The 114,320-nt window shown below is 62.7% G+C and carries 107 protein-coding genes and 1 pseudogene (1 of these 108 running past the window's edge); 74 read left to right on the top strand and 34 right to left on the bottom strand.

The window, feature by feature from the left end; genetic code table 11:
- The 3 genes from ACT3UA_RS08625 to ACT3UA_RS08615 form a co-directional block, all read right to left on the bottom strand.
- Positions 1-100 carry the 5' end (the start) of an AraC family transcriptional regulator gene (locus tag ACT3UA_RS08625; protein ID WP_096288185.1) on the bottom strand. 947 nt of this gene lie to the left of the window's left edge, so the window shows 100 of its 1,047 coding nt (coding positions 1-100); the start codon lies at positions 98-100; the stop codon falls past the left edge of the window.
- A 62-nt stretch (positions 101-162) separates the two neighbouring features.
- Positions 163-1,536 carry an alpha/beta fold hydrolase gene (locus ACT3UA_RS08620; protein ID WP_096288183.1) on the bottom strand — a complete coding sequence of 458 codons (1,374 nt, stop codon included), beginning with the start codon at positions 1,534-1,536 and terminating at the stop codon, positions 163-165.
- Positions 1,537-1,736: 200 nt separating this feature from the next.
- The gene (locus ACT3UA_RS08615; protein WP_096288181.1) at positions 1,737-3,071 is read right to left on the bottom strand and encodes an MFS transporter; all 1,335 of its coding nucleotides are present in this window, start codon (positions 3,069-3,071) and stop codon (positions 1,737-1,739) included.
- 594 nt (positions 3,072-3,665) lie between these two features.
- Between ACT3UA_RS08615 and ACT3UA_RS08610 the strand changes: the two genes are divergently transcribed.
- Complete coding sequence (locus tag ACT3UA_RS08610; RefSeq protein WP_141393590.1) at positions 3,666-3,995, top strand: hypothetical protein; 330 nt, start codon at positions 3,666-3,668, stop codon at positions 3,993-3,995.
- 701 nt (positions 3,996-4,696) lie between these two features.
- On the opposite strand, the gene ACT3UA_RS08605 is transcribed toward ACT3UA_RS08610, so the two are convergent.
- From ACT3UA_RS08605 to ACT3UA_RS08585, 5 genes are all read right to left on the bottom strand, one after another.
- Positions 4,697-7,087 (bottom strand): bifunctional salicylyl-CoA 5-hydroxylase/oxidoreductase, encoded by a 2,391-nt coding sequence (locus tag ACT3UA_RS08605; protein ID WP_444615994.1) that lies wholly within the window; start codon positions 7,085-7,087, stop codon positions 4,697-4,699.
- Between the two features lie 67 nt (positions 7,088-7,154).
- Positions 7,155-8,786 carry an AMP-binding protein gene (locus ACT3UA_RS08600; protein WP_096288175.1) on the bottom strand — a complete coding sequence of 544 codons (1,632 nt, stop codon included), beginning with the start codon at positions 8,784-8,786 and terminating at the stop codon, positions 7,155-7,157.
- 34 nt (positions 8,787-8,820) lie between these two features.
- The gene (locus tag ACT3UA_RS08595) at positions 8,821-9,714 is read right to left on the bottom strand and encodes an acyl-CoA thioesterase (protein ID WP_096288173.1); all 894 of its coding nucleotides are present in this window, start codon (positions 9,712-9,714) and stop codon (positions 8,821-8,823) included.
- Positions 9,711-10,193, bottom strand: coding sequence for a cupin domain-containing protein (locus ACT3UA_RS08590; RefSeq protein ID WP_096288171.1), 483 nt, complete (start codon positions 10,191-10,193; stop codon positions 9,711-9,713). Before ACT3UA_RS08590 ends, ACT3UA_RS08595 begins: the two co-directional genes overlap by 4 nt.
- A 41-nt stretch (positions 10,194-10,234) precedes the next feature.
- Positions 10,235-11,095: a fumarylacetoacetate hydrolase family protein gene (locus ACT3UA_RS08585; RefSeq protein ID WP_096288169.1), complete on the bottom strand. Its 861-nt coding sequence runs from the start codon at positions 11,093-11,095 to the stop codon at positions 10,235-10,237.
- A 141-nt stretch (positions 11,096-11,236) separates the two neighbouring features.
- Between ACT3UA_RS08585 and ACT3UA_RS08580 the strand changes: the two genes are divergently transcribed.
- A complete protein-coding gene (locus tag ACT3UA_RS08580; protein WP_096288167.1) occupies positions 11,237-11,656 on the top strand; it encodes a RidA family protein in 420 nt (139 codons plus the stop codon).
- Positions 11,657-11,748: 92 nt separating this feature from the next.
- Here the strand turns inward: ACT3UA_RS08580 and ACT3UA_RS08575 are convergent, their stop codons facing one another.
- A complete protein-coding gene (locus tag ACT3UA_RS08575; RefSeq protein ID WP_096288165.1) occupies positions 11,749-12,621 on the bottom strand; it encodes a PaaX family transcriptional regulator in 873 nt (290 codons plus the stop codon).
- A 305-nt stretch (positions 12,622-12,926) separates the two neighbouring features.
- A complete protein-coding gene (locus ACT3UA_RS08570; protein ID WP_096288163.1) occupies positions 12,927-13,508 on the bottom strand; it encodes a phosphorylase family protein in 582 nt (193 codons plus the stop codon).
- Between the two features lie 142 nt (positions 13,509-13,650).
- On the opposite strand from ACT3UA_RS08570, the gene ACT3UA_RS08565 reads away from it, so the two are divergent.
- The 3 genes from ACT3UA_RS08565 to ACT3UA_RS08555 all read left to right on the top strand — a co-directional run bounded on the left by ACT3UA_RS08565 (position 13,651) and on the right by ACT3UA_RS08555 (position 16,363).
- A complete protein-coding gene (locus tag ACT3UA_RS08565) occupies positions 13,651-14,142 on the top strand; it encodes an S-ribosylhomocysteine lyase (protein ID WP_096288161.1) in 492 nt (163 codons plus the stop codon).
- Positions 14,143-14,837: 695 nt separating this feature from the next.
- Entirely contained in the window at positions 14,838-16,208 is a 1,371-nt protein-coding gene (locus ACT3UA_RS08560) for a M16 family metallopeptidase (protein WP_444615989.1), read from the top strand.
- A gap of 44 nt (positions 16,209-16,252) precedes the next feature.
- Positions 16,253-16,363, top strand: coding sequence for an SWIM zinc finger family protein (locus ACT3UA_RS08555; RefSeq protein WP_444616005.1), 111 nt, complete (start codon positions 16,253-16,255; stop codon positions 16,361-16,363).
- Between the two features lie 498 nt (positions 16,364-16,861).
- Here ACT3UA_RS08555 and ACT3UA_RS08550 read toward each other — a convergent pair whose 3' ends face one another.
- Both ACT3UA_RS08550 and ACT3UA_RS08545 read right to left on the bottom strand, forming a co-directional pair.
- Positions 16,862-17,653, bottom strand: coding sequence for an alpha/beta fold hydrolase (locus ACT3UA_RS08550; RefSeq protein WP_444615987.1), 792 nt, complete (start codon positions 17,651-17,653; stop codon positions 16,862-16,864).
- A gap of 73 nt (positions 17,654-17,726) precedes the next feature.
- Positions 17,727-18,134 carry a hypothetical protein gene (locus ACT3UA_RS08545; protein WP_444615985.1) on the bottom strand — a complete coding sequence of 136 codons (408 nt, stop codon included), beginning with the start codon at positions 18,132-18,134 and terminating at the stop codon, positions 17,727-17,729.
- A 197-nt stretch (positions 18,135-18,331) separates the two neighbouring features.
- Between ACT3UA_RS08545 and dapB the strand changes: the two genes are divergently transcribed.
- Positions 18,332-19,090, top strand: coding sequence for a 4-hydroxy-tetrahydrodipicolinate reductase (dapB, locus tag ACT3UA_RS08540; RefSeq protein ID WP_444615983.1), 759 nt, complete (start codon positions 18,332-18,334; stop codon positions 19,088-19,090).
- A complete protein-coding gene (locus tag ACT3UA_RS08535; RefSeq protein ID WP_444615981.1) occupies positions 19,087-19,548 on the top strand; it encodes a hypothetical protein in 462 nt (153 codons plus the stop codon). Before dapB ends, ACT3UA_RS08535 begins: the two co-directional genes overlap by 4 nt.
- A gap of 91 nt (positions 19,549-19,639) precedes the next feature.
- Here ACT3UA_RS08535 and ACT3UA_RS08530 read toward each other — a convergent pair whose 3' ends face one another.
- Positions 19,640-20,515: a hypothetical protein gene (locus ACT3UA_RS08530; protein WP_444615979.1), complete on the bottom strand. Its 876-nt coding sequence runs from the start codon at positions 20,513-20,515 to the stop codon at positions 19,640-19,642.
- Positions 20,516-20,581: 66 nt separating this feature from the next.
- A complete protein-coding gene (locus ACT3UA_RS08525; protein ID WP_444615977.1) occupies positions 20,582-21,754 on the bottom strand; it encodes a heparan-alpha-glucosaminide N-acetyltransferase domain-containing protein in 1,173 nt (390 codons plus the stop codon).
- Positions 21,755-21,820: 66 nt separating this feature from the next.
- On the opposite strand from ACT3UA_RS08525, the gene dapA reads away from it, so the two are divergent.
- Positions 21,821-22,732: a 4-hydroxy-tetrahydrodipicolinate synthase gene (gene dapA / locus ACT3UA_RS08520; RefSeq protein ID WP_096288145.1), complete on the top strand. Its 912-nt coding sequence runs from the start codon at positions 21,821-21,823 to the stop codon at positions 22,730-22,732.
- A gap of 58 nt (positions 22,733-22,790) precedes the next feature.
- Complete coding sequence (locus ACT3UA_RS08515) at positions 22,791-24,458, top strand: ribonuclease J (RefSeq protein WP_374954802.1); 1,668 nt, start codon at positions 22,791-22,793, stop codon at positions 24,456-24,458.
- A 97-nt stretch (positions 24,459-24,555) separates the two neighbouring features.
- On the opposite strand, the gene ACT3UA_RS08510 is transcribed toward ACT3UA_RS08515, so the two are convergent.
- Together ACT3UA_RS08510 and ACT3UA_RS08505 are read right to left on the bottom strand one after the other, a co-directional pair.
- On the bottom strand, positions 24,556-25,881 hold the full coding sequence (locus ACT3UA_RS08510) for an ISL3-like element ISPfr2 family transposase (protein WP_444615974.1): 1,326 nt from the start codon (positions 25,879-25,881) through the stop codon (positions 24,556-24,558).
- 632 nt (positions 25,882-26,513) lie between these two features.
- Positions 26,514-26,825 (bottom strand): putative quinol monooxygenase, encoded by a 312-nt coding sequence (locus ACT3UA_RS08505; protein ID WP_096288139.1) that lies wholly within the window; start codon positions 26,823-26,825, stop codon positions 26,514-26,516.
- 108 nt (positions 26,826-26,933) lie between these two features.
- Here ACT3UA_RS08505 and ACT3UA_RS08500 point away from each other — a divergent pair, with 108 nt between their 5' ends.
- The 4 genes from ACT3UA_RS08500 (at position 26,934) to ACT3UA_RS08485 (ending at position 29,554) form a co-directional block, all read left to right on the top strand.
- Positions 26,934-27,875: a GlxA family transcriptional regulator gene (locus ACT3UA_RS08500; RefSeq protein ID WP_096222961.1), complete on the top strand. Its 942-nt coding sequence runs from the start codon at positions 26,934-26,936 to the stop codon at positions 27,873-27,875.
- A gap of 370 nt (positions 27,876-28,245) precedes the next feature.
- The gene (locus tag ACT3UA_RS08495; RefSeq protein ID WP_255248509.1) at positions 28,246-28,368 is read left to right on the top strand and encodes a hypothetical protein; all 123 of its coding nucleotides are present in this window, start codon (positions 28,246-28,248) and stop codon (positions 28,366-28,368) included.
- A gap of 82 nt (positions 28,369-28,450) precedes the next feature.
- Complete coding sequence (locus ACT3UA_RS08490; RefSeq protein WP_096288133.1) at positions 28,451-28,957, top strand: hypothetical protein; 507 nt, start codon at positions 28,451-28,453, stop codon at positions 28,955-28,957.
- Positions 28,958-29,035: 78 nt separating this feature from the next.
- Complete coding sequence (locus ACT3UA_RS08485; protein WP_444615972.1) at positions 29,036-29,554, top strand: hypothetical protein; 519 nt, start codon at positions 29,036-29,038, stop codon at positions 29,552-29,554.
- On the opposite strand, the gene ACT3UA_RS08480 is transcribed toward ACT3UA_RS08485, so the two are convergent.
- Positions 29,551-29,862, bottom strand: coding sequence for a hypothetical protein (locus tag ACT3UA_RS08480; protein WP_141393589.1), 312 nt, complete (start codon positions 29,860-29,862; stop codon positions 29,551-29,553). The two genes, ACT3UA_RS08485 and ACT3UA_RS08480, sit on opposite strands and share 4 nt — an antisense overlap.
- 220 nt (positions 29,863-30,082) lie before the next feature.
- On the opposite strand from ACT3UA_RS08480, the gene ACT3UA_RS08475 reads away from it, so the two are divergent.
- The 11 genes from ACT3UA_RS08475 (at position 30,083) to ACT3UA_RS08425 (ending at position 40,791) form a co-directional block, all read left to right on the top strand.
- Positions 30,083-30,910: an ABC transporter ATP-binding protein gene (locus ACT3UA_RS08475; protein ID WP_096288127.1), complete on the top strand. Its 828-nt coding sequence runs from the start codon at positions 30,083-30,085 to the stop codon at positions 30,908-30,910.
- Positions 30,907-31,593 carry an ABC transporter permease gene (locus ACT3UA_RS08470; protein ID WP_443464385.1) on the top strand — a complete coding sequence of 229 codons (687 nt, stop codon included), beginning with the start codon at positions 30,907-30,909 and terminating at the stop codon, positions 31,591-31,593. Before ACT3UA_RS08475 ends, ACT3UA_RS08470 begins: the two co-directional genes overlap by 4 nt.
- Positions 31,590-32,360, top strand: a complete 771-nt coding sequence (locus tag ACT3UA_RS08465) for an ABC transporter permease (RefSeq protein WP_443464386.1) — start codon at positions 31,590-31,592, stop codon at positions 32,358-32,360. Before ACT3UA_RS08470 ends, ACT3UA_RS08465 begins: the two co-directional genes overlap by 4 nt.
- A complete protein-coding gene (locus ACT3UA_RS08460; RefSeq protein ID WP_096288121.1) occupies positions 32,357-33,259 on the top strand; it encodes an ABC transporter substrate-binding protein in 903 nt (300 codons plus the stop codon). The genes ACT3UA_RS08465 and ACT3UA_RS08460 overlap by 4 nt, the downstream gene beginning before the upstream one ends.
- A 264-nt stretch (positions 33,260-33,523) precedes the next feature.
- Positions 33,524-34,546: an ABC transporter substrate-binding protein gene (locus tag ACT3UA_RS08455; RefSeq protein WP_096288119.1), complete on the top strand. Its 1,023-nt coding sequence runs from the start codon at positions 33,524-33,526 to the stop codon at positions 34,544-34,546.
- Positions 34,543-35,466 (top strand): diaminopimelate epimerase, encoded by a 924-nt coding sequence (locus tag ACT3UA_RS08450; RefSeq protein WP_096288117.1) that lies wholly within the window; start codon positions 34,543-34,545, stop codon positions 35,464-35,466. Before ACT3UA_RS08455 ends, ACT3UA_RS08450 begins: the two co-directional genes overlap by 4 nt.
- Complete coding sequence (locus tag ACT3UA_RS08445) at positions 35,459-36,304, top strand: class I SAM-dependent methyltransferase (RefSeq protein ID WP_255248508.1); 846 nt, start codon at positions 35,459-35,461, stop codon at positions 36,302-36,304. Before ACT3UA_RS08450 ends, ACT3UA_RS08445 begins: the two co-directional genes overlap by 8 nt.
- A 3-nt stretch (positions 36,305-36,307) precedes the next feature.
- Entirely contained in the window at positions 36,308-37,603 is a 1,296-nt protein-coding gene (locus tag ACT3UA_RS08440) for an opine metallophore biosynthesis dehydrogenase (protein ID WP_444615967.1), read from the top strand.
- Complete coding sequence (locus ACT3UA_RS08435; protein ID WP_444615965.1) at positions 37,600-38,847, top strand: MFS transporter; 1,248 nt, start codon at positions 37,600-37,602, stop codon at positions 38,845-38,847. The genes ACT3UA_RS08440 and ACT3UA_RS08435 overlap by 4 nt, the downstream gene beginning before the upstream one ends.
- Positions 38,844-39,968 (top strand): FecCD family ABC transporter permease, encoded by a 1,125-nt coding sequence (locus ACT3UA_RS08430; protein ID WP_176484254.1) that lies wholly within the window; start codon positions 38,844-38,846, stop codon positions 39,966-39,968. Before ACT3UA_RS08435 ends, ACT3UA_RS08430 begins: the two co-directional genes overlap by 4 nt.
- Before the next feature lie 28 nt (positions 39,969-39,996).
- Complete coding sequence (locus tag ACT3UA_RS08425; protein WP_096288111.1) at positions 39,997-40,791, top strand: ABC transporter ATP-binding protein; 795 nt, start codon at positions 39,997-39,999, stop codon at positions 40,789-40,791.
- Between the two features lie 164 nt (positions 40,792-40,955).
- Here the strand turns inward: ACT3UA_RS08425 and ACT3UA_RS08420 are convergent, their stop codons facing one another.
- Positions 40,956-42,026 (bottom strand): ribonuclease HI, encoded by a 1,071-nt coding sequence (locus tag ACT3UA_RS08420; protein ID WP_444615962.1) that lies wholly within the window; start codon positions 42,024-42,026, stop codon positions 40,956-40,958.
- Between the two features lie 139 nt (positions 42,027-42,165).
- Between ACT3UA_RS08420 and ACT3UA_RS08415 the strand changes: the two genes are divergently transcribed.
- The 13 genes from ACT3UA_RS08415 (at position 42,166) to ACT3UA_RS08355 (ending at position 55,986) form a co-directional block, all read left to right on the top strand.
- Positions 42,166-45,081, top strand: a complete 2,916-nt coding sequence (locus ACT3UA_RS08415; protein WP_096288107.1) for an FtsK/SpoIIIE family DNA translocase — start codon at positions 42,166-42,168, stop codon at positions 45,079-45,081.
- A gap of 4 nt (positions 45,082-45,085) precedes the next feature.
- The gene (pgsA, locus tag ACT3UA_RS08410; RefSeq protein ID WP_096288105.1) at positions 45,086-45,697 is read left to right on the top strand and encodes a CDP-diacylglycerol--glycerol-3-phosphate 3-phosphatidyltransferase; all 612 of its coding nucleotides are present in this window, start codon (positions 45,086-45,088) and stop codon (positions 45,695-45,697) included.
- 15 nt (positions 45,698-45,712) lie between these two features.
- Positions 45,713-46,195 carry a CinA family protein gene (locus tag ACT3UA_RS08405; RefSeq protein ID WP_096288103.1) on the top strand — a complete coding sequence of 161 codons (483 nt, stop codon included), beginning with the start codon at positions 45,713-45,715 and terminating at the stop codon, positions 46,193-46,195.
- 198 nt (positions 46,196-46,393) lie between these two features.
- A complete protein-coding gene (locus ACT3UA_RS08400) occupies positions 46,394-46,816 on the top strand; it encodes a helix-turn-helix domain-containing protein (protein WP_096288101.1) in 423 nt (140 codons plus the stop codon).
- Positions 46,817-46,892: 76 nt separating this feature from the next.
- Positions 46,893-47,117 carry a DUF3046 domain-containing protein gene (locus ACT3UA_RS08395; RefSeq protein ID WP_096288099.1) on the top strand — a complete coding sequence of 75 codons (225 nt, stop codon included), beginning with the start codon at positions 46,893-46,895 and terminating at the stop codon, positions 47,115-47,117.
- 234 nt (positions 47,118-47,351) lie between these two features.
- A complete protein-coding gene (gene recA / locus ACT3UA_RS08390; RefSeq protein ID WP_096288097.1) occupies positions 47,352-48,395 on the top strand; it encodes a recombinase RecA in 1,044 nt (347 codons plus the stop codon).
- Positions 48,396-48,493: 98 nt separating this feature from the next.
- Entirely contained in the window at positions 48,494-49,258 is a 765-nt protein-coding gene (locus tag ACT3UA_RS08385; RefSeq protein WP_096288095.1) for a regulatory protein RecX, read from the top strand.
- Positions 49,259-49,393: 135 nt separating this feature from the next.
- Positions 49,394-51,469, top strand: a complete 2,076-nt coding sequence (locus ACT3UA_RS08380) for a hypothetical protein (RefSeq protein WP_096288093.1) — start codon at positions 49,394-49,396, stop codon at positions 51,467-51,469.
- Between the two features lie 274 nt (positions 51,470-51,743).
- On the top strand, positions 51,744-53,255 hold the full coding sequence (miaB, locus tag ACT3UA_RS08375) for a tRNA (N6-isopentenyl adenosine(37)-C2)-methylthiotransferase MiaB (RefSeq protein WP_096288306.1): 1,512 nt from the start codon (positions 51,744-51,746) through the stop codon (positions 53,253-53,255).
- Between the two features lie 4 nt (positions 53,256-53,259).
- Positions 53,260-54,180 carry a tRNA (adenosine(37)-N6)-dimethylallyltransferase MiaA gene (miaA, locus tag ACT3UA_RS08370; RefSeq protein WP_096288091.1) on the top strand — a complete coding sequence of 307 codons (921 nt, stop codon included), beginning with the start codon at positions 53,260-53,262 and terminating at the stop codon, positions 54,178-54,180.
- A gap of 9 nt (positions 54,181-54,189) precedes the next feature.
- The gene (gene dapF / locus ACT3UA_RS08365) at positions 54,190-55,122 is read left to right on the top strand and encodes a diaminopimelate epimerase (RefSeq protein WP_096288089.1); all 933 of its coding nucleotides are present in this window, start codon (positions 54,190-54,192) and stop codon (positions 55,120-55,122) included.
- A gap of 190 nt (positions 55,123-55,312) precedes the next feature.
- Positions 55,313-55,603, top strand: coding sequence for a hypothetical protein (locus tag ACT3UA_RS08360; protein WP_141393588.1), 291 nt, complete (start codon positions 55,313-55,315; stop codon positions 55,601-55,603).
- A gap of 218 nt (positions 55,604-55,821) precedes the next feature.
- Positions 55,822-55,986 (top strand): hypothetical protein, encoded by a 165-nt coding sequence (locus tag ACT3UA_RS08355; protein ID WP_176484253.1) that lies wholly within the window; start codon positions 55,822-55,824, stop codon positions 55,984-55,986.
- Between the two features lie 75 nt (positions 55,987-56,061).
- Here ACT3UA_RS08355 and ACT3UA_RS08350 read toward each other — a convergent pair whose 3' ends face one another.
- Entirely contained in the window at positions 56,062-56,667 is a 606-nt protein-coding gene (locus ACT3UA_RS08350) for a class I SAM-dependent methyltransferase (protein WP_096288087.1), read from the bottom strand.
- 320 nt (positions 56,668-56,987) lie between these two features.
- On the opposite strand from ACT3UA_RS08350, the gene hflX reads away from it, so the two are divergent.
- The 4 genes from hflX (at position 56,988) to ACT3UA_RS08330 (ending at position 63,546) form a co-directional block, all read left to right on the top strand.
- Complete coding sequence (hflX, locus tag ACT3UA_RS08345) at positions 56,988-58,652, top strand: GTPase HflX (protein WP_374954801.1); 1,665 nt, start codon at positions 56,988-56,990, stop codon at positions 58,650-58,652.
- Entirely contained in the window at positions 58,645-60,642 is a 1,998-nt protein-coding gene (locus tag ACT3UA_RS08340; RefSeq protein WP_444615955.1) for an ATP-dependent DNA helicase, read from the top strand. Before hflX ends, ACT3UA_RS08340 begins: the two co-directional genes overlap by 8 nt.
- An 86-nt stretch (positions 60,643-60,728) precedes the next feature.
- Positions 60,729-62,375, top strand: coding sequence for a DUF222 domain-containing protein (locus ACT3UA_RS08335; RefSeq protein WP_096288080.1), 1,647 nt, complete (start codon positions 60,729-60,731; stop codon positions 62,373-62,375).
- Between the two features lie 49 nt (positions 62,376-62,424).
- The gene (locus ACT3UA_RS08330) at positions 62,425-63,546 is read left to right on the top strand and encodes a glycoside hydrolase family 76 protein (protein WP_176484252.1); all 1,122 of its coding nucleotides are present in this window, start codon (positions 62,425-62,427) and stop codon (positions 63,544-63,546) included.
- Positions 63,547-63,608: 62 nt separating this feature from the next.
- Here ACT3UA_RS08330 and lexA read toward each other — a convergent pair whose 3' ends face one another.
- Positions 63,609-64,325, bottom strand: a complete 717-nt coding sequence (gene lexA, locus ACT3UA_RS08325; RefSeq protein WP_096288076.1) for a transcriptional repressor LexA — start codon at positions 64,323-64,325, stop codon at positions 63,609-63,611.
- Between the two features lie 299 nt (positions 64,326-64,624).
- Between lexA and ACT3UA_RS08320 the strand changes: the two genes are divergently transcribed.
- The 8 genes from ACT3UA_RS08320 to ACT3UA_RS08285 all read left to right on the top strand — a co-directional run bounded on the left by ACT3UA_RS08320 (position 64,625) and on the right by ACT3UA_RS08285 (position 70,719).
- Positions 64,625-64,927, top strand: a complete 303-nt coding sequence (locus tag ACT3UA_RS08320) for a LysM peptidoglycan-binding domain-containing protein (RefSeq protein ID WP_096288074.1) — start codon at positions 64,625-64,627, stop codon at positions 64,925-64,927.
- A gap of 74 nt (positions 64,928-65,001) precedes the next feature.
- Positions 65,002-66,108, top strand: a complete 1,107-nt coding sequence (locus ACT3UA_RS08315; RefSeq protein WP_096288072.1) for a histidinol-phosphate transaminase — start codon at positions 65,002-65,004, stop codon at positions 66,106-66,108.
- Positions 66,109-66,133: 25 nt separating this feature from the next.
- Positions 66,134-66,754, top strand: coding sequence for an imidazoleglycerol-phosphate dehydratase HisB (gene hisB, locus ACT3UA_RS08310; RefSeq protein WP_096288070.1), 621 nt, complete (start codon positions 66,134-66,136; stop codon positions 66,752-66,754).
- On the top strand, positions 66,755-67,390 hold the full coding sequence (hisH, locus tag ACT3UA_RS08305; RefSeq protein WP_096288068.1) for an imidazole glycerol phosphate synthase subunit HisH: 636 nt from the start codon (positions 66,755-66,757) through the stop codon (positions 67,388-67,390).
- A gap of 3 nt (positions 67,391-67,393) precedes the next feature.
- Positions 67,394-67,543, top strand: coding sequence for a hypothetical protein (locus tag ACT3UA_RS08300; protein ID WP_176484251.1), 150 nt, complete (start codon positions 67,394-67,396; stop codon positions 67,541-67,543).
- 22 nt (positions 67,544-67,565) lie between these two features.
- The gene (gene priA, locus ACT3UA_RS08295) at positions 67,566-68,303 is read left to right on the top strand and encodes a bifunctional 1-(5-phosphoribosyl)-5-((5-phosphoribosylamino)methylideneamino)imidazole-4-carboxamide isomerase/phosphoribosylanthranilate isomerase PriA (RefSeq protein WP_096288066.1); all 738 of its coding nucleotides are present in this window, start codon (positions 67,566-67,568) and stop codon (positions 68,301-68,303) included.
- A 157-nt stretch (positions 68,304-68,460) separates the two neighbouring features.
- Positions 68,461-69,342, top strand: a complete 882-nt coding sequence (locus tag ACT3UA_RS08290; RefSeq protein ID WP_096288064.1) for an SseB family protein — start codon at positions 68,461-68,463, stop codon at positions 69,340-69,342.
- A gap of 21 nt (positions 69,343-69,363) precedes the next feature.
- Positions 69,364-70,719: an MFS transporter gene (locus ACT3UA_RS08285; RefSeq protein WP_096288062.1), complete on the top strand. Its 1,356-nt coding sequence runs from the start codon at positions 69,364-69,366 to the stop codon at positions 70,717-70,719.
- Here ACT3UA_RS08285 and ACT3UA_RS08280 read toward each other — a convergent pair.
- The 3 genes from ACT3UA_RS08280 to ACT3UA_RS08270 form a co-directional block, all read right to left on the bottom strand.
- Positions 70,716-71,210: a GNAT family N-acetyltransferase gene (locus ACT3UA_RS08280; RefSeq protein WP_176484250.1), complete on the bottom strand. Its 495-nt coding sequence runs from the start codon at positions 71,208-71,210 to the stop codon at positions 70,716-70,718. The genes ACT3UA_RS08285 and ACT3UA_RS08280 overlap by 4 nt on opposite strands.
- A gap of 34 nt (positions 71,211-71,244) precedes the next feature.
- Positions 71,245-71,808: a GNAT family N-acetyltransferase gene (locus ACT3UA_RS08275; RefSeq protein ID WP_096288058.1), complete on the bottom strand. Its 564-nt coding sequence runs from the start codon at positions 71,806-71,808 to the stop codon at positions 71,245-71,247.
- A gap of 154 nt (positions 71,809-71,962) precedes the next feature.
- Positions 71,963-72,328, bottom strand: a complete 366-nt coding sequence (locus ACT3UA_RS08270) for a DUF1844 domain-containing protein (RefSeq protein ID WP_096288056.1) — start codon at positions 72,326-72,328, stop codon at positions 71,963-71,965.
- A 328-nt stretch (positions 72,329-72,656) separates the two neighbouring features.
- Here ACT3UA_RS08270 and infC point away from each other — a divergent pair, with 328 nt between their 5' ends.
- From infC to ACT3UA_RS08225, 9 genes are all read left to right on the top strand, one after another.
- The gene (gene infC / locus ACT3UA_RS08265; RefSeq protein ID WP_374954800.1) at positions 72,657-73,307 is read left to right on the top strand and encodes a translation initiation factor IF-3; all 651 of its coding nucleotides are present in this window, start codon (positions 72,657-72,659) and stop codon (positions 73,305-73,307) included.
- A 167-nt stretch (positions 73,308-73,474) separates the two neighbouring features.
- Positions 73,475-73,669 (top strand): 50S ribosomal protein L35, encoded by a 195-nt coding sequence (gene rpmI, locus ACT3UA_RS08260; protein ID WP_096288052.1) that lies wholly within the window; start codon positions 73,475-73,477, stop codon positions 73,667-73,669.
- 103 nt (positions 73,670-73,772) lie between these two features.
- Positions 73,773-74,435 carry a 50S ribosomal protein L20, sunset domain variant gene (gene rplT, locus ACT3UA_RS08255; protein WP_096288050.1) on the top strand — a complete coding sequence of 221 codons (663 nt, stop codon included), beginning with the start codon at positions 73,773-73,775 and terminating at the stop codon, positions 74,433-74,435.
- A gap of 112 nt (positions 74,436-74,547) precedes the next feature.
- Complete coding sequence (locus ACT3UA_RS08250; RefSeq protein ID WP_096288048.1) at positions 74,548-75,420, top strand: TrmH family RNA methyltransferase; 873 nt, start codon at positions 74,548-74,550, stop codon at positions 75,418-75,420.
- 18 nt (positions 75,421-75,438) lie between these two features.
- Positions 75,439-75,873, top strand: a complete 435-nt coding sequence (locus tag ACT3UA_RS08245) for a (deoxy)nucleoside triphosphate pyrophosphohydrolase (protein ID WP_096288046.1) — start codon at positions 75,439-75,441, stop codon at positions 75,871-75,873.
- 76 nt (positions 75,874-75,949) lie between these two features.
- Positions 75,950-76,600 (top strand): LppM family (lipo)protein, encoded by a 651-nt coding sequence (locus ACT3UA_RS08240; protein ID WP_096288044.1) that lies wholly within the window; start codon positions 75,950-75,952, stop codon positions 76,598-76,600.
- A 116-nt stretch (positions 76,601-76,716) separates the two neighbouring features.
- Positions 76,717-77,796 (top strand): phenylalanine--tRNA ligase subunit alpha, encoded by a 1,080-nt coding sequence (locus ACT3UA_RS08235; RefSeq protein ID WP_096288042.1) that lies wholly within the window; start codon positions 76,717-76,719, stop codon positions 77,794-77,796.
- Between the two features lie 3 nt (positions 77,797-77,799).
- Entirely contained in the window at positions 77,800-80,340 is a 2,541-nt protein-coding gene (gene pheT, locus ACT3UA_RS08230) for a phenylalanine--tRNA ligase subunit beta (protein ID WP_096288040.1), read from the top strand.
- 178 nt (positions 80,341-80,518) lie between these two features.
- Complete coding sequence (locus tag ACT3UA_RS08225; protein ID WP_096288038.1) at positions 80,519-80,749, top strand: hypothetical protein; 231 nt, start codon at positions 80,519-80,521, stop codon at positions 80,747-80,749.
- A 12-nt stretch (positions 80,750-80,761) separates the two neighbouring features.
- On the opposite strand, the gene ACT3UA_RS08220 is transcribed toward ACT3UA_RS08225, so the two are convergent.
- Positions 80,762-81,175 (bottom strand): hypothetical protein, encoded by a 414-nt coding sequence (locus tag ACT3UA_RS08220; protein WP_096288036.1) that lies wholly within the window; start codon positions 81,173-81,175, stop codon positions 80,762-80,764.
- Positions 81,176-81,413: 238 nt separating this feature from the next.
- Here ACT3UA_RS08220 and ACT3UA_RS08215 point away from each other — a divergent pair, with 238 nt between their 5' ends.
- Positions 81,414-81,737, top strand: a complete 324-nt coding sequence (locus ACT3UA_RS08215) for an antibiotic biosynthesis monooxygenase family protein (RefSeq protein WP_096288034.1) — start codon at positions 81,414-81,416, stop codon at positions 81,735-81,737.
- Positions 81,738-81,744: 7 nt separating this feature from the next.
- Positions 81,745-82,020 carry a hypothetical protein gene (locus ACT3UA_RS08210; protein ID WP_096288032.1) on the top strand — a complete coding sequence of 92 codons (276 nt, stop codon included), beginning with the start codon at positions 81,745-81,747 and terminating at the stop codon, positions 82,018-82,020.
- A 26-nt stretch (positions 82,021-82,046) separates the two neighbouring features.
- Here ACT3UA_RS08210 and ACT3UA_RS08205 read toward each other — a convergent pair whose 3' ends face one another.
- The 8 genes and pseudogenes from ACT3UA_RS08205 to ACT3UA_RS08170 form a co-directional block, all read right to left on the bottom strand.
- Positions 82,047-82,478: a VOC family protein gene (locus ACT3UA_RS08205; protein WP_444615944.1), complete on the bottom strand. Its 432-nt coding sequence runs from the start codon at positions 82,476-82,478 to the stop codon at positions 82,047-82,049.
- A 100-nt stretch (positions 82,479-82,578) separates the two neighbouring features.
- Positions 82,579-83,474 (bottom strand): annotated as a pseudogene (ppk2, locus tag ACT3UA_RS08200) (polyphosphate kinase 2).
- A gap of 279 nt (positions 83,475-83,753) precedes the next feature.
- Positions 83,754-84,518, bottom strand: coding sequence for an ABC transporter permease (locus ACT3UA_RS08195; RefSeq protein WP_096288026.1), 765 nt, complete (start codon positions 84,516-84,518; stop codon positions 83,754-83,756).
- The gene (locus ACT3UA_RS08190) at positions 84,515-85,294 is read right to left on the bottom strand and encodes an ABC transporter ATP-binding protein (RefSeq protein WP_096288024.1); all 780 of its coding nucleotides are present in this window, start codon (positions 85,292-85,294) and stop codon (positions 84,515-84,517) included. Before ACT3UA_RS08190 ends, ACT3UA_RS08195 begins: the two co-directional genes overlap by 4 nt.
- Positions 85,291-85,659 carry a DUF1048 domain-containing protein gene (locus ACT3UA_RS08185; protein WP_096288022.1) on the bottom strand — a complete coding sequence of 123 codons (369 nt, stop codon included), beginning with the start codon at positions 85,657-85,659 and terminating at the stop codon, positions 85,291-85,293. Before ACT3UA_RS08185 ends, ACT3UA_RS08190 begins: the two co-directional genes overlap by 4 nt.
- Entirely contained in the window at positions 85,656-86,009 is a 354-nt protein-coding gene (locus ACT3UA_RS08180) for a PadR family transcriptional regulator (RefSeq protein WP_096288020.1), read from the bottom strand. The genes ACT3UA_RS08185 and ACT3UA_RS08180 overlap by 4 nt, the downstream gene beginning before the upstream one ends.
- Before the next feature lie 211 nt (positions 86,010-86,220).
- Positions 86,221-87,525 carry a M1 family metallopeptidase gene (locus ACT3UA_RS08175; RefSeq protein ID WP_096288018.1) on the bottom strand — a complete coding sequence of 435 codons (1,305 nt, stop codon included), beginning with the start codon at positions 87,523-87,525 and terminating at the stop codon, positions 86,221-86,223.
- Between the two features lie 11 nt (positions 87,526-87,536).
- Positions 87,537-91,457: a Pls/PosA family non-ribosomal peptide synthetase gene (locus ACT3UA_RS08170; RefSeq protein WP_444615940.1), complete on the bottom strand. Its 3,921-nt coding sequence runs from the start codon at positions 91,455-91,457 to the stop codon at positions 87,537-87,539.
- Positions 91,458-91,775: 318 nt separating this feature from the next.
- Here ACT3UA_RS08170 and ACT3UA_RS08165 point away from each other — a divergent pair, with 318 nt between their 5' ends.
- Together ACT3UA_RS08165 and ACT3UA_RS08160 are read left to right on the top strand one after the other, a co-directional pair.
- Positions 91,776-93,263: a DUF5129 domain-containing protein gene (locus ACT3UA_RS08165; RefSeq protein ID WP_444615938.1), complete on the top strand. Its 1,488-nt coding sequence runs from the start codon at positions 91,776-91,778 to the stop codon at positions 93,261-93,263.
- A gap of 361 nt (positions 93,264-93,624) precedes the next feature.
- A complete protein-coding gene (locus ACT3UA_RS08160) occupies positions 93,625-97,002 on the top strand; it encodes an AAA family ATPase (RefSeq protein ID WP_096288012.1) in 3,378 nt (1,125 codons plus the stop codon).
- Positions 97,003-97,093: 91 nt separating this feature from the next.
- On the opposite strand, the gene ACT3UA_RS08155 is transcribed toward ACT3UA_RS08160, so the two are convergent.
- Positions 97,094-98,062: a quinone oxidoreductase family protein gene (locus ACT3UA_RS08155; RefSeq protein ID WP_096288010.1), complete on the bottom strand. Its 969-nt coding sequence runs from the start codon at positions 98,060-98,062 to the stop codon at positions 97,094-97,096.
- Positions 98,063-98,231: 169 nt separating this feature from the next.
- Between ACT3UA_RS08155 and argC the strand changes: the two genes are divergently transcribed.
- The 7 genes from argC (at position 98,232) to ACT3UA_RS08120 (ending at position 106,233) form a co-directional block, all read left to right on the top strand.
- The gene (gene argC / locus ACT3UA_RS08150; RefSeq protein ID WP_096288008.1) at positions 98,232-99,263 is read left to right on the top strand and encodes an N-acetyl-gamma-glutamyl-phosphate reductase; all 1,032 of its coding nucleotides are present in this window, start codon (positions 98,232-98,234) and stop codon (positions 99,261-99,263) included.
- Positions 99,260-100,459 carry a bifunctional glutamate N-acetyltransferase/amino-acid acetyltransferase ArgJ gene (gene argJ / locus ACT3UA_RS08145; RefSeq protein ID WP_444615935.1) on the top strand — a complete coding sequence of 400 codons (1,200 nt, stop codon included), beginning with the start codon at positions 99,260-99,262 and terminating at the stop codon, positions 100,457-100,459. Before argC ends, argJ begins: the two co-directional genes overlap by 4 nt.
- Positions 100,460-100,485: 26 nt before the next feature.
- Positions 100,486-101,412, top strand: coding sequence for an acetylglutamate kinase (argB, locus tag ACT3UA_RS08140; protein ID WP_096288006.1), 927 nt, complete (start codon positions 100,486-100,488; stop codon positions 101,410-101,412).
- A complete protein-coding gene (locus ACT3UA_RS08135) occupies positions 101,409-102,659 on the top strand; it encodes an acetylornithine transaminase (protein WP_444615932.1) in 1,251 nt (416 codons plus the stop codon). The genes argB and ACT3UA_RS08135 overlap by 4 nt, the downstream gene beginning before the upstream one ends.
- A gap of 45 nt (positions 102,660-102,704) precedes the next feature.
- Positions 102,705-103,664, top strand: coding sequence for an ornithine carbamoyltransferase (gene argF, locus ACT3UA_RS08130; RefSeq protein WP_096288004.1), 960 nt, complete (start codon positions 102,705-102,707; stop codon positions 103,662-103,664).
- Positions 103,665-104,168, top strand: coding sequence for an arginine repressor (locus ACT3UA_RS08125; RefSeq protein WP_096288003.1), 504 nt, complete (start codon positions 103,665-103,667; stop codon positions 104,166-104,168).
- A gap of 97 nt (positions 104,169-104,265) precedes the next feature.
- Positions 104,266-106,233 (top strand): HNH endonuclease signature motif containing protein, encoded by a 1,968-nt coding sequence (locus tag ACT3UA_RS08120; protein ID WP_096288001.1) that lies wholly within the window; start codon positions 104,266-104,268, stop codon positions 106,231-106,233.
- 83 nt (positions 106,234-106,316) lie between these two features.
- Here ACT3UA_RS08120 and ACT3UA_RS08115 read toward each other — a convergent pair whose 3' ends face one another.
- The gene (locus ACT3UA_RS08115) at positions 106,317-106,868 is read right to left on the bottom strand and encodes an O-acetyl-ADP-ribose deacetylase (protein ID WP_096287999.1); all 552 of its coding nucleotides are present in this window, start codon (positions 106,866-106,868) and stop codon (positions 106,317-106,319) included.
- 344 nt (positions 106,869-107,212) lie between these two features.
- Between ACT3UA_RS08115 and argH the strand changes: the two genes are divergently transcribed.
- The 5 genes from argH to tyrS all read left to right on the top strand — a co-directional run bounded on the left by argH (position 107,213) and on the right by tyrS (position 113,985).
- Positions 107,213-108,631 (top strand): argininosuccinate lyase, encoded by a 1,419-nt coding sequence (gene argH / locus ACT3UA_RS08110; protein ID WP_444615929.1) that lies wholly within the window; start codon positions 107,213-107,215, stop codon positions 108,629-108,631.
- Positions 108,632-108,760: 129 nt separating this feature from the next.
- Positions 108,761-109,501, top strand: a complete 741-nt coding sequence (locus ACT3UA_RS08105) for a maleylpyruvate isomerase family mycothiol-dependent enzyme (protein WP_096287995.1) — start codon at positions 108,761-108,763, stop codon at positions 109,499-109,501.
- A gap of 149 nt (positions 109,502-109,650) precedes the next feature.
- Positions 109,651-110,184, top strand: coding sequence for an adenine phosphoribosyltransferase (locus ACT3UA_RS08100; protein WP_444615927.1), 534 nt, complete (start codon positions 109,651-109,653; stop codon positions 110,182-110,184).
- Between the two features lie 130 nt (positions 110,185-110,314).
- Positions 110,315-112,573 carry a HelD family protein gene (locus tag ACT3UA_RS08095; RefSeq protein WP_096287991.1) on the top strand — a complete coding sequence of 753 codons (2,259 nt, stop codon included), beginning with the start codon at positions 110,315-110,317 and terminating at the stop codon, positions 112,571-112,573.
- A gap of 89 nt (positions 112,574-112,662) precedes the next feature.
- On the top strand, positions 112,663-113,985 hold the full coding sequence (gene tyrS, locus ACT3UA_RS08090; RefSeq protein WP_176484249.1) for a tyrosine--tRNA ligase: 1,323 nt from the start codon (positions 112,663-112,665) through the stop codon (positions 113,983-113,985).
- The last annotated feature ends 335 nt before the right edge of the window (positions 113,986-114,320 follow it).

The following is a 114,320-nucleotide window of genomic DNA, read 5'->3' as shown; positions in this document are numbered from 1 at the left end:
GCCGGGAGAAGTATTCCTCGGCTTCCCTAGGTCGCGAAAAATGTAGCTGTTCGCCCGTGGGGATCCAAGCGAAATGCTCAGGGAAGTGCGAAATCGACATGTTTTGTCCTGATTGGTCACTGCCGCGAGACGCGGTGCGCTGTTGGCGACTAGAGTGAGGAGCTAACCCCGCACGTAATCCGTCATCTGTTTAATAAGTGGTTTACTGATTGCCGCGAAGTCCTCCGGGTTGACTCCGGTCAGCATTGGCGCATCTTTCCACGCGTGAAAGTTGCCGAATTGGTATGGCAGGTCGAGGCAGTGACACGAGCCAAGCGTCGTGTTGGAGCTTGGAACATTGAACTCGTGAAGCTGTACGTTCTTGCCCGCGGACGAATAAGCACTGGCTAGCAAGGTTGGCAGTTCTTGGAACTGCGCCCACGAGGTGATGGCGCGCAACCGCAGGTACGGGTTGGACTTGGTGTCGACCATTCGCCGATGCAGATGCTCTGGCACCGTGGAGGGGTCCGGGATAAAGGCACGGTAGGAGTTTTCGACTTGTTCAGCGGTGGCCTTGATGGCCGCGGCAGAACCGCAAAGGAAAATTCCTGTCTCATCTAGGGTATAACGCAGGAAAACATCATCGACGATCAGATTCTTGGTGGAGGACAGTGGGTCCAAGAAATCTGTGGGTAGATCGATCGACGCGGTGGGCAATAAGGGGGCCGGGGTATAACCAACCGGAGCCGAGGCTAGTTCGGGCTGTAGCACGGCGCGCGAACACGAGATGGAATCCGCCAACAGCTTGTCTGTGGGAATCTCACCTAGTTCGGCTCCGTTATTCGCCAGAGATATCTGCTGGCGGGTCGCCTCTAATTGCTGGCGGCTCCACGGAGTGCGAGTGCCCATGGACAGGAGGGCAATCCTGCGGAACTTTCCGCGTAATCGTTCCAGCTGCGACAAAGCATGAACATACCAGCCTCCGGCGGACTGACCTACCAGGGTGACGTTTTCTGGGTTGCCACCAAAGTGCTGAATGTTCCGTTGAACCCATTCCAAAGCAGTTTCCAAATCCTGAAGTGGGCGGTGCTCTGCGGAATCGGAAAGGTGCGCTGTAGCGTGAATCCGGTAGTTTACGCTGACAACGCAGACCCCTTCACAAGCGATCTCGTCACCTTCGTACCAGCTGAAGGTCCCGGCGCCCGACACCCAGGCACCACCATGAACGAACACGAGAACCGGTAGGTCGGTGAGACCTTCTGGTGCAAAGGTGTTTAGGAAGAACGCGTCTTGGTCGTGAATTTGTTTTCCTGCTGGCGAACCCATGAACGTATCTAAACGGGAAGTGAGCTGAGGGAAGACCGGTACATCCTCAGTCGAATCGAACTGTGCGGACGCGGCCAATCCCTCGGAGAGTGGAACTAGGCTTGGCGGATCGAATCTTTGACCGTCCTGTAGCCGAGCATAACGCACGCCAATGTGCCGCTGTATCGCTCGGTTGGGTCGGAAGAATGAGTTGGGATTGGTCGAAGGCGCGGTGCGCACGGGGGTGGTCATGAATCATTCCCATCATGCCAACTGTATCTTGAGTCACAGAGTCTCATGTGACAACAATAGAGCGATAGTCAAAAAACTGCAATAAAGGTATTCTGGCTCGGTCGCGAAATGCTTCCAAAATAAGGAACTAGGCCCAGCATTGGATAACGCCGGGCCTAGTGATCGTGATTTTTGCTCACGCTTCGATGTGCGTCCCGCTGTTACTTTGCCAGGTCTTTGTTACGGGTTTCTGGGGAAAGCGCCGCGGCGATCAGGACCAGTGCGCAAAGCGCAATCAGGTAGAAGTCGAAGATTCGTGGAGAACCTTCGGCGTACAGCCATGCCTGAAGATATGGCGCGGTACCGCCGGCGAGGGCGCCGGCAACGGAATATGGCAAACCCATACCTACGGCCCGTACCCGAGTAGGGAACTGCTCCGGGAAGTACGCTGGCATGATGGCGGTGGGTGCCGAAATTAAAATCATACCCACGCCCATGTAGACGGCCAGTCGCCAAATCTCGGGGCCACCGTTTAAGACGATGGTCAGCGGGATGATCAGTATCATGGCGCCAATAGCAAAGAAATACCAGTTGAACTTACGTCCGATGCGGTCTGACAGCCAACCCCAGAACACCAAACAGGCGATAAAGAAGACGTTGGCGCCGGTGCTCACCCAAAGTACCTGAGTTGGGTCCATCCCCAGTGGGCCCATGGCAAATGCTGGAGCCATAATCGACCAGACGTAAAACATGACTGTACCGCCGGCGGCAAGACCTACGATGCGCATGCATGCACGGCGGTGCTCCCAGATGTCGGCGAACATGCGACCGCGAGGTTCTTGGGATAAGCCAGCCTCGGCCAGCCGGACCTTTTCCTTGAACATCGGAGTTTCGTCCAACTTCCGGCGCAGGTAAAGTGCGTAGATACCTAAAAGTCCGCCCAGAATGAACGGAATGCGCCAGGCCCATTCGCGGACGGCGTCCGTACCGAGTGTGGTGGACAAGACCGCCCCGAGCAAGGTGGCGGCGATAACACCGAGAGTGACGAAGGCAAAGACACTGGAAGACCAAAGCCCGCGGGATTTGCGTGGTGCCATTTCGGTGACGTAGGTGAAGGAAGATACAACTTCGCCACCGTGTCCCAGACCTTGCAACATGCGCCCCGCGAGCAGAAAGGCGGCTGCCGCGGCTCCAATGCTTCCGTAGGTTGGCGAGACGCCGATTAGGAGGCTACCGCCGGCAGTGATCAACATGGAAATCGACATAGCCTGGCGGCGTCCGTAACGGTCAGCGAACCAGCCGAAGAATAGACCGCCAAGCGGGCGCATCAGGAATCCTGCGCCGAAAATGGCGAGGGTACCGAGCAGTGCAGTGACCGGATCTCCAGCATGGAAGAACTGGCCAGCAAAGTAGGCTGCAAAAATTGAATAGGCGGTCCAGTCGTACCACTCTAGGGCGTTACCCACGCCGACACCCAGAATGATTTTGCGTTTTTCCCGTGCGGTTTGCGGAACTTCGGGCCGAGTGGCTGTGGAAGCCTTTTGTAATCCCGTCATGATGAGTCTTTCGAGAGAAGGTGTGCGAGTGAGGAGATAGCTCGCGGAGGATGATCGACAACCGGGTTGTGTAATGCTGACACTTCCGGGTCGTTTCTGCTTGGTGGGAGAAAGTCTGCCAGAAGCAAGGCGGCTTGTATAGCCGTTTTATTGCGACCGTTGCTATATATGCAATACTTTAATTAGAAGTTCTAGGTGCCGAATCCTTGCGTACCCTGTGAAATGACGCGACCTTGAATGTTGTGAATGAAGAATCTAAGAATCATAAATGCACCTGCAGTATCGATTTGACTAGTTGTTTATCGAAAATGGTCGATGATTCCGCTTGGAAGATCGTCATTGATCTCCAGGTTCTTAGTACACGGTCGAAATCTAGTCACGTCCGAAAATTTGGCGCAAATTAGAAACGGTACTTAGATTTCTGTGCCAACTTTTAATTATTCTGAACGATCGGCCCGCGAGAATGCTCGCTTATTTGGTCCAGAGACCAGCAAAGGAACCTATATGAATTCTCAGCTTGAACTCACGTCTGCTCAGGCGGTTCGAACCTTTTGGGAAGCTCAGCAGAGAGGTGATAGGAAAACTGCCCGATCCGTGATGGCCGAATCGCTGGCGTGGCGTGTCGCAGGAGTCCATTCGGCGGTGGCTCGGACCTACGAGGGCGCAGATTCCTTCTTTGACGATCTCATCGGAACCTTGGGCCAGACCTTTGTCCCGGGGACGGTCCGACTGAATATCAAGGGAATCTACTGCGACGAAGCGCAGTCAATGGTTACGTCACACGTCCACGAAACCGCTCAGGCGCGCAACGGGATGAACTTTGACATAGAAATCATCACGATCATGAAGGTGGAAGCCGGGATCATTACTAGCTGCGACGAGTTCATGGATTTGCATGAAGTTCTGCGAGTCTTAGGCCGGTAAAAATTATGGCCATTTCCTAGAAAATTTCCGGTCGCTCTTACTCGGGGTCCAATTCATAAAAGGGCTTCTTGCCCCGCCCGCAGCATTTGACAATGGGAAGCGGATTTTAGTCATGAGTGAAAGGATTTGTGGACCACGAGGAGGCAATCATAGAGTGGTTATGAAGCAGCCAAATAAGGTCAATTCACAACCTCTCAGCGTCTTCTGGGGTTTGTCGACTTTCTCGCAGTCATTCCAACATCAGCTCGCGGCCGTCGTAAAGACCTGCCCGCCGGCAACGACGCGATCACGCTTGGCAGTCCCCGTGTGTCTTATCCTTCTGGCTTGCCCATGCCTTTGATGCTGGGCTGTTGGAGTCCGGGAAACAATGCGCACACACCGGTACAAGCAATCGCTTGCTCTCCGAGGACGACTGTCGAGTCGACACGGTTTGTCGAGAAGTCTAGTCCTCATAAAGGGAAGGGCTGACCGGGGCCAAAAGGAGAGACTGCGAATCGCGCGGATGTGATGACTGGAGCTATGTCAACGCCAAAAGCTACCCAGGCCAGGTCAGGCACTGCGTAACTGGTGAGACGCTCTGCAATTTTTATCGATCATGGAAATGGCTTATCCATGTTCAACGGTGGGTGAAAGGATAGGCAAGCAAGAGGCACTCATCACGTTGAGAGTGCGCCTCTTGCTTGCCTTAAACTACGGAAGGGTTACCGGCTGGTTGCCAGCGCCTGGGCATCCTTCGCCGGGGTCCAACGCACGTGCGTCGGGTCAACTTCTTGGGTCTGAGACAACAGCGAGAGCCGCGGGCGTACCGCATCGGTGCGGGCTGCTGGTGGCTTGCGTCGTCCAGCTTTCAGCGGCAATGGCCAAGTCGCGCCGGCGCCCACATAATCCTGCTCGGCTGCTGCCTGCAAGGTCCACTGCGGGTTGTACAAGTGGGTACGACCCAGTGCTACCAGATCCGCACGGCCCGCCAGCAGGATCGAGTTCACGTCATCGTATGAGGAGACTGCTCCGACGGCGATGACAGAGACACCCGTCTGAGCGGCAACCTGATTGCGGATCTTGTCCGCAAAAGGAGTCTGGTAGCTTCGCCCGAAGGCTGGCTTTTCATTTTTGACGATCTGCCCGGAGGAGACATCAATGAATTGCGCACCATGGTTGATGAAGGCTGCGGCGATGCCAACCGCGTCCTCTTCGGTGTTTCCGCCTTCGGACCAATCGGTGGCCGAGATGCGCACACCGATAGTCTTCTCCTCTGGCCAGACCTGGCGCACCGCGTCCAAGACTTCCAATGGGTAGCGCAGTCGGTTTTCCAGCGAGCCACCATATTCATCGGTGCGCTTATTGGACAACGGGGAAAGGAAGGAGGAGAGCAGGTAGCCGTGGGCCATGTGTACTTCCAGCACGTCGAAGCCTGCGGCGTCGGCGCGGCGGGCCGCGGCGACGAACTGCTCACGCACCTCGTCCATCTGCGAGCGGTTCATCGCCACTGGCACATGGCAGCCTTCCCCGTAGGGCAGTGCGCTCGGAGCCAGTACCTCCCAGTTGCCTTCCTCCAGTGGCTGGTCGATGCCATCCCACATCAGTTTCGTCGAACCCTTGCGGCCCGAGTGCCCGATCTGTGCGCCGATCTTGGCATTTGAATTTCCGTGTACATAATCGGTCACCCGCTTCCACGCGCTGGCCTGTTCATCGGTGTAGAGCCCGGTGCATCCAGGGGTAATGCGCCCGATATTCGAGACACATACCATTTCGGTCATTACGAGCCCGGCACCGCCCATGGCCTTGGAACCCAGATGGACCAGATGGAATTCACCGGGTACCCCGTCGGTGGCCGAGTACATGTCCATGGAGGAGACCACCACGCGGTTCACCAGATCGGTGTTGCCCAGCTTATGTGGCTGGAACATTGCAGGAGCGACGGAGGGCGAATTATTCAACCTGGCAAAGTTCTCATCAACGGTTTGCGCAAACCCGGGATCTCGCAGCTTCAGGTTGTCGTAGGTGATCCGCCGGGAACGGGTGAGCAGGTTGAAGCAGAACTGCACAGGGTCCTGATCCTTGTACTGGCCAATATTTTCGAACCACTCCAGTGAGGCCTGGGCAGCACGCTGGGTGGATTGAACCACCGGACGTCGTTCGGTTTCGTAGGCAGCCAACGCGTTATCCACGTCAGCGTGCTCATGCAAACAGGCTGCCAGTGCCAGGGCGTCTTCCATGGCGAGCTTGGTACCCGAGCCGATGGAGAAGTGGGCGGTGTGCGCGGAGTCTCCCAGAAGTACGATGTTTCCATGACGCCAGTTTTCGTTGCGCACCGTGGTGAAGTTGATCCACTTCGAGTTGTTGGTGAGCACCTGGTAGCCGGCCAGCTCCTCGGCGAAGATCTCGGACACCTTGGCCACGGACTTTGCGTCGCTGACACCCGGGGCGAAGACTTCATTTTCGGTCTCATCAAAACCGGCTGCTCGCCACACGTCCTCGTGCATCTCCACGATGAAGGTTGACCCCTCATCGGAGTACGGGTAGCCATGAATTTGCATGGTTCCGGCGTCGGTTTCCTTGACGAAGAACTTGAAGGCCTCGAACACCTGATCAGTGCCCAACCACATGTACTTCGAAGTACGCGGATCAAGCGAAGGCTTGAAGGACTCGGCGTATTTGGTGCGCACGGCGGAGTTCAGCCCGTCGGCGGCCAGCACTAGATCATATTCAGCCGAGAGCTGTTCCACATCTGGGGCCATGGTGGAGAAACGTACATCCACACCCAGCTCGATGCAGCGGCGCTGCAGCAGCTCAAGGAGTTCCTTACGGCTCATGGCCGCGAAGCCTTGGCCGCCTACGGTATGCATCTGTCCGCGGAAGTGGATGTCGATATCGCTCCAGCGGGCGAAGCGCCGTGACATGTATTCGGCGACCACCGGATCGGCATTGCCGATGCCTCCCAGGGTTTCGTCGGAGAACACCACGCCGAAACCGAAGGTATCCGAGGCGGCATTACGCTCCCAGACGGTGACCTCGTGGTTGGTATCCAGTTGCTTCATCAAAGCGCCAAAGTACAGGCCGCCTGGGCCGCCGCCGATAATTGCAATTTTCATGGTGTGTCCTTTCATCAACCCCACAGGGGTGCTGGGCCGGTAAGGGCCCGGATAAGTTTGTCAGTGCTTAGGCGACCGGTGAGCTATTGAAGGCTTCACGGAGTTTGAAATGCTGGAGCTTGCCGCTGGGATTGCGCGGCAGTTGAGTCACGAAGCGGATCTCCCGTGGGTACTTGTACGGCGCGATCGTGGCCTTGACGAAGTCTTGCAATTGCTTGACCTTCGCGTCGCTGGCCTCGGCGCCTTCGACGAGAACCACAAAAGCACAGACGATGGATCCGCGATTCGGATCAGGACGAGCCACTACGGCGTTTTCCAGCACGTCCGGGTGCTGGTCCAAAGCCTGTTCGACCTCTGGCCCGCCGATGTTGTAACCGGAGGAGATGATCATATTGTCGCTTCGAGCTTGGTAGAAGAAATAGCCCTCTTCGTCCCTATAGAAGATGTCGCCGGTGATATTCCAACCATTGCAGATGTAGTTGTGCTGCCTCTCGTCATCGAGATAGCGGCATCCGGTCGGCCCAATAACTGCGAGCCGGCCCGGTTCATTTGTTCCGACCTCATTGCCATCTTCATCCAGCACGGTGGCACGGTAGCCGGGGATCGCTTTGCCCGTGGCTCCGGGCTTGATATCCCGGCCTGCAGCGGATACGAACACATGCAGCAGCTCGGTGGCTCCGATGCCATTGACCAGTTCCAATCCGGTGGCGTCCTTGACCTGGTGCCAAGTTTCAGCAGGCAGGTGTTCGCCGGCCGATACCGCCACGCGCAGCGATTTGAGCAGGTCTTCCTTGCCATTCTTGAGTATTGCGCGATAGGCGGTCGGAGCGGTAAACAAAATCGTGGCTCCGACCTGATGCGAATACTCGGCCAATTCCACAGGGGTAGCGCGTTCGGTCAGAAGCGAGCTAGCTCCAAAGCGGAACGGAAAAACTACGAGGCCGCCTAAACCGAAGGTGAATGCCAAAGGGGGAGAACCCGCGAAGACATCATCTTGGGTAGGTTTAAGAAGGTAACGGGCAAAAGTGTCCGCATTGGCCAGAATGTCACGGTGGAAATGCATGGTGATCTTAGGGACGCCAGTGGTTCCCGAGGTCGGTCCAAGCAAAGCCACGTCGTCGGCCGCCGTATCCACCGCAGTGAATTCGCCGGACTTGGCAGCACATAGCTGCGCCAGATCGTCCTCGCCCTGGCCACCATAGGTCAGCACTGGATACGTGCCGCCGCTGGCCTGTACGGCGTCTTCGGCGAATCGGTGATCGGTCAGCAGCACCAAAGGACGCGTCAGCCCAGCCAACTTGGATATCTCAGCGGCGCGCAGGGCCGCCATCGTGGTGACCACGACGCCGCCGGCTTTGAGCACGCCAAGCCATGAGGCGACCAGCCAGGAATTATTCGGACCACGAAGCATCACCCGGTTTCCTGGGCGCAGCGCATAGTCTTCGACCAGCACCTGGGCCACTTGGTTCGCTTGGCGTTGCAACTGACCGTAGGAGAGCTTGGTGCCGTCTGGGGCCAGGAGCGCGGTGCGGTCCGCACCAAATTCTGCAACAGCCTGGTCGATGAGGACCTCTGCGGCATTCAGCCTTTCCGGGTACTGCAATTCGGGCAAGGTGAATTCCATTGTCGGCCACAGATTCTGCGGCGGAAGGTGATCTCGCGTGAAGGTATCCTCATGCGCGGAAGGTGAAAGTTCCATCAGGTAACTCCGTAGGGTGAATCGGTCGGATGTCCTAGGCTGTGGTGGTCCGCGCGGCGCGGATCATGCCCTCTTGGGCAACGGTGGCCAAGAGCTTTCCATCGCGGGTGTAGAAACGCCCGATAGCCAGGCCACGGCTGTTTTGGCTGGATACGGCCTCTTGGGCGTACAGTACCCAATCGTCCATGCGCCCTTCACGGTGGAACCACATGGAATGATCTAGACTGGCAGTCACCAATCCCGGGTCACCCCAGCTCAGCCCGAGGCTGCGCATAATCGGTTCCAAGATGGTGTAGTCGCAGACATAGGCCAAAGCGGCCTTCTGCACGAGACTGTCATCCGGAAGAGGCGAAAAAGCGCGGATCCATACGGCCTGGTGAGCGCTCTGTGCGCGCTCGCCGGGAAGATAGATTGCTTCGGGCACGTGGCGCATGTCGAAGCTGCGCCCGCCAGCCCAATAGGTGGCGGCCTGGCTGTCAACGCCCTGCAAGGCTTGGGCTGCACTGGACAATGTTTCCGGGTCGAGGTCTAAGGAATCGCTCGGTGCATCCATTGAGTATTCTGCACCTTCTTCCGGGACGTGGAAGGATCCCAAGGCGGAGAAGACGGGTTTGCCATTCTGGAAGGCGCGGACCTGGCGGGTGGAATACCCACGTCCATCACGCAGGTGTTCGACTTCGTAGCGTACCGGCTGGTGCATATCCACCGGGCGCAGGAAGTATGAGTGCATCGAATGCAGCGAGCGGTCCGTGTCCACCGATTTCATCAGCGAAAGCGCACCTTGAGCAACCATGTCGCCGCCGTAGGCCTTGGGCCAAGGTACATATTGCGGGACCGCGGTGAAAGCCTGGTCGAAGACCTCGGCTTCGCACTCAGTTAATTCGATGGCGTCAAGGAATACCTGTGCGGAAAGTTCGGTGGTGTTCATGCTCGGCGGTATCCTTCCAGCGAGGCGTCCGAAACATCGGGGAGGTTCACTACGATGTTTTCTGGGGTGCGGGCGGTGAGCCACACGAGTTCTTCGGTGACCGACATATTTGCTTCAACGTGTGGCATGAAGGGCGGAACGAAGACCCAGTCGCCAGCTTTCATATCTGAATACTGTTCGTAGTTTTCGCCGAAGTAGATGCGGCCATGCCCGCGCAACACGTAGCCGCCGGTTTCTGCTTCGCCATGATGATGCGGCAGGGAACGGTAGCCCGGAACGTTGGACACCTGGCCGAACCAGATTTTGGTCGCTGGGGTGTGCTGGACGCTGACGCCCGAAACACGGATGCAGTCACCTGACTGTGCGGTGTTGGTGTCTTCGGAGCCGGCACGAGTGACCACGGGAATAACTTGGCCATTTTCCGAAGCGTAGATCGAGTTATCGCCTTCGGTGCGGTATGTCATGGGTGTTTCAGTCATGTTCTTCTCCTTTAAAGTTTGTGATGTTTGTTTGCAGGTATTCAGTGGCTCGCAACTGGGGTGTTCACTCGCAGCCGGACGCGGTTTTTGAGGGTTCCGATACCCGGGATTTCTGTCTGGAGCTCGTCCCCGTCTGCGAGGAAACGCGCGGGTTCCATACCCATGCCAACTCCGCCTGGAGTTCCGGTCAATATGACATCTCCCGGGCGCAAGGTAGTGAACTCGGAGATGTAGCTAATGAGTCGGGCCGCTGAGAAGACAAAGGTCGAAGTGTTGCCGCGCTGGACTTCTTCTCCGTTGACCCTGCAGATGACTTCCAAGCCCGACTCCGGATCGAGCTCATCGGTGGTGACTAGCACTGGGCCGAGCGGCGTCGTGCCGTCGAAGGCCTTGCCTTGCAACCACTGCAGGGTGCGGCGCTGCCAGTCTCGCATCGAAACGTCGTTGGCCACGGTGTAGCCGGCAATGGCGGCAGCAGCCTCTTCTTCGGTGGCATTGGTGATTTCGGTTCCGATCACCACGGCAAGTTCGGCTTCCCAATCCACGTTATTTGAAACGGTACTGATGATCTCCGAACCGGGATCGGCGAGGGTGTCGGCGAACTTGGCGAACAACGTCGGATATTGGGGCAATTCCCGTCCCATTTCCAAAATGTGGTCCGCGTAGTTCAGTCCGCAGCAAATCACCTTAGTCGGTGCTGGAACCGGGTTCAGTAGTCGTGCCTCGCCTGTTGGAATCAGACTGTCCGAGCGGTGCTCTGCAAGGACCTTAGAAGCGATGGATAGCCAATCTGAGTCTTTTAGGAACTCGCTGAGATTACGGGCTGGAAGCGGGAGATAGCCCTGGGCGACCTGGAGCGCCGCATGTGTTTGCCTGCCAACTTCGACCGTTGCGAGTTTCATGTGTGAGTCCTTGTTATTCGGTACAGAATCCATGTGTCGACTTTTTTACCGCCGTCACGTAAACTCAATGTAGCACGCATCACAAAGATGACGCTAGAGCCAAATGGGGCAAAATTGATTAGCCCAGTACAGGAGTTGGAAATGACTGAGACCAAGCTTCATCGCAATGAAACGATTAACCCGGCTTCCATGGCTAAGCCCTCTGGCTATGCGCATGGAATGAAGGCCGGAAACACTGTTTACCTTGGCGGGCAGACCGCCCTGGACAAGGACATGAATATCGTTCCCGGCGGCATAGTGGAGCAGTTTAAGCAGGTATTTTCCAACGTGCTGACTACTTTGGTTGAAGCAGGCGGACATCCAGAAGATTTGGTAAGCGTCACGATCTACCTGACCGACGTTGACGACTACATGGCCAATGGCCGCGAAATTGGTCGAGCCTGGCGCGAAATGGCTGGCACCGAATACCCCGCCATGGCTGGCGTCGGTGTCACGCGTCTCTGGCAGAAAGAAGCCCTGATCGAGATTCAGGGTGTCGCCGTGATTCAGGATCGCGACTAATCTTCAGCAAAGCCAAAGAGCCACGGACTTACCCAATGGGCGAGTCCGTGGCTCTTTGGCTTTGCGCGGTAATAGCTATTTTGTGAGCTGTGTCAGCTGTCCACGCCGATAATACGTTTAGCATGACGACCAGCCATGGGTGCCAAGAGTGTGTGTAAATTGTGGAAGAGATCTTCTGCCTTTAATGCATTCCATCCCTCTGGAAGCAATTCTGCTGGGAGCCCTGGATCGGAGTAAGGGAGTCGTCGCCATTGGGTGAGCAGGATCAAGTGATCTGCGAATGCCCGGGCATCAAGTTCAGGGTTGTCCCCGGCCTGGACAAGCTGTTGCCAGCTTTCCAATCGGCCTCGGTTCTCGTTCAAAAATTCGGAATATAGCTGATCCAAGGAAACTAAGTCCCACCAAGAACTAAGATTCTTCTGAATTTGGGCACCGCCGATATGCTCGGCAAGGAAAAATTCGAAATACTGATCTAGTCCGTGTCGCGTGAAATAGGCCAGCGCTGCGTCTTTGGCATGTTCCGGAGCAATCCACAGTCCAGGAACTACGGAGCCAAAGCCCATCCGCACCAGTGATGAGCGAATCTTGTGCCGTATATTGCGCTGGGTTTCTGGCACCGTGAAGGTCGCCAACAACCAGCGATCCTGAGCTGTGGCGCGACGGGGATGGAAGATCCGTTCGTCACCTTCGGCGAACGTGGTCAAGACTGAGTCAGCAAGCGAATATCCATTGCGGCCTTGCACTTGAACGCTCTCAATGACTCCGCGTTTTTTCAACCGAGATATCGAGGAACGCGTTCCGGCAGATTCAACCCCAACATCCTCCATCAGGGAAATAATCGTTGCCACAGGCAAGGCGCCCCCGTACTGGCGTGCGTATAAACCAAAGAGGGACACGATCAGCTGATGATGGCGAGGCACAGAGATGTCTCCAACACTGACACGTGCGTTTGCCTGTGCGGTCATGAAACGTTCTCCAATCGATCCTAGTCATTCGATTCTAGTGCGAACCATCAGCGGGATGGCGCAAGCCATAGAAGATTGGTCATTTTGATCGGCCAGGGAAATCAATGGGATATTCGATCAAAATAACATCTAGGAATTCTCGGATTTTGAAATCCGCGCACGATCTTGAACGCGAATGGCGCAGGCGTGGTCTAGGCATCTGTTTCCTTGAACCACGTCTGCGCCAGGGGAACGATTTAGCAAAAGCCGATGGCGGACCGGTCAATCACCTGTCGTTCACCTCTCAATAGCGCGCGGGCGCGGTACTATTTGGCTGCGTCGAGTGCCGTGCGCAGGTGCGCATCGTAGAACTCGCGAAGCTGAACACTCTTGGCCACGACAATCGCGTCCCAATCTTCCATGCTGGTGGAGCTGTCCGCATAGTCAGAAGGCACCTTAAAGATCTGCAGCGGTACACCGAAGAGCTGGCACATGCTGGCATAGGCGTAGCCTTCCATGTCCACCAATGCTGCATTCAGCCCGGAGATGTGGGTGCGCTGCTCGTCATTGCTGACAAATACGTCACCGGTGGCCATGGTCGCCTGAGTATCTGGCAACAGGATCTCACCGGCGGGCACTACATCGGCCGAGGCCAATGGGAAGTCGTGCTGGATCAATCGGGTGACCTGATAGATGGTGTCCAAGCTTGGGCGGTCTTCATCTGCGCTGCCGACTACACCGGCGGTGCCCAAAACGATCACGCGCTCAACATTGCCCTCGGCGAGCGCACCGGCAAGAGCGACCGAGGCATTGACCTTGCCTACTCCGGAGACCACATGCGGTACGTCCGCGAAAGCTGACGCTTCGTCACTGTGCGCGAATACTAGCAGGGTCTTCTGATCCGACATTCGGTTCCTCTCAACAACAACTAAAGTCTTTTTGATTCAGGCCGGAAGCAGATCGCACGGCCAGTATCCTCACTTGAGTTTATCGGTTAAGGAAGATGAAGTTTTTCGATTTTGCTGGCAGGGGAGCGGATAGACTTAAAGTATGAGTGATATTGAACTTGCTGAAGTCGAAAGTTTTGCCTTGGACCACACCAAGGTCAAGGCTCCCTACGTTCGTAAGATTGGCGTTGAGCGTGGACCTAAGGGTGACGCCATCACGAACTACGACATTCGTTTTGTGCAGCCGAACCACGGTGAGATCCCTACCGCTGGCCTGCACACTATTGAGCACACCATGGCTGGTTTGATCCGGACCCGCTTCGAAGGCCTGATTGATTTCTCTCCTTTTGGTTGCCGTACGGGTTTCCACATGATTGTGTGGGGCGAGCCGACTCCAGCCGAGGTTGCTAAGGCCATTAAGTCTTCCCTTGAAGACCTAGCTGAGCGCGTTACTTGGGATGACGTTCCAGGCACCGAAGCAGTGAGCTGCGGTAACTACCGAGACCACAGCCTGCACTCGGCCAAGGAATGGGCAAAACTGATTTTGGAACAAGGCATCAGCCTCGATGCATTTGACCGGACAAACATCGCGTAGCTGACGGCATCGAGTAGTTCACTTCGGCCATGGCCTGATTCGGTGCGCGCTCGCGTGAGTGAAACTAGTGAGTATTCCCTGCTGACTATTGAACTATTCTGCGCTGGGTACTTGAATGGACGGATAGCCGCGATAGCGGAGAATCATTCAACGGAGCGAAGAGGAAAACAATATGGAGTCCACCGATCCCGATTTTCCGAGAGAACCAGGATGGCCATCACCTGGTCAGCCACCACGGCCGAATGTTCCAGATCATCCAACCTCGCCCATAGATCCACCTGATCCGACCACGCCACCAAGCCGGCCCGATCCCGGTGGCCCCAGCACACAGCCACCGTTTGATCCGACTACGCCCACGGACAGCTGACCAGCAACATAAGTTCGGTTCAAGCTCATTCTGAGGGTTTGTCTCTAACGAGGTCCGGCTCGCCCACTTGGCGAGTCGGATCTTGTTCTTGGCTGTCACCAAAGGGGCACCGATGCTGGAACCGAGGAAGTCCGGACTCCACTTGCCGCTCTTTCGCATCGAGGTACCCAAGCCCAGTATCTTAGGAAAACCTCGGAGGTCAAGCGCGGCAAGCAATTGAGAGGTTGCCCCTAGTTCCAAGTATTCAATGGTGGGGCTGTGGGAGAATAGGGACAATGTTCCGCCCAGACTTACGATCCGGGCCCCAATGATTTAAGGATGTTTCTCTGTGGTCATGATTCCGTTGCCATTGCACTCGGTAGAGGCTCAACAGTTCTCTCCGATTGACCCGGCTGACCCCTCGCTGGTTCACCGTGGTGAGGGTGGCGCGGAAGTCCGCCGCAGTATTCTTCCCGGAGGCGTACGGGTTCTGACCGAGGCCATGCCCGGCCAGCGTTCGACTACCGTTGGATTCTGGGTACCAGTGGGCTCCCGTGATGAAGAAGCAGGGCACTACGGCTCAACTCATTTCTTGGAGCACTTGCTGTTCAAAGGAACTAAGAAGCGCACCGCACTTGAAATTGCTCAGTCTTTTGACGCGGTAGGTGGGGAATCGAATGCCGCGACGGCGAAGGAATCCACCTGCTATTACGCGCGAGTGCTAGATTCCGATCTGCCGATGGCTATGGATGTCATTGCCGACATGGTGACCTCCGCGGTAATCGATCCGCTAGAGCTAGAGCAGGAGCGCGGGGTGATCATTGAGGAACTTGCCATGGACGCTGACGACGCCACCGAGGTCGCCCACGAGCGCTTCGTCGCCAAGGTGCTAGGCGATCATCCTCTGGCTCGCCCGATCGGCGGGACACCGGCCGAGATCATGGAGATCTCTCGCGAAGCAGTCATGGAACACTATCGGGCCCACTACCGTCCGAGCGAAGTGATCATCACCGCAGCTGGTTCATTGAACCATGATGAATTGTGCTCCATGGTGCTCGCTTCGTTAACCGAGGCTGGCTGGGATCTTGATCCTATGGCAGTGCCGAAACCACGCCGTTCTTCGGAACCAGCAACGATCGTCTCAGTTCCTGGCATCGAAGTGATCAACCGCCCGGTCGAGCAGGCCAGCATCATCATTGGCTGCCCAGGTATTAGCGGGCAAGATGACCGCCGGCAGGTCCTTGCGGTCCTAAACGCGGTACTGGGTGGCGGCATGAGCTCGCGGCTCTTCCAAGAGATCCGCGAAAAGCGTGGCCTTGCCTACTCCACTTATTCATTCTCAGCTGCATACACCGACGCCGGATATTTCGGCATGTATGCAGGTTGTTCACCGGCTAAAGCCGGAGAGGTCATCGGCTTGCTCGAATCCGAGCTGGATCGTTTAGCCGCCGACGGCATCACCGATTCGGAGCTTACTCAAGCAAAGGGCCAGCTCGCCGGCGGAACGGTGCTGGCATTGGAAGACCCAGGAAGCCGTATGTCACGACTGGGACGGGCTGAGATGGTGACCGGCGAATTCCAAGACATTGATGAGGCGCTGAGCCGCGTAAATGCGGTCACCACGGAAGACGTTCAGGCGCTAGCTCAAGAGCTGGCAGCCAAAGAACGAACCATCACCGTGGTTGGTCCATTTGAATCTGCGGAAGCGCTCGGACGCTAGTAGTTCTCTGAGTATGAGAAAGGGACGCGAGGACGCACCAATTGGTGCCTGGCCTCGCGTCCCTTTCCTCGTGGTGGAGGAAAGCTACCCCTTGTTGTACTTGCCCCGCGTGGCAACGTACGAGGCTGCGGTGCAGGTGTCGGGCGCGTTGTTGATGGCCTTGCAGGCTCGCACTCGGAACTCGTTGACGGTGAGCGAGTAGTACGGAATGACTCGCTTGGAGTCGTCTCGATAGTATTTTGTCGTTCCCTTACCGCAGACGTTGGTGGTTAGTCTGGACCACCCGGTATCCGGAGCATCATTGCGGACTCCCTGGTATTGGTAGTAGACGCACTTGCCATCGAGATTGTCATCGGTGAGCGCCAGATTAAAGCCGATGCTTCGATTATCGTCGCGCCAAACCGTTCCGCTACTTTTCGCCCAAGAATTATCCATGTTGTAGTTTTCGTAGGCCTGTGCGGGAACTGCCAGAGTTGTGACTGTCAGCGTAAGCGCCGCTGCCGCGGCAAGTGTTCGTAGAATGCGCCTCATTGCGTACCTCACATGCTCGGTGATGATGGTCAGGGGCAACACTATGCCGAGCGCAACCCTAAATCAAGGGTCTGGAGATACTTTTTGGACGAGGCCACTGGGCTGCAGGGAGCCGTTTGAGTTCATTGCTTTGAAGCTGAAATTGTTGCCGAATTTGCTGTGCGTACAAGCTCAGCGAGTTCTTCGAAATGCGAGTAATTAAAACCGTGAGCAGCGTTCTGGAACACCGTCAGTTTCGCCTGCGGGGCCTTTGCTGTCAGCCGTAGCCCAAATTCCGGCGGCGAAAGTGAATCTTGGGTACCGCAAACCACATCCACCGGGAAGGGGACGGTGCCCAATAGATCGATGGTCGAGTAGTCGAGCATTTCCGTGCAGCTCTTGGCCCACCACGGAATCCCGCAACGCAGATAATCAACGAGCAAGATTGCCTTGACCGCGTTCCACTCATGAGGGAAATCTTGGATTAACCGTCGGGCTTGCCGGAAAAGCGTGGCTTCCCGGTCATTGACCGAGGGCGCGGCAATGATGAGGTGTTCGAGCAATTCGGGGTGCGTGCGGGCAATTTCGATGGAGACCTGAGCCCCCATCGAATGCCCGAGAATCACCGCATTCTTCACGTTGAGCGTGCGCAGCGCCAGGGATACTTCGTGGGCGAAGCGTGCCACGCTGACTGGGCGTCCATCGTCCATGTTTTTGCCATGCCCCGGCAGCTCGGGCACAATCACTCGATGGTCGCGGGCCAGCTCCGTGGCCAGGGGAGTGAAATAGCGGCTTGAAGCTCCCAACCCGTGAATGAGAACCACGTCCGGGCCTTCGCCGGCCACGCGCACCGATAATCGAGTGCGCAAAGACTCCGGGACCTGTCCAAAGTAACCGTGCCGCACACATAACCTTCCGTCCGCGGACGATTCCACGAAAATTCCTAGTATTCAGTTCACTGCGGATCCAGAATAGCCAATCATTGCGAGCAACGGCTGCAATGCAGCCTCAGGGCAGACCCACCGCGTGTTGCTCGATTGCCGGCCACAGATCCTCGGGGAATAGTTTTTCAATGTCTTTTTGGTAGTCGCTACCGCCACCGGGAGCGCTTATTTCATTGCCATCGGCACGGAAGGGGTAGGAATGCCCCTGGTCCAATTCTTGATCTGGCGCGGAGGCAGCGGTCACGCAGGTCGCCCAGCCATAGGTGGTGTCGGCGTCCTGGCGGAAAACTTCGACTTGGCATGACGGCGTTTCGATCCACGAGCTTTCCTGCTCCAGCAGATCAACGAGCCTGGAGCGCTCTTCATCGCTTAATGACGTCGGCACATCGCCGGAACCGCAAGCGACAGTTCCACAAGCAACAGCAAATAAGATGAATGTGATAGCGCGCCATCGCTTCAGGACGGTCCCCATTGCTTGACAACTCCTAGAAAGTTCCTGTCACCTATTTTTCCTTGTGAAGAATTGAATTACAAGCTACACGCCGTATATCACGAGGTGATCGCAAAAATCTTGGAGGTGGAACCCCGCGGTGCCGTCGAGGCTGGAACAGGCGTAGATCACGTCACCGATGTGAAGACCAGCAGGGTACAGGCGATAGGCTTAAACCCATGAGTGCACAGATTAAGGTTGCGGTGCTTGGCGCCGCAGGACGAATGGGCGCGGAAGCGGTTAAAGCCGTCTCCGAAGCCGCCGATATGGATCTCGTGGCGAGCCTTGGACGAGGCGCAGATCTGAAAGAAATTCTTGAGGCAGGCGCAACCCACATCGTTGACCTGTCGGTACCGACGGCCACCGAGGCCAACGTGCGCTTCGCCGTGGAAAATGGCTTGCACGCAGTAGTTGGAACCACCGGGTGGGACGACGAACGCCGTGCGAAGCTTGAGCAGCTGCTCGCGCAGCACCCCGAAGCAGGCGTGCTGATCGCCCCGAACTTCGCTCTTGGCTCGGTGCTTGCCAGCGCCTTCGCAGCCACGGCGGCAAAATACTTTGAATCGGTAGAGATTATCGAACTGCACCACCCCAACAAGGTGGATGCACCCAGCGGCACCGCGGTGCGCACCGCCGAGCTGATTGCCGCAGCCCGCAAGGACGCCGGCGTGGCGAAAAGTCCGGACGCAACGGAAACCCAACTTGACGGTGCTCGAGGCGCTCTCGTAGATGATGTGCACGTGCATTCGGTGCGTCTACGCGGTCTGGTGGCCCATCAGGAAGTTCTCTTCGGCGGCCCCGGCGAGCAGTTCACCCTGCGCCACGATTCTTATGACCGGGCCTCCTTCATGCCAGGGGTGCTGCTAGGCCTGCGGACCGTCGCTTCGCGCCCAGGGCTTACCTATGGGCTGGACGGCTACTTGGAGTTGGGCCAGTGAAAACCAAACTTTGGGTAGGCGGCATTCTGCTGCTGTTCGTTTTGTATATTGTCATGTCCTTCACCCAAGCGATGCGCTTCATGCGCACCGGCGAACCGATCGCCATCGCCCTCGGCGTTGCGGTCTTCGTCATTCCTGCGCTGGGTGTGTGGATCTTGATCCGCGAGATTCTCTTCGGGCTGCGCACCGAGAAGATGGGCAAGATCCTCGCAGAACTCGGCGAACTGCCAGAAGACTTGCCACGCATGCCCTCGGGCAGGTTTGTGCGAGAAGCTGCTGACGCTGACTTCCCGATCCACAAGCAAGACGTCGAGGCCCATCCTGAATCCTGGAAGTCTTGGTATCGCTTGGCTTTGGCTTATGACGCCAGCGGAGACCGGAAACGTGCACGCGCTTCGATGCGCACCGCCGTGAATTTCTTCGTGGCCGAGAAGAACGCGAGCGCCACGAGCAAGTGATCTGAACAGATAAAACGGCAGGAGCTTCGAAACCTACTCTTGGTTTCGAGGCTCCTGCCGTTTTTATTTGAAATTTTGCCGAAGTCTAGCGCTAGTGGATGGGGAGCCAGATGCAGCGCTCTACGGAGTCGTCAGTCTCCACCACGTTGTAGAGCCGCCACCCGCCGGGTTCGCCACCTTCGGTGCCTTGGTCCTCAAGTCCAGCAATGCTGATCCCGCGGATCTCACCAGAGGTGAATTCCTCCTTGGCCTGCATAGTGGGCGCCAGATAGTAGGGCTCGTCAAAGGGCATAACATCGCCGGGCAGTTCTTCATTGCAAACGCCGCCGTAGCCGCGTTCGGGGCTCGTCTGAACGGGAAGCCAGATCTTGTCCTCGCCAAATTGCTCCACGGCGATGGTTCGCGTTTCCTCCCACGTTCCGCCCTCTGCGCAGGAATGGTCCGCATCAAAGATCGTACGACGTGTTTCCGTAATCTCTATGCCACCGGGTACGGCGGTCACCTCATTGATGAAATCCCCACAGCTTCTACTGGCCGCCACGGGGTGAGGTAATTGTTCTGGCTGATCAACCTCGGCAAGCCAGATGAACCAATGAGAGGAGAAGCTGTTTCCATCTAGCATTTCGATCGGTGCCAGGGCGTCCTCAACTCCATCGCCGTTCAAATCAGAATAAACTACGTCCCCAACGGAGTACTCGGCGGTGTTGATGGTTGCCTTGCCATCTTTGAACTGCAACGCTGTGGACTTTTTGGCGCCGTAGCCCTCTTTGATTTCCCATTGCGCATTATCAAGATCAAAGTCGCGAAGGGTCTGGGGTGTGGGCGATTCGGGCGGCAAATCCGAGGGCTCACTCGGTGGTGCCATCGGCGCTGAGGAACATCCAACGATGGTAGAGGCAAGCAAAATACTCGAAGACTTGAATAGAATCTGGTGTGGTTTCTGCTTGCCGAAGGCGCATTTGATCATAAGAAAAGTCTAACTAATTCCTTGTCAGCTGACCTAGAATCAAATTATTTATTTCTTTCTCAAAGCTTACTTTGGGTCCTCTTCTTGATCTGCGCTCGGTAATTCACTGAGGTATCGAACGCCAGCTTCCATCGGTCCTGCCTTGCGCGTGTGGTGCAAGATCAGCGCGGTAAGCAGCATCAGCACGCACAGTACCCACCACTGGGCCCACTGCGAGAGTCCCAGTTGGAGCATCGGCAACAAGATCAGATGCCCGAGATAGAGCGTCAGTGGTGCTCGCCCAGCGGTTGCAATGAGCGAGCCGATGTAGCCTAAATATGGAATTAGGAAAAGCAGTATGGCTAAGACTGCAACTGCGCAGGCCGCTGCATGAATTGTGAAAATTAGTGAACCCGAGTGCGCGGTTGGGAGCCATATATAGGCGGATTGAGTCAAGAATGGGTCCAGGTTCCCAGATGGCGAACGCCCGGTCACCAGGGCCGTAAAAAGCTGCGAGCGGGGAACGCCGGTCACGGCGCTAATCCCATCGGTCCAAGGCAGAATCTTCAACCACCCGATCAGTAGGCATAGTGCGGCGACAATAACGGACCCGGCCGCCAACCAGGCAACAGTGCCCCGATTGGTCAGCCGAAGTTTCCCCACAGCAACTCCGAGTAGGCCATAGCCGATCCAGATCAGCAGTGGATAGTACCCAGTGACGAGCAGGTCTTCGAGTAGCAATCCCGGGTGTACAAGATCGGTGAACGTTGGGTTATGGCCCAGGGACTGTGCGGCATCGCTAGCCGCTAACGGCCGCCAGATCAGGGGAGTGGCCAATAGCCAAATAGCGGCGAGCGCCCACAGAACTTTCACTGGCACCCATAACGCCGGGATCAGCACCAGGAACAGCAATCCGTAATGCACCAGAATGTTCGCGATGGACTCGTTCGCCGGGCCGATCAGCATGCCCAGCGCGGCGATAACCGCCGCGCGGCGCAGCAGCACCATCGATGCGGACCTGCGATTCAGGCCCTTGCGTTCCAGCGAGCGGGCGAACAAGGCCAGCGAAACACCGGCGAGCACCATGAAGAGCACCGAGGCGCGGCCATTTGCCACGGCTCCGGTGAGGGTTGGCTGCAGCGCACCGGTCGCATCGCGGGCGAAAAGATCAAAGATATGGGCGGCGAACATTCCCAAGATGGCTAGCGCCCTGGCTGCATCCAATCCGGGCAGTCTGCGGGCCTTTGTTTCCACGTCCATAGACATATCGCATCACGGAACAACATGAATATGCCATCAAGACACTTCCGCGTGTAGATTTAAGCCATGGCAACTAGTGAAATTGATAATCAGTCGTTCCCGTTCGGTACCGTGCTGACCGCGATGGTCACCCCCTTCACCGAGGCAGGTGAGGTTGACTATGATGTCGCCGCCAAGTTGGCTATCAAACTCGTTGATGAAGGCTGCGACGGTCTGGTCGTCACCGGCACCACCGGGGAGACTTCGACGCTCACCGACGAAGAGAACATCGAAATGTTCCGCACCGTCGTCAATGCGGTCGGCGACCGCGCAGCGGTGCTGGCAGGCTCCACAACTAATGACACTCGCCACTCCATCCGTTTGTCGCTCGGTGCCAAGGAGGCCGGAGTGCACGGCATCCTGGTCACCGCACCTTATTACAACAAGCCAAGCCAGGCCGGAATTATCGCCCATGTGAAGGCGATTGCCGAGGCCATTGACCTGCCGATCATGATGTACGACATCCCGGGCCGCACCGGAATCGCGCTGAGCCCAGAAACTATCATTGAATTAGCGCAGATTCCTCAGGTCATTGCGTTGAAGGATGCAAAGGCCGACTACCAGTCGACCACCACCGTGCTGGCTAACACCGATTTGCACGTGTACTCCGGGGACGACGGGCTGACTTTGCCACTGATGGCAGCCGGCGCCGCCGGTGTCGTTTCCGTGACGGCTCACGTCGCGGCGGCTAAGTACCGTACGCTTGTTGATGCGATGCATGCCGGGGATTTGGCGACTGCACGCGCTACACACTTCGAGCTGGACCCGATCCAGCGCGGCATCATGGGCCACATTCAGGGCGCAGTTGCCGCAAAATATGGACTTCACTGGCAGGGTGTCCTGCCGAACACCGTCGTTCGATTGCCGCTACTGGCACCATCGGACGCAGAACTCGATGCCATCCGCGCGGACCTACGTGAAGGTGGATGGGATCTTTAACGAAAGGGCTTAACCACTTATGACTGAAAGTTCAGTAGGCAAGGCCGATACTGCGCGTATGCAGAAGCCGACCAAGCTGAAGAAGGGGACCCTACGTACCGTTCCGCTGGGCGGATTGGGCGAGGTCGGCCGCAATATGACCGTTTTCGAGATCAACGGCAAGCTGTTGATCATCGACTGCGGTGTGCTCTTCCCCGAAGAGCACCAGCCGGGCGTTGACCTGATTCTGCCCGACTTCTCCTACATCAAGGATCGTCTGGACGACGTGGTGGGCGTAGTGCTCACCCACGGCCACGAAGACCACATCGGTGCGGTTCCGTACCTATTGCGTCTGCGCGAAGATATCCCGCTGTATGGTTCGAAGCTGACCCTTGCCTTCATCGAAGCCAAGCTGGCCGAGCACCGCATCAAGGCGATCACCAACGTGGTCACCGAGAATGAAGTGGCTCAGATCGGCGAGTTCGAGTGCGAATTCGTCGCGGTGAACCACTCGATCCCAGACGCGCTGGCCGTGTTCGTGCGTACCGAAGCCGGTACCGTGCTGCACACCGGTGACTTCAAGATGGATCAGCTGCCGCTCGACGGCCGCATCACCGACCTGCGCCACTTCGCCAAGCTCGGCGAGGAGGGCGTGGACCTGTTCCTCACCGACTCGACCAACGCCGAGGTGCCGGGCTTCACCGTCGCCGAACGCGAAATCGGTCCGGTGCTGGAAGCGAAGTTTGCTCGGGCCCGCCGCCGGATCATCGTCGCCTCCTTCTCCTCGCATGTGCACCGCGTCCAGCAGGTGCTGGATGCTGCAGCCGTGCACGGCCGCAAGGTTGCTTTCATCGGCCGTTCGATGGTGCGCAATATGGGCATCGCCGAGCGCCTCGGCTACCTGCACATCCCGCAGGGGGTCGTTGTTGACCTGAAGCAGGTTGACCAGCTGCCGGATCACAAGGTGGTGCTGATGTCCACCGGTTCGCAGGGTGAGCCGATGGCAGCACTGTCCCGCATGGCCAACGGTGAACACAAGGTCCAGATCAACCCGGGTGACACCGTGATCCTGGCCTCCAGCCTCATCCCGGGCAACGAGAACGCGGTCTTCCGCGTGATCAACGGCCTGATGCGCTTGGGCGCCGAGGTCATCCATAAGGGCATGGCCAAGGTCCACGTTTCCGGCCACGCCTCGGCCGGTGAGCTGTTGTACTGCTACAACATCGTCCGTCCGAAGAACGTTCTTCCGGTCCACGGCGAAACCCGCCACCTGATCGCCAATGGCCGTTTGGCCGCGCTGTCCGGTGTTCCGGAAGAGAGCGTCATCCTCGCGGAAGACGGTTCGGTCATTGACCTCAAGGACGGCGTAGCCGAACTCGTTGGCCAGGTCGAATGCGGTTACGTCTACGTGGATGGTTCCAAGGTCGGCACCATCACCGACGAGGACCTCAAGGACCGTGTCACCCTGGGCGAAGAAGGGTTCATCTCGGTGATCACCGTGATCAACCGCCAGAACGGCACCTTGATCTCCGGGCCAGACATCCACGCCCGCGGCGTGGCCGAGGACGATGCGGTCTTCAACGAGATCAAGCCAAAGATCGCCGCAGCGATCTTGGAGGCAGTGGCTAATAATCCAAACCACTCCACCCACCAGCTGCAGCAGATCGTGCGCCGCGTCATCGGTTCGTGGGTGTCGCGCAAGCTGCGCCGCCGTCCGATGATCGTTCCGGTAGTGCTCGAAGCGTAAGCTTCAATCCTCGAAATGCCCCAAACCACCAGTGGTTTGGGGCATTTCGTGTATCTAAGGCAAGGTTCTCTGCCGATGCTGTGGTCATGTTAACGGCTCATCCCAATCGGGGGTGTAGGAGTTGGGGTCTGAAGCCGCCGGTCTCGAGCAGGCTTCGGGCGATGTAGTTGGTCAGGTTGCGGAACCCGAGTGCGGAGCCGCGCAGGTGTTCGAGCCGTCCGTTGAGCGCCTCGGTCGGCCCGTTGCTGGTGCCGGGTCGTTCGAAGTAGGCGAGCACGTCAGCGGCTCGCTTCTTCAGGGTCCGGCCCAGGGTGGTGAGCTCGGTGAGCACCTTGGGGACGCCGGCGCTGAGGTCGGTGATCAGCTTCTCCATGAGCTCGCGGCCACGTTGCCGGTCCTCGTGGCGATAGGCGGCGATCATGCGCTGGTAGACACCCCAGGTCGCCTCGACCTCGACGTGAGCGTCATCAACGAACAGCGCGCGTAGCCTGTCGCTCTGCTTGTCGGTGAGCAGGTCCGCGCCGGTGTGCAGCGTGCGCCGCGACTTGTAGAGCGGGTCGTCCCTGAACCCACGGTGCCCGTGGATCGCGAGTTGGACCCGGCGCCGGCACCTGTCGAGGGCGTCACCGGCCAGGCGCACGACGTGGAAGGGATCCATCACCGTGACCGCGTCCGGGATCTCCTCTGCAGCGGCGGTCTTGAACCCGGTGAAGCCGTCCATCGCGACCACCTCGACCGCGTCACGGAAGGCGTCGTCGCGGTCGGAGAGCCAGGTCTTGAACGCCGCCTTCGACCGGCCCTCGACCATGTCCAGCAGCCTTGCTGGGCCGGCGCCATCGCGGACCGGGGTGAGGTCGATGATCACGGTGACGTACTTGTCGCCACGCCTGGTGTGGCGCCAGACGTGCTCATCGACGCCAATGACCTTCACGCCCTCAAACCGCGTGGGGTCGTTGATCAGCAGCCGCTTGCCTTCAGCCAGGACCGCGTTGTTGGCGGTGTCCCACGCGACCCCGAGTCCCTCGGCGACACGGGCGACGGTGAGGTGTGCGACCACGATCCCTTCCAGCGCCCACCGCAGCCCGGTGCGCGAGAGCTTCGCGCGTGGCTCCGCCGCGGCGCTGGTGTCTTGGCGCCACACGTGTCCGCAGTCGGCACAGCGGTAGCGGCGCACTACAACTTCCAGCACGGTCGGTCGCCAGCCCAGCGGCTCGTGGGCCAACCGCCGGATCACGGTGTCACGAGCAGCGCCTTCGCTGCCGCACCGTCGGCACCACTGATCTGGTTCCACCACGCAGCACGCGAGGACCGCACGATCCGGTTCAAGTCGTTGTCCGGTCACGCTCAGACCGAGGCCGTCGAGTCGAGCGAAGGCGGTCAGGTCAGGGCGGCCGAAGCCGGCCGGCGGGGTAGCTTCGGACACGTCGAGGTCTTTCGGATGGATGGCGTAGGAACCTCCGTCGTCGGGAGACCTCGACGTCTATCTGCGGACCGACGCGCCCGGCCGACCTACACCGTCATCTGAGAAGACCCCTGAAACGTCTTCGACGACGACGGGACCGGCGAGGAGGAGGGCGCGGTGAGCTAAAGGAATGGAGCTTACTCGGCTTCGACGCCGCCGCAAGCTCCGGTGAAACGGTCGGTACTGGTCGGTCGTCGTCGGTCACCACCGGATGGCGGCGTCCCCCACGCTCGGCGTTTGCGCAGGTCAGCGGCTCGTTCGCCCAGTGGGCGCATCAAGTGATAGACGCAAAGCCGACGTGATTCGGTCGTCGGTTCGATTCCGACAGGCGGCTCCGGCGAACAGCCCCTGACCTGCGGAAACGCAGGGCAGGGGCTGTTCGGTTCTGGTGGTCGCGCGATGCGCTGGCCTCACGGCTCTGCCCGACACCGACGTCGCTCTCCTCTGCGACGGACCCCTCGCAGGCTGAGCGCTCGCGGCCGGCATCCTGTCCGTGTGCCGATAGGCCTCGCACCGCTCGGCAACGCAGCGTGGCGTTGCGTTGCGACCTGGCGACGGCTCGGCGGGGCGCGATGGTCTCGTGCGTTGGCGGACTACGGGAGCTTGGACGCGAGGACGTCGGCCGCCAGGATCTCGGGTGCTGCGCCGAGGAGGTGCTGGTTGGCCATCAGGGCTGCGACGATGGCGCCGTTGGCGTGGGCGTCGCGAGCGGCCTCGTCGGGGAATGCATCGAAGATCCAGAAGGTGTCGGCGTGGGTCCTGACCGCGAACCAGACAATCGTTCCTACTTCTTCGTTGGCGAGCGCGACAGCGCCGGTGAGCAGATCGGCGAGCGCGTCGTGCTGTCCATCGGCCGCGACGATCTTGGCGACGAAGGCATACGGAAGTGATGCGGGTGTGGACATGAGAGGTTCTCCTAGGTGTCGAGGTTTCTTGGTGAAGCAAGTTCAGTATATGACGAAAAAGGGCATGTGAGAAGTGGCGTATACGGCAGTATTGCTATTGTTTACGTCATGCGTATTGGACTGATTGCGATCGACGGCTGCTTCGGTTCGGCTATCGCGTCGATCATCGACATCGTGCGGGTGGCCGACGGAGCCCGCGGCGATGTCGACCCGCGGATCGACCCGATCGAACTCGCCATCCTCGGACCGAAACGGCGAGTGACCACGACGGCATCGATGACCCTGTCGGTGGACCACCCGCTGTCGGAGTCCGGAGAGTTCGACGTGGTCGTCGTCCCTGCGCTTGGAACCCTTACGGCCGCCGCTACCAACGACGCCCTCCAGAGCCGAGATGCTCGTTCGGTCATCGCCTCGCTCGGGCGCCTCGACGAGGCGACCACCCGGATCGCCGCGGCGTGCACCGGCGTGTTCGCCGTCGCCGAGACCGGACGGATGCATCATCGGCGGGCGACGACCAGCTGGTTCCTGGGGCCGGAGTTCCTGAAGCGCTATCCGACCGTCGCCCTCGATCTCGACACCATGGTCGTGGTCGACGGGAACCTCGTCACCGCCGGCGCCGCCTTCGCCCACATCGACCTCGCGCTCTCACTCGTGCGATCGATCAGCCCCGACCTGGCCCAACATGTCGCCAAGCTCCTCATCATCGACGAGCGTCCGTCGCAGGCGGCCTTCGTCGCCTACGAACATCTCCGGCACGAGGACCCGATCGTCGTCGAGTTCGAACGCTTCGTGCGCGCCCGCCTGGACGAACCGTTCAACGTCGCCTTCGTCGCGCAGTCGCTCGGCACCAGCCGGCGCACCCTCGAACGACGAGTCCGTGCGGCGCTCAACCTCACTCCGCTCGGCTTCGTCCAACGGCTTCGCATCGAACGAGCTCGGCACCTCTCAGCAACCACGGACCTCACCTCCGCCGAGATCGCGCTACGGGTCGGCTACGCGAACGCCGAGACTCTGCGCTCCCTCCTGCGCAGGGAGCGACGCCGTTCCTGACCTATCGCCATGCCTTAGAACCACCTCTCAGCACGTCGCGTCGACGCTCCTGCGTCGCCCCTGGACGCCCCACTCGACACGCCCGCAGCACAGGCCATGCGACGTGCCCCGGCTTCCCGGACGGTCGGGGTTGGGTGGCTATGATGTCGCTGCGTTCTCGTCGAGAGGATCAGCAGACCCGATCAGGGTCGATTGGGATGAGACGCGAAGGCGGTCAGGTCAGGGCGGCCGAAGCCGGCCGGCGGGGTAGCGTCGGTCACGTCGAGGTCTTTCGGATGGATGGCGTAGGAACCTCCATCGTCGGGAGACCTCGACGTCTATCTGCGGACCGACGCGCCCGGCCGACCTACACCCTCATCTGGGAAGAGCCATGTTAACGCTCCGCGCGCAGCGTTCAGCCAGCTTGCTGCCACCCACGCTGGGCCCGCTCGGCTACTGGCAGCGGCGGGATTCCCTGATCGCCAAGCTCGGGTCCGTGGCGCAAACGACCTGAACGACTAACCGGCATAGACTGACGTATCACTGCAACGCATTAAATATCGACAAGTCAAATAGCAATCGCATATGATCACCATATGGTGAAAATTGCTGGGCAGAAGGCCGAATCGTTCACTTTGCCGCTCTTCGGGCTGGCGATCCTGGCCGGCATTGTTTTTGGCGCCGCGCTCAGCGCCGCAATTTTCTGGCCAATTCTGGCTAAGGAATCACCGTTCTCGCTGTCCGGCATTGGTGGGGGTCTGGTGCTGGCCTTGGCCAACGGCGCGTGGATCGGCGCGATCGCCGCGGTCTTTCCCGCCACGGGGGCAACCATCGCCTTGGCGATTCGTGAGAAGAAACGACCCGCCGCTACCGGAAACTCCCAGGCTCTGATGGGCGCGATCGGTTCCGCCGCCGGCGGGGTCTTCGTGGTACTGGCGCTCGGCGCAATTTTCTCCCAAGCGCTGGACCTCGTATCCGGGCTTGCATCTGCTTTGGCCTTCCTCATACTGTGCTTCGCTATCGCGTGGATGAGCATTCGTGGGCTAGCGCAACGAAGGGCAGCATCTTCGATTCGGCCACGGCCGGGAGCGCCCGCGGAATAGGCAAGGCTCCAATCGAAGCGCATCTCCTCGGTGCAGGTCCAATCACTAAGACTTTCAAAACCCGACAGGAACGAATCCGTGGAGATCTCTGAGCAAACGCGCGGTGTCGGGAACAATCAACTGATAACAAAAAACAAATGGCGATTTCTGCCGCTGCTTTGCGGATCAGGATGGGCGATCTTGTTTCTTGTCGTGGATCCGTTGCTTGCCCGTGCCCCTTGGTGGAATTATCTCGACGCGGGTTTGTGGTTTGCACTGAGTTTCCCGCTGCTGCCGTGGCTCGGATTCGCTGGGTTGATGGCGTTCCTTGGATTCGTCGTTTCAACTCGGGTGAGCGTTCTGCTGTTCACGTTGCTCTCGCTAGCTCTGGGAATTATTCCAAGCACCATATGGGCACTGCTGCTGAGCGATGTTTTCCCTGAGGCTGGAGTATTCCGAATCACCGCTGATCTATCGCTGGCTGCCGGGGCAATGGTGATCCCGCTGTCCTCCGTGGCGCTTATCAGAACGATGATCGTGCGATGGAAACAGGCAAAGCTCCGTCCAGCGAAAGGTTGTGGAGGTCGGAGCATTCCGTCTTCTACGAAAAGCGACTAATTCCAGCCCAAGCGATCTCGAAGCGGAAGAACCGATATCGGAACCTGGACCGGAGTTCCTGCATGCCCAGGAGTCAGTGTAGTCTCACTTAGAATTTTTCCTGTTTGGACGTCCACGACCGTCATTGAGACCCATTCCTGCTGCATGTTTTCGTCAAGGGCTAGCCCGGTGGCCGCATCGAGGGTCAGCACCGAATCCCACATTTCTGTCAGTATTTCTGTTTCGGGGCCAGTCACTGCTGGCGCAGAGGCCGTTAATATCCCGGTGGTCAGCGAGAGGGAAGCTAGGGCAACGGCGGGGATAAGCAAGATATTCCTCCAAAAGTAGTAACTATGTTTATGTCGATCCTAATGTGGCTTGAAGGTTTAGTGCATGTTGTCTCGAAGATCGAGTGAAAATCAGTTCGTAGTCTGCCGTGCCGTCATCGGATTTTTAGGGCAGAATTAGGCTCAACGCCACCGCAAGGAGCCAATGTATGCACAGGCACGACGCAGCTGATCACAACGAGCTAGTGGGGAGCAACAGTGCATGATCGAATTTGATACCGTTTCCAAGCACTATCCAGACGGCACCACGGCTGTTGAGGACTTCAGCTTGACGATTCCAGCCCATCGCACCACCGTATTCGTGGGTTCCTCTGGTTGCGGCAAGACGACATTGCTGCGCATGATCAATCGCATGGTTGACCCCAGTGCCGGCACGGTCCGCATAGACGACCAGGATGTATCCACAAAGCCCGCGGTGGGCCTGCGCCGCAGTATCGGCTACGTCATGCAGAACTCGGGGCTTCTCCCGCATTTCACCGTGGCAGAGAACATCGCCACGGTTCCCCGGCTCGAAGGCAAATCTCGCAAGGTTGCCCGAACCCGGGCACTGGAACTTATGGAGACCGTAGGCCTGCCCTCAACCATGGCTGACCGATACCCGCACCAGTTATCCGGAGGCCAGCAGCAACGTGTCGGAGTGGCCCGTGGCTTGGCTTCTGACCCGAATATTTTGCTCATGGATGAGCCCTTCGGTGCCGTCGATCCCATTGTGCGCGCCGAACTGCAGCAGGAACTGATTCGGCTGCAACAAGAACTTGATAAGACGATTGTCTTCGTCACCCATGATATCGATGAGGCATTCCTCCTCGGCGACCAGGTGGTGATCCTGTCCGCCGGTGCGCAGAAGCTGCAGGTGGGTAGCCCGAGCGAAATCATTGAAAACCCAGCCAACGAGTTCGTGGCTTCCTTCATCGGCACAGACCGTGGAGCCAGAGCACTGAGCGTCAAAAATACGCCCCACGGTGCCGTGCTCGTGGATTCCCAAGGCCGGACCCAGGGAAGACTCGTCGAGGACGGATCCAAGGCGTGAACTGGATACTCGAGAATCTGGGACTCATCGGGTCGCTGTCGCTAGAGCACTTGCGGCAGAGCCTGATAGCGATCGTCATCGGGTTCCTGCTTTCCATCCCGCTGGGCTGGGTAGCTTGGCGATTTCGAATCGTTCGCGGACCGGTTGTGACAACCACCGGCCTGCTCTACACCATCCCCTCGCTCGCGTTGCTGATGCTCCTGCCTGTGCTCACCGGAATGAGCGCGATCAGTGAAGCCAACCTGATCGTGGCACTGAGCATTTACGCGATTGCGATTATGGTCCGCGGCGTCGTGGACGGACTGGACTCCGTAGACCCTGCCGCGCGCGCGGCCGCAACTGCCGTGGGCTACGGGCCCGGGCGCCGGTTTTTCGCGGTGGACCTGCCGCTTGCCGGTCCGGTGATTCTCGCCGGACTGCGCGTCACCGCGGTCAGCACCATCTCGCTAGCGACCGTGGGAATCTTGGTGGGTGTGACGAACCTGGGATACCTGTTCACGAACGGCCTCCAGCGGCGCATCATCGAAGAAGTCTTTTCGGGGATCCTTGCGGTGGCCTTGATTGCCCTGGCCATCGACTTGTTCTTAGTCCTCCTCGGACGATGGCTGATGCCTTGGACACGTCAAATTAAGCAACCAAAGCGAAAAGCCACGCATGCGGCCAGAATGCGGGTGTCGCCATGAACCTGATTGCCAAGGCACTTGAATGGATTTCCGCGCCAGAGCAGTGGGAAGGCAGCGGGGGACTGCAGGCATTGCTTGGCCAGCATCTGCTGTTCACGATGGCGGCGGTGCTTCTTGCGGGAGTCATTGCCATCCCTGCCGGTTGGGCGATCGGGCACACCGGCATTGGGCGCGAGATCGCCGTGGGCGCCGCGGGTGTCGCCCGTGCGATACCTTCTTTCGGCCTGCTGATCTTATTGGTGCTGCTCTTTGGCGTGCTGCACAAACCCGAAGCAGCCATGGTCGCCTTTGTTCTACTGGCCATCCCTTCGCTGCTGGCCGGAGCCTATACGGGGTTTGAAGCCATAGACCGCAAGACCCTTGACGCGGCTCGGTCCATGGGGATGACCGAGTGGCAGATCCTCTTCAAGGTTGAAATCCCGCTCGGCCTGCCGCTGCTCGTAGGCGGAATCCGGTCAGCCATGCTGCAAGTGGTCGCAACGGTGACCATCGCGGCCTACGTGAACCTTGGCGGGCTGGGCCTGCCAATTATTACCGGGCTGAATCTGCGGCGCTTCGACATGGTTCTCGGCGGAGCGCTCATGGTGGCGGTGCTTGCGCTGCTCCTGGACCTGTTGTTCGCCGTGATTCAAAAGACGGCAGTTCCGGAGGGCCTGGGAAAAGCTAGGAAGAAGGCACCGCGCAAGCTCGCCCCAGACAAAACCGCCGGTGAAGATGCAAACCCGAAAATAGATCACTCGACATCCCAGGAAAGGGAAAAGCCATGAAACTGAAACGCACCATCCCGAGCGCAGCCGCAATGCTGGCCGGCAGTCTTGTCTTGGCTGGTTGCGCAGGGGGAGACCCGCTGGCAACCGAGAGCAACGCCGAACAAGGCGGCGGAGAAACGATTGTTGTCGGCTCGCAGGCCTACTACTCGAATGAGATCGTTGCCGAGATCTACGCCCAGGCGCTGGAAGGTGCCGGCAAAGAGGTGGAACGCAAGTACAGCATTGGTCAGCGGGACGCGTACATGCCTCAGCTCGAAGAGGGCAGTATCGATGTGTTCCCCGAGTACACCGGCAATCTGCTGCAATTCTTCAAGGAAGACACCGAAGCGCGTGCCGCCGATGAGGTCTACACCGAGCTGACGTCGGAGCTTCCGGATTCTCTGGCGGTCCTTGAAGCGGCCGAGGCCTCTGACCAGGACTCCTACACCGTGACCCGGGCGTTTGCTGAGGAAAATAACCTGAAGTCCATCAAGGACTTGGCGAATGTTAGCGAGCCGTTGACCCTCGGCGGGCCACCGGAGCTTGCCGAACGCCCCTATGGCCCTAAGGGGCTCGAAAGCGTCTATGGGGTGAAGGCTGACTTCTCCGGGACCGGCGACACCACCGTTGAAGATCTGGTCGCCGGCACGGTGAACATTGCCAACGTGTTCACCGCCGACCCGCGCATCAAGACCGAAGATCTCGTGGTGCTGGAAGACCCCGAGTCGCTGTTCCTGGCTTCGAACGTCGTTCCGGTGGTCTCCGCCGAGCTGTCAGCGGATCTCGCCGAGGTGCTCAACCCGGTTAGCGAAAAGCTGAGTGCCGAGACCCTGGTTGAGCTGAATGTGAAAAGCACCGTTGACCAGAAGTCGGCCGCCGATATCGCTTCGGCCTGGCTGACCGCTGAAGGGCTTTAATGCCAGATCCTCTCTAGGCTGGATATCCAGGAGATCGCCCGCCGTACCCGGAAATTCCGGGTACGGCGGGCGATCTATTTTTGTTCCGAGGTGCGCTGCGGCCTATCCGGGCGAGCGGGGCTGGCGTGGGTTCAAGGAGACGGCGGGCCGTCATCGTTTTGACTTTTGAGAATGATTCTCATTAGTGTTTACGATTGTTGGCTAAAAGGCGTACTCAGAGACCTAAGGTCCCCGCCCTGGCCGCACCGAATGGAGCAATGATCTATGAGAAGAATCAATCCTTGGATGGTGGCCATGCCCGCCGTCATCCTGGCCGTGGCCACCGCCTGCGCCGTCCCCGGCGGAACCGTGAACAGCGCGCAGAATGAATCGGCCGCCGGCAGCATCACCCTGGACAGCTGCGGCCGGGAGGTGGTGTTCGACGCGGCACCGCGCAGCGTGCTCGCGGTCGGTTCGGAGGCCCCGGCGCTGCTGTCCGCAGCTGGAGCGGGCGACAAGCTGACGCACTACGCTGGCAGCCTGGAGGTGCCTTTCGACGCGGCCACCAAGGCCGTGGTGGAGGACGCCGAGCGGATCACGGAGGACTCGCACGACGTCTCCTACGAGATGATCCTCGGTTCGGGAGCCGACGTGGTCATCGGCACCGATATCGCAGCCGGAGTCGATCTGGATTCCCTGGCCGAACGACTGGACGAGGCCGGGGTCCAGATGCTGACCGTGAGCGGCTACTGCGCCGGATTCGAAGACCGCTCCACCGGAGGAGTGAGCGGATTCGAGCAGATCTACCGTGACGTGCAGTCCTACGGCCAGTTGTTCGGCACCGATCAGGCGGCCGAGAATGCGGTGGAGGACATGCGCGAGCGTGTAGCGGCCGCCGCGGCGCGCGTTGAGCAGGGCAGCGGAGAGCGCGCGCTGTCCCTCTACGTGCCGAGCGCCGGCGGCCTCGGATCCTACGGAGGGGAATCGCTGGTCTCGGAGCAGATGGAGCTGCTCGGCCTGGAGAATGTCTTCGGCGATGTGCCCAAGCGCTACTTCGACCCTTCCACAGAGGAACTGATCGCCAGCGCCGCCGACAAGGTCTTCGCGATGTACCTGCCTACCGGTTCCTCGGCACTGGAAACCGACCAGGAGGTGCTCCAGGCGCTGCGCGATCGACCCGAGCTCGATGGCCTCGCTGCCATCGAGGAGGACGCGGCCGTGGTGCCGCTGAACTACTACTATTCCTCACCCGGCCCGCTGGCCGTGGACGGCGTGGAGCTGCTCGCGGACCGGCTGTCCGCCCCATGAGCCAGTCAGCACAGCTGCGCCGGACCCCGCGCCACACCGGCCGCCGGCGCGCCTCCGCGCTGCCTGCACGCAGATACGCGCGTTCCACTGCGGCCAGGGGCACCACCGAAGTGGACTTCGCGAAGCTGAGCCCGACATCCAACACCACCGTGCTGGTCACCAGCCAGCATCCGCCCCGGCAGTACCGCACCATCGCGGAGCAGTTGTTGCGCGCCGAGCATCTGCATGCCGAACAGGTCGGGTTCATCCTGCCGGCGGAATCCTCCGCGGCGCAGTTGCGCCTGCACATGGCAGGGGACGAATTCTGCGCCAACGCCGCGATGGCGCTGGCGGCGCTGCACGCCTCGAAGCAGGGGCAGACCGGCCGGGTTGAACTCTTTGTAGAAGCCTCGGGCGCCGATCAGCTGCTGAGCTGCCGAGTCGAGCCCCGGGATTCGGGCTACCGCTGCCAGCTGGACAGCCCGCTGCCGCTGAGCATCGAACCCTACCCGTCCCCGGGAGCCCGCTCGGGAACGGCCCTGGTGCGGTATGCGGATTCGGTGCACCTTGTCATTGAATGCGCCGGCCACGGCCAGGGGCTGCGCGAGCACGCCGAACAGGCGGCTTTGCAGCTGGGCAATAGCGAAGGCGTCTCCGTTGCCGGGGTGATGCTCTACGATCCGGCGCGCGGGGCGCTGGACCCGCTGATCAACGTGCCCGCACTGGGCAGCCTGCTCTGGGAACGCAGCTGCGGCTCGGGAACCGCCGCGCTCGGCGCGTACCTGGCCGCGAAGAACCGCGCTCCGGTCTGCGCCAGCGTACGGCAACCCGGCGGCACCATGGACGTGGAAGCCGACTACGGCTCCGGAACGATAACCGGGCTGCGCGTCGCCGGACACGTGGCCATCGTGGCCGAGGGGAGGGCATATATCCATGACTGAAATATCGATTGGCGCAAGCCCGGAGCTGAGCTCCGGTGCGCAGGCCATGCTGGCCACGCTGCGCGGCTTCCTGCGCCACTTCAGCGCGGCGGCCGACGGCTACGACGGCTCGACCCGGCACGCTGGCGAGCTCGAGGAGCTGCTGGCGGACTACGCGCGCTTCGTCACCGATCCGGGCAACGTGCCCCCCTTCGCCCAGCTTGCCGCGGCCGCCGGCACCGATGAGCTGGTGGACCAACTGCGTTGCCAGTCGGCGCGCTGCGTGGCGGTCATCGAGAAGTACCGCGCGCTACGGCTGCTGGAGGGGCAGGTGGGAGCGGAGGGATACTTTGCCAATATCGAATCCTGCATCGCCAAGGAATTCGGGGCCGTCGCGCTGACCGGGGATTCCAAGCTGCTGCTCGTCGGCTCGGGATCCTTCCCGATGACGCTGCTGAACGTCGCCTCACGCACCGGCGCGTCCGCGCTCGGGATCGACATCGACGCCGAGTCCATTGCGCTCGGGCGCCGGGTCGTGGCCCAGCTCGGCGAGGGCCTGGACATCGGGCTGGAGGAACGCGCGCTCCACGAGCTGGACTTCACCGCGCAGGCCACCCACGTGGTGATCAGCTCCACGGTTCCGGTGAAGTACGAGCTGCTGCACCAGATGCATGCGCTGACCCGCGAGGACATCGTGGTGGCCATGCGCTTCGGGGACGGGCTTAAATCGCTGTTCAACTACCCGATGCAGCAGGTCGACCCGGCGCTCTGGCGGCTGGTCGACATCATCCGCCAGCCGGACCAGGTATTCGACATCGCGCTGTACGTGAAGCAGCGCTCAATAGGAAAAGACGTTTAGCAGATGGACGAATTGGGAAATATCCTCATCGCCGGGACCGGTCCGGTGGCCGTGCAAAGCGCGGTGCTGCTCGGGCGGCTCCCCGGGACCCTGGGCCTTGCGGGCCGCGAATCGCAGCGCGCGGCGGCATTCTTCGCCGCGCTGGAGACAACTGCGGGCACCGTGCGCGCCGAGGTGCAGAACCTCGCCCACGCGGCACTGGCCGGGGAAGCACAGATCGAACACGTCTTCCACGGGTACGGATCGGTGGCCGGGGAATGGGACACGCTGCTCCTGGCGGTCACTGCGGATGCCTACCTCCCGGTGCTGCGCCAACTGGCCGGTGAGGTGCTGGCCGGGTTCGAACGCATCGTCCTGCTCTCGCCCACCATGGGCTCCGGGGCACTGGTGCGCGAATACGCCAACGCCCGGGGCGCGGATCCGGAGGTGATCAGCTTCTCCAGCTACCTGGGCGACACCCGCTGGCCGCAGGGACACCCTGGCGCTGCGGTGTTGACCGCCGGAGCCAAGGTCCGCATCTACGCCGCATCGAATCGCGGCATCTCGCCGGGACTGGAACGGCTGCGCGCCGTGCATGAGGCGGCGGGCACCGAGCTGGCGGTGCTCGGCCTGCCGGCCGAAGCCGAGGCGCGGAACATCTCGCTGTACGTGCATCCGGCACTGTTCATGAACGAGGTCACGCTGCGCGCCGTGTTCGCCGCGGAGCCGCCGACGCAGTACGTCTACAAGCTCTACCCCGAGGGGCCGGTCACCCCATCCATGATCCACGCCATGGTCCAGCAGTGGCGCGAGCTTTCGGCCATCGTCACCGCGCTGGGCGGGAAGGGAGTCAACCTGCTGGCCTTCATGCTCCAGGACGGCTACCCGGTCCACCCGCAGAGCATCGACCCGGAGCAGGTGGCCGCATTCGAGCAGCTGCCGGCCATCCATCAGGAGTACCTCGTCTACGTGCGCTACGCCTCGCTGCTCGTGGACCCCTTCTCCGAACCGGACGCCCACGGGCGCTACTTCGATTTCTCGGCCATTCCCATCCGGCCGATCTTCCGCAACGACGCAGGCCACTGGGACGTGCCGCGGATGCCGAAGGAAGACTACTACCGCACCAAGATCATCCAAGGTCTCGCCCGGCATCTGGCGGTGCCCTGCCCGATGATCGACCGCCTGCTGGCCGCCTACGAGAGCGCGCTGACGCAGGCGGCGCAGGGACTGGGCGCCCAGCCGCGCTCCGCGGACTTCGCCGTGCAGGACTTCGGCGAAGACCTGGGCATGATCCGCGCCGGGAGCGGAAGGGCCTCATGAGCGAGACCGAATTGGACACCAACGAAAAGCTGCCCGGCGAACGGAAGATCATCGCCGAGATCTGGCCGGCCCTGCTGGCCTCGGCCGTGGGCCTGCTGCCCTTCACCGTGCTCTCCACCTTCCTGGTGCCGATCGCCGACTGGGCCGGAGCCGGCTATGCCGAGGTCGGCTCGCTGCGCGGGCTGGCCGGCGTCGGCGCGGTGCTCACCGGCGTTGCGCTGGCCCCGCTGATCGGGCGCATCGCCCCGGGACGGGTGGCCGCCGCCGCGCTGGCGCTGCTGGGCATCGCCGCGGTGCTCGGGACCTTTTCCGGGCTCGCCGCGCTGGCCGCCTTCTGCCTGGCCACCGGCGTATCCAACGCGCTGCTCTACCCGGCGCTGTCCACCGCCGCGGCGGACCGCTTCGGGAACACTCCCGCCGCGGGCCGCGCCGCAACCTTGGTGATGACCGCCCAGACCCTGGCCTCCACGGTGGGCGCGCCGCTGCTGGTGCTGCCGGCGCTGTGGTGGGGCTGGCAGGGGAACCTCGTGGCCATCGCCATCGCTTCCTTTGCGCTGGTGCCCGCGCTGCTGCGCTACGGCCGGGCGGAACCCGGGGCGGGGCAGCCGGCCCAACCGGCCCCGCGGCTGGGCTACCTGGCCGCCTTCCGCACGCTGGCCGCCATCCCCGGGGCGCGCGCCCTGCTGCTGGTCTCCTTCGGGCGGGCCGGCGCGCTCATGGGGCACCTGGCCTTCCTCGCCCCGCTGTATGCGGACAAATTCCAGCTATCCACCGGCTGGTTCGCCTTCGTCTGGTCGCTGAGCGGAGGATCCTTTTTCCTCGGGCATCTGCTGGCCGGACGGATGCTGAACGCCGAGGACTCCGAGCGGCGCACCCGGGCGGTGATGTGCATCGCCCTGTCCGCGGCGCTGCTGGCCCTGCTCGGGGTGTATCTTTCCCCGGTGCTGCCGCTGGCAATGCTGTGCACCGCGGTGCTCTCGGCCAGCCATGCGGTGGTCTCCGCCGCGGTGATGACCCTACTGGTACGCCGCTGCGGGCAAGTGCGCGGCACCGCGCTGAGCCTGAACGCCGCCGGCATGTCACTGGGACTGTCTCTGGGCGCGGGCGCCGCCGGGGCGGCGCTGGGTACGGCGGGATATCTGGCCGCGGCCGCAGTGCTCGGCGGGTTCACCCTGCTTGCCCTGATTGCCGCGCTGACGCTGCGCACCGCAACGAATGACGAATCGCTGGAAAGGCAATCATGACCCAACTTGATCCCGCGCTGCGCGAACCGCGCGGCGCAACACCACCGGCGGCGCCGCTGGTGTTCACCGGAGACGACCTGGAGCACGGCAAACGCACCCGGCACACCTGGCTGTGGATCGCCGGGCTGCTCGGCGCGCTGCTGATCACCCTGCCGGTGGCCGTGGGCCTCGGGCCGGTGGCCATCGAGGCGGGCACCGTGCTCCAGATCCTGCGCCAGCATCTGTCCGGCGGCCAAATGATAGGCGCCTGGACCGACTCCGAGGAATCCATCGTGCTGCTGCTGCGCGGGCCCCGCGTGCTGCTGGGCGCCGCCGTTGGCGCCGGGCTGGCGCTGGCCGGGGTGGCCCTGCAGGCCTTGACCCGCAATATCCTGGCCGAACCCTACCTGCTGGGGGTGACTTCCGGGGCCTCCACGCTGTCAGCGGCCTCGATCCTCTTCGGGACCGCGGCCGGCATCGGCTCGGCTTCGCTGGCCGGCAGCGCCTTCGCCGGGGCGCTGGCCGCGGGGATTGCGGTATTCCTGCTGGCCCGGGTCGGCTCGCAGATGACCTCCACCCGGCTGGTGCTCGCCGGGGTATCCGTGGGCTACGTGCTGCACGCGCTGACCTCGCTGCTGATCTTCGCCTCCGATGACCCGAACGCGGGCCGCTCGGTGCTCTTCTGGACGCTCGGCTCGCTCGGCCAGGCCACCGGCCAGTCCGCGCTGCTCACCTGGGCGGTGGTGCTGGGCACCTTGGCGCTGCTGCTGCTCTGGTCCCGCCCGCTGGACGCGCTGGCCATCGGCGATTCCACCGCGCAGACGCTGGGGATCTCCCCGGCGAAGCTGCGCGCGGCGGTGATGATCGTGACCGCGCTGTGCGTGGGCGCGCTGGTCGCGGCCTCCGGCGGCATCGGATTCGTCGGGCTGATCATCCCGCATATCGCCCGGCTGTGCGTGGGCTCCACACACCGCAAGCTGCTTCCGGTGGCCGCCCTGCTCGGCGCGATCTTCCTGGTCTGGGCCGACGTGCTCGCCCGCACGTCCATGGCCCCGCAGGAGCTGCCGCTGGGCATCGTCACCGCCCTGCTCGGCGCCCCGCTGCTCTTCGTGCTGGTGCGCAAGCTGAACCCGACCCAATGACAACCAACCACCGAAAGGGGCATAGAGCATGATCACAGCCACCGATGTATCCGTGGGCTACGGCGGCAAGCTGGTAGTGAAATCCGTCGGCCTGCATGCCGGGCAAGGAGAGGTCGTTGGGCTGATTGGCCCGAACGGAAGCGGCAAGTCCACCTTCCTGCGCACCCTGTATGCGGCGCTGCGCCCGCGCGCCGGGCTGGTCACCCTGGACGAGCAGCCCCTCGAGGAGCTGCGCGGCACCGAGCTGGCCCGCCGGGTGGCCGTGGTCGCCCAGGAGACGCCTACCGACCTGCCGGTGACCGTCGCCGACATGGTGCTGCTCGGCCGCGCCCCGCACCGCAAGGCGCTGGCGGCATTCACCCGCGAGGACCACCAGGCGGTGGCCGCGGCGCTGAGCAGGGTCGGGGCGCGGGATCTGGCCGACCGCCGCTACGCCACGCTCTCGGGCGGTGAAAAGCAGCGCGTGCTGGTGGCCCGCACCCTGGCCCAGCAGGCGGACCACCTGCTGCTGGACGAGCCGACCAATCACCTGGACATCCGCTACCAGCATGAGCTGCTGCGCATGGTCGGGCAGCTGGGGGTCACCACCGTGGTCGTGCTGCACGACCTGAACCTGGCCGCCCGCTATTGCACGAAGCTGGTTATGCTCGAAAACGGCCAGGCAGTGGCCAGCGGCACTCCCGAGGAGGTGCTCACCCCCGAGTTGCTGCTGCGGGTGTACGGGATCCACGTCGAACCGTTTTCCGTGCGCGGCACCCTGCAGCTTGTCTTCAGCATGGCCGATGAGCACCCCGATCCGTTGCCTCTCGCCGCGGCGCTCTAGCTCCGCGGAAGAACACGCAGTGCCGGCCTAGCGCGAGCTAGGCAATTTCCCTTGGTCGCATGAACGAAAGCACCTCGGGTGCCGAGGCACCCGAGGTGCTCGATAAGGAAATCACAAGGGGGAAGCCGCAGCCGGCCGTCGTCCAAGGTCCCTGGGGTTGCCGCTCAGCGGCAGCCGCCGGTGAAGGCTTGGCGAATCTCTGCAATCCGGGACATCAGCGCCGCCTCGACCTGTTCCCGCGGACGTTTTGAAGCGGCCCGCCCAGCCCACGCCAGTTGATCCGCTCCTTCATTCAGCTTTTCACCGCTGTGCCCTTTGACCAGTTCAAAGGCAACCTGCGATTCGGTGGAGTTCCATGCCTGCAGGAACCGGTGCTTGGAGTCCTCGCTGATGCCGCAATAGCCGGTCTCGCACCGGCCCTCAAGGGCCAGCGCCTGGGCTACACGATAGGCATCGGCCGAATCGGTATGGATCGTTGCACTGGCCGGAGAGGTGGTTGCGAGGTATTCCAGCGCCACGATGAGCGCAGCAAATTCGAGCATGCTGATCGTGTCGAAGGACTCCCCGCCGTAGAGGACCGCATCTCCATGTTCGCTGAGCAGTGCGACCGCACTGGCGCCGGTGGGATCGGTTGAGGCATCTACCGCCAGGGCGATGCTCGAGGGCGCGTGATCAGCGAGATCCCAATACTCCGGTTGCCATTGCTGCGGCGAAAGATCATGTCGGGGCCTGTGGCCCCGAGCCGGAATGGCCATCGGCACCGCCAACGCGCTTCCTGCCTGGATTGCCGCTCTGGTCTGGACTCTCTTTGCGATCTCCGCTTCCCGATGCACCACACCCGAGGCTTGATTCAAGTCGTTGAGCCCGCGGGTCACCGTGAATCCGGCGGCTTGGAGATATTTGGGCAAATACCAATGCCTTTTCCCCAGCGCCACCCAGGTCTCTGATTTGCGCTGCCCGAGCAGCCGTTCGAAGTGTTCGATGATTTCAGCCATCGGCCGCGGCGAACTCGACTGCCCCCGATGCATGGTCGGTTCCTGGCGCTCATTGCGAATGGCGATGATCCAGTAGATGAACTCCGCGCTGCCTGCGATCTGCGGCGTCGTCCAGGCAATGAACGCAGCATGGAATGCGGACGCGGCATGCGTCGATGTTGGGACGCAGGGAATTGAGCTGGAACGCGGGCGTGGTTCAAGACGCGCAGTGGATAGCTGGGACTGGACAAATTCGGCCATGAAGAAAGTATCTCGGTGCCCACCGACATTTAGGCTCGACCCCGGAGCAATTCCACGTGATGAGTATCTAGCTGGCGCCAAACCCTGTCGAGACGTGTAAATTCAGCCGGTATCCGGTAGGTGGAGATACCCTAGAACTATGGCCTCACGCACCCAGTCGCAGGGGGCGAAGAAGCCGACGACGCGCAAACCGCGGACGTCGGGCTCTTCGCCTGCCAAAAAAACTCCCGAGAACCCGGAACAGGATCTCGCTCTTCCGCTGCGCGCAATTCGCAGCGTGTGGATGGGCATCGCCCGGATCTTCGGCGGCGCCTTCCGCCGGATCGGGGCCACCGTCCGGCCCGACTTCGAGCTGCGCCGCGACGGAACCGGACTGTTCCTGACGCTGATCGCGATCACCGTCGCCATCGTCGAATGGTGGGGGCTGCGCGACGTGGGCTGGTTCGGCCGCGGCGTGCACTCGGTGGCCGGAGGCTCGCTGGGTTTCATGGCGGTGTTGCTGCCGGTGGTTTTGTTTATCGGGGCCTTCCGCCTCTTCCGCTACCCGGAAGCCGATTCGGCCAATAACCGGATCGGCATCGGGCTGTTCATGATGACCATGGCCGGATCCTCCCTGGCCGCCTTGGCCAACGGTTCGCCTGCGGTCACCGACGACTTCGCGGCGCTCTGGGCCGCCGGCGGCATGGTCGGCTCGATCCTGGGCACCCCGCTGGGCCTGCTGATCTCGGTTCCCGGCGCGATGGCCGTGCACATCTTCTTCCTCGTGCTCTCGCTGCTGGTCGTCACCGCCACCCCGCCGCTGCAGATCGCCTCACGGCTGCGCATCGGCTATAACCGGCTGCTTGGCCAGGATCCGCACCGCGAACGCAGCGCGCCGACCGTGGCGCAGGTCCCGGTGCTCGATCCGAACTCCGAGTCGCACGACCAGTCCTACCTCTACGCGGATGCTCAGCAGGAAGCGCCGGCTCCGAAGCCCAAGAAGAAGAGCTTCTTCGAACGCCGGGCCGAGGCCAAGCGCGTCTCCGAGGTCTACAACGTGGACGGCGAGTCCGGCGATGAACTCACCGGAGATGTCGCCTACGACAAGGCGGTGATCGAGCCGAACGAACCGGCCACGAATGCGCTGCCGGTCACCGACGTCTACGACGCGGATTCCACCGCCACCGAGGCGATCTCCCGACCCGTCGCCGAGGCCAAGCCGGCGGCTCCCGCCGGACCGCCGCCCGGCGTCAAGCGCCCCACCAAGGCCGAGACCGAGATGGCCGCGATCATGGATCAGGTGGGACTGGGCAACGCCGAGCCGGAACCGGAGACCGACGCGATCCCGACCGTCGCGGTCAACCACACCCGCCCGGCCCCGGCGCTGGCCCCCATCCCGCAACGCACCGAACAGCTCCAGCTTTCCGGAGACGTCACCTACACGCTGCCGCAGGACGACTTCCTGCCCGCCGGCCCGCCGGCCAAGGAAGCCTCCGAAGCCAATGAGGCCATCGTCGCGGCGCTGACCAATACGCTGCAGCAGTTCAAGGTGGAGGCCCACGTCACCGGCTTCTCCCGCGGCCCCACGGTGACCCGCTACGAGATCGAGCTGTCCCCGGGCACCAAGGTGGAGAAGGTCACCGCGCTGTCCAAGAACATCTCCTACGCGGTGGCCTCCTCGGATGTGCGCATCCTCTCGCCGATCCCCGGCAAGTCCGCCATCGGCATCGAGATCCCGAACACCGATAAGGAAATCGTCGCCCTGGGCGACGTGCTGCGCTCGAATAACGCACGCAAGACCGAGCACCCGATGGTGATGGGCGTGGGCAAGGACGTCGAGGGCGGCTTCGTCGTGGCCAACCTGGCCAAGATGCCGCACCTCTTGGTCGCCGGTGCCACCGGCGCCGGCAAGTCCTCCTTCGTGAACTCGATGATCACCTCCATCCTGATGCGCGCCACCCCGGATGAGGTGCGCATGGTGATGGTCGACCCCAAGCGCGTGGAGCTGACCGCCTATGAGGGCGTGCCGCACCTGATTACCCCGATCATCACCAACCCGAAGAAGGCCGCCGAGGCGCTGCAGTGGGTGGTCCGCGAGATGGACACCCGCTACGACGACCTGGCGAACTTCGGCTACAAGCACATCGACGACTTCAACAAGGGCGTGCGTGCCGGCAAGGTGATCCCGCCCGAGGGCTCCAAACGCGTGATGAAGCCCTACCCGTACCTCCTGGTGATCGTCGACGAGCTCGCCGATTTGATGATGGTTGCCCCGCGCGATGTCGAAGACTCGATCGTGCGCATCACCCAGCTGGCCCGCGCCGCCGGCATCCACCTGGTCCTGGCCACCCAGCGCCCCTCCGTGGACGTGGTCACCGGGTTGATCAAGGCCAATGTGCCCTCGCGCATGGCCTTCGCCACCTCCTCGGTCACCGACTCCCGCGTGGTGCTCGACCAGCCGGGCGCGGAGAAGCTGCTGGGCCAGGGCGACGCGCTCTTCCTGCCCATGGGCACCTCCAAGCCGATGCGCGTGCAGGGCGCCTGGGTCACCGAATCCGAAATCCAGCGCGTGGTCACCCACGTGAAGGGGCAGCTGACGCCCGAATACCGCGACGACGTCACCCCGGTGGCCGAGAAGAAGAAGCAGATCGACGAGGACATCGGCGACGATCTGGAGCTCTTGCTGGCGGCCACCGAGCTTGTGGTCACCAGCCAGTTCGGCTCCACCTCGATGCTGCAGCGCAAGCTGCGCGTCGGCTTCGCCAAGGCCGGACGGCTGATGGACCTGATGGAATCGCGCGGAGTGGTCGGCCCCTCGGAGGGGTCCAAGGCCCGCGATGTGCTGATCCAGCCCGATGACCTGCCGATGGTGCTCGCCGCCATGCGCGGGGACGACGGCGCCGTCCACCAGGCCAGCGCCGCCGAGCAGGCCCTGGTCGACGAGGCCAATGTGAACCACGCCGAGCCGGTGGACCTGGTCGCCGAAGACCTCGCCAAGCGCGAGACGGCCACCGAGTACTACGACGAAGCCGACGAACCGGGCGAGGACGCCTGGGACCTGACAGGAAGAAACTAAAGCCATGAGCGCGCACGCCCCGCAGCCCGATGACTCCGCGGCTCACGCCCCGGTCCCGAACCTGAACATCGCCAACGTGCTGACCAGCATCCGCATCCTGATGGTGCCCTTCTTCGTCTGGGCCCTGCTGGCCGACGACCGGGAGCAGGGGCTCTGGCGCTGGGTGGCGCTGGGGCTGTTCGTGGTGGCCATGTACACCGACAAGCTTGACGGGGACCTGGCCCGCAGCCGCGGGCTGGTCACCAACTTCGGCAAGATCGCCGACCCCATCGCGGACAAGCTGCTCACCGGCTCCGCGCTGGTGGTGCTCTCCATGCTGGGTGAACTGGACTGGTGGATCACCATCGTGATCCTGGTCCGCGAATGGGGCATCACGCTCTTGCGCCTGGTGGTCATCCGCTACGGGGTGATCGCCGCGAATATGGGCGGCAAGGTCAAAACCGTGATGCAGGCGGTGGTTATCGGCCTCTACCTGCTGCCGTTCACCCAGACGATCGATTGGCTGGGCACGCTCGCGTTCATCTTGATGCTGGCCACCGTCGCGGTCACCGTGCTCACCGGGCTGGAATACCTGTGGAAGGCCGCCAAGCTGCGCGCCGCCGCCAAGGCCAACTAGCAAAGGTTCAACTTCATGGAACACCACGGCGCCGCGGTGATCGCCCAGGCGATCGCCCAAGGCAAGCAACTGGCCACGGCCGAATCACTGACCGCAGGACTGATCGCCGCCACCCTGGCCGAGATCTCCGGGGCGTCGGCCGTGCTGCGCGGGGGAGTGATCAGCTACTCCGCGCAGGTGAAGGCCGAGCTGCTCGGCGTGGATACCCAGCTGCTGAGCGAGGTCGGTTCGGTGGATGGTGAAGTTGCCCGGCAGATGGCGGTCGGTGCCCAGCGGGCCTGCGCGGCGGACCTGGCGGTTTCGGCCACCGGCGTCGCCGGGCCGCAGGCCCATGACGGCAAACCCGTAGGCACGGTGTTCATCGGCTGGGCGCACGGGAAGGACTCCGGATTCGTGGCTCACCACTTCGTCGGGGACCGGGTGCAGATTCGGGAACGAAGCACGCAAGCTGCAATCAATCAGCTAGCTGCCATTTTGGGTAAAGCTTCTTCACAGTAAGAGACGAGATACTATTAATCCCCTTGATCTTCACAATAATCCGTCTAAATGTGGCGTATGTCGCATATTTGTGATTAGGGTAAGGTGTCGGGAACAAAAGCGTATAACTTGATGTTGTACGAATTGAAGGGCCGCAAGGTCTGGCTCTTCGGATAAGAAGCATCTTTCGAGAAGGACCTAGGAGTAGAGGCTATACACATGGTGAAGCAACCCGTAACTGTCAATGGTGTCGTCCGTTGGCGCGATATGGGAGAAGCCCATTCGGTCCAGCCCGAGAAGGAGGAACACAAAATGGTAGTACTCCGACATGAAATCGGTGACGTCCTTCGCGATGTTCGCCAGCGCCAGGGCCGAACCCTGCGCGAGGTTTCCCACAGCGCCCGCGTTTCGCTTGGATACCTATCCGAGGTTGAGCGTGGACAGAAGGAGGCATCCTCCGAGCTGCTCTCCTCGATCTGCACCGCGTTGGAGGTGCCGCTGTCGTTGATGCTCCGTGAAGTCTCCGATCGCATCGCCTTGGCCGAAGGCGTGGTCATCCCGGACACCGTTCCGCTGGATCTGACCAATGAGTTCGCCATGGACGTCGACGGACGCAACGGCAAACCTCTGGCATCGGTTTAATCCCGACCTAAGTTTTCGACCCGAGGGCCTTCGCAAATGCGAGGGCCCTCGCGTTATGCATGGAAGAATACAACTCGTGAAAAACAGTGAATTCTGGCGGAACATGGATCATGAATTTGGTTCGGGCTACTCGCACATGCTGGCCGACTCGCTCGCGCTGACGGAGCTGGGCAGCCTCAACGCCACCCAGGCGCTACGCAAGGGAATCAAGCCCAAGCAGGTGTGGGAAGCGATCTGCCGCGCGCAAGATGTCCCGCCCGAGCGCTGGCTCGGCATGGACATCGAGCCCAAGGAAGCCTAGCCGCGCGCGACGCAGGCGCCCCGGCGTCTTCGAAGAATCGAAACATTCGAAACACCGCACGGCAATTTCGAACATCTGTTCGGATTAGGCTATTCTAGTAACAGCAGCACGAAGAGTTTGTCCACACCTCGGGCCCAAGCGGTCTAAAGTGTCGGTTGGCGCTCATACTGTCTAGATACAGTACAAAGATTGATTGGCAGGTCGCGCGATGGCCTGCATGACCAAAGGTGAACCATGGCAAGTAATGATCGGGAAAAGGCTCTCGAGTCCGTTCTGGGCCAAATCGACAAGGCCTTCGGCAAGGGCTCGCTCATGCGTCTGGGTGACACCACCCGCGCCGCCGTTGAGGTCATCCCCACCGGTTCGGTGGCATTGGACGTCGCGCTCGGCGTTGGCGGACTGCCTCGTGGCCGTGTCGTAGAGATCTACGGCCCGGAATCCTCGGGTAAGACCACCCTCGCGCTGCACGCGGTAGCCAGCGCACAGCGCGGCGGCGGCGTGGCGGCCTTCATCGACGCCGAGCACGCGCTGGACCCTGAATATGCCAAGAAGCTTGGCGTGGACACCGACGCACTGCTGGTTTCCCAGCCGGACACCGGTGAGCAGGCCCTGGAAATCATGGATATGCTGGTGGGCTCCGGCGCACTGGATATCATCGTGATCGACTCCGTGGCAGCCCTGGTTCCACGCGCCGAAATCGAAGGCGAAATGGGCGATAGCCACGTGGGCCTGCAGGCACGTTTGATGTCGCAGGCGCTGCGAAAGATCACCGGTCGCCTCTCGACCTCGAAGACCACCGCGATCTTCATCAACCAGCTGCGTGAAAAGATCGGCGTCTTCTTCGGCAGCCCGGAAACCACCACCGGCGGCAAGGCGCTGAAATTCTACGCCTCCGTGCGCATCGACATCCGCCGCATTGAAACCCTCAAGGAGGGCACCAACGCCGTCGGCAACCGTACCCGTTGCAAGATCGTCAAGAACAAGATGGCCCCGCCCTTCAAACAGGCCGAATTCGACATCCTCTACGGCCACGGCATTTCCCGCGAGGGCAGCCTGATCGATATGGGCGTCGAGCACGGCATGGTCAAGAAGTCCGGTGCCTGGTTCACCTACGACGGTGACCAGCTGGGCCAGGGCAAGGAAAACGCTCGCCGCTTCCTGCGCGACAACCCAGATCTGGCCAACGAACTGGAGCGCCAGATCCTGACCAAGCTCGGCATCCTTGACAGCGGAGAAGAAGGAGAGGCCGACCTGCGAATCGTCGAGGGCGATAAGTAGTGGCCTCAGGCTTTCAGAAACGTAGCGTCCGACCCGGATCGAGATCCGGGTCGGACGCTACGTCCGTCTCCGCGCAGTTTCAGGGCGACTTCGATCAAATGCCGGATTGGGCCAAACCCACCGGGCAAGAGCTGGAGCAGCTGAAAGAACCTGCGCCCAAGCGCGCCGCACGCCCCGCCAAGTCCAGCCAGCGAACGCAAATACTGCAGGGCACCGCCGAGCCGGAAAAACCGCAAACCGTCGATGAGCTTCGCGCCGCGATGGACAATATCGTGGCCAGTAACTCCCCGGAAGCCGAAAGCCCTACCAAAAAAGAACGCCGGCAGGCCAGAGCCGAACGCCGTGCAGCACGCGAATCGGGCGAGCCGGAAGAGCTCAGCGATGACCAGTGGCAAGAAAAAGCCCGAGGCATCATCCTGCGCCAGCTCACCGCCAGCGACAAAACCAGCAAACAGCTCAAAGACAAGCTGCTGGAAAAGGAATGCCCCGAAGACATCGCCGACGAGGTCCTCGAACGCTACGCCGAACTGAACCTGGTCGATGACGAGCGCTTCGCGAAATCCTGGGTCGTCGCCCGGGCCCGCTCCCGCGGCCTCGCCCGGGGCGCGATCCGCCACGAGCTGCGCAGCAAAGGCATCGAAGACGAAGTCGCCGCCGAAGCGCTGGAGCAGATCGACGACGAGACCGAGGAAGCGCGCGCCCGCGAACTGGTGCGCGCCAAGCTCCGCCCGGCCTCCATGGGCCTGGACCGCGACAAGGCGCTGCGCCGGCTGGTAGGAATGCTCGGGCGCAAGGGCTATCACGGCTCGATGGCCTTCAAGGTGGCGCGCGAAGAATGGGAAGAGCGCTACGGCACCCGCTAACTGTGTTCTGCAACACCGCCTCACCCGCCGTGCAATGCAGCGCGCACCGGTACTTGGCTTGGTAGATTAAGACCCTCAGCACGGATAGCGGAGCAAGCCCAGGTTGCCGCGTTCCGAAGAAATAGGGGAAGAAATATGGCCGTGTGGCATGGCAGCAACTGGCAGCTTGAAGAGCCCATCGACGCCCAAACCGTCCTCGGCGTCACCTTCGGAACTGGTCTGCTCGATGAGGCGCTGGAAAATTCGGGCACCCTCGCCACCATCGTCGCAGCCATTCGCGCCGAGCTGGCCCGCCCGGTGGAACTGGGGCCGGGCCGCAGCTCGCTGCCCGAAGTGTTTGTGCGCGTGGGCAGCGACACCACCGACCTCACCGTGCGTGGTGACAGCCTCACCGTAGCCGCCGCGTGGAAGCGACTGCCCGCGCTCTTCGCATCCGCGGCCATCCCGGCCGGCACCCTGCCCATCCAACACGAGAACACCTTCTGGCCTGCCGATGTTCTGCAGCGCACCGGAAAGAACGCTGCGGCACTAACCGCGTTGCTGGCCTTCCCGGAACAGCTTGAAACACCGGCCCGGGAGACCTTCGCCCGACTCAACCCGTACTCCGGGCGCACTCCGGCGGTCTTCTACACCAATGATGCTTCGCTCATCGGCCACGTCTATCCGGTGCGCACCGATCCGCTGGGACGTATGACCGCAACCTGGGCCGATGGCACACCCAAACGTCATGGTACCCAGAATCCCTCCGCGCGGTTCGCGACGCTCGATCCGTTCAGCCAACCCGCCGCAGGAAACGGCACCGGCGCTGTGTACGGAAACAATACTCCGGTCATTCTCTCGGTGTTGGTCCCACGCTCCGCAGCCGGTTTGCTGGCCTCCCAGATACTCAAGCGCCAGTTGGCCCAGCGCGCCCAAGGCATCGTCAATGAACAATTGAATGTCGGGGTTGAGCATGTCGGCATGGGCGAAGACTTCTGCGCGATCTTCCACCTGAGCCACATGCTCGGCGAACAGCAGCGTCGGACGCTGATCCGCGACTTCGCCACCTCGATGACGTTGATCCCGGATGCCTGGCTGGCCGATATCATGGCCTACGCCGGCGATGTGGTCCACGATTCGATGCAGCGTACGCGAGCCGTACTCGGGATGGAACCGGATGGCAGCCCGTTGGAAAGCGACATCCGCGAGATCATTATCCGCGCCTCGGGGACTCTGCATGCGGCCGTCGATCCCGACGGCGGGTTGGTCGAGTATGGCGCCCAGCGTGCGGACTCGAAGACCGCTATTTCCGCTGAGGTATTCAAGGACCTGTCTCTGCCGACGCCGGTGCGACCCCGCCGCTACAAGTCTTGGGCGCCACGTGGCTTTAAGGGTGGGCCGTTCGCTCCGATCACGCCGCTGGTGGTGGGACGCGACTCCATTTTCATGGAGCGCTGGCAGCGGCTGAAACGACCGGGAATCACGGCAGGCAACGCCGTAGAAACCGCGGCCTTGCTCGCAGTGCTGGAAGATTCGCAGGGCAATATGTTCATCCTCGATGAAAAGCTGCGCATGCTCACCATCTACCCGCAGCTTTACCTCGCCGCAAAATCCCTGCGTAAACGCGTCGAGCAACGCATCGCCGACTCGACACCTCGGTTGCGCGTCGAGTCACGGCTCACCCAATCCGATGCGGCACATTGGCGCACCCGCCGCAGAACCGGGCTGGCACTGATGTGGGGCAGTGTAGCGGCAGTCGGCGGCGTGCTCATCGGCGCCGCCGTGATCCAGGGAGTAACCCAACGCGCGGCGGGTCCGGTCTTCGAACGACTGAACATCACCGAACCGGCCGAACTGGCAAACGGCACGGCACTGACAACCTCGGGATTTGAGATCAAGCATCCCACCCTCGAACGCCAAGAGTACGTGGTGGGTGTGGACGTGAATATCTGCGCGGGCGAGGACACCAAGGCCACCGGCGTCGCCCCGGACACTCAACGCCGGATTTCACCCGATGACTTCAGGATGCTAGACAGCGGCTACATCTACGCGGAACGGATCCCGACCCCCAATCAGCTCGAAGAGCGCGTGCTGGCTCCGGGCGAATGCGCCGCCGGATCGCTGACCTTTGAAGGGCGCAAGCTCGACTTCCCGCGCTTGGCCTACTCAAACGCGATGGACGACGACATCGTCTGGTACAGCTACGGCACCATGCCCGAACAGTTCCAGTAGGTTTACCCGAGCTAGACCTCAAACTAGATCAGCAGGTTCTGATCCGAGCGCCTAGGCCGGCAGTGATCGCCGAAAATTTTCCGTTGCCAGCCAATGACCCGGCTGTTCAGGAAAACCAGGAAACTAGTGGATTCTTGCTGCCGGGATTATGTCATTGATGCAGGGCTCCCGCACCGTGCGCTCAGCACAAGTGGGCACATTTCTTCCTAGGCATGCCTACGTTTCCGCGCCCCTGAAGATTCGGTAACCTTGAGGGGTGAGTGAGTTCGACGAGATGACCCCAGCAGATACCGAGAATCCTTCGCGCACCTACGAGGTACGCACCTACGGTTGCCAGATGAACGTGCACGATTCCGAACGGCTCTCCGGGCTGCTCGAAGGCGCGGGGCTTGCCCGCAAAGCCGAAGCCGACGACGACGAAGTGGCGGACGTCGTGGTGTTTAATACCTGCGCGGTCCGTGAAAATGCTGACAACAAGCTCTACGGAAACCTCGGAATGCTCAAAAGCGTCAAGGACCGCCGACCGGGAATGCAGATCGCTGTCGGTGGCTGCCTCGCGCAGAAAGACCGCGAAACGATCCTGAAGAAGGCCCCTTGGGTGGACGTCGTCTTCGGCACGCACAATATCGGTTCGCTGCCGGCCTTGCTGGACCGCGCCGAACACAATCAAAAGGCTGAATTGGAGATCCTCGAATCTCTGGATGTCTTTCCTTCCACGCTCCCGACCCGCCGCGAATCGGTTTATGCCGGGTGGGTGTCAATCTCGGTTGGCTGCAATAACACCTGCACCTTCTGCATCGTGCCCGCGCTGCGCGGCAAGGAACGCGACCGCCGCCCAGGAGAGATCCTCGCCGAAATCGAGGCGCTGGTTGCCGACGGCGCGATCGAGGTGACCTTGCTGGGGCAGAACGTGAACTCCTATGGCGTGGAATTCGGCGACAAGCTGGCCTTTGGCAAGCTTTTGCGTGCTTGCGGTGAAATCGAGGGACTGGAACGGGTGCGCTTCACCAGCCCGCACCCGGCCGCCTTCACCGACGACGTGATCGAGGCGATGGCCGAAACCGTGAATGTGATGCCGCAGCTGCACATGCCGCTGCAGTCCGGCTCCGACAAGGTCCTTAAGGACATGCGCCGCTCCTACCGCTCGAAGAAATTCCTCGGCATCCTGGACAAGGTGCGCACACTGATTCCGCAGGCGGCGATCACCACCGACATCATCGTCGGATTCCCGGGTGAAACCGAGGAAGATTTCCAGGCGACTCTCGACGTGGTCGAGGCATCACGTTTCTCCACCGCCTTCACCTTCCAGTACTCCAAGCGTCCGGGCACCCCGGCAGCCGAGCTGCCCGACCAGCTTCCCAAGGCAGTGGTGCAGGAACGCTTCGAGCGGCTCACCGCACTGCAGGACCGCATCGCCAAGGAAGAAAACGCCAAGCAGCTCGGGCGCACCGTGGAAGTCATGGTCACCGAGCAGTCCGGACGCAAGTCCGAGGAAACCCACCGCCTGGCCGGCCGCGCCCAGGACCAGCGGCTGGTGCACTTCTCCGTGCCGCAAGGCGCCGAGCAGCCTCGCCCGGGCGATCTGGTCACCGTGCCGATCACCGAGGCCGCGGCCTTCCACCTCGTCTCCGATCCGACGCTCGAAGAGTATTCGCTGCGTCGTTCACGAGCCGGCGACGCATGGGACCGCGCCCAAGCCGAGAGCTGCGCGGTGCCTGCCGCCGGCAGCGGCGGCGGGGCAAGCCGAACCAACCTGGGCATGCCGACCTTGAAGGCGCGCAGCTAACCGCATGAACTCCACTCAGCTGCCGGTGATCTCCATTGTTGGACCCACCGGAACCGGCAAATCGGATCTGGCCATCGCGCTGGCCCAAGAATTGGGCGGCGAAATCGTGAACTCCGACGCGCTGCAGTTCTACCGCGGCATGAACATCGGCACCGCAAAGCTCGCCGAAGCCGAGCGCGGCGGCATCCCGCACCACCTGCTGGACATCATGAATATCCGCGAAGAGGCCTCCGTCGCCCAGTTCCAGGCCCAAGCCCGCGACCACTTCGACCAAATCCGCTCCCACGGCAAGGTGCCGATCATGGTCGGCGGCTCCGGGCTTTACGTACGCGCCGCGCTGGACGTGATCGACTTCCCGCCCACCGATCGCGCGGTCCGGGACCGGCTCGAAGCCGAGGTGCAGGAGCACGGGGACGGCGAGCTGCGCCGCCGGCTGGCAAAGGTCGACCCGGTTTCCGCGGACCGCAACCTCGATACCCGGCGTGCCGTCCGCGCGTTGGAGGTCTTCGAAATCTCCGGGCGCCCCTTCAGCTCCTACATGCCCAACCGCGAGTACTTCCAGCCGGCATTGCAGATCGGACTAAATTACGAGCGTCCCGCGTTACACGAGACACTGGCCGAACGCGTCCGTAAAATGGACCGCATGGGGCTGGCCGAGGAAGTTGCCGAACTCTTGGGCCAGGGGCTACGCGAAGGCAAAACCGCCGCGCGCGCCATCGGCTACCAGCAGTACACCGACTACCTGGACGGCAAGATCGACCGGGGCCAAGCCATCGAGGACACCATCGTGGCCACCCGGAAGTTCGCCCGCCGCCAGCTGACCTGGTTCAACGCCGACCCGCGGGTGCACTGGCTGAACCCGAAAGAACCCGGGCTGCTGGGCAAAGCACAGCAGCTGCTCCGCCCGAGCGACCCCACCATCTAAAGGAGCGCAATGTACCGCACCGAACTAGCCCAGCTTGCCGGACTGCCCTTCGCCAAGGGACACGCCACCGGAAACGACTTCGTGCTGCTCGCGGACCCCGAGGCCAAGCACGAGGTGACGCCAGAGCAGGTCGCGGCCCTGTGCCACCGCCGCTTCGGCATCGGCGGCGACGGGCTGATCCGCGCCGTGCCCACCTCCCAGGTCCCCGGCTTCGAGCAGCAGGCCCTGGAACACCCCAAGGCCTACTGGTTCATGGACTACCGCAATAACGACGGGTCCATCGCCGAAATGTGCGGCAACGGCGTACGCGCCTTCGTGCACTATCTGCTCGCCGAGGGGCTGGTCAACCTCCCGATCGGTGCCAGCCTGCTCATCGGCAGCCGCGCCGGAGTCAAGGAAGTCACCCGCCTGGCCGATGGCTACGCCGCTAACCTCGGCCCCTGGGGGCTGATCTTCGAGCAGCAGGCCGCGGCGGACTCGGTCGACTCGATGGTCAAGCCGCGCGACTGGGAGCAGGCACTTCCCGCCTTGAGCATCACCATGGGCAACCCGCATACCGTGGCGGCCCTGCCCGATGCGCAGATGCTGGAGAACCTCGACCTGTTTTCCGCACCCGAAGTATCCCCGGCTCCGCCGAACGGCAGCAACGTGGAATTCGTGGTTCCCTCCGAACCGCTGATCACCGATGGCGTCGCGCAGCTGAAGATGCGCGTGCACGAGCGCGGTGTGGGGGAGACCCTCTCCTGCGGCACCGGGGCCTGTGCCGCGGCGGCCGCCATGCGCTACTGGGCGCGCGGCACGGCACTGATCAACCAGTGGGCCGTCGAAGTGCCCGGCGGGCTGGTCGGCGTGGAATTCGCACCTACCGACGACGGCAAGGAAGACACGATTCTCTCCGGGCCCGCCGCATTGGTGGCCCGCGGCGTGATCGGCGCCAGCTGACCCAAGACGGGAACAGCCTGCTACCGAATCACTGGATTCGGTGGCAGGCTGTTGCTGGTTAAAGATGACCGGTGCGCTCTATGACCTCAGGCTTTGCAAGCTTCAAGGTGGATAGCATGATTCATCCGCCCAGGTCTTCAAAGCGTAGCTAACCGCCTATTTTGTAGGTACAGCTGGCTATGATCTGAGCATGAGCAAAGACTACTTCACGCCGCCAACCGTTCAGCATGTCCAAACCGAAGGTGGTCTATTACAGGTCGTCGGTAAAGTACTTACTGCATGTGGTTTAGTCATCGGCTTGGTGGTGCTATTTCTTGGAGGAAACCCAGCACTTCTCTCGCTTGTCCCGCTAGGGTTACTCATCACGATCGCCGGGTATGTCCAGCAGATCGCCGTGGCAACTGCGGCTTCGTATTTACTTGCGATGAATGAAGCGGGTACCGCTGATTCGACTGAAGCGACTGGAGAACGACCCCTTTGAAAGTACTAGCCTTGGGGCTCGGGAACACTCGTTAATAAACGCCATGAAGTAGCCGATAGCTGGGTTCAAAGCGAGTCTCCTGTTTGCAAGGATCCGGCGGCGGGGACATCAAAAGTGTTTTCACATATGACGGCAGTGGATTTGCGAATTCATCTGCGACTCGCAAATCAGTTCAAACGCATGCGGTCGTCGGATCACCGATTCCGTTGCAGGACAAGATGATTTTTCGACTTAGCGGCACGGCACTGATCAACCAGTGGGCCGTCGAAGTGCCCGGCGGGATGGTTGGCGTGGAATTCGCACCCACCGGCGACGGCAAGGAAGACACGATTCTCTCGGGCCCCGCCGCATTGGTGGCCCGCGGCGTGATCGGCGCCAACTAACCCAAGACGAAAACAGCCTGCTACCGAATCACTGGATTCGGTGGCAGGCTGCTTCGCTTAAGTCTTCAATCCCGGTTAGGCCGGGCGGGCCACTTTCAGCACGCGGAAGGCCTTGGCTGTCGCCTCGCGGGTGATCTTCCAGTCCTCCGGCAACTGGGTTCCCAGCCACTTCTGCAACGAGTCGCTGCCCAGGTTCTTCTGCACCACCAGCCAGGCGTCGCCGCCCGGTGCCAAGCGCGGAAGCCAAAGCAGCAGCAGTTCGTGCAGGGCTTCCTTGCCGATGCGGATCGGCGGGTTGGACCAGATGGTGTCGAATTCAAGGTCCGGATCCACCGAGTCCGGGGTGCCTACGGTGACTTTGGACAGCCCCATACTTTGCGCATTCAGCTTGGCAAGATCGATCGAACGCTCGTTGACGTCCACACCGAAAACTTCGGACTCCGGGCTCTGCAATGCGGCGGTCAGCGCGATCGGGCCCCAACCGCAGCCGATGTCCAGGATCCGCCCGCGCGGGGTCGGGACATGCTCCAGCAGCACGGCGGTGCCCTTGTCCAGCCCGGCGGGGGAGAAGATGCCCGGCGCCGTCTGCACCTGATGGCGCTGGCCGTTCAATTCCACCGCGATGCTGCGGCGTTCGTCGGCCGAGGCGGGGCTGGCGCTGAAGTAATGATCCGAGGTCATGCACCAAAGATTATCGCCTGCGCGCAAAGCCGGGCAAACAACGTGAGCTACACGATATAGGCGCGCGGCGCATTCCACTGATAGAGTTTTACCTATGACTTTGATTTTCGTCTAATACGTAACCCACTCGGTTACCAGGGTTCCCCGGAGAACCGGCGCTGATTTCGCGCGCCCACCGGATACATGAACCTGCAGACGGCAAGGTCCTTTTCTTTTTCTTTCTGGATTCTCCGCACCACTTCGTGCCCCGCCGCAGTCTCTTGGTAACCGCCCCTTCACCTGATCACCGACAGCAATTTGTCTTGAGCACAAGGACCGGTATGACCGAACACCCACCGACATCTGATCGCGCCACCTCGCGAAGTGGGGGTACCCCGCACTATTCTGTACAGAGAAGTTCTTCTAAGGAGACCATGACTAACTCCGAGTCACACGAGCAAGACGCGGCATCAATGGATGATGCCCAGATCAAGGCAGCCATCGACCGCATTCTGGCGGCCGACGACGCACAAGCCCCTGCCGTATTCCACGCCGACGAACCGGTCGAGGAGCACATCTTCTCCGGACAGGCGACCGCGCTGAACCGCTTCTCCGCCGAGCATTCATCCTTCGACGGGGACCAAGACGATTTAGCCGACCGCCGCGCGCTGCGCCGCGTGGCCGGGCTCTCCACCGAGCTGGAAGATGTCACCGAGGTCGAATACCGCCAGCTGCGCCTGGAACGCGTGGTGCTCGCCGGCATCTGGACCTCCGGCAGCGTCACCGACGCGGAAAACTCCTTGCGCGAACTCGCCGCGCTGGCCGAAACCGCCGGCTCCGAGGTGCTCGACGGGGTCGTGCAGCGCCGCAGCAAACCCGATTCCTCCACCTTCCTCGGCTCCGGCAAGGCCATAGAGCTGCGCGACATCGTCGCGTCCACCGGCGCCGATACCGTCGTGGTGGATGCCGAACTCGCCCCCTCGCAGCGCCGCGCGTTGGAGGACATCGTCAAGGTCAAGGTCATCGACCGCACCGCGCTGATTTTGGACATCTTCGCGCAGCATGCCAAGTCCCGCGAAGGCAAGGCCCAGGTCGAACTGGCGCAGCTTGAATACCTGCTGCCGCGCCTGCGCGGCTGGGGCGAGTCCATGTCCCGCCAGGCCGGTGGCCGGGTGGGTGCCGCCGGTGGCGGCATCGGTTCGCGCGGTCCGGGCGAAACCAAGATCGAGATGGACCGCCGCCGCATTCGCGACCGGATGGCCAAGCTGCGCCGCGAGATCAAGGCGATGAAGCCTGCCCGCGAGGCCAAGCGCGCCAACCGCAAACGCAACCAGGTCCCGGCCGTGGCCATCGCTGGCTACACCAACGCCGGCAAGTCCTCGCTGCTCAACCGGCTGACCAACGCCGGGGTGCTGGTGGAGAACGCGCTGTTCGCCACCCTGGATCCCACCGTGCGCCAATCGGAAACCGCCGACGGGCTGACCTACACGCTGGCCGATACCGTCGGGTTCGTCTCCAACCTGCCCACCCAGCTGGTGGAGGCCTTCCGCTCGACGCTGGAAGAAATCGCCGACTCGGATTTGATCCTGCACGTGGTCGATGCCTCGCATCCGGACCCCGAGGGGCAGATTCAGGCGGTGCGCACGGTGCTGGCCGAGGTCGACGCGCTGAACATTCCCGAGATCATCGTGCTGAACAAGGCCGATGTGGCCGACCCGATCGTCATCGAACGGGTGCGCAACCGGGAGTCGAACACCACGATCGTTTCGGCGCGCACCGGGGAAGGCATCGAGGCGCTGCTCGAGCAGATCAGCAGCTCGATCCCGCGGCCCGAGGTGCAGTTGGAAATCCTCATCCCGTACGACCGCGGAGACCTGATCGCCAAGCTGCACCAGAGCGAATCGGAAATATTGGAAAGCGAACACACAGATCACGGAACCCGGATGATCGTCAAGGTGCGAGAATCCCTCGCGGTTCAGTTGGAGACTTTCAACCTACATGGATAAGCAAGAGCAGGTCCTGGACCTTCTGGAAACCGCGGTGACCTCCATGGGCGGCCAGATGCGCGTCGGCCAGCAGCAGATGGTCAAGCATATGGTCGAGGCACTGGAGGACGAAAAACACCTGCTGGTGCAGGCCGGCACCGGCACCGGGAAGTCGATGGGCTACCTGATCCCGGCGCTCGCCCATGCGCAAACCAGCGCGAAGCCGGTGATCGTGTCCACCGCAACCCTCGCCTTGCAGTCCCAGATCGTGGGGCGCGATGTGCCGCGGCTGCTCGAAGCGCTCAAGGGCAAGCTCTCCCGCCCGATGGATGTGGCCCTGCTCAAGGGCCGGGCCAACTACCTCTGCCAGTACAAGCTCGGCGGCGGGTACCCGGATGACAGCGAGGGGACGCTGTTCGAAATGGACGCGCCGGCCGCGCCGGCCGGACAGATGTTCTCCCCGCTGGCCGCCGAGGTGCTGAAGCTGCGCGACTGGGCGGAGAAGACCGATACCGGGGACCGCGACGAGCTGGTCCCCGGGGTCAGCGACAAGGCCTGGAAACAGGTTTCGGTCTCGGCCATGGAATGCCTGGGCGCCCAAAAGTGCCCGATGGCCGATGAGTGCTTCTCCGAAATGGCCCGGGCGCGGGCCGCCGAATCCGACGTGGTCATCACCAACCATGCGCTGCTCGCGGTCTCCGCTTTCGAAGGCCTCTCGGTGCTGCCGGACTTCGAGGTCGCGATCATCGACGAGGCCCACGAGCTGCAGGACCGGGTGACCAGCTCGGTCTCCGGAGCGCTTTCGGCACGCGGGGTGCTCACCGCCGCAGGCGGCGCCAAAAGGCACTGCGGCGTGAACGTCGACGAGCTGACCAAGGCCGCCGGCCGACTGGAGAAGTCGCTCACCGGGGTGCCCACCGGGCTGCTGGAGCGCGGGCTGCGCGAAGATATGGGCATCGCACTGAACGACATCGTCGAACAGGCCCGCCTGGTGCTGGCGCTGTCCAAGCCGGAGGCGAACGCCCCGGCGGACGGGGGCCGGCAGACCGCCCGCTCGCAGATGCAGGCGGTGATGGACGACGCGATCCGCATGCTCGAAGCCGAGGAACGCCGCGAGGTGCTCTTCACCTCCCGCCCGCGTGAATTCATCGAGGGCCGCGGCTACGTGGAAACCGATGACAGCCAACCGGCGACGCTGAACGTCGCCCCGCTCTCGGTGGCCGGCAAGCTGCGCGAGGGCCTGTTCGACGGGCGCACCGTCGTACTCACCAGCGCCACCCTGGCCATCGGCTCGCAGTTCGATTCGGTGGCCGGATCGCTCGGGCTCATGGGCCAAGGCGCCCCGACCTGGACCGGGGTGGATGTCGGCAGCCCGTTTGACTACCCGAACCAGGGCATCCTCTACGTCGCCAAGCACCTGCCCAAGCCCGGGCGCCAGCTGGCCGCCGAGACGCTGGACGAGATCGAGGACCTGATCACCGCCTCCGGCGGCGGCGCGCTGGCGCTGTTCACCTCCAAGCGTTCGGCCGAGGAGGCCGCGGCGATCCTGCGCGAGAAGCTCGACGTGAAAATCCTCTGCCAGGGCGACGCGAGCATGAAGTCGCTGGTCGCGGACTTCTCCGCGGAGCGCGACACCTGCCTGTTCGGCACCATGACCCTCTGGCAGGGCGTGGATGTTCCCGGGGATTCCTGCCGCCTGGTGATCATCGACAAGATCCCCTTCCCGCGCCCCGACGACCCGATCTCCAAGGCCCGCACCGAGGACGTGGCCAAGCACGGCGGCAACGGCTTCATGCAGGTCTCCGCGACCCACGCGGCCATCCGCCTGGCCCAGGGCGCCGGCCGCTTGATCCGTTCGGTGCAGGACAAGGGGGTGGTCGCGGTCCTCGACTCGCGCATGGCCACCGCCCGCTACGGCTCATTCCTGAAAAGTTCGCTGCCGCCGATGTGGCCGACCACCGACAAGAAGGTCATCACCGGCGTGCTGCAGCGCCTGAAACCGGAAAAGTAGCCGGCGCCGGAGCTTCCACTCCCGCTTATCCACACCCTGCGCCCGATCCGCCGGCCCCCGCCCGCGGACCGTGCAGGGTGGTGGGCATGGAAGAACTCAGCAGCAACCAGGCGGCCCTCGGGGCGATGGCCCAGGCCATCACCACCCTCGATGCCGCCTGCGCGCAGCTCTCTTCCGAGGAACTGCCCGCCGGCCAGGCCGCCTACTTCGCCTGGCTGGCCGAACGCACCGCGCAGACCCTGTCCCGCCTGCAGATCCATGCGGCGGACGCGGTTCAGCGCAGCGGCAGCCATCAGCTGGATACCGAATCCCTCGATGCCATCGCCGACGCCGGCGCCGCACCCACGGACGAGCAGCTCGCCGCACTGCACGGCACCTGCACGCTGGGCCGCAGCAGCTTCAAGGACGCCGCAGACCTGCACTCCGGCTGGCTGGGCATCGCCCACGGCGCGGCCCTCTCCCGGCTCGCGGCCGCCGGCTCGCTGATCGCCAAGGTCACCGAGGCGGGGGAGCGCACCACCCCCGATTGCCCGCAGCTTGCCACCCACTTCGCGAACCGCAACGTGGATCCGCGCCCAGCGATCGGTGCCGCCCGGGCCATCCGCAACGCCGAAGCGGACCTGCCCGGCCCGCAGGCCCGTGCCCAGCTCGAAGCGCAGGCAGTCAGGCTCATCGCCCAGGAGCCGGCCAGCGCCGCGAAACACCTGTCCGGCCTCATCGCCGAACAGCTCCAGTCCCAGCGCCCGCCCGAGGCGCTGTTCGCCGAGGCCGGGCTCTTCCCCCGCGGCACAAAAGGCGGGCTGGTCATCTACCAGCTCAAGGTCTTCCCGCACGATGCCGAACTCATCGAGTCGCTCCGCGCCAAAATCGACAACCCCAACACCATCGCCGGCAACCGCGAGCAGCTCAACGAGCTCGTCCACGCCAGCTATCCTAAGCACGCCGAGCCCACGCCATCTGCCGAGCCCACCCCATCGGTCGAGCCCGAAACCCCGGTTGCGCCAATGCCACCCACCCCCAGGGAATGGGATGATGCACCGAGCATGCCCGGTTGGGCCCGCACCCCGGATGCCGAAGCGACGGAAGCCGAACCACCGAAACCACCCAGCAACCTCGCCGCGCCGCCCGAACGGCCCTTCGAAGACCTGAGCCCGGCCCTGCGCCACCTGACCGGATTGCTCGCGGTGCTGCGCGCCAATCGCGTCGGCGGCAAGAATCCGGGCGCCGGGCTGATCACCCCGCAGGTGATCGTGCACCTGAACTACGAGAAAATGCTCGATGGCGCCGCCAGCTTCGCCAGCACCGAAAACGGTCTGCCGCTGACCGCGGCGTCGGCCCGAACGCTGATGTGCAACGCCGGAATCTACCCGGTGGTGCTGGACGGCAAAAGCCAAGCGCTGGACATCGGCCGATCCAAACGCCTTTTTCCACCGCATATGAAACGCGCTCTGGCGGCCCGCGACCGCGGTTGCATCTACCCGGGCTGCCGGATGCCGGCCAGCCGTTGCGAGGCGGACCACGTCGACCCGTGGGAGGAGGGCGGACAGACCCGCGTGGATCGTGGCGTACTGCTCTGTCCCATGCATCACCACGCACGCCATGCCGGGCTTTTCAGCCTCGTGGTGGCCGAGGGCAAACCTCCGGCGGTGCTGCTGCCCAAATTCTTGGACCCCGATCAACAACCGCGGCGCAACACCTACTGGTTCTCGGCCGCCGAAGTGCTCGCCGCCTGATCCCGCCCGCTCGATGTGCTCGATGCCGGCGGGCGAAGCGGCTACGCTGGTGCACACAACCGGAGAACTGAGTAGTGGGAGCCGACTCGTGAATGAAGCGCAGCATCAGCCAGGCATCCACGATCCCGCACACTGGGAGGCCCTGGCCGCGGTGGCAGGCGAGGACCTGCACGCCCGATTCGGCCATCGGCTCATGGGCCTGCCCGGCACCTGGATCGGCTCGCTGCATGCGATGCCTGCCGCGCCAGCGCCTAGAAAACGCCCGCGCCCCTGGTCCGAATGGCACTACTGGTGGCAGGCACACTATCTCGACGCGATCCTCGACGCGGCCTTCCATGAGCTGCACTCCGGTCACCGGTGCGCGGCCCAGAGGCACTGGCGGCGGGCCAAACAGCTGCTGCGCGGCATCCTGCTGCGCAATTTCGGCCGCTTCCCGAATTACTTCTACGACGACATGGCCTGGTTGCTGCTTGCCAGCCAACGGCTCAATGGGCTGAGCCAGCAGCTCACCGCCCGCCCGGCGCTGCTCGCCACCCTAGCCATGCGTGCACTGGGTCGACAGCTGGTGCGCGGCCAAGACGAGAAGCTCGGCGGCGGGCTTTACTGGTCGCGCAAACGCGACTTCAAGAACACGCCCACCAACGCCCCGGCGGCCCTGTATTTCGCACGCATCGCGGATTTAGACACCGCCACCGGGCTGCTGGACTGGCTGCGCCGCGAGCTTTACAGCACACCTTCCGGGCTCTACCTCGACGGCATCCGCCTGACCGCCGGCGGCCCGCGCACCGAGGAAGCGATCTACACCTACAACCAGGGCACCGTGCTCGGTGCATTGCTGGCCGCCGGGTCCGCGGAGCATCTGGCGCAAGCTGTCTCGCTGATCCAGGCGATCAACGATCGGCTCGCCACTGCGGCACAGGGCCTGCGCCTGGAATCCGGTGGAGACGGCAATCTGTTCACTGGAATCCTCTGCCGCTACCTGGCGCTCGCCGCGAACGATGAACGCCTGCCCGCCGCGACCCGGCGCACCGCCGCGCGATTGGTCTGCGACACGGCGAGCCAGCTCGCGGACCGGGTCGAGACGGAGCTTTCTGCGGCCACCCAACGCTGGACGATCCTCCAGGCGGCCGGGCGCGTGAGCCTGCCGCCGAGCCAGCTCGACGCAAAATAAAAGCCATCCGGTCTCACCGAGAATGGGTGAGGCCGAATGGCTCGTTGGAACAGACTTGCCCGCTACAGCGAGCGCATCACCGACACGACGCGTCCCATCACCGTGGCAGCGTCGCCGAGAATCGGCTCGTAACGTGAATTCTGTGGCAGCAACCAGGTGTGGCCATCGCGCTGACGGAAGGTCTTCACCGTGGCTTCCTCGTCAAGCAATGCGGCCACAATATCGCCGTTCTCCGCGGTCTGCTGGCGACGGACGACCACCCAGTCGCCATCGCAAATTGCCGCATCCACCATCGAATCGCCCGACACCTTGAGCATGAACAGCTCGCCGTGGCCAACCAGCTGGCGTGGTAGGGAAAAGACGTCTTCGACGGTTTGCTCCGCCAAAATTGGTCCACCGGCGGCGATGCGTCCGACCAAGGGAACCATCGTGGTATCCGCCGAGGAGCTCAGCTCGATGACCTTCGTGTCCTCAACGGGTTCCGGCGCGCTCTGCGGCTCGCTGCTTCCCTCGCCGTCCTCCGCAAGCTGCAACGGAAGCAAAATCTCCATGGCTCGAGGACGCCTCGGGTCGCGACGAATGTACCCAAGCTTTTCGAGCTGACCGAGCTGGTGAGTCACGCTCGAAAGGCTTTTGAGCCCGACCGAGTCGCCAATCTCACGCATCGACGGCGGATAGCCATTCTTGCCGATCGCACGCTGGATGGTTTCGAGGATCTTTTTCTGACGTATCGTCAGCGAACGGGCGTTCGACCGGGGAGTGCGCTGTGATGCTGACATGTATTTTTGCCTTCCCTTGCATTCGGTCCTCAGTTCGAAGCTACAAACTGTCGGTGCCCAATGTTGTGATGTATTCATTGATCGACTACTTCGAAATCTTAGTTGATCACAGGGCTTCTTTCAAAGATTTGTTCGAAAACATCTGGACAAGTTCGATCTGGCTCTGTTAGAAAAGATGTACTAGTATCGAACAGGTGTTCGAAGATTGCATTCGAATATTGGTTCGCATCACACGTAACCGTTGAGGAGAAAAAGTCGTGGCAACTCTGGCACTTCACCCACAGCAGAGCAAAAGACCAATGAGGATCCGCATCAACCGTCGGGGTTGGGCAGTACTGGTAGGCATACCGGTCTTCCTCCTCACGATCGCCGCGGCGTTCATGTTCACCAGCAGCGCCCAAGCATCCACGGACCTGCCCAGCGGCCCGGCGACTGTGGAGGTCACCGTGATTCCCGGTGACACTCTATGGGGGCTGGCCAGCGAGTACGCTGCAGGCTACGAAGTCAACGCGGCGATGAACCACATTGAGGAATTGAACTCCATCGATGCTGGTGTGCTGTACGTCGGGGACACTTTGGATATCCCCGTACTTTCAAACTAGGTGCCAGCTCACCATTGTTACCTGTTCTTGTCGTGGATTCACCGGCGAGAGCGCCTCACCATTAGAATTAATGCGTGAATGACCGTAGTGAACTTCTGAGTCAGCTGCCCCTGCGTGAGAATCTCCGCGGGCTATCCCCATATGGAGCGCCACAAATTGACGTTCCCATTCAGCTGAACGTCAACGAGAACACCCATCCATTGCCAGCGACAGTTATCGATGCCATCGCTCAGGAAGTAGCCAAAGCGGCTGCCGGCCTGAACCGTTACCCGGATCGTGAATTTACCGAATTGCGCGAGCTGCTCGCCGACTACCTCGGTCACGAACTGACCCGCGACAACATTTGGGCCGCAAACGGCTCGAACGAAATTCTCCAGCAGATCCTGCAGGCCTTCGGCGGCCCGGGGCGCAGCCTGCTGAGTTTCGTCCCCACGTACTCGATGTACCCGTTGCTCGCAAGTGGCACCGATACCGAATTCATTGCCGGAAACCGTGCCGAAGACTTCACCCTCTCGGCCGAATCCGCCGCCGCGCAGGTGCGCGAACACCGCCCAAACGTGGTATTCCTGTGCTCCCCGAATAACCCGACCGGAACCGCACTGGGCTTGGACGTTATCGAAGCGGTCTATGAGGCCGCCAGCGAAACCGACGCCATGGTGATCGTGGATGAAGCCTACGCAGAATTCTCGCTGGCAGGTACCCGATCGGCGCTCACCCTGCTCGAAGGGCGCCAGCGCTTGATCGTCTCGCGCACGATGTCCAAGGCTTTCGGCCTGGCCGGCGCCCGCGTGGGCTATCTAGCGGCGGCCCCCGAGGTGACCGACGCGATTCGCCTGGTGCGCTTGCCCTATCACCTCTCGGCGGTTACCCAAGCAACCGCCATCGCTGCGTTGAAGAATATCGAGCTGCTGCTCGCGCAGGTCGAAGACATCAAGACCCAGCGCGACCGCATCGTGTCCACGCTGATCGATCTCGGCTTGAAGCCATCTGTCTCGGATTCGAACTTCGTCTTCTTCGGCGGACTGGAGGATCCGCACGCCATCTGGCAGGGCCTGTTGGATGCCGGCATCATTGTCCGCGACAATGGAATCAAGGGAACGCTGCGCGTCACCGCCGGCACCGAAGCCGAAACCACCGCCTTCCTGGAGCACCTGGCCTTGTTGCTGGGTGCCCAGAAGTAGAATTCACCCACAAGCGAAGGAAGACATGTCTGCCGAATTGATTGGCGCTCGTCGCGCCCGGATGGAACGCGAGACCAGCGAATCATCAGTTTTCGTCGAGTTGGACCTGGACGGGACCGGGGTCTCGGAAATCAGCACGAGCGTGCCGTTCTATGACCACATGCTCACCGCCCTGTCCAAGCATTCGCTCATCGACCTGACCGTGCGTGCCACCGGAGATACCCATATCGACGTGCACCACACGGTGGAAGACGTGGCCATCACCATCGGCGAGGTGCTGCGCGTGGCCCTGGGCACCAAGGCGGGAATTCGCCGCTTTGGCACCTCCTACGCACCGCTGGACGAGGCGCTGTCGCGTTCGGTTGTCGACGTCTCCGGCCGCCCGTACCTGGTGCACGGCGGGGAACCGGCAGGCCAGGAATACCACCTGATCGGCGGGCACTTCACCGGTTCGATGACGCGGCACGTATTCGAGGCCATCACCTTCCATGCGCAGATCTGCGCGCATATCGAGGTGCTCTCCGGACGCGATCCGCACCACATCGTCGAGGCCCAGTTCAAATCATTCGCTCGCGCGCTGCGTGAAGCGGTCGAGCCGGACGCCCGCATGGGCGACAAGATCCCATCCACGAAGGGTGCCCTCTAAGTGGCGAAAAAAACTGTCGTCGTCCTCGATTACGGATCCGGCAACGTCCGCTCGGCCGTGCGGGCGCTGGAAGCCGCCGGCGCCGAGGTGGAGCTGACCGCGGATCCGAAAGCGATCTTGGCCGCCGATGGCCTCGTCGTTCCCGGCGTGGGAGCCTACGCCTCGGTGATGGAGCAGCTGACCAAGGTCGGCGCGCTGCGGTGGATTGGCCGCCGCATCGCCGGTGGCCAGCCGGTGCTGGGCATCTGCGTAGGACATCAGGTGTTCTTCGAGCAAGGTGTTGAGCACGGGGTGAAAACCGAAGGCATCGGCGAGTGGCCCGGTGTGGTCGAGCGCCTGCAAGCAGAGGTCATCCCGCATATGGGATGGAATACCGTGCGCCCACCGGAGAACTCCCGGCTCTTCGCCGGGATCGAGGACGAGCGGTTCTACTTCGTGCATTCCTATGGCGTGCAGAAGTGGGAGTTCGATGTTACCCAACCGGCGATGACCCCGCCCCAGGTCACTTGGTCCACCCATGGCACCGATTTCGTCGCGGCCGTGGAAAACGGTCCGCTGTCCGCCGTGCAATTCCACCCGGAAAAGTCCGGCGACGCCGGGGCGCGGTTGCTGCGCAACTGGTTGGAGACACTTTAGGACATGTGGGCCATCATCCTGCTAACCCTCGGTGCTTTCCTCGCCGGTGGCGCGATCTCGCTCAAAAGCCAGAAAGCGCACATCTCGTGGATCATCGCGTTATGGGCCTTGGCCGCCGCGGCAATCGTCGCCGGCTGGGTTCAGACTCTCTAGACATTAGCGACAGAAGGAAATTATGAGCGAGCAACCAATTCTTGAACTGCTCCCGGCGGTAGATATCGCCGGAGGCCAAGCCGTTCGCCTGGTGCAGGGCGAAGCCGGGTCGGAAACCGGATACGGCGATCCGCTGGAGGCGGCCCTGTCCTGGCAGCGCGAAGGGGCCGAATGGCTCCACCTGGTGGATCTCGACGCGGCCTTTGACCGCGGCAACAACACCGAGGTGGTCCGCCGCATCGCCGATGAACTGAACATCAAGGTGGAACTCTCCGGCGGCATCCGCGACGATGCCTCGCTGGAGCGCGCCTTGGAATTCGGGGCCACCCGGGTGAACCTGGGGACCGCGGCCTTGGAGAATCCCGAATGGACCGCGCGCGTCATCGAACGCTTCGGCGAGCAGATCGCGGTGGGCATGGACGTGCGCGGTACCACGCTGTCCGGCCACGGCTGGACCAAGGACGGCGGCGACCTCTGGGACGTGCTGGCACGCTTGGAAGATGCCGGCTGCGCCCGCTACGTGGTCACCGACGTGACCAAGGACGGCACCTTGCGCGGTCCGAACGTTGAACTGCTGCGCGAAATCTGCGCAAAGACCACCAAACCGGTGATCGCCTCCGGCGGCATCTCCTCGCTGGAAGATCTGCGCGTGCTACGCGAATTGGTCTCGGAGGGTATCGAAGGCGCGATCATGGGCAAGGCGCTCTACGCCGGCCAGTTCACTCTTGCCCAAGCGCTGGACGTGGCAGGCCGCCGCTAGCCTCCACCTGTCTCAACAGCGGACCCGAACCAGCGCACACACCGCGCAGGTTCGGGTCCTTTGCTTTCCGCGCCGGAACCGGGATGGGTGGCCAAGGTCATGAACAGATTCTCCTCGCAGGACTTTCGCATTTGGACCCGGCAGATAGCATAGTTGCATGAGCACTTCGCACCCCGAATCCGAACCCGAACGCCACCTGCCCGGGCATATCGCCGCGGCGTTGGCGCAAGCTGGCAACCGCGCAGATTCTGCCGGCCAAGGCTGGGATGGCCGGGACTTGAGCGGCGAGGAAAATCCGTTGCACAAGTTTGACAAGGACGATGGAGCCGCCGACCCGGCCGTGGTGCGCGCCCTGGCCGAACTCCGCGCGGGAACCGGAGACGAGGCCGGCGTGCATCGGGCCCTGTCCCAGGCTCGCGTCTTCGTGGCGGTTGTCGCCCAGCTGGGCGAGGAAGCGCTGACCGAACACGGTTTCGCCGCCGATAAGGAAGCCGACATGGCGCTGGTCAAGATCAAGGCACCCGACGGGCGGATGGCCTTGCCGGTATTCACCACGGTCGAGCGCTTGCAGGCCTGGCATGGCGAGGCCCGCCCGGTGGCGGTCTACGCACCCCGCGCGGCCCTGTCTGCGGTGAGCGAAGAAGCCCAACTGCTGGTGCTAGACCCGGGCAGCGACTTCACCTTCGTGCTGCGCCGTCCCGGAATGTGGAGCCTGGCCAAGCAAACCGATTGGACCCCGAGCTATCTCAGCGAGCACATCGCCAAGCTCGTTGAAGAGGCGACCGCCGGCTGTCGGGCGCTCCGCGCGGTGAAGGTGGCGCCGGGCCGGGGAGTCGGCTCGCGAGACGTCTCTGGAGCGGCAGTCCTAGGCGGCGGCCCCGGACCGGAGCTGAACCTGCAGTTCGTCTTCGCCGCCGGGACCCCCGAGCCCGAAGCCCGCCAGAGCACCAAAGACATCCATGGGCGCCTGGCCCAAAACCCAGAATTCGCAGAAGCGGTCGATTCGCTCGAAGTGAGTTTGCTCAGCGCACCAGACTAAGAGACAAGGACACCACCGGGTATGAAACGGTATTGGCAGATTCTGCGGCAGCCGCAGATTTCAACGCTGCTAGTCATCGGAATGATTGCCCGATTGCCGCACTCGGCGCTGAGCATGCTGCTGCTTCTGCATCTGGTCACGAACCTAGATCAGAGCTGGGTGTCCGCCGGACTGGTTACCGCGCTGATGACACTCGGCATTGCCATCGGCGCCCCGTGGCGCGGTGCCCGGGTCGATGCGTGGGGGCTGCGCCGGGCGCTGATCCCTTCGATCTTCGTCGAAACCATCGTCTGGTGCACCGTCCCGCACGTGTCGCTGGAGTGGGTGTACCCGCTGGCCTTCATCGGCGGGCTCTTCTCACTGCCGGTGTTCTCCGTAGTCCGTACCGCCCTGGGCATCATGACCACCGGAGATAACCGGCGCACCGCCTTTGCGCTCGATGCGACGGCCACCGAACTGGTGTTCATCGTCGGACCGGCCTCGGCAGGGATCGTCGCCACGCAGATCAGCAGCACCATCGGGCTGAGCGTCATCGGGGTGACCGCATCGGTCGCCGGTCTGGCGCTGATGATTTTGAACCCGCCTACGCGCAGCGATGACCCCAAGGCGGTGGCCCTGCGCGCCAACGTGCACGAGGAGCGCCTCGGCGCGGAGGCCAGTTTCATCGCCGCGGCCCCCTTCGGCGTGGCCGAGGTCGAAGGCGAATTGATCACCGCGGGTTGGAAGTCCGCGCGCGCCCGGATCAAGAGCCGCGGACGTGCGTTCAAGAGCCGCTTCAACTGGATCAGCGCCTCGGTGCTTGCGGTGTTCATCGCCGCCGGTGGTGCCGGTGCGCTGCTCACCGGCACCGAGGTGGGCATCGTTGCCGAACTCGAAGCGCAGTCACGCTCCGGTGACCTGGGGATCGTATTCCTCTTTTGGTGCGGTTCGTCGCTGATCGGCGGGCTGGTCTACGGCTCGATGAACCGGGCCATCTCCCCGCTCCTGCTGCTCTTGGCGATGGCGGTGCTGACGGTGCCCATGTACTTCGCCACCGACACCTGGAGCTTGGCGCTGCTCTCGCTCGCCCCTGGCCTGCTCTGCGCGCCCACGCTCTCGGCGGCCTCCGAATGGCTCACCGATCTGGTCGCGGAGAATCGCCGCGGCGAGGCCATGGGCTGGTACGGTTCTGCGATGACCACCGGCACCGCGCTCGGTTCACCGCTGACCGGCATCTTCGTGGATACGCTCGGACCCGCCCAGGCATTTATCGGCATCGGCTTGCTGGCGGTATTCATCGTGGTAATCGCATTGATCGCCCAGCAGATTCGCCGACGAGTGCGCCGCACCCGCCGCACCCGCCGCACCCGTCGCGCGCGGATGGGCGGCTTCGTTTAGGCAGAGGTGAGTTTGAGCTCGTAGTGATCCAGCCCGTCGGTGCTTGACCGCCCCGTGAAGCCTCTGCGCGCCAACAACTTGGCTGAGGCAACATTGGCTGGGTCAACCCGGGCGATCAAACGGCGCACCTGAAATAGTTCGGGGATCAGCCCTATCGCGTTATTGACCATGGCACCGGCGATTCCCTGACCCCAATAGCCGGGGGAGACCCAATACCCAAGTTCGACTCCCTCGGGTTTACGGGTGGCCACGACCAGCCCTGCCGGATGCCCCGCAGCGATAGCCACAAACCAGCGAGTGGCCCCAACCGTGGCCAGCGGCAGCGCGCTCAGTGCCAACTGGATTCGCTCGCCGATCGTCTGATCGTCCCAGACTGAGCCATCACCGATATAGCGAGTGACTCGTTCATCGGAGGCCAGGGAAATGACGAACGGCCGATGCCCCTCGTGCAATGGTTCCAGAACAATCTTCTGCGTTTGACGGTCCATCATTGATCCTGCCTCTCGTAGTGGAATCGTGCTTTTGCTAGCGCTCCGGCCCATCGGTTTTCAGCCGGGAGTAGCAGTACATGTCCTTGCGCTCGGTGCCGATCAGTTGCCAGCTTCGCAGTATTCCTTCGCGGGTGAAACCGCATTTTTCGGCGCCCCGCCAGGAACCTTCGTTCCATGGTTCGACGTACAGCTCCACCCGATGGATGGGCGCAAGCTCCAGGGCCCAAACGGTGAGTGCATCCATCGCCGCGCTCACCGCACCGCGTCCACGGTGTCCAGGATCGACCCAGTATCCGATACATCCGATACTTGCCCGGCCGGCGGCAACGTTGTGCAGCCACAAGCCGATTTGCCCGACCGCCCGATTCGTCTGCGCCTCGGCGATCGCGAAAGAATACCCGGTGCGCTCAGCCACGCGCTGTTGCTGCCTGTAAATGAAGTCCGCGAAGTCCTGGCTGGATCCCTTAATGGGAACGCTGGTGATCAACGGAATGAGCGGATCCAGCGAGGCCGCCTCGATCAGTGCCACGTCGCGGATGTCGAACGGCCGCAAGACATAGCGCCCGGCGTGCAGCACCGGCTGTTCGAAAGTCTCCATTAGTGAAGCCTATCTAGTGCAACGCGTTGTGGCTCGTTTCAATCCGGCAATATCTGTTCCGAAACGGAAAGTTCATGTTTAAACGAGCATGGATCCGCTTCCCAAAGGAAGCGGATCCATGACGTTAATCTCTTAATATTCTGCGAAATAATCGCTAGTTGACCGGTCCGGTGAGCTTTTCGCCCGGGCCCTTGCCTGGCGCATCCGGGATCAATGATGCTTCGCGGAAGGCGAGCTGAAGGCTTCGCAGACCGTCACGCAGTGGTGCCGCGTGCTGTGATCCAAGCTCCGGTGCACCCGCGGTGACTAGGCCAGCCAGAGCGGTAATTAGCTTGCGAGCTTCATCAAGATCCTTCAGCTCATCGGCGTCATCACCTTCTGCCAGTCCGCATTTGACCGCGGCCGCGCTCATCAGGTGAACTGCGGCGGTGGTGATGATCTCTACTGCTGGAACTTCTGCGATGTCGCGCATCTGCTGCTCGACGGCGTGCTGCTGCGAGTTGGTGTCTTCGGTACTCATACTGCTAAGCTTGTCACAGACCGACTCAATACAGGTACTTGAGAGCGTCCGGTATCCGGATGATGTCACCAAGAGATCAGTGTTGAGCCATGCAAGTGGAGGCCAGCTCCCACCCGCAGTAGCCGCTTAGGCTTCCGGGTAATTCGGCAGGATATTTATGAGTATCCGGAAATAGTTTTACGGGGAAATATCGTAAAGCTATTGTGTCGTCTATCTTTTGGCCTTCGCCTGCACTTCGCAGACGGGGGCCTTCTTCATTTGCGAGTAAGTGACTTACGAAAATCAGGAGTGACACATCAGCGATCCACGCATTAATGAGCGCATTCGCGTGCCAGAGGTACGTCTCGTCGGCCCCAATGGTGAGCAGGTAGGAATCGTCCGCATCGAGGACGCACTCCGACTCGCTGTCGAGTCCGATCTGGACTTGGTCGAGGTGGCACCGACCGCCAAGCCTCCTGTATGCAAACTGATGGACTTCGGCAAGTTTAAGTACGAAGCCGCTGTCAAGGCTCGTGAAGCTCGTAAGAACCAGACCAACACGATCCTGAAGGAAGTTCGCTTCCGCCTGAAGATCGACACCCACGACTACGAGACCAAGGTCGGCCACGCACTGCGCTTCTTAGGCGCAGGCGACAAGGTCAAGGCCATGATCCAGTTCCGTGGACGTGAGCAGCAGCGCCCAGAGATGGGCATTCGCTTGCTAGAAAAGTTTGCAGCAGACGTAGCAGAGGTCGGGCTCGTAGAGTCCACACCTCGCATCGATGGCCGAAACATGGTCATGGTTGTCGGTCCGCTGAAGAACAAGGCAGAGGCTCGCCGCGAACAGCAGCAGAAGTCGGGTGGCCGGGAAAGCGCGAAGCGCAAGATCCGCACCGACGCCCCAGAAGAGACCGAGGGTCAGAACGTCGCAGCAGCGATGGACGATGAAGCTCTCGCGAAGCTGGAGCAGGCTCGCAACGCGGCTGAAGGCGAAGCCTAGCCCAAGCATGTTGGGCCTCCGGGCCCGTCATCGGAAACGGTGAAGGATCTTCCTTGCGAAGGTCCAACTACAAGAGAACAGCAGCGGTCACCTTGCCAAGAGGCCCGCTTCGGATGATCCCCACAGATCTCACGATTTATGTGGAGCACGTTAGGAGAACGGCAGCTATGCCGAAGTTCAAGACTCACAGTGGCGCCAAGAAGCGCTTCAAGCTGACTGGTAGCGGCAAGCTCAAGCGCCAGCAGGCCAACCGTCGTCACTACCTGGAGCACAAGTCCTCGCGCGTCACGCGCCGCCTGGCTTCTGACCAGCTGGTAGCTAAGGCCGATGTGAAGACCATCAAGCGGATGCTGGGCCTCTAAGCTCTCCCTTTCGCAATTCGGGGAAGCACAACCCCAACAACCATAGATTTCGCTTTCACCTGGTTATCCCGGGTGGGAGGAACTGACTTGAAGGAGTACACACGTGGCACGTGTGAAGCGGGCAGTAAACGCCCATAAGAAGCGTCGCGTCGTTCTGGAACGCGCAAAGGGTTACCGCGGTCAGCGTTCGCGCCTGTACCGTAAGGCCAAGGAGCAGCTGCTCCACTCGTTCGTTTACAGCTTCAACGACCGCCGTAAGCGCAAGGGCGACTTCCGTCGCCTGTGGATCCAGCGTATCAACGCTGCATCCCGCGCCAACGGCCTGACCTACAACCGTCTGATCCAGGGCCTGAAGGCCGCTGAGGTCGAGGTTGACCGTCGCATGCTCTCCGAGCTGGCTGTTTCGGACTCGAACGCTTTCGCTACCTTGGTCAAGGTTGCAAAGGACGCTCTTCCGGCAGATGTCAACGCTCCTCGCGGCGCAGAAGCACCAGCTTCCGCACCAAAGGCTGCCAAGGCTCCAAAGGCCGCAGCTGCACCAGCAGCCAAGAGCGTCGAAGGCGAAGGCGTGATCAAGGCCGTTGAAGGCCAGGACGCACCAGAAGGCTTCGTCATCAAGGGCAACGCCGGATCGAACAAGTACCACGTCCCAGGCTCGACCTGGTACGAGCAGACCGAGGCCGAGTTCTGGTTCAACTCGACCGAAGCTGCCAAGGGCGCAGGCTTCGAGCCAGCTGGTGGAGAATCCCGCCAGCAGATGAAGTAAATCCGTTTCTCCCTTTGAGCTAAGCCTCAGGTAGGACAGATCACACCATCGGGTGGGTGCCGCACATAGTGCGGAACCCACCCTTCGGTGCTTCTACCGGTATTCTCGAATAATGACGAGCTTTCCCCCAGACGTGATGTCCAATCCGCGCGCCGACCGAGTCAAGGCGGTCGCCCGCCTGGCCCACCGCAAGGGCCGTGAGGCAACCGGCGAATTCCTTGCCGAAGGCCCGCAAGCGGTCCGCGAGGCGCTGGTGGCGCACCGTTCCAACGACCAGCTGGTCCAAGAGGTTTACGTGGTCCCGGGTTTCCTGGAGCGCCACGAAGAATTTACGGCTTTGCTCGACGCGGCCAAGGTGCGCACCTATTTTGTCACCGGCGATGTCATCTCGGCGATGGCGGATACGAAGAACCCGCAAGGCATCCTCGCGGTCGTCGCAATGTCCCAGCCGCAGCTTCCCGAGGTGCTGGCCAGCAACCCCAAGCTGATCGCGGTGCTCTGCCGAATTCAGGATCCGGGCAATGCCGGAACCATTCTGCGTGCCGCCGATGCGGCGGGTGCCGACGCGGTGATCCTGACCAAGGACAGCGTCGACATCTACAATCCGAAGGCCGTTCGCTCCACCGTCGGCTCGCTCTTCCACTTGCCGGTGCTCAGCGACGTCGACCTCGACGAATTCATCGTTGCCGCCGGGGAACGCCTGCAAGTGCTCGCGGCCGATGGCTACGCTGCCCACAACCTGGACACTCTGCAGGATGCGGCGGTACTGCGCGCGGGGAGTGGAGCCGATCTGCCTGAGCATGAACCGGTGCTCGAGCGGCCCACCATCTGGCTCTTCGGCAATGAGGGGCAGGGGCTCGACGAGCGGGAAAAGGACCTGGCCGGGCACAAGGTCGCGGTGCCGCTCTATGGGGTGGCCGAATCGCTGAACGTGAGCACCGCCGCGACGGTTTGCCTGTATGCCTCGGCCCGCGCCCAACGCTAAAGCCCAAGGAACACCTCCATGAATCTGAAACAGATCGTCGCCGTAGCCATCGTCGATAGCTTCGCCTCGCCGACAAAAATGCTGGCCGCCCGGCGCAACCGCCCGGCAGTCTTGGCCGGCCTTTGGGAGTTTCCCGGTGGCAAGGTCGAACCGGGGGAGTCGGATATCGAGGCGGTGCATCGAGAGCTGCGCGAGGAGCTCGGCGTGCAGCTGACGCTCGGCGCCGAAATAACCGGCCCGCTCACGCAGGGCTGGGCGCTGAACGAACAGGCCGCCATGCGGGTCTGGTTCGCCACCATCAGCTCCGGCACCCCCGACACGCTCGATGGGCACGACCAATTGGCCTGGCTGGCTCTGGACGAATCGCTGGGCACCGCGGTGCCGTGGATCGAAGCGGACGCTCCGATCGTCGCCGCCTGCCTGGCTCAAGCCCATGCAGGGCGCGCGCTCTAAACCGCGTAAGCTGGAACAAGTGCCCAGTGTCGGCAAAATGTAGATAATCAATCAATAAACTTGAGGAGCAATCCGAGTGAAGAGACTTCTTGGCGTTCTCGCGCTGGTATTTACCGCAATCCTGGCCTTGTCCGGATGCGTCAACATGAACGCTGAAGTCAATGTGACCGGTGCCGATCAGGCCACCGGTGCGCTGCAGGTCACCACTCATCAGGAAAACCTGCAGGGCCAGCCCTTCGAAGACGTGCTGGCCAGCCAGCTGAATACCGATGAACTGGATCAGATCCTCGGCGAGCAGTGGAGCTACACCACCGTCGACGACGGGGAGAACGTCGGACTGCGTTTCGAAACCGTCGGCAAGATGAACTTCGTCCAGCTGCAGGATGCCTTCAATACCTTCGGCTTCCCGATCTCGCTGACCGACAAGGGCGGCGAATTTGAGTTCTCCATGCCCGGTGCCGGAGAAGTCGTGGTCAACGAACAGTTCACCGAGGCAAATCTGGTAGTCAGCTTCCCGGGCAAGGTTGTTTCGCACTCTGCGGGCGAGATCGAGCACCACTCGGTAGCCTTCGATATGATGGCCGGCGCCGAGGAATACAAGGCCACCGGCAGCGCCAACTACGCGTTGTTCTACTCGGTGATCTTCGGCGGCGCCCTGCTGGTGCTCGTGCTGATCATTGTCCTGGCCTTTGCGCCGAAGGGTGCCAAGGACCCGAGCGGCCACTAAGCGAATCGTAAGCATCTTCACGGCCCGGGCCCGTCATCGTTGAAACGTTGGCGGGCCCTAGCCAATAGAATAGGAACCAAGAGTTCCACGAGCGAAGAGAAGGATCGATCGATCCCATGTCTGATCAGACAACCCAAGAGGCAACGGAAACGGACCAAAGCGTCCCGCATCCGACCGATGAAGCAGGCATCAACGCCGCGGTCCAGGCGGCACTAGCAGCCATCGAGACCGCCGGCGACCTGACCGAACTAAAAGACGCACGGCTGGCTCACACCGGGGAGAAGTCCGCGCTGTCGCTGGCCAACCGCCAGATCGGCAAGCTGGACAAAACCGAGAAGGCCGTAGCCGGCAAGCTCGTCGGTGGCGCCCGCGGCCGCGTCAACAAGGCCCTGGCCGCGCGCACCGAAGTGCTCGAAGAAGCCGAAGCCGCCCGCATCCTGATCGAGGAAACGGTCGATGTCACCGCCGCGCCGCGGCGCCGCCGTGCCGGCGCCCGCCACCCGCTCTCGGTCCTGCAGGACCGCGTCTCGGACATCTTCGTCGGCATGGGCTGGGAAATCGCCGAAGGCCCCGAGGTGGAATCCGAATGGTTCAACTTCGACGCGCTGAACTTCAAGCCGGACCATCCTGCCCGCGAGATGCAGGACACCTTCTTCATCGAGCCCGCCGACGCGCACCTGGTATTGCGCACCCACACCTCCCCGGTGCAGGTCCGCTCGATGCTGGAGCGCGAGGTGCCGGTCTACGTGCTCTGCCCGGGACGCACCTTCCGCACCGATGAGCTGGACGCCACGCACACCCCGGTCTTCCACCAGTTCGAAGGACTGGCCGTGGACAAGGGCCTGACCATGGCCGATCTGCGCGGCACACTGGAGCACTTCGCCCGCCAGATGTTCGGCGCCGAGGCACAGATCCGCCTGCGCCCGGCTTACTTCCCGTTCACCGAGCCGAGCGCCGAGCTCGATATCTGGCACCCGGGCGCCAAGGGCGGACCGCGCTGGATCGAGTGGGGAGGCTGCGGCATGATCAACCCGAATGTGCTGCGCGCCGCCGGCATCGATCCGGAAGAGTACTCCGGCTTCGCCTTCGGCATGGGCATCGAGCGCACGCTCATGTTCCGCAACGACGTTCCCGACATGCACGACATGATCGAGGGCGACGTCCGTTTCAGCCAGCACTTCGGGATGGAGATCTAGGTTATGCGTATTCCGCTTTCATGGCTGCGCGAGTATGCGCAGGTACCGGCCGATGCCTCGGCCGAAGACATCATGGCAGACCTGGTCAAGGTCGGCCTCGAGGAAGAGGACGTGCACCGTCCCTCCGACACCCTGTCCGGCCCGATCGTCGTCGGCCAGGTGCTCTCCCTGGTTAAGGAGGAGCAGACCAACGGCAAGACCATCAACTGGTGCCAGGTCCGCGTGGTTCCAGAAGGCCAGGAGCAGCCGCTGACCGGCAAGGGCATCGAGCCATCCGGGGTGCAGGGCATCATCTGCGGCGCGCACAACTTCGTGGAGGGCGACAAGGTTGTTGTCACCCTGCCCGGCGCGGTGCTGCCCGGGGACTTCAAGATCACCCCGCGCAAGACCTACGGCCACGTCTCGGCCGGCATGATCGCCTCTTCCCGCGAGCTGGGCATCGGCGAGGACCACGACGGCATCATGGTGCTCTCCACCCTGGGCTTGGACCCGGAGCTGGGCACCGACGTCATGGAGCTGTTCGGGCTGACCGACCAGGCCGCCGAGATCAATGTGACCCCGGACCGCGGCTACTGCTTCTCGATCCGCGGCGCCGCCCGCGAGTACGCGCTGGCCACCGGCACCTCGTTCACCGACCCGGCCACCACCGTGAAGGTCACCCCGGCCGCCGAGGCCGGGCACCGGGTCGTGCTGGAAGACAGCGCCCCGATCTACGGCGTGCCAGGCTGCACTCGCTTCGTAACCCGCGAAGTCACCGGCGTCGACCCGAGCCGTCCGACCCCGCGCTGGATGGCTTCGCGCCTGCAGCTGGCCGGCATGCGCTCGATCTCGCTGATCGTGGACATTTCGAACTACGTGATGCTCGAACTCGGCGCGCCGCTGCACTTCTACGATGCGGACAAGCTCACCGGAGCCATCACCGTGCGCCGGGCGAACCCCGGGGAGAAGCTCACCACCCTGGATGCCAAGGAGCGCGAACTGCACGTGGAGGACCTGCTGATCACCGATCAGTCAGGGGCCATCGGCATCGCCGGCGTCATGGGCGGGGCCACCACCGAGGTCAGCTCTGAGACCGGCCGCGTGCTGATCGAGGCCGCGCACTTCGACGCGGTCTCCATCGCCCGCTCGCGCCGCCGCCACAAGCTGCCCTCGGAAGCTTCCAAGCGTTTCGAGCGCGGAGTTGACCCGCAGGTGATGCAGATCGCCGCACAGCGTGCCGTGGACCTGCTGGTCGAGCTCGCCGGCGGCACCGAGACCGCGCGGGTCACCGACGCCGGCGAAATCCCGGCGGCCACGGTGATCGAATTGCCGGCCGGATACGCCGAACGCCTGATCGGGGTGCCGTACACCGACGCGCAGACCATCGAGGCGCTGGAAGGCATTGGTGCGTCCGTCGTGCAGAACGCCGCCGGTTTTGCGGTCACCGCACCGAGCTGGCGCCCTGACCTGGCGATCAAGGAAGACCTGGTCGAAGAGGTCGCCCGCGTGGTCGGCTACGACCAGATCCCCGCGACCCTGCCGGTGGCCCCTCCGGGCCGCGGCCTGACTCGCGCCCAGTCCCAGCGCCGCCGCCTCCTGCAGGGCCTGGCCGACTTCGGACTGACCGAAATCCTGTCCTACCCGTTCGTCTCCGCAGCGCAGAACAACACCTTCGGCGCACCGGTGGCCGGAACCACGGTCGACGCGGTGACCCTGGCCAACCCGATCTCCAAGGAATTCCGTTTCCTGCGCACCTCGATGCTGCCGGGCCTGCTGGACACCGCACGGCGCAACCTGGGCCGCGGATTCCGCGACCTGGCCCTCTACGAGGGCGGCTTGGTGTTCCTGCCGGGCGAACGGCTGGGCTCTTCGGTGCTGCCTCCGCTGGGCGTGAAGCCAAGCGATGAGGTACTTGCCGAGCTGTTCGGCGGGGTGCCGGAGCAGCCGTGGCATGTGGCCGCGGTCTTCACCGGCCACGAGGCCGCCGCAGGCGTCGGGTTCACCCCGCGCGCCTGGGACTGGGCCGACGCGCTGGATACCGCACGCACGATCGCGGACCTGCTCGGATCCCCGCTGGAGATTGCCCAGGGCAGCCACCAGGCCTTCCACCCGGGCCGCGTCGCGGCACTGAAGCTCAACGGAGAAGTCATCGGCTACGCCGGTGAACTGCACCCGCAGCTGCTCAAGGACGCCGATCTGCCGGCCCGCACGGTCGCCATGGAGCTGAACGCCACCGCACTGATGGCCGCCGCTCCCGCCGTGGTCGTCGCACAGCACCTGTCCACCCAGCCGCTGGCCACTCAGGATGTCGCGCTGATCGTGGACGAGCACGTTGTCGCCGGAGACGTGCTGCGCACCCTGCGCGAAGGCGCCGGTGCCCTGCTCGAAGACATCGCCCTATTCGATGTCTACCAGGGCAAGGGCATCGAGGACGGCAAGAAGTCGCTGGCTTTCGGGCTGCGCTTCCGCTCCGAGGATCGCACGCTGACCGCCGATGAAGCCTCCGAGGCGCGCGCCGCCGCGGTGGCCCTGGCTACCGAGAAGTTCGGCGCCACCCAGCGTTAAGCCAGGCATAGCACGCCCAACGCCCCGAGAGATCCGCAGCCCGCGGAAATCTCGGGGCGTTTGCCGTTTCCGGATGAAAAATGGGTGAACAGGCCGAAAGTTTCTGCCGTTGTCCCGGCCGAAGCCGGCGCGTACCGATAGAATTAGCGTTTATGGCAGACTCGGAAGGCGGTATCCCATGGGCTCACGCGTAGCTTCGCGCCTCGGCGCCGTCTTGCTGATCCTGGTGCTCGGCATCGCGGCGGTGGCCGTAGCGGTATTCCTGGCGATGGGAGCGGTCACCATGATCCAACGAGGCGCCGGCGTGCATCTGGATGATCCACCCACACCTACGATGGAGTGGGAAGAAGAATCCCACCGGCCCTTGGGGCCACGCGCCACGCTTCCCGGAGACGAGCTCGGATCCTAGACCCCCGATGGATTAGCCGCCGGCCCCGGCTTGAATGGCCAGGATTCCCGCGGCGAGCAGGCCCGCAATGAGCGAAGTGGCCCCGACCGCGATCAGCCAAGCTAGCTTGCTGGGCTTTTGCGGGTCCTTGCCGATGACGCTGAGGAAAAATCCCGCCGGCATCAAGATTGCGGCAACTGGTACGCCGAGCCGAGCCACAGAGCCGAAGAAGTTCTCCGTGGCGAAATGATCGGTGTAGGGAAGCAGCGCCAGGGCGAGCACGAGCAGCACGCCGGCATGCGCGTGCCCGGCACGAAACCAGGACTTCTGCAGCTCATTGGCGTACAGCGCACCGGTGGTGATCCTGAGCAGCAACTGCCCGCCGGTGGTCACCACGATCAGCGACAGCAAAAGAATTCCGGCGAGCATGAGGGTCTCTGCTTCCATCAGGATGCCTTCCTTCGTATTGTTGGACGCGGCATGGGACCTACGCCTCCCAGCATAGGCAGAGCCGCCGCATCTGGATAGGGCAGCGGAGCCAGCCAAGATCCCGCATCGCAGCTTCTGCGCGTGAGCTCGTGAAACGGGGCCCACGAAGCGAGCGGTGGGCAGCTTAGCCCTCGCGACGGCGGGCCGCGGAGCGTCACATAGGATCCGCTAAACCGCGAATTGCTAGGCTCAGAGAATGATCCTGGAACACGCAATACTTCCTGTCCGACAAGGTCGGGAAGCAGAATTCGAGGCCGCCTTCGCCGAGGCGCGAAAGCTGATCGAGTGCCAACCGGGGTTCGCGAACTTGGAGCTATCGCGTTCGATCGAATCCCCGGGAGACTATCTGCTGCTGGTGCGCTGGGTGTCGGTTGCGGCCCACACCGAGGGCTTTCGCCGTTCGCCGGAATACCAGCGGTGGAAGCAGGCGCTGCATCACTTCTACGAGCCGTTCCCCGTCGTTGAGCATTTCACCACGGTCGTCGCCAGCGGATTCGACGCGTCCGGCCACGCGGAATGATGGCACCATGAGTCTTGAGCTGCCCGTTGCGGTGCGCGCCTCGGCATTGTCCGGGATCCGCCGGTTCACCAAGCGCCGCTTCCGCTATTTCAACTACGCGCTGCGCTACCGAGACGGGCGCGAGGTATCCGATCTGGGATCGATCGAATTCGGCAAGCTGATGCAGGGGCACCGCTACCCGGCGGACACGCATTGCGTGCGCAACGGGGCCGAGCGGCACTGCCCCGAGAGCGGCGATGGGGTCTGGGTGGATTATCCGTACGGGAATCCGCTGCCCTCATAAAGCATGCCGTCGCGCTCCGGAGGGGCCTAGCCTTCGGGTTCGTAGCCGATCAGCCAGTGCAGTCCGAAGCGGTCCACAACCTGCCCGTCGGTCGCGCCCCACGGCTTAGCCGCGAGCGGATCGATCACCACGCCATCCTGCGCGAGCTGGTCGAACCAGCCGTGCAAAACCTCCGGGGCCGCGGTTCCCAGCAGCGAAAGCATCAGCCCCTGCATGGCCACGGACTTTTCCCCTTCGGCGGCGTCCGCCCCGAAGAGGGTGACCACGCCGTCGAGCATGCCGTGGGCGATCGCCTCGCCGGCGCCATCTGCGCGGGAGAATTCCGCGTAGCTGAATAGCGAGAGCTTGCCGCCGAAGATCTGCGCGTAGCGGCCCAAGGCTTCCCGGGCGGTGCCGGGGAAGAGCACATAGGGCGCGGGCGCCGCAGCCCGCCGTACGGTTTCGGCGGGATCGGCCATGATCGTTCCTTCGCGCTGGGAATTCCGCCGGCATCCGGCGGTGGTGTTTGTCGGTTGCCCCAGCGTAGTGCCGGCTGCGGCCGAGGCACAAGGGCCGGCGCTAGAACTCCTCGCCGTGGTTGATAACCCGCGCCGCGCGGCCGACGATCTTCGGGTCCGGGGTGCCGACCAGCTCGTGGTCCTTGCCCTTGTATTCGAAGAGGTTCAGCACGTGGCGCATCGCCTGCAACCGGGCGCGCTTCTTGTCGTTGGACTTCACCACCGTCCACGGGGCGTGCTCGGTATCGGTCTTCAAGAACATCTGCTTCTTCGCGGCCGTGTAATCATCCCACTTGTCCAGCGAAGCCAGGTCCATGGGGGAGAGCTTCCACTGGCGCACCGGGTCGATCCGGCGAATCGTGAAGCGGGTCAGCTGTTCGCCGGCGGAGACGGAGAACCAGAATTTCACCAGGTCGATGCCCTCCTCGACGAGCAGCCGCTCGAAATGCGGGGTCTGCTCCAGGAAATGCTCCACCTGGTTTTGCGTGGAGAACCCCATCACGCGTTCCACCCCGGCGCGGTTGTACCAGGACCTGTCAAAGAGCACGATCTCCCCGGCCGTCGGGAAATGCTCGATGTAGCGCTGGTAGTACCACTGGCTGGATTCGCGCTCCGTCGGCTTTTCGAGCGCGACAACACGAGCGCCGCGGGGGTTCAGATGCTCGGCGAACCGCTTATCGTGCCGCCCTTGCCGGCGGCATCGCGGCCCTCAAAAACGATCATCAGCCGTCGACCATGCACCTTGAGCCACTTTTGCAGCTTCAGCAGTTCGATCTGCAACGCTCGCTTCTCCGCGTCGTAGGTGACACGGTCCATCTTGGCCTCGTACGGGTAGTCTTCCCGCCAAGTGTCCACGATGCTCCCGTCGGCGCGAACTAAGACCGGGTCGTCGTCGTCATTGTCCAAAACCGAATATCCGTGGAAAGCCTCTTCGAGGAGGGGGAGTTCAACCGTCATGGCCCCAGCCTAATTTTTGCCGGTTAACACAATATGAACAATTGGGAAACCAGAGCTTGAAAAGGGAAGATGTGATTAAAACTCTTTGGCGGGTAGGAGAAAGAACTAATCGTGCTGCAGGGCGCGAACTTCGAGGCGGGGCTCCAAGGCGAATCCCGGTAGTGCTCGCCGTCGGACGCTCGATGAGCCGATCGAATGTTCTTGTATGCCCCGGTGTCCAGGGCCCGCGGGGAGCACGCTCCGGTCTGCTCGCGATGCTCTTATTTCTTACCCTCGCAGCTACCTGATTTTACGGCGATAGATCAGGTTCGCCAGCGAGTACGCGATCACTAGGATTCCCAGCAGCCAGGCCAGCGCCACCCAGATTTCTTGTCCAACTGGCTGCCCGGAAAATAAGTCCCGAAGTGTGTCAACGATGGAGGTCACCGGCTGGTGTTCGGCGAACCAGGCCACCGGAGAGGGCATCGAGGCGGTAGGCACAAAAGCGGAACTGATGAATGGGGCGAAGATCAACGGGTAGCTGAACGCGCTGGCCCCATCTACGGTCTTCGCGCTCAGCCCTGCGATGACCGCGAGCCAAGTCAACGCCAAGACGAAGAGCACCAGAATCCCCACTATCGCCAACCAGCCCCCGATCGAGGCTTGGGAGCGGAAGCCCATCAGCAGCCCCACCCCGATGACGATGGCGATCGATACCAGGTTTGCGAGCAGCGAGGTGAAGACATGCGCCCACAACACGCTGGATCGGGAGATCGGCATGGATTGGAAGCGTTCAAAGATGCCGCCTTGCAAGTCCAGGAACAGCCGGTAGGCGGTATACGCAATACCCGAGGCAATGGTGATCAGCAGGATCCCGGGTAACAGGTAGTTGATGTAGGAGCCATCGGTGCCGGTATTAATTGCACCTCCGAGCACATAAACGAACAACAGCATCATGGCGATCGGGGTGATCGCTGTGGTGATGATCGTGTCGGGACTGCGCAGGATATGACGCAGCGAGCGTCCGGTGAGTACGCCGGTGTCGTGCAGGGCGTGGGCGGTCATGACGGCTCCTGATCCGGGGCGCCGACCAGAGCGAGGAACACGTCCTCCAAGGAAGGCTGCTTCTCCACATATTCAACGTGGGCCGGCGGCAGCAAGTCCTTGAGCTGGCCAAGGGTCCCGTTTTGAATGATGATTCCCCGGTGCAAGATCGCGATACGATCCGCCAGCTGTTCGGCCTCATCGAGGTACTGCGTGGTCAGCAGCACGGTAGTTCCGTCCGCGGCGAGCCGGCGTACGGTGTCCCAGACCTCCAAGCGTGCCTGCGGATCCAAGCCGGTGGTTGGCTCGTCCAAGAAAATGATGTGTGGATTCCCAATCAGGCTCATCGCAATGTCTAGCCGGCGACTCATTCCACCGGAATAGGTCGCGGCCTTCCGGTCGCCAGCTTCGCTGAGCGCAAACCGTTCCAACAGCTCCTTGGCATGCTGGCGAGGGTGTTCCAGATGACGCAGCTGCGCCATCAATACTAGATTTTCGCGGCCGCTGAGCACCGGATCGATGGCGGCGAATTGACCGGTCAGGCTGATCGTTTCGCGGACCTGGTGCGGCTGGGCGGCAATATCAAAACCGGCGACGCTCGCGCTGCCCGCATCTGCGGTCAGCAACGTGGAAAGTATCCGCACGAGTGTGGTTTTCCCGGCGCCGTTCGAGCCGAGTAATGCGAGGATCTCTCCGGGATTTACCTCCAGGTCAATTCCGCGGAGCACTTGGAGATCCTTATATGATTTTTTCAGCCCGCGGACGCTGATTGCGGTGCGCGCACCTTCGGTGTTCATGACTCTTCGCTTCGTTTCGCGTCCTGAACTGCCTTGATCAGCCGGGCGCGTTCTTTGTCGATCCATTGTTTTCCTCCGTAGGACTGAGTGAAGTTTTCAGCGAATTCCACTGGGTCCTCGCCAACAACTTCACTGAGCGGAAGCCGGTCGATGGAGGCTCGCTCCCACAGGTCAGCGTGGTCGATGAACATCTGCACGATGGTGTCCCCGTCGGTGATACCGCCGAAATACATGAAGTAGCGATTCAACGCCGTAGCTGTTGTGCGGTAGGGCTCGGGCAGGGCGTCCAAGCGGGCCTTGGCATCCTTGTACTGCTTTTTCTGCTGCAGCTGGCCGGTGAGAACTTCGTACCATTTGGTACTCATGAGGATTTTCCTTCTGCGTGGTTGGTGTAATTTGTGTGCAATGCTTCGATGCGTTCGGAGAGGAAGAACCAGCTCTTCCAGAACTCTTCGAGGTAATCGCGGCCCATCGCGTTCAAGGTGTAGACCTTGCGCGGTGGCCCCTTTTCCGAGGGCACCTTTTCCACGTCTACCTGGCCGCGTTTCTCCAAGCGGATCAGCAGGGCGTAGACGGTTCCTTCGACGATGTCGCTGAGCCCTTTGCCGCGCAGCCGTGCGGTGATTTCGTATCCGTAGGCCGGGGACTCATCCAAGATCGCCAAGACGATCCCCTCCAGGGTGCCCTTGAGCAACTCGGTCATCTGCTTTGCCATAGAGGCCTTCCAAACGCTATCTAGTGATAATGACTACCAGTAGATAGTATCGCCGACTACTGGTAGATGGCAATACCGAATAGCGAAGTTTTTGGCACGCAGAATCCGAAGATGCAACCGGGTAGACTCATGGAGCATTGCGCAACTGCGCTTAAAGAAACGAACCGCCGAGAAGACTCGACGGTTCGCAGGTGGTGCTCTATGCGACGCGCTAGCGTGGGAAAACCGGCAGCTGCAGGTCGTACAGCCACGGCCGCAGCAGGGCGGGGACATCCAGTGCGTCGGGGGCGAAACCCTGGGCGTGCGCGATGAACGCCTCGGTGTCCACGTGCCCGTGGCTTCGGGCAGCCACCCACTCCTTGAGCATCGCGTAGAAGGTTTCGGTGCCTAGCTCTCCGAGCAGCGCGAACAGCGCCATCGCGCCACGCTTGTACACGCGGTCATCGAACATGTCCTTGGCCCCCGGATCCCCGATGGCCAAATCCTGGTCCTGCCCGTCGAGCAGCTCCCAGGCCAGCCGGGCACGTTCGGCCATGGGCATAACCCCGGCGGCTTCGGAATACAGCCACTCGCTGAAGCAGGCGAAGCCCTCGTGCAGCCAGATGTCCTTCCAATGCTTCAGGGTCAGCGAGTTGCCCCACCACTGGTGGGAGAATTCGTGGGCGATCAGGCGCTGCGCCTCCCAATCCATGGACAGGTGGTTCAGCCCGAAGATGCTCAGCCCCTGGGCCTCGAGCGGGATCTCCAGCTCGTCGTTGACCACCACGATCTTGTAGCTCTCGAAGGGGTACGGGCCGAAGTGCCGTTCGAAGACCTCTGCCATCTCGGTCTGTTTGCCGAAGGCCCCGCGGACCTTCAGATCCATGCCGGGCACCGCATAGGCCACCAGATGCCGCTCCTCGTCGAAGGGGATCTCCGAATAGCGGCCGATCTGCAAGGTAGCCAGGTAGCTGGTCATCGGTTCGCGCTGCTCGTAGACCCAGGTGTCACGGCTGGCGGCGCGTGAATGGTTGATCAGTTCGCCGTTGGCCACTGCCCGGTAGCCGGCGTCGGTGGCGATGGAGAAGCGGTAGGTGGATTTGTGGCTCGGGTGGTCGTTGCAGGGGAACCAGGTCGCCGCGCCGGTCGGCTGACCGGAAACGAGCACCCCATCGGTCAGCTCTTCCCAGCCGACCTCGCCCCAGATACCGTTCTGCACCCCGGGGTTGCCTGCATAGCGCAGGGTCAACTCGGTGCGCTCGCCGGCGGCCAAGCGGCTCGGCAGCTGCACCTCGATGCGGTGGTTGCGCTTGGAGACCTGGGCCTTTTTGCCTTGGCAGGTGGCCTTCAGCACGCGCAGCCCGTGCAGGTTCAATTGCACGGTGTCCAAGTCCTGGAGCGCGCGCAGGTGCAGCACCGCCTTGCCTTCGAGCAGGTTGCTGGCGAGCTTGCAGGTCAGTTCCAGGTCGTAGTGGTCCACGGTGTACGCGGCCGAACCGTGGTGCTTGGTGTATTCATCCAAGATCTTCTGGGGCATCCGGCGCGGTCCTATACTGTCTGTGATTCGTCGGGCGTGATGTTCCAGCGTACCGCCGGATTGCCGCGCCAGTAGGTATTTGCTGGCAGCACCTCGCCGCGCAGCACCAGCGAAGCCGGTCCGGTGGTGGTGCCATCGGAGATCTTCGCAGCCGGCAGGATGACGCTGTGCGGGCCGAGCGTGGCACCGGCCCCGAGGGTGACCGTGTCAATGGACATGATGCGGTCGTGGAACAGGTGGGTCTGCAATACGCTGCCGCGGTTCACCGTCGCGTGATCTTCCAAGGTGACCAGATCTGCCTCCGGGAACCAGTAGCTTTCACACCACACCCCGTGCCCGATCTTTGCGCCCTGCGCGCGCAGGAACCAGACCAGCGCCGGGGTGCCGGAGGCCAGACGCGCAAACCACTGGGCGCAGACCAGCTCCACAAAAGAGTCGACCATTTCGGTACGCCAGATGAACGAGCTCCACAGCGTGTGTTCGCCCGGGCGGATCACCCCGACCACCAGCCATTTGGCGGCCAACGCGGTGAATGCGGCGAGAGCTCCGGCCAAGACCAGTACCGCGCCGGAGAGCAGTGCGGCGGACAGCGGGTTCACGTGGGTCACCAGCGCGGACAGCGCCCAGAGCACTCCGGCGGCGATGCCGACCGTGGTGAATACCGCCAGGCAACGGGAGAGCTCCCAGGCCGCACGCATGACCTTGAGCTTCATCGGCGGCTGGTAGGTGCGCTCGGATTCGGCATCCACCGTGGTGCGGCGCAGCTTATGCGGGGGAGATCCGATCCAGGAAGTTCCGGCCTTCATCTTCCGTGGGGTCGCCGAAAGCACCGCAATCAGCGAACGCTTGGGCACCCGGCGGCCGGCATGCAAGATGCCGGAGTTGCCGAGGAACGCCTTTTTGCCTACGCGCACCGGGGCGATGTGCATCCAGCCGCCGCCCAATTCGTAGGAGGCGACCATGGTGTCATCGGCCAAGAACGCGCCCGAGGCGATGGTGGTCATCTTCGGGATCAGCAGCACCGTGGAGATTTCCACGTCACGGCCCACCTTGGCGCCGAGCAGCCGCAGCCACACCGGGGTGAACAATGAAGCGTAGAGCGGGAAGAGCGCATCGCGGGCGGTATCCAGCACGCGTTCGGTCGCCCACGCCTGCCAGCCGACCCGGGAGGTGACCGGATGCCAGCCTTCGACCAGGCCAATGGACAGCAATCGCACCTCGACGATGATCAGCGCCATCATGGACAGGAACCACACCAGCGCGGCGAGCAGCACCGCGGGGAGGAACTTCCAGCCGATCGAGGTCAGCGATTCCTCGGCACGCAGCATCGGGGCCACCGCCAGCACCGCCAATACCACCGGCAGCCACTGCAAGAGGTTCAGCAATATCGAACCGGCCGCGCCCAGTACGCGCGGAAGGAGGCGGTACGCGGGTACTGCTTCGGGCCAGCGAGGTTTGGCGCGCCCCTCGCGGACGGCCGGGGACCCGGCATAGCGCGAGTTCTCGCGGGTTTCGCCGTAGACGGCGGATCCGGCTTCCACGATGGTCTGCGCGGCCACAACCGCGCCGGGGAGCAGCGTGGAGCGGGCGCCGACGGAGGCGAAGTCGCCGACGCTCACGTGGCCCACGTGCACCTGGTCGCCGTCGATCCAGTAGCCGGAGACATCGACCTCGGGCTCCAAGGTGGCCCCCGGTCCGACGGTGAGCATTCCGGTCACCGGAGGAAGCGTGTGCATGGTGGCGGATTTGTCGATATTTGCGCCCAGCATGCGCGCATACCAAGGCAGCAGCGGAGCGCTGGCCAGGGAAATCGGATCCACCACGTCGGAAATGTGCTGCGCCAGCCACAAGCGCAGGTGCATCGAGCCCGAACGCTGATAGGTTCCCGGTTGCAGCCCGCGCAGCAAGAGCTTGCTGGCCAGGATCGAGAGCCCCATGCGCCCGGCCGGGGTCACGAAGATCAGCCAGGAGGCGAGAATCGAATACCACGGAATCGGCAGCTGCGCTTCGAGGATTCCCACGCTGAGCAGGAACCAGTGACCGAGCATCAGGTAGGTGAACCAACGCAGGCCGGAGAGGATGAACAGCGGCACCGCGAGCAGCGTCTGGGTGATTTGGGTGATGCGCTTGGTGCGCTTGACGATGCGAGGCTCGATGACCTCGTCGTTGACCTGCTGTCCGCCGAGGTATTCCACCAGCGCGCCGAAGCGCGGGTAGTCGTAGAGCTCGGCGACCGTCAGGTCCGGGTAGCGGGCGCGCAAAGCGGAGACCAGCTGGGCTGCCGAGAGCGAGCCGCCGCCGGAGCCGAAGAAGTCGGCATCGGCGCTGGAGGCCGCCATGCCGAGCGCGCCCTTCCAGGTCCGGGCCACGAAGTCGCCGGTCTCATCCAACCCGGTCAGCTCCTCGCCGGGCTGCTCGGATTCGGTCCCCGCCAGCGGCCACGGCAGCGCGTTGCGGTCCACCTTGCCACTGGTTTTCATCGGCATGCTGTCCACCACGGTGAGCAGCGGCACCATCGCCGCGGGCAGATCCTTGAGCAGTTCGGTGCGTGCGGCATCCAGGTCATAGTCCGCGTCGGCGGCCAGATAGCCGACAAGCAGCTTGTTTCCGGTACTGGTTTCGCGCACCGCCACCGCGGCGCTGGACACACCGTCGAGCGAGTTCAGCGCCGCGTCGATTTCGCCCAGTTCGATGCGCCGGCCACCGATCTTCACCTGGTCGTCCACGCGTCCGATGAAGACCAGTCCCAGCCGGTCATTGACCACCACGTCGCCCGAGCGGTAGGCGCGGTCCCAGCCCAGGGTGGGCATGGGCGCGTACTTCTCGGCGTCTTTTTCCGGGTCCAGATAGCGGGCCAGGCCCACCCCGCCGATGATCAGCTCCCCGGTTTCGCCTTCGGCGACGGGGATCCCCTCGGCGTCCACTACCGCCAGGTCCCAGCCGGCCAGCGGCAGGCCGATGCGCACCGGCAGGCTGCCGTCCATGGTGGCGCCGCAGGCCACCACGGTGGCCTCGGTCGGGCCATAGGTGTTCCACACCTCGCGGCCCGCGGTGGCCAGACGTCCGGCAAGCTCCGGCGGGCAGGCTTCGCCGCCGAAGATCAGCAGGCGCACGGACTCCAGCGCCTGCGACGGCCACAGGGCGGCGAGCGTGGGCACCGTGGAGACCGCGGTAATGGAGCGGGAGATCAGCCACGGGCCCAGATCCATGCCGCTGCGCACCAGCGCCCGCGGGGCGGGAACCAGGCAGGAGCCATTGCGCCAGGCGATCCACATCTCCTCGCAGGACGCATCGAAGGCCACCGACAGTCCTGCCAGCACACGGTCCGAGGTGTTCAGCGGGTCTTCGGGCAGGAACATTTGAGCTTCGGCATCCACAAAGGCGGCGGCCGATCGGTGGGAGACCGCCACTCCCTTGGGCTTGCCGGTGGAGCCGGAGGTGAAGATGATCCACGCGTCGTCATCCAGCTGCGGCGCGCGCGGGTTCGGGAAGGGGGCGGGGCGATCGGCGGAAACCACGATCTCCTCCAGGCCCTTCACGATGCCGGCGACCTCGGCCTCGGTGAAAACCACCTTCGCCCGCTCATCCGGATCGTCCGCGTCGACCGGTACATAGGCGGCACCGACCCAGAGAATCGCGAGGATCCATTCGTAGAGCTGGCGGGTGCCCGAGGGGACGCGCACGCCGATCCGGTCCCCGGCACCCAGCCCGTGTTCATGCAGGGCGCGGGCCTTCGCCTTGACCTCTTCGATCAGGTCCGCGTAGCTTTCGCTGCGTTCGCCGTCGTCAATGGCCGGCGCGTCGGGATGCGCCGTGGCGGTGACCTGCAGAATGTCGATGAGGGTGCGCTCGGCAGGAGCTAGCGCACCCGAAGGGAACTGGGGCGAGTGGAGCCCAGGCTCCTCGGTCTTTGAACTATTTACGGAGTCCATACTTGGCGGATCCGTCCCTTCACTAAAGTGTCATGCACAAGTGGTTCGAGCGCTCAGGGGGAGTGAACTCTCGGAAAAGGGGGTACGGATCCTGGAGGGGGATCGGACGTTGCGACGTCCATAACTCATTAAATACCCTCGGACCGCTTACCGGGAAGTTGAAGGGGCAATTGGTCGCTGGAATCACAGTGCTGCTCCTCCTGGCAGCGCGCCGCGGCGTTCCGCGGGCTGCGCAGCTACCCCGTGCCGGCCGTTAGGATGGAGCTATTGGCCTAACGTTCGGAATAATTCGCATCATCTGTCTGGGAGGAATTCTCCATGCGCCAGCTCAAGTCTCCACGCCGTGCACTCGCCGCGGCGGCCGCCGCCACGCTGCTGTTCCTCGCCGTGCCGCCCGCGGCGCAGGCGGAGGGAACCAGCCTGGATTCGATCACCATCGATGACACCGCGAACGTGCTCAACGAGCAGAAGCTGCGCGACGCAGTGGGCCAGATCGACTTCAACGAGCCCACCAAGGTCGCCGTGTATTCGCGCGAAGGCCAGTACGCGGATGACATCAACACCGAGACGCTGCGCCACGCCCGCAGCGCGCACCCCGAATGGATCTCGCAGGCCCCCGAGGACTACGGCGACTACTGGGCCGATGGTTACTTCATCATCACGCTGTCCGTGGAGGGCCCTGGGGATGGCCAGATCGGGACCTACTTCGGCGAAGACCGCAAGGTATCCGACTCTCAGATGCGCTCGATCCACGAGGCAGGCTCCGAGGATTTTAACCAGGCCCGCTGGTCCGACGGAATTATCGCCGTCGCCACGCGCGGCGCGAACATCATCAACCGCCCCTGGTATCGGCATCCGGCGCTCGGCTGGACCGTAGGGCTGGGGAGCCTGGGCGCCATTGGAGGTACCGGCATAGCGCTCGCGGTGCGTTCGGGGCGGCGGAAGAGTTTCGCCGAGCAGCTGGAATCGGGCAGCGCGCACCTGACCAATGTGACCATGGAACTGGATGCCACCGAACTATCCGCGCGCACCTTGCCTGGCGACTCGCACCACGCCGCGGAGCTCGAACGCCGTTTCGCCGACTTTGCCGCCACCTACCGCGCTTGCTTCACCACGCAGCAAGAGCTGGCGCAGGCGAGCAAGAAGCTGCGTTCAAGCGGCCCCGGGGTGGCCCGCGCCAAGGAATTCCACGCCAGCGCCCAGGCCTTGGACCTCACCGACGATGCGATCAACGACGCCGCGGCCCTCTACACCCGCGGCGCCGCGTGGGAGGATGCCTGGCGCCGCCAAACCGCACCCCTGCTCGAAGACCTGGCCGAGCTGCCCGCGCTGATCGAAGAGGCGCCGGAAGAGCTGCAGGCCGCAGCCGCCGCGCTGGATTCCTACTCCTTCAGCGCACAACGGGCCGTAGCAGATCTGGGCAACGAGCTGAAGGCCGAAAAGCTCGACGTGGATACCGCCCTTGATCAGTTGTCCGAACTGCGCAGCCAGCTCACCGAACGGCTCGATGCCTACGCCAGCGCGCAGGTCGAGGTCTATGCGTCGAGCGCCGAAGAGAAGCAGGAGATGCACGAAGCGCTGCGCCACTCCCGCTACGACAGCACCGGCGCGAGCCGTTCGGGATCCATTCTCGATGTGATCTACCCGGCTTCGATGTTCTGGCGGGTGAACTCCTACCACGCAGGGTACGCCACCGGGGTCAACGCGGTGGACACCTCCCGGGAGGCCGCCAGCTCCTCGGGCGTCTCCCACGGCTATTCCGGCGGCGGCAGCTTCTCCGGCGCCGGGGGATCCTCGCGATTCTAGATGTTATTCCGGCCATGTTGGACTGCGAGAGCTTCAAAACCAAGCAATCAGCTGTATCGAGGGGAAAGTCGGTCTCACAGGCTGGTTCCTGAGTAGACGACGACGGCCGGCAGCTGGCGCTGAACGGAAGCCTTTCGCAGATTGAACCGAGTGGTTACGCAACGAGCAGTACCTTGCCACTGGCCAAGGAGGATTCAGTAGGCCCGATGCGAGGCCTGGCTGCGATGTATGAAGCGATCGATGCCAGAAGTCGGCGCCGCTTAAGTAGTTTCTGGTCATCCAAGATGTGTTCTAAACCACCTGAGATAAATTGAATAGACCAGTCCATGAACGAAATGAACACGTGGTAGGAGCAAAATTCGTGGCAAAGATACGCGTAAGCAATGGCCGGTTTGGGCTGAGCCTGACGGATGCACTTCGGCGGGCTAAACAGGGCGACGAGCTTCAGCTCAAGGAAGGGGAGTACGTAGTTGACTCCGTATCCTTATCCAACCTAAAAATCACCGGTCTTGGCGATTCGAGCAAGGTAGTCATTTTCGGTCAACTGAGCATTCAGGGAACCTGCCAAATTGCTAACGTCACGATTCAAGCTCCGCCTTATCACAACGCGTTGACAGTAAGGGATTCCCAGCTGGAACTTCAATCCAGCCAAATTCATGGCGAACCTGCAGGGAAGTACCCAGCGATATATGCCAGTTCCAGCACGGTTTCCATGGTTGACAGCAATGTATTCACTGATCGAGCAGCCTCCAGCATCGAAGCATCGTCGAATAGCGTGTTGTTCGCCAAGGATTCAGGGATTGGGCTGCTGACCTTGACAGCGAGCAAGGCAACTACCTCGAATGTGTTCAGCTTTGCGATAGTCGCACTCGAACGCAGCCGAGTTGATTGCGCAGGGTTTTTAGAATTACACCCGGCCGAGGGGCGTCGCTCCTTGCGAATCGAAGGCGAATCCGCCTGCAGTATCGAGTTATTGCGTGCCCAGAGCGAACCCTTAGAGGGCTATTGCCAAGATGGTTACCTGAAGATCGGGAACGTTCTTGTGCGCGAGGGGCAAAAATATCTCTTAGTCACCAAGAACGCTGCCAGGATTGACATTCCCGCGGTGGGAACGGCCACAAAGAATTTGGACACGTCGACTGCGGAGCCTCAACCGGTGGAACCACCGATGCCAACCGTCCAGAAGCCTAAGGTGATTCTATGGGATCTCAAAGACGCGCGTGACTTCGCCAATGCGGTGGCCCCGAAGCTGAATAAAGGGGACACCATCATGCTCGAAGAGGGCGAATACTTCCTCGAGCAATATGAACACTTTATTCTGATGGGCGCGGACATCGCTGGTCGAGGTAGGGCCGAACGCACGATTCTCCATGGCGGAATCAGAATCATGGACAAGGCAAACATCAGGGTTTCGAACCTGACCATCCGGCCCAAGGCTGCCAGCAATGCGGTCTTCGTCGCGGGCGACGAGTCGGTCAATCTCGTGAACGTCATTATTCAGCCAGCTCCGGGCGCGGAAAAACCTGCGGTCGTCGCCATAGAGGGTCTCGTGCAGATGAGCGATTGCCGAATCGCAGCCGACAGCAGCGCGGTGGCTGGATCGGTGGATATCGGCGATGGCGCCAGGCTGGAGGCCGAGAACTCGTTCCTTGGATGGGTGAACTTCTGGAATGCCGGTCAGGGTCAGCTCGTGGACTGTAGCGCCTATCGCCTCTGGGCCGAAACAGGATCGACCGTGAAATCGCACGGTGTGCTGACAATTCAAGTTAACGAATGCAATATGCGGGCGATGGTAGTCAAATCGAATTCCACGGTGCGTGGCGCCGAGGTGAAACCTGAGGCGACCTATGCCGAAATCTATGTTTCCGAGAGTACTTTAGCCATTAAGGACTTGAAATCACCGGACACCGCAACGGTTGGTGTGTTGGGTGAAGACGATGCGATTCTGGATGTCACGGGTAATGCCGTCGAAATTCGAAACCTAGACACCGAAATGTTGCAGGAAACCGGCCCAGTCGTTTCAGTCGAGCCGAGCAGTGACGCGTCCAGCCAGCAGCTGGCTCAGAACGACAGGACCAATTCAGATACGTCGGCCAAAAGTGAAGTAGCCCAAAGCACTGAGGCGAATCCGCTAACGGAACTCGATAATCTCACGGGTTTGCGGACCGTCAAGCAACAAATTGCCACTTTCACCCAGATGGTTCAGTTCAATAAAATGCGCCAAGAACAAGGACTCAAAACAACTGGAATTAGCATGCACAGCTTATTCCTCGGGAACCCCGGAACTGGCAAAACCACCGTCGCTCGAATGCTCGGTGATGCGCTATACGCCGCAGGTGCAATCGAGAAAAACAACTTCATTGAAGTCGGGCGCCCGGATCTGGTCGGTCAGCATCTCGGCGCATCCGCGATCATGACGCAGAAGGCCTTAGACAAGGCCCGCGGCGGAATATTGTTCGTTGACGAAGCATATTCATTGCATCAGAAGGAAGGAAATTCCTTTGGACAGGAAGCCGTCGACACAATCCTTGCCTACATGGAGAACCATAGGGAAAGCATCGTAGTGATCTTTGCCGGCTATGCGAACCAGATGCAAGACTTCTTGAACATGAATCCGGGACTGAAATCCCGCATTCCAAACCGATTCGATTTTGAAGACTACAGTGCGCTGGAAATTGCCGAGATCGGCTACCGGAGCCTTCTGGAAGCCGACTACACCGTCGACGAGCAGCTGTATCGTCGCACGGTCACACAAAAGTACGGCCAAGCCGCCGATCGGAGCAACGGTCGATGGGTGCGTAACTTTAACGAAGAGCTCGTAAAGCAGATGGCAGGGCGGGTCTTTGGCCAGCCGAGTCACGACGAAGCAGCCCTCACGCATATTACCGCGGCGGATTTCGAGGCTCTACTAGGCGGAGATGCACAAGCGAAGCAGCAGAAAGTCGATGAATTATTGGCCGAACTCGACCGACTGGTGGGGCTGGGCAACGTCAAGCAATGGGTGAGAAAGCTGGTGAACCGGGTAAAGATCGACCAACAGCGCCAGCAGCTAGGCGAAGTGATCGCCCGCCCGTCGTACCACATGGTCTTCGCAGGAAACCCTGGAACTGGAAAGACCACTGTCGCCAAGCTCATCGGTCAAATTTTCTTTAACCTCGGGCTACTCGAATCTCCCACAGTCAAGACAGTGGACCGTGCGCAACTGGTCGGTAAATGGGTCGGACATACAGAAGAACAAACGAGCCGAGTCATTGAGGAGGCCATGGGTGGAGTGCTGTTCGTCGATGAGGCCTACCAGCTAACCGATGGTTCACATAGTGACTTCGGCCGCCAAGCAGTGGAAACCTTCGTGACCCGATTGGAGGAAGACCGCGACAAATTTGTGGCAATCTTCGCTGGCTACACCGAGAGTATGGAGCGGTTCCTTAAGGCGAATCCGGGGTTGCCCTCGCGTATTCCTCTGCGGATTGAATTCCTCGATTACTCCCCAGCGGAGATCGCTCAGATAGTCCAAGACCTGTTGGCGCGGAATTGGAGTTTTGACCCCGACGCCCTTGCCGACACAGTGATGTCGGCCTACGCCTCGTTGGATCCGGGAGCGCGGGCAAATGGCAGGTGGGCTCGTAACTTCGTGGAACGAGTTGAATCCGAGCACATAGATTACGTGGCGACTAACCATATTTCAGCTCAGCAGATGAAATATATTTCCACGGAACTAATCCGCAAGATGGGTCAATGAGCGCCCGGTTGTTGGCCAAAATCTGAAGACGAGCAACAATGCCCGATGGATTCGCTGGTCCATCGGGCATTGGAATGCCTGCCGGCCCTGTTTAGGGAACGAGCAGCACCTTGCCGGTGGTTTTGCGTGATTCCAACGCGGCATGCGCCTCACGCGCGTCGGCCAGCGCGAATTTCTGTCCAACGCGGACATCCAAGTCCCCGCTGGCGGCCCAGCCGAAGACGTCGCCGAAGCGCCAAGCACGTTCCTCGTCGGTGGCCAGGAAGTCCGCGAGCTTCGGCCGGGTCACGCTCAGCGACCCGGCCGCATTCAGCCGCTGCAGATCAAAGGGCGGCACCTGCCCGCTGGCCCCGCCGAAGAGCACCAGCGTGCCGCGGCGCTTGAGCACCTTCAGCGAGGTTTCGAAGGTGTCCTTGCCGATGCCGTCGTAGACCGCGTGCGCGCCCACCCCGCCGGTGACCTTGTCCACGGTGGCTTCGACCTGGTCATAATCCACCACGTAGTCTGCTCCGGCGGCGCGGGCCAGATCCTTCTTCTCCTGGGTGGAGGCGGTAGTGATGACGGTGGCGCCCTTCATCTTCAGGATCTGGGTGAGCAGCAGCCCCACTCCGCCGGCGCCGGCGTAGCTGAGGATGACATCGCCCGAACGCACCAGGTAACTCGAATGCGTCAGGTAGTGCGAGGTCATGCCCTGCAGGGGGAGCGCCGCGGCCAATCGCAGGTCGACCTTGTCGGGCACCTTGCCCAGCTCGGCCGCGTTGACCACGGTGTATTGGGCATAGCCCTTTGCACCGCTGGCGGTGGCGACCCGGTCGCCGACCTTCAAATGGCGCACGTCCTCACCGACCTGGGTGACGGTGCCGGAGAATTCGCTGCCCGGGGTGAACGGATAGTCCACGGCGTAGACTCCCGAGCGCTGATAGGTTTCAATGAAGTTCACCCCGGCGGCCTCGACCTTGACGAGCACCTGTCCGGCGCCCGGGGCAGGGATTTGGGTTTCGCCGAGCTCCAAAACTTCAGGCCCACCTGCGTGGGGGACGAGTATGCTCTGCTGATTCATGCGATGCGCGTCCAATCTTTGTCCCTTGCCATATTGCTGACGGCTCCTGGTAACTAGTTTAGGTCTGAAGGGTGTGAGCCGGGTGTGCGGCAACCCCGGGTTGCGTAAATGACGAACTATTTATGCATATTTATTAGGTTTGATGCATAACCAGTTGTAGAGTGAGGTCATGACGATTTCAGTTGCTGTCTCCGGCGCCAGCGGATACGCCGGCGGCGAGGTCCTTCGAATTTTGGCCAACCACCCACAGGTAGAGATCGGTGCGATCACCGCGCATTCCCAGGCCGGGCTGCGTTTGGGCGGCGTCGCCCCGCATCTGCATTCCCTGGCCGACCGCGTGCTCGTGGAGACCACCGTGGAAAACCTGGCCGGGCACGACGTGGTCTTCCTCGCCCTTCCGCATGGCGCGAGCGCAGCGGTCGCCGCGGCCCTGCCCGAATGCACCTTGGTGATCGATGCCGGGGCGGATCACCGGCTGGAATCCGCCGCCGCCTGGGAGAAATTCTACGGTTCGCCGCACGCCGGATCCTGGCCCTACGGGCTGCCCGAACTGCCCGGCCAGCGCGAACAACTGATCGGCACCAAGCGCGTGGCCGTCCCCGGCTGCTACCCGACCGGCGGCCAATTGGCCCTCGCCCCGGGCTACGGCGCGGGCCTGCTGGAGGCCAAAGACGTGGTCATCGTCTCCGCCTCGGGCACCTCCGGGGCCGGCAAGAGCGCCAAAACCCATTTGCTGGGCAGCGAAACCATGGGCTCGATGAGCACCTATGGCGTCGGCGGCATCCACCGCCACATCCCCGAGATGGAGCAGGGCTTGAGCAAGCTCGCCGGGGAGGAAGTCACCGTATCCTTCACCCCGACCCTCGCACCGATGCCGCGCGGCATCCTGACCACCGCCACCGCGCGCATCAAGCCCGGAGTCACCGCCGGCGCGCTGCGCGCAGCCTGGGAATCGGCTTACGCCAACGAGCCCTTTGTGCACCTGCTGCCCGAGGGCCAGTGGCCGACCACCGGCGCGGTGCAGGGGAGCAACCACGTGCAGCTGCAGCTGGCGCTCGACGAGCACGCCGGACGAGTGATCGTCACCCTTGCGCTGGATAACCTCACCAAGGGCACCGCGGGCGCCGCGGTGCAATCGATGAATATCGCCCTCGGCCTGCCCGAAACCACCGGATTGATGATGCAAGGAGTCGCACCGTGAGCCTGACCCACACCCCCACCTTTCCGCAGGCCGAACTGGCCGGCGTCACCGCACCGGCCGGCTTCCTGGCCTCCGGGGTCCCTGCGGGCCTGAAGTCCACCGGCAAGAACGACGTCGTGCTGGTGCAGAACCTGGGCCCGGACTTCACCGCCGCCGCGGTATTCACCGCGAACCGCGTGGCCGCCGCCCCGGTGCACTGGTCCAAGGAAGTTCTCCGCGACGGCCGGGTGGATGCGATCGTGCTGAACTCCGGCGGCGCCAACGCCTGCACCGGTGCCGAGGGATTCGGCAACACGCACCGCACCGCCGAATACGTGGCCGAACTGCTGAACCTCTCTTCGGGCGACGTGGCGGTGGCCTCCACCGGCCTGATCGGCATGCAGCTGCCGATGGGTAAGCTGCTGCCCGGGGTGAAGCAGGCGGCCGGCGCGCTCGCCGACGGCCAAGGGGCCGCCGACGAAGCCGCCGCCGGCATCATGACCACCGACACCGTCCCGAAAATCGCCTCGCGCAGCGTGAGCGGATATAGCATCGGCGGCATGGCCAAGGGTGCGGGAATGCTCGCCCCGGCGCTGGCCACCATGCTCGTGGTGCTCACCACCGATGCGGTGCTCGAGCCCCAGGCGCTGGACCAGGCCCTGCGCGCGGCCACCGCGGTGAGCTTTGACCGGGCGGACTCCGATGGCTGCATGTCCACCAACGACACCGTGCTGCTGATGTCCTCCGGCGCCTCGGGCATCGCCCCGGACCTGGAAGAATTCACCGCCGCCCTGGCAGATCTGTGCCAGGAGCTGGCCGCGAAGCTGATCGACGATGCCGAAGGTGCACAACACACCATCGCGGTGCGCACCTACAACGCGGCCACCGAGGCCGACGCTTTGGAGGTCTCCCGCGCGGTGTCCCGTTCGAACCTGGTCAAGACCGCGATCTTCGGCAAGGACCCGAACTGGGGCCGGGTGCTCTCCGAGGTCGGCACCACGGCCGCGGCCTTCGAACCCGATGAGCTGAACGTGGCGATCAACGGCGTGATGGTCTGCAAAAACGGCGGCGTCGGCGAGGACCGCAATCTGATCTCGCTGGAAGACCGCTTCGTCACCATCGACATCGACCTGAACGCCGGGGCGATCGAGGCGACGATCCTCACCAACGACCTGACCCACGACTACGTCCACGAAAACTCCGCCTACTCCAGCTAGGCCGCCTTCGCAGGAGCAAACCCACCATGCCGCACACAGCACATACCAACCTCGGCGCCGCTCGCACCAAGGCCGAAGCCCTGATCGAGGCGCTGCCCTGGATCCAGCGCTTCGCCGGGACCACGATGGTCATCAAATACGGCGGCAACGCGATGGTCAACGAGTCCTTGCGCCGCGCCTTCGCCGAGGACATCGTGTTCCTGCGCCACGCCGGGATCAACCCGGTGGTGGTGCACGGCGGCGGACCGCAGATCAACAAGATGCTCGACACCCTGGGCATCAAATCCGAATTCCGCGGCGGGCTGCGGGTGACCACCCCGGAGGCGATGGACGTGGTGCGCATGGTGCTCACCGGCCAGGTGCAGCGCGACCTGGTGGGCCTGATCAACTCGCACGGCCCCTACTCGGTGGGCATGTCCGGGGAGGACGGGGCCACCTTGCAGGCGGTGCGCACCGGCACCACCGTGGACGGCGTCGAGGTTGACCTCGGGCTGGTCGGCGAGGTCACCCGGGTGCGCACCGACCAGGTGGATTCGCTGGTCAAGGCCGGAATGATCCCGGTCATCTCCACCGTCGCCCCGGAGTTCGACGAGCACGCCGATCCCACCGGCGCGATCCTCAATGTCAACGCGGACACCGCCGCCGCAGCGCTGGCCACCGCGCTGGGCGCGGCCAAGCTGGTGATCCTCACCGACGTGGAGGGGCTCTACGCCGCCTGGCCGGACAAGTCCTCGCTGATCAGCTCGATCACCAACGAGGAGCTGCGCAGCATGCTGCCCACGCTGGAATCGGGCATGATCCCGAAGATGGGTGCCTGCCTGAAGGCGGTGGACGCCGGAGTGCCCCAGGCGCATATCGTCGACGGCCGCGAGGCGCACTCGATGCTGCTCGAAATTTTCACCACCGCCGGGGTCGGCACCCAGGTGGTACCCCAGATTAAGGAATCCAAGTGAGTCAGGAACTGCGCGCCACCGGCGCGTTGAACGAGGCCAACGAACTCTCCGCGCTGCACGGCGCGGATCTGTCCGCCCGCTACGCCAAGTCGCTGCTCGGCGTGTTCGGCGCCCCGTCGCGGGTGCTCGTGCGCGGGGCCGGCTGCCATGTCTGGGACGCCGACGGCAACCAGTACCTGGATCTGCTCGGCGGCATCGCGGTGAACACCCTGGGCCACGCGAACCCGCTGCTGACTTCCGTGATCACCAGCCAGCTGGCCACCTTGGGCCACGTGTCGAACTTCTTCAGCTCCCCGACGCAGATCGCGCTGGCCGAGAAGCTGCTCGAAATTTCGGCCGCCCCGGAAGGCTCGAAGGTGTTCTTCGCGAACTCCGGCACCGAGGCGAACGAGGCGGCGCTGAAGCTCACCCGCCGGAACACCGGCACCGCGGCGGTCCCGCGCACCAAGGTGATCGCCCTGGAGCACGCCTTCCACGGCCGCACCCTCGGAGCCCTGTCGCTGACCTACAAGGAGAAGTACCGCGCTCCCTTCGCGCCGCTGCCGGGCAACGTCAGCTGGATTCCGGCCGGAGACGAGGCCGCGCTGCGCGCCGCGGTGGACGAAACCGTGGCCGCGGTATTCATCGAACCCATCCAGGGCGAGGCCGGGGTGCGCGAGCTGGGCGCCGAGTACCTGCGCGCGGCCCGCGAGATCACCTCCGCGGCAGGGGCCCTGCTGGTCTTCGACGAGGTGCAGACCGGCATGGGGCGCACCGGCGAGTTCTTCGCCTCCGCGGGCGTGATCCCCGATGTGATGACCCTGGCCAAGGGCCTGGGCGGCGGCTTCCCGATCGGGGCGATGATCGTCTTCGGGCAGCAGAACACCGCCTGGCTGACCCCGGGGGACCACGGCACCACCTTCGGCGGCAACCCGGTGGCCTGCGCCGCCGGGCTCGCGGTCATCCACACCATCGAAAATCAGAAGCTGCTGGGCCATGTGCGCGAAACCGGGAACTGGCTGCGCGCCGAACTGGCCGGCATCGACGGGGTCGGGGAGGTCCGCGGCCGCGGCCTGCTCACCGCCTTCGAGCTGATGGATGGTTCGGCGCCGCAGCTGGTCGGCGCGGCACTGGATGCGGGGTTCATCGTGAACGCCACGGACGAGTCCACCATCCGCCTGGCCCCGCCGCTGATCATCACCCGCGAGCAGCTGGGCACCTTCCTCGCCGCCCTGCCGGCGCTGCTGACCGCGGCCACCGCCGCCTAGCCCACACATTTTCCCGGCACCACCGGAAGCAAAAGGAACCGATTCATGAGCGCTACCCGCCACTTCTTGACCGACCTCGACCTGAGCCCCGCCGAGCAGTCCAAGGTCCTGGACCTCGCCGCGGCGATGAAGGCCGACAAATACGGCTACCGGCCCTACGCCGGCCCGCAAACCGTCGCGGTGTTCTTCGATAAGACCAGCACCCGAACCCGGGTCTCCTTCCACGCGGGCATCGCCGAGCTCGGCGGCTCCCCGCTGATCATCAACTCCGGCGAATCGCAGCTGGGCCACAAGGAATCCATCGCCGACTCGGCCAAGGTGCTTCAGCGCATGGTCTCCACCATCGTCTGGCGCACCTACGCGCAGTCCGGGCTGGAGGAAATGGCGGCGAACTCCGCGGTGCCGGTGATCAACGCGCTGAGCGACGACTACCACCCCTGCCAGCTGCTCGCCGACCTGCTCACCGTGCGCGAGCACAAGGGCAAGACCGCCGGGCTGAGCATGGTCTACCTGGGCGATGCGGCGAATAACATGGCCAACTCCTACCTGCTGGCCGGGGTCACCGCCGGCATGCACGTGCGCATCGCCGGCCCGGAAGGCTACCTCCCGGCCGCCGAGATCATCGCCGCCGCGGAAATCCGCGCCGAGCAGTCCGGCGGTTCGGTCACCATCACCACCGACGCGGCCGCCGCGCTGGCCGACGCGGACGTGGTCGTCACCGATACCTGGGTCTCCATGGGGCAGGAGGCCGAGAAGGCCGAACGCCAGCAGCTGTTCACCGACTACTCGGTGACCGCCGAAGCCATGAAGCTGGCAAAGCCCGATGCCATCGTGCTGCACTGCCTGCCGGCCTACCGCGGCTACGAGATCGACGCCGAGGTGATCGACGGCCCGCAGTCGGTGGTGTTCGACGAGGCCGAAAACCGGGTCCACGCGCAGAAGGCCATCATGGCCTGGCTGATGGTCGCCTCCGAGCTGGCCGAGGACGAGCGGGTCGAGCTTTAAATGGGGACCCAGCCAAGCACCAAGACCGCCCGCCAGGCGCGGATCCGCGCATTTTTGGGGAATAATTCGGTCAAAAGCCAGGCCGAGCTGCTCGGGCTGCTGAAGGACGACGGGCTGGAGGTCACCCAGGCCACGCTCTCCCGGGACCTGGTGGAAATCGGGGCGGTGCGCATCCGCGATCACCTCGGCCAGCTGATTTACGCGGTGCGCCAGGAGGGCGGGGACCGTTCCCCGAAGACCGCGATCACCCAGGAGGTGCTCGACGCACGGCTGGCCAAGATCTGCGCTGAGCAGCTGGTCACCGCCGAAGCCTCGGGCAACATCGTCGTGCTGCGCACCCCGCCGGGCGCCGCGAACCTGCTAGCGCTGGCCATCGACCACTCGCAGATGCCCTCCATCCTCGGCTGCATCGCGGGGGACGACACGATCATGGTGATCACCCGGGCGGCCGAGGGGGCCGCGGAGGTCGCCGGGCGTTTCCTGCAACTGGCCGAACCGCGCTGACCGGCTTGCTCACGCACGATCGGCCCGCCACCGGATGTTATCCACACCCGGTGGCGGTGCCGTTTAAGCCGCGCACGTCTCGGGGCATCATCGGTGCATGGACCCCGAACAACTGCCACCTACGCTGAGCGAGCTGGCCGGCCAGCTCGTAACCGCGCCCGCGCTGAGTATCGAACAGCTCATCGCCGCGCAAGACGCGTGCCGCACGCTGTTCGGGGTTCTTGCCGAGCAAGCCGCCGCCACCGATGATCCGCGGGTGGCGGCCGCCTTCGCCGAGCATCTCGAGCGGTTGAACCGCGAGGTCTACCGCGAGCTGCCGCGTGCGGCCAGCGCCGTGGAAATTACCGCAAGCCATGCCCTGGCCCTGGAGGAATTCGACGCGCTGCGTGCCGGCTCCACCGATTTCAGCGCCGCCGCGCGACTGGCTCCGGGACGCACCTGCTACCGGGATGCCGCGGATTTTTTGGGCAAGTGGCTCGGGCTGGACTATCAGGAGGCTAGCCGCCGCATCGCCGACGCGCACCTGATCCACGCCCGGCGCAGCATCGCCGGCACCGGCTGCGCCCCGCGGTTTACGCAACTGGCCCGCACCTTCGCCGAGCACAAGCAGCTTGATCCGCGCGCGGTGCTCGCCCAGGCCAGGGCGCTGGACAAGGTCGAGCCCCAGGACACCACCTTCGATGGGCTGCCCACCACCGCCAGCGCCACGGCCGAGGACGGCCAAACCCTCGAGGCGCACGCCAACCGGCTGCTGAAAGAACACGATCGAGCCACCAGCCGGAAGAAAATCGGCGCCCTGATGGCCAGATACAAGCTGAAGCATAGCGAGCAGCCCCGCCCGAAACTAGGCGTTTTCCCCCGCCCGGTCAAGCAGGGAGTGCACGAGTACCTCATCCGAGTGGAGGGCCTCGACGCAGAGCTCTTCGAATCGCTGATCGCCCAGGCCGACAACAAGCGAACGGCCGCCGGGGCGGCGGCCCGCTTGGCCGCGACGGTGCTCAAACGGCCAGCGGATGCCCCGGACATGCAGTCAACCACCGGAAAGTCCGCGGAGCAGCTGCCGGCGTGGCGAGAAAACCTGGATCGGCAGTGGAACAGCGCCAGCCCACCTCCGCGGTGGGCTGCAGCTCCCGACCCCGAGCAGATCCCAGAACCCGCGGCCGCGGAGGAAGCGGCGCCCGAAGGGAGCCCAGCGCCCGAACTTAGCGGTGAGGCTGAAGCAGTACCGCGGGGCAAGGAAAACCCCGCATCGCCAGCACCTTCTTCCCGGACCCGGCGCAGCAACCCACCGCCGGTCCCGGCAGGAATCGAACCTTTTCCGGCCTCCGCCGAGTTCATGGCCGCGCAGACGGACCTGGATCCGCTGTGCAGCGTGCCGCAACGCCGGCTGAATGCCCTGCTTGGCATCTTGCGGAACCAAACCCATGGCGGTGAAGGCAGCGACGGAAAAACCGTCACCCCGGAGCTGATCGTGTACCTGGCGCTACGCGACCTGCGCGAGCTGGCCAGCGGCACCGCCCGCACCGCCCACGGGATCGAGCTGGAACCGGAAGACCTGCGCAAATTATTGTGCGAAGCGGAGATCATCCCCATGGTTTTCAATGCAGCGGGGCAGGTGCTCGATGTCGGACGATCCCAGAGGTTGTTTCCCAAGTCGATCAAACGCGCCGCGCGGGCACGCGACGGCGGCTGCGTCGTGCCCGGTTGCACCATGGATCCGGCGCTGCTGGATTACCATCACATCCGGTACTGGGAACACGGTGGCCAAACCAGCCTGTCCAATTGCTGCCCCTTATGCCCGGCCCATCATGTCGCGGTGCACCTGGGGTACCTCAAGATCGTGAGCATCGACGGGCTGCCGCACGTCATCTTGCCCGAACACCTCGACCCAGATCGAAGGCCGAGACGCAATCGGTACTTCCAAACCTTCGATGCCACGGGAAATGGCTCTGCGCAGGGCCCCGGGATTCCACCCGGCGCCAGTTATCGGGCCGTGTTGAACCGGCATCCGGAAACGCGGCAGGACCGGCAAGCCCCGGGCGATAGTGCTCACCGGGCTGCTTGACCGCGCCCCAGAGAAGAACTACCCGTCAGGCGCTGTGCCATGACGGGTAGTTATTGGTGTCTGACACCGGGGTATCGGAGCGTCTAGGCTGCGAGCTGGTCCACGGAGGACATGTTAAAAGCCTGCTCGAAGGCTTCTTGAACCTCGTCGGTATGTGACACCATCACAACTCGATGGATCGGCGAAATATGCTTATTCGTTTCGATCCAGGCGCTGATCGTTTCGAAACCAATCTGTGCGACCTGCTCCGGCGGCCAGCCGAACGCACCCGCGCCCAAGGCCGGGAATGCGATCGAGTGCGCCTCATGGCGCGCGGCTAGATAGAGCGAATTGCTGAAGCAATCGGCCAGTATTTTCGGGTTTGGCTTGAGCAGTGCCAGGTTCGGCGCAGCGGTGTGGATAACCCACTTCGCCGAAAGGTTCCCTGCCTTCGTCGCTACGGCAATACCGGAAGGGATCCCATCGGGGTACCGGGCCGTGCGCACTTCGCGGCAAGCGGCGAGCAGGGCCGGGCCGGCTGCCGCATGAATAGCTCCGTCAACGCCGCCGCCACCCAACAATGAGGGATTGGCTGCGTTCACGATGGCATCAACGTTCAACGTGGTGATATCACCGCGGTATAACTGGATTTCCATGGGGTTTCCTCCAACGAAGTATCCGTATTCGATTGTGTGTCTCTCACCATACGCTCGCCTCCGCACCTGCGGAAGTGTAAAACGCGCAACTCACCGACTCCTCTCAAAAAATCGGTACATAGTTCACAGGCAGCCGATCGCTACTCATGCCGGGCACGATATGTGACGCCGGGTGACCCGTGCTTCGAACGGAGGGGGACCGCGCACCGAAAGATGCGCACAGCAGAATCGCAAACTTGCTGAATATTTATGAGCGCCAATGCATAAAGCTTTGCTAGAGTGGTTTCAGCGAATCAATAAACTTTACCCGTCGCCCGGCGGGATCTGGCTGAAAGGAACGAGTCATGACCTCGTCAACAAATGAAGGATCGCTCTGGGGCGGACGCTTCTCCGGTGGGCCCGCTGATGCGATGGCTGCCCTGAGTAAGTCGACCCACTTCGACTGGCGCCTGGCCAGCTACGACATCGCCGGTTCCCGTGCCCACGCCAAGGTGCTCAACCGCGCGGGGCTGCTGACCGAGGCCGAGCTGACGGAGATGCTCGCCGCCCTTGACCAGCTCGAAGCGGACGTGAAGTCCGAGGCCTACGTGGCGGCAGAATCCGATGAGGACGTGCATGGTTCGCTGGAACGCGGACTGCTCGAACGCGCCGGCACGCAGCTGGGCGGCAAGCTGCGCGCGGGCCGCTCGCGCAATGACCAGATCGCTACCCTGGGCCGCTTGTTCCTGCGCGACCACGCACGCATCATCGCCTCCGGTGTCATCGACACCATCGATGCGATGGTCGACCAGGCCAAGGCGCACCCTTACGCGCCGATGCCAGGGCGTACCCACCTGCAGCACGCCCAGCCGATCCTGCTTTCGCACCTGCTGTTGGCCTACGCGTGGCCGCTGCTGCGCGACGTGCAGCGCTTCGCCGATTGGGATAAGCGAGCTGCGGTTTCCCCTTACGGCTCCGGCGCGCTGGCCGGGCAGACCCTGGGGCTGGACCCGAACTTCGTCGCCAGCGAGCTGGGCTTCGACTCCGCGGTGTTCAACTCAATCGACGGCACCGCCGCACGTGACGTATTCGCCGAATTCTCCTGGATCACCGCGATGATCGGCGTGGACCTCTCCCGCGTGTCCGAGGAAGTGATCCTCTGGGCCACCAAGGAGTTCAGCTTCGTGAAGCTGCACGATGCCTTCTCCACCGGCTCCTCGATCATGCCGCAGAAGAAGAACCCGGACATCGCCGAGCTGGCCCGCGGCAAGGCCGGCCGGCTGATCGGCGACCTGACCGGTTTGCTGGCAACGCTGAAGGCGCTGCCGCTGGCCTACAACCGCGACCTGCAGGAAGACAAGGAACCGGTGTTCGACGCCGCGGACACCCTGGAGATGCTGCTGCCAGCGATGGCCGGCATGATGGGCACGCTGACCTTCAATACCGAGCGCATGGCGCAGCTTGCTCCGCAGGGCTTCGCCTTGGCCACCGACATCGCCGAATGGCTGGTCCGCCAGGGCGTGCCGTTCCGCGATGCGCATGAGCTCTCCGGGTCCGCCGTGCAGCTGGCCGAATCGCGCGGCGTGGAGCTGTGGGATCTGACCGACGAAGAATATGCGGGCATCTCCGAGCACCTGACCCCGGCGGTGCGCGAAGTGCTCTCCACCGAAGGTTCGCTGAACGCGCGCAACGGGCAGGGCGGCACCGCGCCGAGTGCCGTCGCGGCGCAGCTAACCGAATTCGAACGCCAGCTCGACGAGATCCGCGCCTGGGTCAAGGGCTAGGCCCAAACCTTCGTTCGGCAACCTATGGCGGCCCGATAGCTTCACGATACCGCGAAGCTATCGGGCCGCCATAGGCGTTTAACGAGCTGGACTTCTGCGCGGATATGCCCGCGCGCTAGAGTGTGTGCCATGACATCTGAACTTCCGCCGGAACAACTCATTGAGCAGGTCACCACGGCCTTGGACGAATTGGCCACGCAGCTGGCGCAGTTGCCCGACGAGGCATTCGCCAAGCCCAGCTCGCTGCCCGGTTGGAGCACCGCGCAACTAGTCGCGCACCTGCATTCGCTGGCGCAGGCTGCCCGGCGGCAATTCGAGAACGCCGGGGCCGCGCACTTGCCGCCGATGTACGACGGGGGACAGGTCGGGCGGATCGAAGCGATCAATATGGTCGCGTTGCTGCGACCGGAAAAGCTGCGCGAACTGGTGGCCGAATCCCTCGCGCAGCTGCGCGTGGTGCTGGCCGGTTGCGAAGCCAAGTGGGAGCAGCCGGTGGGCTATCGGCCCGCGGCGCAGGTCGCGGACATGGTCTATGCGGTGTGGCGCGAAATGCTGATACACGCCACCGATCTGGACGAATTCGTGCGCCCGGCCGCCAGCTGGCCGCAAGAGTTTTCCGATCACCTGCTGCGCGCGCTGGCCGCCCGGGTGCGGGCAGGTGACCGCGTCGTGGTGCAACCCCATGGACGGCAGCGCCAGGTGCTCGGCAACGGCCAGCGGTCCTGGGTATTGGAGGGAACCGACTACGATCTGGCCGCCTGGTTCGTCGGCCGCCCGGTCAGCGGGGTGGTACGCGCCACCAAGGCCGCCGATTCGGCCGAATTCCCCACACTGCTGCCTTGGCCGAGCGATACCCTGATGCAGCGCTGATTCCGCGCGATTCCGCGCCCGGACCGCTGCCGCGCTAGGCAATGGGCGACCGGGCGGCGCAGCAGCAGCGAGCCCGGGTGCCTCCGTTCCGCCGATGGCACAATCGTCCAGGTACCCAGCGGGGTCACGCACGCACTAAAATATTACGCGTGACTAATAACGAGAGCATTTGCGAACTGCTGGATCGTCTGTGCGCGGTGGTCCCCGACTACCCGCAGCCCGGTATCTCCTTTAAGGACCTCACCCCGGTGTTTGCCGATCCTGTGGGCTTGCGCCGCCTGGTCGACGAGTTGATCGCGCCCTTCGCCGGGACCTTCGACATCGTCGCCGGGCTGGAAGCGCGCGGCTTCGTGCTCGCCGCGGCCGCGGCCTACGCCTCGGGGACCGGGATGCTGACCATCCGCAAGGCCGGAAAGCTGCCGCGCGAGGTCTACCGCGATGACTACACCCTGGAATACGGCAGCGCCGCGCTGGAGTTGCATAAGGATGAGATCGCCCCCGGCACCCGGGTGCTGGTGCTCGACGATGTGCTCGCCACCGGCGGGACCGTGGGCTCCTCGGTGCGGCTGATCGAACGCGCCGGAGGCATCGTCGCCGGCGTCGGGGTGATCTTGGAACTTGAGGCCTTGGGCGGACGCAAGAACCTGGGCGGGCACCGGGTGCTGTCGCTGCAAACGGTTTAACCGCCGCGCCGCGCCGCGCCACGGCGTGGTGCGGCGCGAAGATGACGTGGTGGCTTCGCGGGATTAACCCGTAGGGTCGCTACGCGCGTAAGATTGTCTGTCCTGTAAGTTAGCGCGAGGGGAACCAAGATTGACCGGTACGATCGAGCGGGATCTGCTCGCTGAAAGCCAGTACGTCGCACGCCTGTATGACAGGCTCGATGAGTTGCGCGCGGAAAAGGTGGAGCAGCTTGCGCGCACTCGCGCCACCGGTGCGGTGGGGACCTTCCAGAACCAATCCGAACGCGATTCATTCGCCAGCCTCTACGAGGACCGCATCGCCCAGTTGGACGCGGTGCAGGATCGCTTGGTCTTCGGCCGGCTGGACATGGCCGACCACGGCGAGGGCGTCGAACCGCGCTATATCGGCCGCATCGGGCTATCCGACGAGGAGCTCAATCGGCTGATGATCGACTGGCGCGCTTCCGAAGCCGCCCCGTTCTACCAGGCCACCGCGTTGAACCCGCGCGGCGTGCGGCGCCGCCGCCACCTGATGCTCAAGGGCCGTACGGTGGCGGGGATCGAAGACGACGTGCTCGATGAAACCTGGCTCGACGAGGGGCACACCCACCACGGTGAAGGTGCCTTGATGGCCGCGCTGCGCGAAAAACGCACCGGCCGGATGGGCGATATCGTCGGCACCATCCAGGCCGAGCAGGATGCGATCATCCGTGCGGAGCTTCCAGGCGCCGTGGTCGTGCAGGGCGGTCCGGGCACCGGCAAAACCGCCGTTGCGCTGCACCGCGCTGCCTTCCTGCTCTACGAATACCGCGAACGGCTGAAGAACGCCGGCGTGCTGATCGTCGGCCCGTCCAATTCCTTCATGCGCTATATCGAACGCGTGCTCCCCTCGCTGGGCGAAACCGGCGTGGTCATGTCCTCGGTAGGCGAGCTGTACCACGGGGTGGCGGCCGGAGCTGAAACCAACCGGACCGTGGCGAAGGTCAAGGGCCGGCTGTCGATGGCCAAGGTGATCGCCGCCGCGGTGCGCAACCGCCAGCGGCTGCTCGCCGAGGACCGCACCGTGGTGGTCGAAGGCACCCGGCTGACGCTGACCCGGGGCATGGTGCGCAACGCCCGCGAACGCGCCCGGCACAGCCACAAGCCCTACAACGAGGCCCGCGAGACCTTCACCAAGGTGATCGTCGGGGACCTGGCCGAGCAGCTGCTGCGCAAACTGGAGGAATCCGCCGGGCAGCCCAGCGCCGCGGACCGCTCCTACCTGCCCCAGGAAGTCCGCGAATCCTGGGATGTGCGCGTGGCGATCAACCTTTGCTGGATGCCGCTGAGCCCGCAGGGCCTGCTCGAAGAGCTCTACGCCAAGCCGCACCTGCTCGAAGCGGCCGCCCCGCGGCTGTCGCAGGCCGACCGCGACGCGCTCTTCCGCCCGGCCGGCTCGGCGTTCACCGAGGCCGACGTGCCGCTGCTCGACGAGGCCGCCGAATTGCTCGGCGAGTTCGTCAACCCGCAGGACGCTCCTGATACCTCGCAGTACGAGCGTGACGTGGAAAACGCGAAGATGGCGCTGAACAATATGGACACGATGCTCGCCAACGCGGGGATCGACGGGGTGGTCACCGCGGAGCAGGTCGCCGCGGTGAACCAGGAAACCGCTGCCTCGCAGAGCGCCGCGGAACGTGCGGTGGCCGATCGCACCTGGGCCTACGGGCATATCGTGGTCGATGAGGCGCAGGAACTCTCGCCGATGCAGTGGCGCCTGCTGGTGCGCCGTTGCCCGATGAAGTCCTTCACCATCGTCGGGGATATCGCGCAGACCTCCGCCGCCTCGGGCGCAAACAGCTGGGCGCAGGCGTTGGAACCCTTCCTGGGCGAGCGTTACAACCTCGAAGAGCTCACGGTCAATTACCGCACCCCGGCGCAGATCGCCGATGCTGCGGTTCGCGTGGCCCAAGCCGCGGGGCTGCGCATCACCACGCCGCGCGCGGTGCGCGAGGGTGACTGGCCGCCGGTGCTCACCTATGCGCCGCAGGGCCAGCTGATCGAGCAGCTCATCGCGCAGCTTCCCGAAGAGCTGGACTACGCGGCCGGGGGCCTGCAGGCGATCATCGTCCCGCAGGAATTGCTGGCCGACGCGCGCGCTGCGGTCACCAAGATCTACGGTGAGCGCGTTGGCACCGGGTCCGGCGGAATGGTCCAGGACATCGTGGTGATTACCGCACGCGAATCCAAGGGCTTGGAATTCGACGGGGTGATCATCGTGGAACCGGCGCAGCTGATCGCGGACGTCGATGGGGGAGTGGGCGATCTGTACGTCGCGATGACCCGCACCACTCAGCGCTTGCACGTGATTCACACCGCTCCGCTGCCCGCGGGGCTCACCGAGTCCTAGTCGTTCGTCCCAAGACAGTTCGGAATCCCCGGGTGTGAGAACGGGGACAAACTAGGACTGGCCGACGGGATTTTGCTAATGTGGAGACTGTGTCTGACTTAAAGCAAAATCCCGTCATTGCGGGACAGAGTAATGATCCCTCCTTCGAGAATATCTGGCAGGAACTGAAGTGGCGCGGCCTGGTGCATGTGTCCACCGATGAGGCCGAGCTGGAACGCGTGCTGTCCGAAGAGAGCATCACTTACTATTGCGGGTTCGATCCGACCGCACCATCCCTTCATCTGGGCAACCTCGTGCAGTTGCTGAATATGCGCCGCCTGCAGCTGGCCGGCCACAAGCCGCTGGCCCTGGTCGGCGGTTCCACCGGTCTGATCGGCGATCCGCGCCAGACCGCCGAGCGCACCTTGAACACCAGAGAAACCGTCACCGAGTGGGTTGCCCGCTTGCAGGGGCAGGTTTCCCGCTTCCTTTCCGCCGACGGGGAGAACGCGGTCCGCTTGGTCAACAATCTGGACTGGACCCAGCAGCTCTCTGCCTTGGACTTCCTGCGCGACGTGGGCAAGTACTTCCGCGTGGGCACGATGATCAAGAAGGAAATCGTTTCCGCCCGGCTGAACTCCGATGAGGGGATCAGCTACACCGAATTCTCCTACCAGGTGCTGCAGGGCTACGACTTCCTTGAGCTGAACCGCCAGTACGGTTGCACACTGCAGACCGGTGGCTCGGATCAGTGGGGAAACCTCACCAGCGGCACCGACCTGATCCGCAAGGTTGAAGGCAAGTCGGCTCACGCCTACGGCACCCCGCTGATTACCAATTCCGATGGCACCAAATTCGGCAAGTCCGAAGGAAACGCCATCTGGTTGGACGCCGAGATGTGCAGCCCGTACACCCTCTACCAGTTCTGGTTGAATACCGCCGACGCGGATGTGATCAACCGACTGAAGGTCTTCACCTTCCTGACCCGCGAGCAGATCGAGACCTTGGAGATTGAGGTCGCCGAGCGTCCGTTCAAGCGCCAGGCCCAACGCGAACTCGCTTGGCTTGTTACCTCGTTGGTGCACGGTGAAGAGGCCACCAATAAGGTGATCGACGCTTCGGCGGCAGTTTTCGGTAATGGTGATTTGAGCGAGATCGACCTGCCGACTCTGGAATCGGTGCTCGCAGAGTTGCCGTCCGCGAAGGTCACGAGCGATGAGCTCGGTATTCTGAACGTGCTTCACGTTTCGGGTCTGAGCGAAAGCCAGTCTGCAGCCCGTCGTACCGTGAACGAAGGTGGCGCCTACGTGAATAACGAGAAGGTTGCAGGAATCGAGACTGTGCTTACCGCCGAAAACTTCCTGCATGGCCGCTATGCCATCGTGCGCCGCGGCAAGAAGAACATGGCAGTCGTGGAGCTTTCGGCTAGGTAATTAGCCGGCTTCGATCAGCGATAAACACGAAACCGCCAGAAATGTCTGTGAACCACGACACTTTTCTGGCGGTTTTGTTGTACCTTTATCCCTAAATGACTAGTCAGACAATGTTTAGGTGCGATTTTTTGGGCAGTTCGCCGATTTGCGCGATACGTAGAAGCCCCGTATAGTTTTTCTCTGTTGCCGGAACGGAAACAACGTGGAATACACGTAGAATTCATCCGGTGGCAAAGAGCTTTTCACAAGGCGTTTCGACTGGTTTTGACCGGTTCACGAAACATGCTAGAGTTGTAAAGTTGCTCCGGAGCGAAGCAGTCACCGAAGAATGGTGA

This window comes from Glutamicibacter sp. 363, assembly GCF_052379505.1.
Lineage (GTDB): Bacteria > Actinomycetota > Actinomycetes > Actinomycetales > Micrococcaceae > Glutamicibacter.
This window is presented reverse-complemented; position numbering and strand designations above follow the sequence as displayed.

Bases quoted from the DNA above. Each gene is read 5' to 3' on its own strand.
- ACT3UA_RS08620 (WP_096288183.1), bottom strand. From the start codon at position 1,536: ATGACCACCCCCGTGCGCACCGCGCCTTCGACCAATCCCAACTCATTC.
- ACT3UA_RS08615 (WP_096288181.1), bottom strand. From the start codon at position 3,071: ATGACGGGATTACAAAAGGCTTCCACAGCCACTCGGCCCGAAGTTCCG.
- ACT3UA_RS08605 (WP_444615994.1), bottom strand. From the start codon at position 7,087: ATGAAAATTGCAATTATCGGCGGCGGCCCAGGCGGCCTGTACTTTGGC.
- ACT3UA_RS08600 (WP_096288175.1), bottom strand. From the start codon at position 8,786: ATGGAACTTTCACCTTCCGCGCATGAGGATACCTTCACGCGAGATCAC.
- ACT3UA_RS08595 (WP_096288173.1), bottom strand. From the start codon at position 9,714: ATGAACACCACCGAACTTTCCGCACAGGTATTCCTTGACGCCATCGAA.
- ACT3UA_RS08590 (WP_096288171.1), bottom strand. From the start codon at position 10,193: ATGACTGAAACACCCATGACATACCGCACCGAAGGCGATAACTCGATC.
- ACT3UA_RS08585 (WP_096288169.1), bottom strand. From the start codon at position 11,095: ATGAAACTCGCAACGGTCGAAGTTGGCAGGCAAACACATGCGGCGCTC.
- ACT3UA_RS08580 (WP_096288167.1), top strand. From the start codon at position 11,237: ATGACTGAGACCAAGCTTCATCGCAATGAAACGATTAACCCGGCTTCC.
- ACT3UA_RS08575 (WP_096288165.1), bottom strand. From the start codon at position 12,621: ATGACCGCACAGGCAAACGCACGTGTCAGTGTTGGAGACATCTCTGTG.
- ACT3UA_RS08570 (WP_096288163.1), bottom strand. From the start codon at position 13,508: ATGTCGGATCAGAAGACCCTGCTAGTATTCGCGCACAGTGACGAAGCG.
- ACT3UA_RS08565 (WP_096288161.1), top strand. From the start codon at position 13,651: ATGAGTGATATTGAACTTGCTGAAGTCGAAAGTTTTGCCTTGGACCAC.
- ACT3UA_RS08545 (WP_444615985.1), bottom strand. From the start codon at position 18,134: ATGGGGACCGTCCTGAAGCGATGGCGCGCTATCACATTCATCTTATTT.
- dapB (WP_444615983.1), top strand. From the start codon at position 18,332: ATGAGTGCACAGATTAAGGTTGCGGTGCTTGGCGCCGCAGGACGAATG.
- ACT3UA_RS08530 (WP_444615979.1), bottom strand. From the start codon at position 20,515: ATGATCAAATGCGCCTTCGGCAAGCAGAAACCACACCAGATTCTATTC.
- ACT3UA_RS08525 (WP_444615977.1), bottom strand. From the start codon at position 21,754: ATGGACGTGGAAACAAAGGCCCGCAGACTGCCCGGATTGGATGCAGCC.
- dapA (WP_096288145.1), top strand. From the start codon at position 21,821: ATGGCAACTAGTGAAATTGATAATCAGTCGTTCCCGTTCGGTACCGTG.
- ACT3UA_RS08515 (WP_374954802.1), top strand. From the start codon at position 22,791: ATGCAGAAGCCGACCAAGCTGAAGAAGGGGACCCTACGTACCGTTCCG.
- ACT3UA_RS08505 (WP_096288139.1), bottom strand. From the start codon at position 26,825: ATGTCCACACCCGCATCACTTCCGTATGCCTTCGTCGCCAAGATCGTC.
- ACT3UA_RS08500 (WP_096222961.1), top strand. From the start codon at position 26,934: ATGCGTATTGGACTGATTGCGATCGACGGCTGCTTCGGTTCGGCTATC.
- ACT3UA_RS08495 (WP_255248509.1), top strand. From the start codon at position 28,246: ATGTTAACGCTCCGCGCGCAGCGTTCAGCCAGCTTGCTGCCACCCACG.
- ACT3UA_RS08490 (WP_096288133.1), top strand. From the start codon at position 28,451: ATGGTGAAAATTGCTGGGCAGAAGGCCGAATCGTTCACTTTGCCGCTC.
- ACT3UA_RS08475 (WP_096288127.1), top strand. From the start codon at position 30,083: ATGATCGAATTTGATACCGTTTCCAAGCACTATCCAGACGGCACCACG.
- ACT3UA_RS08465 (WP_443464386.1), top strand. From the start codon at position 31,590: ATGAACCTGATTGCCAAGGCACTTGAATGGATTTCCGCGCCAGAGCAG.
- ACT3UA_RS08460 (WP_096288121.1), top strand. From the start codon at position 32,357: ATGAAACTGAAACGCACCATCCCGAGCGCAGCCGCAATGCTGGCCGGC.
- ACT3UA_RS08455 (WP_096288119.1), top strand. From the start codon at position 33,524: ATGAGAAGAATCAATCCTTGGATGGTGGCCATGCCCGCCGTCATCCTG.
- ACT3UA_RS08450 (WP_096288117.1), top strand. From the start codon at position 34,543: ATGAGCCAGTCAGCACAGCTGCGCCGGACCCCGCGCCACACCGGCCGC.
- ACT3UA_RS08445 (WP_255248508.1), top strand. From the start codon at position 35,459: ATGACTGAAATATCGATTGGCGCAAGCCCGGAGCTGAGCTCCGGTGCG.
- ACT3UA_RS08440 (WP_444615967.1), top strand. From the start codon at position 36,308: ATGGACGAATTGGGAAATATCCTCATCGCCGGGACCGGTCCGGTGGCC.
- ACT3UA_RS08435 (WP_444615965.1), top strand. From the start codon at position 37,600: ATGAGCGAGACCGAATTGGACACCAACGAAAAGCTGCCCGGCGAACGG.
- ACT3UA_RS08430 (WP_176484254.1), top strand. From the start codon at position 38,844: ATGACCCAACTTGATCCCGCGCTGCGCGAACCGCGCGGCGCAACACCA.
- ACT3UA_RS08425 (WP_096288111.1), top strand. From the start codon at position 39,997: ATGATCACAGCCACCGATGTATCCGTGGGCTACGGCGGCAAGCTGGTA.
- ACT3UA_RS08420 (WP_444615962.1), bottom strand. From the start codon at position 42,026: ATGGCCGAATTTGTCCAGTCCCAGCTATCCACTGCGCGTCTTGAACCA.
- ACT3UA_RS08415 (WP_096288107.1), top strand. From the start codon at position 42,166: ATGGCCTCACGCACCCAGTCGCAGGGGGCGAAGAAGCCGACGACGCGC.
- pgsA (WP_096288105.1), top strand. From the start codon at position 45,086: ATGAGCGCGCACGCCCCGCAGCCCGATGACTCCGCGGCTCACGCCCCG.
- ACT3UA_RS08405 (WP_096288103.1), top strand. From the start codon at position 45,713: ATGGAACACCACGGCGCCGCGGTGATCGCCCAGGCGATCGCCCAAGGC.
- ACT3UA_RS08400 (WP_096288101.1), top strand. From the start codon at position 46,394: ATGGTGAAGCAACCCGTAACTGTCAATGGTGTCGTCCGTTGGCGCGAT.
- recA (WP_096288097.1), top strand. From the start codon at position 47,352: ATGGCAAGTAATGATCGGGAAAAGGCTCTCGAGTCCGTTCTGGGCCAA.
- ACT3UA_RS08385 (WP_096288095.1), top strand. From the start codon at position 48,494: ATGCCGGATTGGGCCAAACCCACCGGGCAAGAGCTGGAGCAGCTGAAA.
- ACT3UA_RS08380 (WP_096288093.1), top strand. From the start codon at position 49,394: ATGGCCGTGTGGCATGGCAGCAACTGGCAGCTTGAAGAGCCCATCGAC.
- miaB (WP_096288306.1), top strand. From the start codon at position 51,744: ATGACCCCAGCAGATACCGAGAATCCTTCGCGCACCTACGAGGTACGC.
- miaA (WP_096288091.1), top strand. From the start codon at position 53,260: ATGAACTCCACTCAGCTGCCGGTGATCTCCATTGTTGGACCCACCGGA.
- dapF (WP_096288089.1), top strand. From the start codon at position 54,190: ATGTACCGCACCGAACTAGCCCAGCTTGCCGGACTGCCCTTCGCCAAG.
- ACT3UA_RS08360 (WP_141393588.1), top strand. From the start codon at position 55,313: ATGAGCAAAGACTACTTCACGCCGCCAACCGTTCAGCATGTCCAAACC.
- ACT3UA_RS08355 (WP_176484253.1), top strand. From the start codon at position 55,822: ATGATTTTTCGACTTAGCGGCACGGCACTGATCAACCAGTGGGCCGTC.
- ACT3UA_RS08350 (WP_096288087.1), bottom strand. From the start codon at position 56,667: ATGACCTCGGATCATTACTTCAGCGCCAGCCCCGCCTCGGCCGACGAA.
- hflX (WP_374954801.1), top strand. From the start codon at position 56,988: ATGACCGAACACCCACCGACATCTGATCGCGCCACCTCGCGAAGTGGG.
- ACT3UA_RS08340 (WP_444615955.1), top strand. From the start codon at position 58,645: ATGGATAAGCAAGAGCAGGTCCTGGACCTTCTGGAAACCGCGGTGACC.
- ACT3UA_RS08335 (WP_096288080.1), top strand. From the start codon at position 60,729: ATGGAAGAACTCAGCAGCAACCAGGCGGCCCTCGGGGCGATGGCCCAG.
- lexA (WP_096288076.1), bottom strand. From the start codon at position 64,325: ATGTCAGCATCACAGCGCACTCCCCGGTCGAACGCCCGTTCGCTGACG.
- ACT3UA_RS08320 (WP_096288074.1), top strand. From the start codon at position 64,625: ATGAGGATCCGCATCAACCGTCGGGGTTGGGCAGTACTGGTAGGCATA.
- hisB (WP_096288070.1), top strand. From the start codon at position 66,134: ATGTCTGCCGAATTGATTGGCGCTCGTCGCGCCCGGATGGAACGCGAG.
- ACT3UA_RS08300 (WP_176484251.1), top strand. From the start codon at position 67,394: ATGTGGGCCATCATCCTGCTAACCCTCGGTGCTTTCCTCGCCGGTGGC.
- priA (WP_096288066.1), top strand. From the start codon at position 67,566: ATGAGCGAGCAACCAATTCTTGAACTGCTCCCGGCGGTAGATATCGCC.
- ACT3UA_RS08290 (WP_096288064.1), top strand. From the start codon at position 68,461: ATGAGCACTTCGCACCCCGAATCCGAACCCGAACGCCACCTGCCCGGG.
- ACT3UA_RS08285 (WP_096288062.1), top strand. From the start codon at position 69,364: ATGAAACGGTATTGGCAGATTCTGCGGCAGCCGCAGATTTCAACGCTG.
- ACT3UA_RS08280 (WP_176484250.1), bottom strand. From the start codon at position 71,210: ATGATGGACCGTCAAACGCAGAAGATTGTTCTGGAACCATTGCACGAG.
- ACT3UA_RS08275 (WP_096288058.1), bottom strand. From the start codon at position 71,808: ATGGAGACTTTCGAACAGCCGGTGCTGCACGCCGGGCGCTATGTCTTG.
- ACT3UA_RS08270 (WP_096288056.1), bottom strand. From the start codon at position 72,328: ATGAGTACCGAAGACACCAACTCGCAGCAGCACGCCGTCGAGCAGCAG.
- rpmI (WP_096288052.1), top strand. From the start codon at position 73,475: ATGCCGAAGTTCAAGACTCACAGTGGCGCCAAGAAGCGCTTCAAGCTG.
- ACT3UA_RS08250 (WP_096288048.1), top strand. From the start codon at position 74,548: ATGACGAGCTTTCCCCCAGACGTGATGTCCAATCCGCGCGCCGACCGA.
- ACT3UA_RS08245 (WP_096288046.1), top strand. From the start codon at position 75,439: ATGAATCTGAAACAGATCGTCGCCGTAGCCATCGTCGATAGCTTCGCC.
- ACT3UA_RS08235 (WP_096288042.1), top strand. From the start codon at position 76,717: ATGTCTGATCAGACAACCCAAGAGGCAACGGAAACGGACCAAAGCGTC.
- pheT (WP_096288040.1), top strand. From the start codon at position 77,800: ATGCGTATTCCGCTTTCATGGCTGCGCGAGTATGCGCAGGTACCGGCC.
- ACT3UA_RS08225 (WP_096288038.1), top strand. From the start codon at position 80,519: ATGGGCTCACGCGTAGCTTCGCGCCTCGGCGCCGTCTTGCTGATCCTG.
- ACT3UA_RS08220 (WP_096288036.1), bottom strand. From the start codon at position 81,175: ATGGAAGCAGAGACCCTCATGCTCGCCGGAATTCTTTTGCTGTCGCTG.
- ACT3UA_RS08215 (WP_096288034.1), top strand. From the start codon at position 81,414: ATGATCCTGGAACACGCAATACTTCCTGTCCGACAAGGTCGGGAAGCA.
- ACT3UA_RS08210 (WP_096288032.1), top strand. From the start codon at position 81,745: ATGAGTCTTGAGCTGCCCGTTGCGGTGCGCGCCTCGGCATTGTCCGGG.
- ACT3UA_RS08205 (WP_444615944.1), bottom strand. From the start codon at position 82,478: ATGGCCGATCCCGCCGAAACCGTACGGCGGGCTGCGGCGCCCGCGCCC.
- ACT3UA_RS08195 (WP_096288026.1), bottom strand. From the start codon at position 84,518: ATGACCGCCCACGCCCTGCACGACACCGGCGTACTCACCGGACGCTCG.
- ACT3UA_RS08190 (WP_096288024.1), bottom strand. From the start codon at position 85,294: ATGAACACCGAAGGTGCGCGCACCGCAATCAGCGTCCGCGGGCTGAAA.
- ACT3UA_RS08185 (WP_096288022.1), bottom strand. From the start codon at position 85,659: ATGAGTACCAAATGGTACGAAGTTCTCACCGGCCAGCTGCAGCAGAAA.
- ACT3UA_RS08180 (WP_096288020.1), bottom strand. From the start codon at position 86,009: ATGGCAAAGCAGATGACCGAGTTGCTCAAGGGCACCCTGGAGGGGATC.
- ACT3UA_RS08175 (WP_096288018.1), bottom strand. From the start codon at position 87,525: ATGCCCCAGAAGATCTTGGATGAATACACCAAGCACCACGGTTCGGCC.
- ACT3UA_RS08170 (WP_444615940.1), bottom strand. From the start codon at position 91,457: ATGGACTCCGTAAATAGTTCAAAGACCGAGGAGCCTGGGCTCCACTCG.
- ACT3UA_RS08165 (WP_444615938.1), top strand. From the start codon at position 91,776: ATGCGCCAGCTCAAGTCTCCACGCCGTGCACTCGCCGCGGCGGCCGCC.
- ACT3UA_RS08155 (WP_096288010.1), bottom strand. From the start codon at position 98,062: ATGAATCAGCAGAGCATACTCGTCCCCCACGCAGGTGGGCCTGAAGTT.
- argC (WP_096288008.1), top strand. From the start codon at position 98,232: ATGACGATTTCAGTTGCTGTCTCCGGCGCCAGCGGATACGCCGGCGGC.
- argB (WP_096288006.1), top strand. From the start codon at position 100,486: ATGCCGCACACAGCACATACCAACCTCGGCGCCGCTCGCACCAAGGCC.
- argF (WP_096288004.1), top strand. From the start codon at position 102,705: ATGAGCGCTACCCGCCACTTCTTGACCGACCTCGACCTGAGCCCCGCC.
- ACT3UA_RS08125 (WP_096288003.1), top strand. From the start codon at position 103,665: ATGGGGACCCAGCCAAGCACCAAGACCGCCCGCCAGGCGCGGATCCGC.
- ACT3UA_RS08120 (WP_096288001.1), top strand. From the start codon at position 104,266: ATGGACCCCGAACAACTGCCACCTACGCTGAGCGAGCTGGCCGGCCAG.
- ACT3UA_RS08115 (WP_096287999.1), bottom strand. From the start codon at position 106,868: ATGGAAATCCAGTTATACCGCGGTGATATCACCACGTTGAACGTTGAT.
- argH (WP_444615929.1), top strand. From the start codon at position 107,213: ATGACCTCGTCAACAAATGAAGGATCGCTCTGGGGCGGACGCTTCTCC.
- ACT3UA_RS08105 (WP_096287995.1), top strand. From the start codon at position 108,761: ATGACATCTGAACTTCCGCCGGAACAACTCATTGAGCAGGTCACCACG.